We start from the raw sequence: 115,343 nt of genomic DNA, 5'->3' as shown, positions 1-115,343 counted from the left end.
GACCGTGGCCGTCAACGATAGCTTCGCTCCCCTCTCGTTTTTTGATGAGCAGGGTGAGTTCCGGGGCATCAGTGCCGAGGTCCTGGCGAAGGTCAGTCAGCGTACCGGTTTGAAATTCAATGTGCTGCGCAGCAGCTCGGCGGACAACATGATCAAGCTGATCAAAAAGGGAAACGCCGATCTGATAGCAGCATTCAATCCCAGTACCGAGCGAGCCAGCGAGCTGCGTTTCACCCGCCCTTATTTGACCAACCCGTTTGTGCTGGTCACTCGGAACGAGTCGGGCAGCCCCGAAAGACTGGAGGATATGGTCGGCAAAAAACTGGCGCTGCGGCGTGGCAATGCGCTGCATGATTTCATCCGCCAGAATTATCCGGGCATTGAGTTGATACAGACACCGGCTTCAGCCAATGCGATGGCGTTGGTGGCCAAGGGGGAGGCGGACGGTGCCATCAATGCGCTGATCAACGGGCGTTACTTGATCATGCGCGACTACCGCGACCGCTTGCGCATGGCCAGTATCGTCGGCGTGTTGTCGGCGCAAATCGGCTTCGCCACCGATCGCGGGGCGCTGGAGCTGTATTCGATCCTGGACAAAGCCCTGCAAAGCATTCCCCCGGAAGAACTGGATGAATTGACGGGCCGGTGGCACCACGACGTGGTGATCGATAATAGTAGCTGGCGGCAAAATCGCACCGTGGTCATTCAGGGGTTTGTGCTGTTCGGGTTGTTGTTGCTGGTGGCCGTGGGCTGGATCATTTACTTGCGCCAGTTGATGGCCAAACACGAAAAGGCCGAGTTGGCGCTCAACGATCAGATGGAGTTCATGCGCGTCCTGATCGACGGCACGCCTCACCCGATTTATGTCCGTGATCGACAGGGGCGTCTGGTGAGTTGTAACACTGCTTACCTGGACGTGGTGGGCGTCCCGCGCGAGACGGTGATGGGCAAGCAGATAACCGACAGCGTACTGCTCAGTCATGCCGACGCTCAGATCTATCATGACGAATACATGCAGGTGATGGAGGAGGGGACGCGATGGATCCAGGATCGCGCCATCACCCGCAAAGACGGCTCGGTACACACGGTGTATCACTGGATGCTGCCCTATCGCACCAGCGATGGCGTGGTCACCGGCATCATTGCCGGCTGGATCGACATCAGTGAACGCCAGCTGCTGTTCGATCAATTGCAGAATGCAAAGAAAAGTGCCGATGACGCCAACCGGGCGAAAACCACCTTCCTGGCCACCATGAGCCATGAAATCCGCACGCCGTTGAATGCGGTGATCGGCATGCTCGAACTGGCGATGATGAAGGCTGATCAAGGCGTCATGGACCGGTTCGCCATCGAAGTCGCCTCTGGCGCGGCACGGGGGCTGCTGGAGCTGATCGGCGACATTCTCGATATCGCCCGCATTGAATCCGGCCGCCTGTCGCTGTCCCCGGAGCGGGCCAACCTGCGTGAGCTGGTCGAATCGGTGGTGCGGATGTTCGAAGGGGCGGCACGGCAAAAAGGGCTGCGGCTGTTGCTGGATTTCGACCTCAAGGCTTGTTGCGATGTCCTGATCGATCCGCTGCGCTTCAAACAGATTCTTTCCAACCTGCTGAGCAATGCGATCAAGTTCACCGACGAAGGCGAGGTGCGTTTGAGCGTGAGGGCTGCGCCCAACGTGTGCGGCGAGCGGTTGGCGATTCATGTGCAAGTCAAGGATACCGGCATTGGTATTTCCGCCAAGGATCAAGAACAGCTGTTCAGCCTTTTCGGTCAGGCCAGCAATCACCACCAGTCGGCGCGGGGAAGTTCGGGGCTGGGCCTGGTCATCAGCCGTACCCTGTGTGAAATGATGCAGGGGCAGTTGCGCCTGACCACCGTGCTGGGCAAAGGCACGCAGATTGATATCCACCTCAACTTGCTCATCCTGGAACCCTTGCCCGCTGCCGAGTTGCCGGCGGCAGAACCGGTGTCGCAGGCGGGGGTGCTCAATATCCTGGTGATCGACGACTACCCGGCCAACCGCTTGCTGCTCTCCCAGCAATTGAGCTACCTCGGCCACGGCGTCAGCGACGCCGAAGACGGTGCCCATGGCCTGCGTGCCTGGCGCAACGGCCACTTCGATGTGGTGATTACCGACTGCAACATGCCGGTCATGAACGGCTATGAGCTGACGCGAGCCATTCGTGATGAGGAAAAGGCTTCGGGCGCCAAGCCTTGTCTGATTCTGGGGTTCACCGCCAATGCCCAGGCGGATGAAAAAGACCGCTGCCTGGCAGAGGGGATGGACGATTGCCTGTTCAAGCCGATCAGTCTCGGCGACCTGAGTGCCCGACTCGCCTCGGTCCAGCCCGGCACCGAGTCACGGCCGGTGGGCGGCAGGGTGTACACGATTGAAGGCGACATCGACCTCAGTAGCCTGGAGCAATTGACCCATGGCGATCACAACGCCATCGACCGTTTGCTGGGCGATCTGGCCGCCAGTAACGAAGAGGACATGTTGCGGCTGATCAAACTGTTCAGTGCGCATGACCTGTCGGGGCTTTCCGGCCTGGCCCATCGGGTCAAGGGGGGGGCACGAATCGTCAAGGCAAACGGTTTGATCCAGTGCTGCGAGCAATTGGAGGACGCCTGTCTGGGGTCGGACTCAGCCTTGTTGACCGAGTCGGTGGATGCGTTGCTGCAAGCGATGGAGCAGTTGGCGCAAACCCTGGAGCAGCGCCTGGTCGATCCGGCCCTGTAGATCCCGGCGGTCGCGCTGCCAAGGAACGCGCGTCTGCCCTTGGGAAATTTCCTACATTCATAAAGGAATTTTCCAGAGATACTCAGCGCAAGTCCGGACCCTCGGCATCGTTCATCCGGGCGACGGTCAGTCCCTGAAAACCACAAAACCAGCGTGAATTCGGTCTTGCCGACTTCGCCAAGCGAATAGTCTGATCTGAATGAAAATTCTCCTGCGTCACTATCTGCTTGCGGTGCTTTTACTTGGCCAGTTGGGAAGTGTTTCGACCGTACAGGCCCAGGTACAGTCCCTGAATCTCTTCGGCCGTTCGAATGGCGAGCGTTATGCCGTCCCTCTGGATGACGCCGACTGGCGTTGGTTGCGCAGCAAGAACTCGTTGCGCCTGGGCGTGTCCGCGCCGGGCTATCCACCCTTCGACATCGTCACCAATGGCCTGGATTACGAGGGGGTCACGGCGGATTACGCCGAGCTGCTGGGCAACCTGCTGCACGTCAAGATCGAGGTGCGTCGTTACGACTCTCGGGCCGAGGTGATCCAGGCACTCAAGCGCGGTGAGCTGGATCTGGTCGGCACTGCCAATGGATGCGATGCGCAAGATCCCGCGTTGGCGCTGACCAGCGACTATGTAGACGCCCCGTCGGTGCTGGTCACCCGCAGTGGCGTCGACCCGGTGTTGACACCCGACCTGGCCGGCAGTCGCCTGGCCATACTGGATCACTATCAGCCGACAGACAGCGTCAGTGCCGCCTATCCCAAGGCTGAGCTGCAGCTTTACCCTTCAGTCCAGCGCGCTATCGGTGCCGTAGCGTTTGGTCAGGCGGACGCCTTCCTGGGGGATCTCATCAGTTCCCACTACCTGGTCAGCAAACACTTCCTCAATGACGTGCGCCTGGCCACGTTGCCGGGCGTGTTCACCACGCATTTCGCCTTCGCCGTCAACCAGAGCAGCAGTCGATTGCTGACCATCGTCAATGCCGCGCTGGCGGCGATCCCCACCACGGAGCGCATGACGATCCTGCGCCGTTGGAGCGCGGGCGACATGAGCATGACCGGCCTGCATCCACTTCAACTCAGTGCGGCCGAACAACGTTGGCTGAAAAAGCATCCGCGTCTGACCGTGGCCGTCAACGACAGCCTCGCCCCGGTTTCTTTCTTCGATGAGCAGGGTGAGTTCCGGGGGATCAGTGCCGAGGTCCTGGCCAAGATCAGCCAGCGCACCGGTTTGAAATTCGATGTGCTGCGTGGCGATTCGATGAGTCCGTTGATCAAGAAAATCAGAAACGGTGATGCCGATCTGATCGCGTCGTTCATTCCCAGTGCCGAACGCGAAAGCGAGCTGCGGTTCACCCGCCCCTATTTGACCAACCCGTTTGTTCTGGTCACTCGAGACGAGTCGGGCAGCCCCGAAAAACTGGAAGCCATGGTCGGCAAAAAACTGGCCATCAGGCGCGGCAATGCGCTACTGGATTTCATCAGCCAGACATTCCCCGGCATACAACTGATCAAGACAACGACGGCGGCCGAAGCCATGGCATTGGTGGCCAAAGGGGAGGCGGACGCTGCCATCAATTCGCTGATCAACGGGCGTTACTTGATCTTGCGCGAATACCGCGACCGTCTGCGCGTGGCCGGCATCGTCGGTTCGCAGCTGGTCCAGACTGGTTTTGCCACCGACCGTGGGGCGCTGGAGCTGTATTCGATCCTGGACAAGGCCCTGCGAAGCATTCCCCCGGAAGAACTGGATGAGTTGACGGGCCGCTGGCACCACGACGTGGTCATCGACAATGGCAGCTGGCTGCACAATCGCACTGCGGTCATCCAGGGGTTTGTCCTGTTCGCGCTGCTGCTGATGGTGGCCGTGGGCTGGATCATTTACTTGCGTCAGTTGATGTCCAAACGAGAAAAGGCCGAGCTGGCGCTCAACGATCAGATGGAGTTCATGCGCGTCCTGATCGACGGCACGCCCCACCCGATTTACGTCCGTGACCGTCTGGGGCGGCTGGTGAGTTGCAACTCGGCTTACCTGGACGTGCTGGGCGTCCCGCGCGAGACGGTGATGGGCCAGCAGATTACCGACAGCATCCTGATCGGACCGTCCGATGCCCAGACCTTTCAGGCCGAGTATGTGAGGGTGATGGAGGAGGGGACGCGATGGATTCAGGACCGTACCTACACCCATAAAGACGGCGTGGTCCACACGGTGTATCACTGGATGTTGCCGTATCACACCAGTGACGGCGTGGTCGCCGGCATCATTGCCGGCTGGATCGATATCAGCGACCGTCAGCGATTGTTCGATGAATTGCAGAGCGCCAAGAAAAGTGCCGATGACGCTAACCGGGCGAAAACCACCTTCCTGGCCACCATGAGTCATGAAATCCGCACCCCGATGAATGCCGTGATCGGCATGCTCGAATTGGCGATGAAGAGGGCCGACCAAGGCGTCATGGACCGGTTCGCCATCGAAGTCGCGGCGGGCGCGGCCCGGGGGCTGCTGGACCTGATCGGCGACATTCTCGATATCGCCCGCATTGAATCCGGCCGCCTGTCCCTGGCTCCGGCACGGGCCAACTTGCGTGAGCTGGTCGAATCGGTAGTACGGATGTTCGAAGGCGTGGCACGGCAGAAAGGCCTGCGGTTGTTGCTGAACTTCGACCTCAAGGCCGGTTGCGATGTCCTGATCGATCCGCTGCGCTTCAAACAGATTCTTTCCAACCTGCTGAGCAACGCGATCAAGTTCACCGATGAAGGCGAGGTGCGTTTGAGCGTGCAGGCCGTGCCCGGCGCAGGGGGCGAGCGTCTGGCGCTGCATGTGCAAGTCAAGGACACCGGCATCGGCATTTCCGCCAGGGATCAGGAGCAGTTGTTCAGCCCTTTCGGTCAGGCCAGCAATCATCACCAGTCAGCGCGGGGCGGTTCGGGGCTGGGCCTGGTCATCAGCCGTACCCTGTGTGAAATGATGCAAGGGCAATTGCACCTGACCAGCGTGCCGGGCAAGGGCACGCAGGTTGATATCTGCCTTGACCTGGTTGTCTTGAAACCCATGCCTGCTGCCGAGTTGCCGGCGTCCGAACTGGCGTCTCAGGCGGGGGTGCTCAACATCCTGGTGATCGACGATTACCCGGCCAACCGTTTGCTGCTCTCCCAGCAACTGTCCTTCCTCGGTCACGACGTCAGCGATGCCGAGGACGGTGCCCACGGCCTGCGCGCCTGGCGCAACGGCCACTTCGATGTGGTCATCACTGACTGCAACATGCCCGTCATGAACGGTTATGAGCTGACCCGGGCCATTCGTGATGAAGAACGGTCGTCGGGTGCCGAGCCTTGCCTGATCCTGGGGTTCACCGCCAATGCCCAACCGGATGAAAAAGACCGCTGCCTGGCAGAGGGGATGAACGATTGCCTGTTCAAGCCGATCAGTCTCGGGAACCTGAGTTCCCGACTCGCCTCGGTTCAACCTGGCGCCGAGTCAGTGCCGGTTGGCGGGAGGGTGTACGAGATAGAAGACGACATCGACCTGGCCAGCTTGCAGCAACTGACCCGTGGCGATGGCGCCGCGATCCAGAACTTGCTGGGCGATCTGGGCACCAGTAACGAAGAGGACATGTTGCGGCTGATCAACTTGTTCGGCGAGCATGACTTGCCGGGACTTTCCGACCTGGCTCATCGGGTCAAGGGCGGTGCCCGAATCATCAAGGCGAGCCGTTTGATCCAGTGCTGCGAACGGTTGGAAGCCGCCTGTATGGGGGCGGATTCCACTGTGCTGACAGAGGCCGTGGATGCGTTGCAGCAAGCGATGGAGCGGTTGGCGCAAACGCTGGAGCAGCGCATCGCTGATCCGGCAATGTAGGTCCACGCCCGGCATTGGCTATTCGACGTTGAAAACGATCCCGTCCTCTCTGGCGATCTGTCGCGCTTTATCGATTTTCATCCTCATGGTCCTGGCCGCCTCCTTGAGCGTGCGCCCGGCGTCTGCATGCTCGCGCAGGGCTCGTGCGAGTTTTGTGCGCACGACTTGCTGTGTTTTGTGATGGCCAGAGGCATGCCGCACTGAATGAACCCCGCTGTGGCCGGCCGGTACGTTCTGGATGGTTTTTCCGGTAGCAAAAAACTGCGCTTTGTAATGTTCCAGTTCAGCAGCAAGGATTTCACGTGGGTGAAGTTTGGTTCCGTCACTCACGGCATGCTCCAAGGGGGTTTCGTTTGAGGCTTCTTCTGGGGAAAGTGCTGGGGTATTCATGGTTTAACATTTCTATAGAAGTTAATACTTGCGTAAGTCATGCGCGGGATCACTCCGCAAGTTTGCAACCCTGTCGCTTGTTAAGTTGCTGCAATAATCTTTCCATTTGCAGTGTCAGGTTCTGCAGGGTGGCGGCGCCTCTGTCGCGATCTTCGCCTCGCCACGATTCGCTGTGCGCGGTTAGTAACTTAAGATTTTCTTCGTGTCGCCTGAGTAAGATTCGCAGTTGTTTTCGCTCTTTCATTACGTCGGACTCTGTCTTGAGGAAGTGGGCCGATACCCGAACTGAACTTGCGTTAAACATTAGTGATGGAAGCTGTGACCTGTCTGTAGGAAATTTCGCAAGGAACAAATAATCCTCCAGCGCTCTGTCGGAATACTCCAAATCATCACCTTGGGAAATTTCCTACACTCAGAAGGAAGTTTCCTAGAGATACCCACAGGCCTGGCGCGGACAATTGGCTCATCCCTTTTAGAGTGAGCCGCTCCCATGCCCATGCTCCCGTTACGCGTTCCGGTATTTGGCGACAACGCCTTCCATCGCTCGATGGCGGTCAGCATGCTGGGCTCACCTTTAGACGCGCCGGTCGTGCCGCCAGTGGCTGTGCTGGCCACGGAAGAAGAGGTGCGCCGCGCATTCAGCGACCGGCAGTTGCAGACTTACTTCCAGCCCAAATTCAACCTGCTGACCGGTGAAGTGGGCAGTGTCGAAGCCCTGGCCCGTTGGCACCATCCGTTCAAGGGGGTATTGCCGCCGTCGGTGTTCCTGCCAGTGATCGAGCAGTGCGGGTGGATGGATGACTTGCTGTTCTTTCAGCTGGATCAAGGGTTGCGGCTCCAGCGCCAGGCCCTCAATCAGGGAATCTTGCTGAACATCGCCTTCAATCTGCAGGCTGCGCAACTGGCCAATGCCGAACTCGCGGGGCGGATCAAGACGATGCTCTGTGTCCATGAATTGCCCGGTTCAGGGCTGACATTCGAACTGACCGAAACGGGGCTGATCGAAGCGCCGTCGACCAGCCTGGAAAACCTGGTGCGCCTGCGGATGATGGGGTGTGATCTGTCGATCGATGATTTTGGCGCGGGGTTTTCATCGCTGCAGCGCTTGTGTCAGTTGCCGTTCAACGAAATCAAACTCGACGCTGAATTCGTACGCGGGCTCAAGCAAGAACCACGTTGCCGCGCCGTTATCAGCAGCACCCTGGCGTTGGGTCAGGCGTTGGGCATGACGGTGGTGATCGAAGGGATCGAAACTGAAGAAGAGCGTCAGGTATTGCTGCAACTTGGGTGTACTCAAGGGCAGGGCTATTTGTGTGCGCGACCGATGATGGCGGCGGATTTATTGAATTGGCTGGAGCTTCAGTCAATGGCTGCCTTTAGTTGATCCGTAAGTTATTGAGCGACTTGTAAAGTTTTCGCCTCGTCAGCTTTTGTGAGGTTGTTTGATGTCGATTAAGCAGGAAATTTCCTACAAGTAGCAGGAAATTTCCTAACTTAATTCGCTGGGCAAGTCGAGACAATAGAGTCTCGTAGTTCCTGGGTGGGCCCTGTTTTTTAAATAAGACCAAGTGCTGATTCTTGTCGTTTTCAGGGTCGCGCGTCGTTTTAAAGGCGGGGGTTTATATATCAAGGATTGAATCAAAAGCGGACGTCATCACGCCATGGATGACGCAGTTTCGGAGGTTGGCTCGACGCCAATACATTGATGAATAAAATATTTTCTGTTGTCTGGAACACGTCGATGTGTTGCTGGGTAGTTGCTTCGGAACTTGCCAATAAGAAGACCAAGAGTGGTCAGGCGGGGCTGCGTAAACGGGGTTTGAAAACGTCTGGAGCGTGTGCTGTTGCGCTGGCTGTTTTCTCGCTGGGGGGAATTAACACTGCGGTATACGCCCTCGGAAGTAACGCGACTCAACTAGGTGTTGGAGCAACAGGAGGTGGTGGAGCTGACGCTTCGGGAGGTAATGCTATCGCTGTGGGCCAAACAAGTGCCGCTTCGGGTTCTGGCTCTATAGCTGTAGGCTTCTTAAGTAAGGCTAACCAACAGAATGCTGTCGCTGTGGGCCCCGCAAGTACCGCTGAGGCTACTAATGCTCTGGCTTTGGGATGGAATAGTAAATCAAGTTCTGCCGATAGCGTTGCCCTGGGCTCTAGTTCAAACGCAACGGGCACGACACTGGGCAACGCGGCTTATGGTGTCGGCGGCACGGCAACGGCGGGCGGTGAAGTGAACATCGCCAACGGCACCAACGGCCGTCGCATTACCGGTCTTGCCGCTGGTGCCAATGCGACGGATGCCGTCAACGTCAGCCAACTGAATGACTTGGGGCAGGATATGGCGACCGCTCTGGGCGGCGGCGCGGCGCTGAATGCGACCACCGGGGTATGGACTGCGCCTAGCTATTCGACCAACAGTATCAACGCTGTCGGCACCAACACCGGACCGTTAGTCAGTACCAACGTCGGCGCGGCCTTGACCAACCTCAATACCAGCGTGACCAATACAGCTGCCGTGGCGGTGAAGTACGACAACGCCGCTACCAAAACTCAGGTGACCTTCAATCCGGCAGGCACTGCGGTCAAGTTGACCAACGTCGCGGCCGGTGTCTTGAACGCAACCAGCACTGATGCTGTGAATGGCAGCCAGTTGTTTGCGGACAGTCAGAACACAGCAACAGCCCTGGGCGGCGGCGCGTCAGTCAATGCGACCACGGGAGCATGGACGGCACCGAGCTATTCCACCAACAGCATCAGCGTGAACGGTACCAATACCGGCCCGTTAGTCAGCACCAACGTCGGCGCGGCATTGACCAACCTCAACACCAGCCTGACCAACACTGCCGCTGTGGCGGTGAAATACGACGACGCCACAACCAAAACCCAAGTGACCTTCAACCCGGCAGGTACTTCGGTCAAGTTGACCAATGTCGCGGCCGGTGCCTTGAACGGTACCAGCACCGATGCGGTGAACGGCTCGCAGTTGTTCTCGACCAACCAAAGCATCAATAACATCATCAACAACGGCCTCAAGTATTTCCACGCTAACTCGGCCCTCGCCGACAGCACTGCAACCGGCCTCGACAGCGTGGCCATCGGCCCGCTGGCGAGTGCGACCGTGGCCAACGGTGTGGCGCTCGGCTCGAACTCATCCGCTACTGGCGCCACGCTGGCTAACGCGGCTTATGGCGTGGGTGGCGCAGCGACGGGTGGTGAAGTGAACATCACCAATGGCGCCAATGGCCGTCGCCTTACCGGACTTGCCGCGGGTTCCAGTGCGACGGATGCCGTCAACGTTAGCCAACTGAATAAAACCGGTCAGGACACGGCGACCGCCCTGGGCGGCGGCGCTGCGCTTAATGCGACCACGGGGGTATGGACTGCGCCAAGCTATTCCACCAACAGCATTAGCGTTACTGGCGCCAACACCGGTCCGTTGGTTAGCAGCAACGTCGGCGCGGCCCTGACCAATCTCAATACCAGCGTGACCAACACTGCCGCTGTGGCGGTGAAATACGACGACGCCAGCACCAAGACTCAGGTGACCTTCAACCCGGCGGGCACTGCGGTCAAGTTGACCAATGTTGCGGCCGGTGCCTTGAACGGCACCAGCACCGATGCGGTCAACGGCTCGCAGTTGTTCTCGACCAACCAAAGCGTCAATAACATCATCAACAACGGCCTCAAGTATTTCCACGCCAATTCGGCCCTGGCGGACAGCACTGCCACGGGTACTGACAGCGTAGCGGTCGGCCCAGCCGCCAGTTCGACGGCAACCAATGGGGTAGCCATCGGCAATGGCGCCGTGTCCAGCGTTGCCAATTCGGTGGCCTTGGGTAGTGGCGCCACTACTGCGGCGGCGACTGCCGCCCCAACGGGTGTGGTTAATGGCACGACTTACACGTACGCCGGTACCGCACCGGTAGGTGTATTGAGCGCGGGCAGTGTCGGTAACGAACGTCAGGTCAGCAACGTAGCGGCTGGCAAAGTCACTGCAGCCAGCACCGACGCGATCAACGGCAGCCAACTGTTTGCCACCAATACGGCAGTCGATGCGGTCGGCACCCAAGCCACCACGTTGGGCAACACCTCGGCCAGCACCTTGGGTGGCGGCGCCACTTACTCGCCGGCCACAGGTCTTACTGACTTCAGTCAACCGATCAACGCGATCAGCACCACCGGTGCGGTCGGGGCAGCCACTGCGCAAACCAGCGTAGCGGGTGCGTTGACCGCGCTGAATACCGACACGGTCAACACCGCCAATATCGCAGTGAAATATGATGCGGTCGGCGGCAACGCCATCACCTTGGGGGCGACCGGCGGTGCAGGTGCACCGGCTGGCGGGGTGAAAATCACCAACCTGAGTGCCGGTGCCTTGAACGGCACCAGCACCGACGCGGTGAACGGCAGCCAGCTGTTTGCCACCGATACTGCCGTCAATAACCTGGGGACCCAGACCACTACGCTGGGCAACACCTCGGCCAGCACCCTGGGCGGCGGCGCCACTTATTCGCCAGCCACAGGTCTTACTGGCTTCAGTCTGCCGATCAACGCGATCAGCACCACCGGTGCGGTCGGGGCCGCCACTGCGCAAACCAGCGTAGCGGATGCATTGACGGCGCTGAACACCGACACGGTCAACACCGCCAATATCGCGGTGAAATACGATGCGGTCGGCGGCAACGCCATCACTCTGGGCGCGACCGGAGGTGCGGGCGCACCGGCCGGCGGGGTGAAAATCACCAACCTCAGTGCCGGTGCCTTGAACGCCACCAGCACCGACGCGGTAAACGGCAGCCAACTCTTTGCGACCGATACTGCCGTCAATAATCTGGGGACCCAAACCACCACGTTGGGCAACACCTCGGCCAGCACTCTGGGCGGCGGCGCCACCTACTCGCCGGCCACGGGCATTACTGGCTTCAGTCTGCCGATCAATGCGATCAGCACCACCGGTGCGGTCGGGGCTGGTACTGCGCAAACTAGCGTTGCCGGTGCCTTGTCGGCGCTGAACACCGACACGATCAACACCGCCAATATCGCGGTGAAATACGATGCGGTCGGCGGCAACGCCATCACCCTGGGTGCGACCGGTGGAGCAGGCGCACCGGCTGGCGGAGTGAAAATCACCAACCTCAGCGCCGGTGCCTTGAACGCCACCAGCACTGATGCAGTAAACGGCTCGCAGCTTTTTGCGACCAACCAGACCGTCGATGGCCTCGTCAACAATGGCGCGGGCATCAAGTACTTCCACAGCAACTCGGTCCTTGCCGACAGCACTGCGACCGGCGTCGACAGCGTGGCCATCGGTCCAACGGCGAGTGCGACCGTGGCCAATGGTGTGGCGCTCGGCTCGAACTCATCGGCCACAGGCGCCACGCTGTCTAACGCGGCTTATGGTGTCGGCGGTGCGGCGACGGGGGGCGAAGTCAACATCGCCAATGGAGCAGATGGCCGTCGCCTTACCGGACTGGCCGCAGGCTCCAGCGCGACGGATGCCGTCAACGTCGGCCAACTGAACAAAGTGGGGCAGGACACGGTGACGGCCCTGGGCGGCGGCGCTGCACTTGATGCGACCGCGGGCACATGGACGGCACCGAGTTATTCCACCAACAGCATCAGCGTCAACGGCACCAACACCGGTCCGTTGGCCAGCAACAACGTCGGCGCGGCACTGACCAATCTCAATACCAGCCTGACCAACACCGCCGCCGTCGCCGTGAAATACGACGACGCCAGCACCAAAACTCAGGTGACCTTCAACCCGGCAGGTACAGCGGTCAAGTTGACCAACGTCGCGGCCGGTGCCTTGAACGCCACCAGCACTGATGCAGTGAACGGCTCGCAGCTTTTTGCGACCAACCAGACCGTCGATGGCCTCGTCAATAATGGCGCGGGCATCAAGTACTTCCACAGCAACTCGGTTCTCGCCGACAGCACCGCCACGGGCACTAACAGTGTGGCGGTCGGCCCGGCCGCCAGCTCGACGGCAACCAATGCGGTAGCCATCGGCAATGGTGCTGTGTCCAGCGTTGCAGATTCGGTGGCCTTGGGCAGTGGCGCAACCACTGCGGCGGCGACTGCCACCCCAACGGGTGTGGTTAATGGCACTACTTACACTTACGCAGGCGCTGCTCCAATTGGCGTATTGAGCCTGGGCAGTGTCGGTAACGAACGTCAGATCACCAACGTCGCGGCCGGCCAAGTCACGGCCACGAGCACCGACGCAATCAACGGCAGCCAACTGTTTGCCGCCAACACGGCGGTCGATGCGGTCGGCACCCAAACCACAACATTAGGCAACACCTCGGCCAGCACCTTGGGTGGCGGTACCACTTACTCGCCAGCCACAGGTCTGACTGGCTTCAGCCAACCGATCAACACGATCAGCACCACGGGTGCGGTTGGGGCTACCACTGCGCAAACCAGCGTAGCGGGCGCCTTGTCGGCGCTGAACACCGACACAGTCAACACCGCCAACATCGCGGTGAAATACGATGCGGTCGGCGGCAACGCCATCACCCTCGGGGCGACCGGTGGTGCAGGCGCACCGGCCGGCGGGGTGAAAATCACCAACCTCAGCGCCGGTGCCTTGAGCGGCACCAGCACCGATGCAGTGAACGGCTCGCAACTGTTTGCGACCAACCAGACCGTCGATGGCCTCGTCAACAATGGCGCGGGCATCAAGTACTTCCACAGCAACTCGGTTCTCGCCGACAGCACCGCCACGGGTACTGACAGCGTGGCAGTCGGTCCGGCCGCCAGCTCCACGGCAACCAATGCCGTAGCCATCGGCAATGGCGCCGTGGCCAGCGTTGCCAATTCGGTGGCCTTGGGCAGTGGCGCAACCACTGCGGCGGCGACTGCCACCCCAACGGGTGTGGTTAATGGCACTACTTACACGTACGCCGGTACCGCACCGGTGGGTGTATTGAGCGTGGGCAGCGTCGGTAACGAACGTCAGATCACCAACGTAGCAGCTGGCAAAGTCACTGCCGCCAGCACCGACGCGGTCAACGGCAGCCAACTGTTCGCCACCAATACGGCGGTCGATGCGGTCGGCACCCAAACCACAACGTTGGGCAACACCTCGGCCAGCACCTTGGGCGGCGGCGCCACTTACTCTGCGGCCACAGGTGTTACTGGCTTCAGTCAGCTGATCAACGCGATCAGCACCACCGGTGCGGTCGGGGCTGGTACTGCGCAAACTAGCGTTGCCGGTGCCTTGTCGGCGCTGAACACCGACACCGTCAACACCGCCAATATCGCGGTGAAATACGATGCGGTCGGCGGCAACGCCATCACCCTGGGTGCGACCGGCGGAGCAGGTGCGCCGGTCGGCGGGGTGAAAATCACTAACCTGAGCGCCGGTGCCTTGAACGGCACCAGCACCGATGCAGTGAACGGCTCGCAGTTGTTCGCGACCAACCAGACCGTCGATGGCCTCGTCAACAACGGCGCCGGCATCAAGTACTTCCACAGCAACTCGGTTCTCGCCGACAGCACCGCCACGGGTACTGACAGTGTGGCGGTCGGCCCGGCCGCCAGCTCGACGGCAACCAATGCAGTGGCCATCGGCAATGGTGCTGTGTCCAGCGTGGCAGATTCGGTGGCCTTGGGCAGTGGCGCAACCACTGCGGCGGCGACTGCCACCGCAACGGGTGTGATCAATGGCACTACTTACACTTACGCAGGCGCTGCTCCAATCGGTGTGTTGAGCGTGGGCAGTGTCGGTAACGAACGTCAGATCACCAACGTAGCGGCTGGCCAGGTCACTGCCGCTAGCACCGACGCGGTCAACGGCAGCCAACTGTTCGCCACCAACACGGCTGTCGATGCGGTCGGCACCCAAACCACAACGTTGGGCAACACCTCGGCCAGCACCTTGGGCGGCGGCGCCACTTACTCTGCGGCCACAGGTGTTACTGGCTTCAGCCAGCCGATCAACGCGATCAGCAACACCGGGGCGGTAGGGGCAGCCACTGCGCAAACCAGCGTGGTGGGTGCCTTGTCGGCGCTGAACACCGACACCGTCAACACCGCCAACATCGCGGTGAAATACGATGCGGTCGGCGGCAACGCCATCACCCTGGGGGCGACCGGAGGTGCAGGCGCACCGGCCGGCGGGGTGAAAATCACCAACCTGAGTGCCGGAGCCTTGAACGCCACTAGCACTGATGCAGTGAACGGCTCGCAGCTTTTTGCGACCAACCAGACTGTCGATGGCATCGTCAACAATGGCGCGGGCATCAAGTACTTCCACAGCAACTCGGTCCTGGCCGACAGCACTGCAACTGGCCTCGACAGCGTAGCCATCGGCCCGACCGCGAGTGCAACCGTTGCCAACGGCGTAGCGCTCGGCTCGAACTCCTCGGCCACTGGCGCAACCCTGGCTAACGCGGCTTATGGCGTGGGTGGCGCGGCGACGGGGGGCGAAGTGAACATCGCCAACGGCGCCAACGGCCGTCGCCTTACCGGCCTTGCCGCCGGTGCCACTGCGACAGATGCCGTCAACGTCAGCCAACTGAATAAAGTGGGGCAGGACACGGCGACGGCCCTGGGCGGCGGCGCTGCACTTGATGCGACCGCGGGCACATGGACAGCACCGAGCTATTCCACCAACAGCATCAGCGTCAACGGCACCAACTCCGGTCCGTTGGCCAGCAACAACGTCGGCGCAGCACTGACCAATCTCAGCACCAGCGTGACCAACACGGCTGCGGTGGCGGTGAAATACGACGACGCCAGCACTAAGACTCAAGTGACCTTCAACCCGGCAGGCACCGCGGTCAAGTTGACCAACGTCGCTGCCGGTGCCTTGAACGGCACCAGCACTGATGCAGTGAATGGTTCACAGCTGTTTGCGACCAACCAGACTGTCGATGGCCTCGTCAACAACGGCACCGGCATCAAGTATTTCCACAGCAACTCGACCCTGGCGGACAGCACTGCCACGGGCACTGACAGTGTGGCCGTCGGCCCAACTGCCAGCGCCACGGCGGTCAACGGCGTGGCGATTGGCAACGGTGCCGTAGCCGGTACCGCCAATTCCATCGCCTTGGGCAACGGCGCCACCACGTCTGCCGCCAACGCGACCGCCACAGGTGTGGTCAACGGCACCACGTTCAATTACGCCGGTGCGACTCCGACCGGCGTCTTGAGCGTGGGCAGCCTTGGCAATGAGCGGCAGATCACTAACGTGGCCGCTGGCCAAGTGTCGGCGAGCAGCACCGATGCCATCAATGGCAGTCAGTTGTTCTCCACCAACACGGCTGTCGATGGCTTGGGTACTCAAGTCGATAACCTGGTCAACAACGGGACCGGCATCAAGTATTTCCACAGCAACTCAATCCTCGCCGACAGCACTGCAACCGGCCTCGACAGCGTAGCCGTCGGCCCGGCCGCCAGCGCCACGGCGGTCAACGGCGTGGCGATCGGCAACGGTGCCGTGGCCGGCACCGCCAATTCCATCGCACTGGGCAATGGCGCCACCACAGCTGCCGCCAACGCGACCGCCACGGGTGTGGTCAACGGCACCACGTTCAATTATGCCGGTGCGACTCCGACCGGCGTCTTGAGCGTGGGCAGCCTGGGCAGTGAGCGGCAGGTCACTAACGTGGCCGCCGGCCGAGTGTCGGCGAGCAGCACCGATGCCATCAATGGCAGTCAGTTGTTCTCGACCAACACGGCTGTCGATGGCCTGGGTACTCAAGTCGATAACCTGGTCAACAATGGCACCGGCATCAAGTACTTCCACAGCAACTCGGTCCTGGCCGACAGCACTGCAACTGGCCTCGACAGCGTAGCCATCGGCCCGACCGCGAGTGCAACCGTTGCCAACGGCGTAGCGCTCGGCTCGAACTCCTCGGCCACTGGTGCAACCCTGGCTAACGCGGCTTATGGCGTGGGTGGCGCGGCGACCGGGGGCGAAGTGAACATCGCCAACGGTGCCAACGGCCGTCGCCTTACCGGCCTTGCCGCCGGTGCCACTGCGACTGATGCCGTCAACGTCAGCCAACTGAATAAAGTGGGGCAGGACACAGCGACATCCCTGGGCGGCGGCGCTGCACTTGATGCGACCGCGGGCACATGGACAGCACCGAGCTATTCCACCAATAGCATCAGCGTCAACGGCACCAACACCGGTCCGTTGGCTAGCGCCAACGTCGGCGCAGCACTGAGCAATCTGAACACTAGCCTGACCAACACGGCTGCGGTGGCGGTGAAATACGACGATGCCAGCACCAAAACCCAAGTGACCTTCAACCCGGCAGGTACCGCGGTCAAGTTGACCAACGTCGCAGCCGGTAACTTGAACGGCACCAGCACCGATGCGGTGAATGGCTCGCAGTTGTTCGCGACCAACCAGACCGTCGATGGCATCGTCAACAACGGCACCGGCATCAAGTACTTCCACAGCAATTCGGTCCTCGCCGACAGCAGCGCAACCGGCCTGGACAGCGTCGCCATCGGCCCCGCGTCCATCGCCGCAGGTGCCCATTCGTTTGCCGCCGGCTCGGGCGCCAATGCGGCCGCTGATGGTGGTCTGGCGCTGGGGCGTCAGAGTCAGGTTCAGGTCGCGGGCGGTATCGCACTGGGCGAAGGCTCGGTCGCGGACCGTGCCCTGGCACCGGCCACGGGCATCATCCCGGTCGGCAGCGGGGCGATCATCTATGACACCTCGGATGCCACCTTGCTCGGCTCGGTGTCGGTGGGCAAGGCCGGTAGCTACCGGCAGATCACCAACGTGGCGGATGCCACCGATGCTCACGACGCCGTGACCTTGCGTCAATTGACCGGAGCGATGGGCTCGTTGAGTTCGACCGGTACCCGCTATTTTCACGCCAACTCGACGAACCCTGCGGACTCACTCGCCAGCGGTGCCGAGTCGGTTGCGGTCGGCCCGGCCACCGTGGTCAACGGCGACAACGGCATTGGTATCGGCAACCAGGCCACTGTCGGTCTGGCCGCTGCCGGTGGCATTGCCATCGGTCGCAACACCCAGGTGTTGCAGGCTTCCGGTATCGCCATGGGCAGCGCGGCCCAGGCGTCGGCTGAGCAATCGGTCGCGTTGGGTGCCGGTGCCAATGCCAGTCACACCATGAGTGTGGCGCTTGGCTCGAGTTCGGTGACCACGGTCGGCGCCGAGACGAATTACAGCGCCTATCGATTGGTCGCACCGCAGACCTCGGTCGGCGAGATCGGCTTCGGCACGGCATCGGGCAATCGCAAGCTCACCGGGGTGGCGGCAGGCACGCAAGACAACGACGCGGTCAATGTGGCGCAACTGAAGTGGGTCGGTGATCAAGTGGATCAAAACACCACGGACATCACTAGCCTGGGCGGTCGGGTCGGCGGCCTCGAGAACCTGATCGGCTCGGGAGGCGGCATCAAGTATTTGCACGTCAATTCCACCGGCGCCGACTCCGCTGCCACGGGTACCAACTCGATGGCCTTGGGTTCCAAAGCCCTGGCGTCGGGGAACGGCTCGGTGGCGGTGGGCGACGACGCCAAGGCTTCCGCTGACGGCAGTGTGGCGTTGGGCAGTGGCTCCAGCGATGGCGGTCGTGGCGCGGAGACGTACACCGGTCAGTACTCGGGCGCGAACAACTCCACCGCGGGCACGGTATCGGTGGGCAATGCCGCGACCGGCGCAACCCGCACGGTCAGCAACGTTGCCGACGGCAAGGACGCCAACGACGCGGTCAACGTGCGGCAACTCGACGGTGCCGTCACCGAGTCCAAGCAATACACGGATGTCTCGATCGCCAATCTCGGTGGCAATGCGGCTCAGCAGGGTGCCCGCATCAGCGTCGTCGAGGGCGATGTCTCCAACATCAAGAACGGCACCGACGGCATGTTCCAGGTGAACAACACCAGCGCGGCAGCCAAACCGAAAGCCACTGGCGTCGATTCGATTGCCGGGGGTACGGGGGCGGTGGCGTCGGGCAAAAACAGCGCGGCGGTCGGCACCAGGTCTCAGGCCACGGGGGAAAACTCGGTCGCCGTGGGCAACGGCGCCAAGGCTTCGGCGAAGAACGCCACGGCATTGGGTGCCAATTCGGTGGCTGATCGCGAGAACAGCGTATCGGTCGGCAGCGTGGGCAATGAGCGCCAGATCACCAACATTGCTGCCGGCACCAGTGGCACGGATGCAGTGAACTACGACCAGTTGACCAAGAGCGTGGCGGGCATTACCGACAGCGCCAATGCCTACACCGACCAGCGTTATTCGGAGCTGAAAAATGACATGAAGAAGCAGGACGACATTCTCAGCGCGGGGATTGCCGGTGCAATGGCAATGGCCAGCATGCCGCAATCGTCCTCACCGGGAGCAAGCATGACGACGGTGGCTGCCAGTACCTATCGCGGTCAAGCGTCGGTGGCCTTCGGTGTTTCACATTTGTCCGGCAATGGGCGGTGGCTGACCAAGTTGCAGGGCTCTACCGACTCGCAGCGCCAGGTAGGAGTGGCCGTGGGTGTTGGTTATCAGTGGTGATGGCAGTTTTAGATACGTCTCTATCCGACTTTTACTCAGGCATAAAACCATGAATATAAAAACCATTTTCGTCACCACGCTGATCACTTTGTTGGCACTGGCCGGTTACGACAAGTTCCTGATCAACAGACCCGCGGACGTCAAAACCAACTGGCTCAACATTCCCGCTTTGCCAGTGATTCATGATGCGATTTTCGAGTTGTCGCCGACATTCAACGGGCAGCGCAATGCGCCGGCGATGGAGCAGCTGTGCGCGTTGGCCAGGGGAGAAGTGAAACAGGAACAGGTCAACGCCTTCCTCAAGCAGGCAGGGGTTGACGCAGAGAAGTTGCCGAAACAAGGAAGCCAGTTCTCGCTGTTTATCAATGGCAACCAGGCAGGGCAAGCCACGGCCTGTGCGGCGTATCTGGCAACGACCGTCTTGTCGCCGGTCAATGTGGCCGAGTTCATGCGCCCCGTCACGACGCCGGCAACCGATGGGCAGCCGGAGAAATCGTCGCTGCAGGTGGATAACACGTTGTTGGCCACGGCGCTGTCGATCAAGTTGGCCGAGGCGCGGGCCAATGCCGATGTGTTTGCCTTGATCGCCGCCGAGTTGCAGCGCAGTCCCGGTTTGACCATACCGCAATACCGTGAGCGCGCCGGGCAGTTGTTTGCCCGTCTGGCACCGACTTACCTGCAACGCATCAAGGATCAACTGCCGCCTGCGGACACGCAGTACAAGCTGCTGCAAATGGATGACAGTCGCTTCCTCTTCAGCAGCTCCGTAGGCACCGTATTCGAGTTTGGCAGCAACGGTCTGATCCTGAACCTGGGCGGCATCACCTGGTATGGCGAAGGCAAACTGCTGGGGAAAGATTACCCCCTTCAGGTGGCTTACTTTGACAAGACAGTCAAGGCGTTGCTGTTACCTGCGAAATCGTGATGCAGACCTTCGATATCAACTTGTGAGTCAATGCTGATGCGACACACTGATTTTGTCTTTTCCCTTTTTGCGATTGGCTTTGCGTTGTCCATCCCCGGGACAACGCAGGCCCACACCGGATCCCTCTATTGTGGATCTGCCACGAACGGCCTTGGCGTCAATGCAGTCACCACGCAGTCGAAGCAACGTGCATGTCCGGCGGCGATCGAGGTCGCCAATGCTTATATCCAGTTGAACTACAAACTGGAGCCGGTTCTTATCATGTTCAAGGGCGAAAGATGGATCTGCCGACAACGCCAGGGCGACACCAACCCTTACGGGGAATGCATGATGCAGAAAAATCCCGATGAAAAGGTAACGCTGACTTCTTGATTCAGGCGCGCGGTATATCTCGGCGCCTATACCCTCAGGCAAATCGCTGCGGGTGATGGCGTGAGAAATTCCCTGCAAACTCTGCCGAAAGGTTAAGTGAACAGTTAAGAAACAGAGGCGTGCAATGAAGCAAGTATCGTTGTTTTTCGGATCCTTCTGTATCGCCTTAAGCGCGACAGCCGCTATTGCACCGCCCAACGGAGCATTCGATGCAATCCAATGGCCAGCCTCTCTGAAGAAAGCGCCTTCAAAAAGCGCAACGTTTGGGGCGTTCGTTGTTCAATTCGAAAAAACAACACTGGCGCAGGTGATGAGCGAAGCGTCCATTGGCACCATCGCGCATCGAGGCGACGCCGGTGATAGTGTTTATTGGTTGTGCTACAGCCAGCCAACTATCGGCGTGCGGATATGGATCATCTCAAACGGTGAGATGGGGGGCGCCAGTCACGCTGTGACGAGTGTTATCGCCGAGCAATTCGAGTCTGTCCAGCCGAGCGTCGACTGTCCTGCGTTACCGGTACAGCTGCATCCCCCGTCGCTTGCCAATCACTTATGGCTTGGCTCCACGGACGTAGCTTTTCAAAACGTACTTGGGATGCCTTCACATCAGGCCGGCGCATGGCGGACTTTCGACTTCCAGGGCAAAAAGCAAGGCAAGTGCGAAGGCGGGTATGACGTCTATAACCGGCTGTGGATCCGGTCGGACAAAGGGCGCGTCAACAGGATTGATGCGGGGCAAGTAACCAGCTGCTAGTCCAGATTTTTATTCGAACCCACTGAGCAGGGGCGGCGGTGGGTGACGAGTGAACGGTGGATTCAACCGGTCGATTTGTACGAGGCACGTCCACGCCGAATCCCTCTATTGTGGATCCGGTCGAACAGCGGAGTGGCCTGACTACCCACGGCGAAGCGTTGACAGTGAACCGTTGGACGGTCTCATTAAATGTAATTATTTATTGTAATTAGATAATTTATAATCGAGAATAAATGTTCATAAACGCTCAGTAAGGAACTGTGCATGAACACCCGCATAAACTACCTGGCGCTGCAACGCATGTATTGGATCGGACTGCTGGCCGCGTTACTGGTCTGGGCCATGGGTATCATTGAGGTCGGCTCTAACGCCACGCTCTGGATCTATAACAAGGATGAAATGCTGGCCGCACTGCTCGCAGCTTTCGCCGAAAACGCTCCGCAACTGCTCGACCCCTTTGCCGAAGATGCGCTGCTTAACCCTGATGCGTATCTCTCTCCCCTGGTCACAGCACTCATCATCGTTTTGGACTTCCTGCCCCAGCTGCTATCGGCGTACGCGTTATGGCTGACCGGGTTGTTCTTTCTGCGCTTGTCCCGCGGTGAAACCTGGACCGACCGCAACATCAGTATCCTGTGGCGCATCGGTGTGTTGTGCATCATTTCGCCGGCTACCTACCCACTGATGGAAACCTTGCAAGGTCTGGCTTTGTCTATGGACCTGCCGCCGGGGCAAGGCATTCTCAAGGTTTCGATTGGCCTGTCCTCCGCTTCCGCCTACGAGATCGTCAAAGGACTATTACTCTGCGTGTTTTCCATTATCATGCGCGATGCCAAAGCGCTCAGCGATGAGCAAAGTCAATACATATAGAACAATATAATGACCATTATCGTTCGCCTTGACGTTGTCATGGCTACGCAGAAAATTCGCTCGAAAGAGTTGGCTGCCTTACTGGGCATCACCGAAGCCAATCTATCGTTGCTGAAAAACGGCAAGGTCAAGGGGGTGAAGATCGCCACCCTGGACAAGCTCTGCGCCGCGCTCGATTGCCAGCCAGGCGACCTGCTGGAATTTCAGAAAGACTGAGCCTTGCCAATGACGGCGAGTTGTTTATCGCGAGGCTCAACCGTTTAATTTTTATCAAATCCTTAGTTGCAAGGCGGCTATTTCATGACCCGGTTTTTGTTCTGCATGCTGTTAATGCTGACGGCGTTGCTCAGCGGCTGTGCCACGAAAATGGAGGTGGCGATCAATGCAACACCTGATCCGGACTATCACTTTGACCGGCAGGCAGTTGTACTTGTGACGTCCACCGGTGGCAGTGATGAAAACGCACTTAATGCCCGTTACTACCTGCGCGATATGGTCAACGCGCTGAAAGACCAAGGCTTCCGGGAGGTCTTTACCGACACGAGCCTGCCCAAGAATCATTCGCCGATCAAAATGACGATCACCCTCGATATCAGCAGCCGGCAAGAGACTTACCGCTACACAGCGACAGAGTACGGGCAGGTGGCAACCAGCACCTCGACCGTGTGCAAGAACTACAAGAAGAAAGACGACCGGCTGATCTGCACCAGTACGCCAAACACGACCTATGGCCCGGTGGGTACCTCGGAGCGAACCGGCTACACCACGCTGACCACCTTCACGGCCACTGCCCGGGATGAAGCGAGCAAACGTGCGGTGTACCTGCTTCGGGTGTCGTCCTATAACGATGACTGCCGAGGAGAGAAGGTGGAAGTCTTTCTGGTGGAACAGGGCCTGCGGAACCTGAATTTCCAGGACCGCGTACAACGCAATTACACCGTCACAATGCCCGACGGTTACAGCTGCAAATAGTTTGTGTAAAGATAAATTAATTCGGATGAACACCTCTATGATTCGCTCTATTAAAACCCTCACCTTTACCTTGTCCGTTGCTCTCTGTTTTTCACATTTCAATGCTTATGCACAAGCAGTGGGCGAGTCTGCTGATGGCATTCATGTCATTAGCTTGGCGCACCCCGTGTGGTTGGTTGAGCGACCTTATGTCGATGGCCCCATGCTGAGTGCGACTACTTACGGCCACAGCGCTTACGGCGACTATCAAACCAAGGCCAATCTGCAAATCAGCTGCCACCCGGAGAATCCAGAGGCCGGGCTTACGTTGCAGATCGCACCGGAGTCGCTGGGCTTCAACAGCGGTCCATTTGAAGGTCCGGGTGCAGGGGGGGCAATGCGAATCACGACCGGCACACGCACCGCCGTCGATCACCAGACTTCCGGCAGTTGGACTGATGGCGGGGTATTCCAGGTGGGCACGATTTTTTCGCTGTACACAGCCATCCCGCGCGATGAGTTGGCTTACTGGGCGAGTGATGCCTCACGTGGCCAACCCTTGCAGCTTTTGCTGGCCCCCAAAGCGGGCGGCAAGCCGTTGACCGCTACGTTTTCATTGCCCAAAAACAACGACGGGTTGAAAAAAGTCATCCAGCCTTGCATCAACGGCCGATGACACATGGCATGTGTCACCGGGGACGGCGAGCGCTAAACGACGTTCACATCCCGCATCAACAGCCCGAACCGCAAATCCACCGCATCCGGAATCGGCACATACACCGTGTGCCCGTCCCCCGGCGCCACCTCGATCGACTCGCCTTTACCGTTCTGCAACTGATGCAGATCGAAGTGGAAGTTACCTTGGGGCGTCATCAGTTCCATGTGATCGCCCAGGCCGAAGCGGTTCTTGACCTTCACTTGCGCCAGGCGATCACGACGCTCACCGGTCAACTCGCCTACAAATTGCTGGCGCTCTGAAACCGAGCTGCCGTGCTGATAGTTTTGGTATTCGTCATGCACATGCCGACGCAGGAAACCTTCCGTGTAGCCGCGCTGGGCCAGGGACTCCAGGTCCGTCATCAAGCTGCGATCAAATTCGCGCCCGGCCACGGCATCATCAATCGCGCGGCGATAGACCTGCGTGGTGCGCGCGCAATAGAAGTGCGATTTGGTCCGGCCTTCGATCTTCAGCGAATGCACGCCCATCTGCGTCAGCCGTCCGACATGCTGCACGGCGCGCAGGTCCTTGGCGTTCATGATGTAGGTGCCGTGCTCGTCCTCGAAGGCCGGCATCAGTTCGTCCGGACGATTGGCTTCCTGCAACAGGAACACCTGATCGGTCGGCGCGCCGATGCCCAGGGTCGGTTCAGGCCGGAACTGTTGAACGATTTCACCGAGCTGATTTTCCGTGGCTTGCGTCGCCGAATACTTCCAGCGACAGGCGTTGGTGCAACTGCCCTGATTGGCGTCGCGCTTGTTCATGTAACCCGATAACAGGCAGCGGCCGGAATAGGCCATGCACAATGCGCCGTGCACGAACACCTCCAGTTCCATTGCCGGGACTTGCTGGCGGATCTCGGCGATTTCTTCCAGCGACAGTTCCCGCGACAGGATGATCCGGCTCAAGCCCAGTTGCTGCCAGAACTCGACACTGGCCCAGTTCACCGTATTGGCCTGCACCGACAGGTGGATCGGCATCTGCGGGAAGTGTCGGCGTACCAGCATGATCAGGCCGGGGTCGGACATGATGAGCGCGTCCGGCGCCATGGCGATAACCGGTGCAAGGTCGTTCAGGAAAGTCTTCAACTTGGCGTTGTGCGGCGCAATGTTGACTACCACGTAGAAACGCTTGCCCTGCGCCTGAGCCTCTTTGATACCGAGCGCGAGATTGGCGTGATCAAATTCGTTGTTGCGCACCCGCAGGCTGTAGCGCGGCTGGCCGGCGTAGACCGCATCGGCACCGTAGGCGAAGGCGTATCGCATGTTTTTCAAGGTGCCGGCGGGAGCCAGCAGTTCAGGGGCAAGGAGCGTCATGGCAGTGTCGATCGCAAAAGTCCGCGAGGGTAATCGGCTTGCCCGCGGGGTTCATTGATCTGGATCTATGCTTGATGAACAAACGGATGGCACTCGCGCGAACCGTCGCGGACTAAGCATCAGCACGGCTCTTCAATACAAGAGCGCACTGACATGGATCAGACATGAACGAAGAGACGGTACACAACAAATCGCTGGTGATTTTGCTCGGAGTGGTCACCGCCGCTTTTATCTGGATTTTGCTGCCGTTCTACGGCGCGGTGTTCTGGGCGGTGATCCTCGGGATTCTGTTCGCACCGCTGCAACGCCGGATGCAGCTGAAGTTCGGCTGGCAGCGCAACCTGACGTCACTGCTTACCCTGAGCATCTGCCTGGTGATCGCAATCCTGCCGGTGATCATCCTCAGTATCTTGCTGGTCCAGGAAGGGGCCGCGCTGTACAAGAGCATCGAAAGCGGCGAACTGGACATCGCCGGGTATGTGACGCATTTCAAGCAGAGCTTGCCGACGTACTTCCAGCATTTGCTTGACCGGGCCGGGGTCGGCGAACTGGACGGGCTGCGGGAGAAAATCATCAAGAGTGCGGTGACGGGCAATGAGTTTGTCGCCACGCAAGTCTTCAGTTTCGGTCAGGGCACGTTTGATTTTGTGGTCGGCTTCTTCATCATGCTCTACCTGCTGTTCTTCTTCCTGCGAGACGGCGCCGAACTGGCTCGTAAAGTCCGCTCTGCCATACCGTTGCAGGAACACCAGAAACGCCGCTTGCAACTCAAGTTCAACCGTGTGGTTCGGGCGACCGTAAAGGGCAACCTGCTGGTGGCGATCACACAGGGCGCATTGGGCGGTTTGATTTTCTGGTTTCTGGACATCCCGAGCGCATTGCTCTGGGCGGTATTGATGGCGTTTCTGTCGCTGTTGCCGGCGGTGGGAGCAGGGATTGTCTGGGCGCCGGTGGCGGCGTTTTTCCTGTTCACCGGGGCGATCTGGCAGGGAGTGGTGCTGGGATTGTTCGGGATTTTTGTGATCGGGCTGGTGGATAACGTGCTGCGACCGATCCTGGTGGGCAAGGATACGAAGATGCCGGACTATCTGATCCTTATCTCAACCTTGGGCGGCCTGGCGATTTTCGGCTTGAACGGCTTTGTCATCGGGCCGCTGATCGCGGCGCTGTTCATGTCGAGTTGGGCCATCTTCCTCGAGACCAAGCCAAGGATTCAGCTGCCTTAAGCGCTGAGCTGACCCTGGCCGATCTGTTGCGACAGTGCCTTGGCGGCCGGCAGTGAAGTGAGCGGTCCGCTGATCGGTTCGCCGTCCTGCACCAGATACCAACAGGCGAGCAATCCTAGCTCTCTGAGCGGTGCGGGAACGGCGCTGCCGATTACGGACATGATCTGAACCTGGGACATAAATACCTCCATCAATCGATGGAGCTACCTTACGGACCTACCGCTTGAACGGACAATCAACACTTTCGATAGTCGTCATTGACGCCAGTGAGTCTTGGGCTCAGTCGACCACCAGATCAAGCATATGGACCACTTCCTGCTCGTTGAGCAGGCCTTTGCGCACCAGGTTTTCGGCCAGCAGCGAAAGAAACTTGGCGCTGCGATGGCCCTCCAGGTGCTTGAGTTCGGTCAGAGCGTTGTACACCTTGCTGGAAGTGCACAAGCCGACAATGCGGTGCGGGTTTTGCGTGGGCATGAGGTCGTCCTTGTTTTTATCAACCTGTTGTTTACGGACAGATCCAAGCTTGCGGATCTGGCGTGACATAAATATGACCGTTTTTCCCGATGCGGGGGAAGGGCAGGCGAGGCAATCTTGCCAACTTGAACCGCCCACACTGTCCCGACAGCGACCTTGACGCGATTTTTCCAGACCTTTGCCGACGAACGGTCATAAAAAAGCCCCGCTGATAAGGCGGGGCCTGATGTGGCTGTTACCAGCGGCCATAACCGTGGGGAGGGCCGTAGTAACCGCGCGGTGGACCGTAATAGCCACGGGGCGGGCCGTAATAGCCACGGGGCGGGCCGTAGTAAACCGGCGGTGGCGCGTAGTAGACCGGTTGCTGCACATAGACCGGCGCAGGCTGGTAATAAACCGGTGGTGGCTGTTGTATGTAAACCGGCTGCGGTTGGGCGTAAACCGGTTGCTGTACGTAGACAGGCCGGTTGCTGTTGATGATGGCCGAGCCGACGATTGCCGAACCAACGATCGCGCCAAATACCGCTGGACCCTGCCAACCGTGACCGCCGCCAGCCTCTGCCTGCCCTGTGATAGCAAGAGCACCAAGCAGCAAGGCAACTGTGGGGAGTTTACGGATCATGATAATTCCTCGGTTCTTCGACCCGGCGCTTGCGTCTGCAATAGACCCAAGGATCGTCGCGGGGATACATCTAAGACAGCGGTTTTTTGAAAATCAGCACAGCCGTTGGGTAAATTTTGTGTAAGGTCTGTACCGGCTTCTTTACGGCTCTTGCGAACCTGCACGGGTACGCCTTAATGATCGATCAGAACGCGATGGAATGGCTAATCCCGTCCATCTGAAAGTGCTTATAGAAGGAGATGTTTCATGCAGATGAACCCCAACCGAGACACCCAGCTGTGCATGTCGCTGTCCGGGCGCCCCGGCAACTTCGGCCTGCGGTTTCACAATCATCTGTATGAACAGTTGGGCCTGAATTTCTACTACAAGGCGTTCAGCAGTCAGGACCTGCCGGGTGCCGTTGGCGGCATTCGCGCATTGGGTATTCGTGGTTGTGGGGTGTCGATGCCGTTCAAGGAAGCCTGCATTGCGCTGGTCGATGAGCTGGATGCGTCCGCAGCGGCCATCCAATCGATCAATACCATCGTCAACACCAACGGCCATCTCAAGGCCTACAACACCGATTACATCGCCATCGCCCAGTTGCTTGAAACCCATCAGGTGCCGAAGGAATCGACCTTTGCCCTGCGCGGCAGCGGCGGCATGGCCAAAGCCGTGGCCAGTGCCTTGCGCGATGGCGGCTATAAAAACGGCCTGATCGTGGCCCGCAACGAGCGCGCCGGGCGTGCGTTGGCTGAATCGCTGGGTTATCAGTGGCGGGCGGAACTGGGCGCCCAGCGTCCACAGATGTTGATCAACGTTACGCCGATCGGCATGAACGGCGGGCCGGAGGCCGATCAACTGGCGTTCGACGCTGAAACCATCGCCGCCGCCGAGACTGTCTTCGATGTGGTGGCGATTCCCTCGGAAACACCGCTGATCGTGCGCGGTCGTGCCGAGGGCAAGCGGGTGATTACCGGGCTGGAAGTGATTGCGATCCAGGCGCTGGAGCAGTTTGTCCTGTACACCGGCGTGCGGCCGACGGATGAGCAATTCCATAAAGCGGTGGAGTTTGCCCGTAGCTGATCCTGTGATTCTTGGTTGGCTGTACCGGCCCCATCGCGAGCAGGCTCACTCCCACAGTGGATTGGCGTCGTACACAGATTTTGTGATCGATAGAGAACCCTGTGGGAGTGAGCCTGCTCGCGATGGGCGCACCTCGGTCCCCAGGCAAGCCCAATCAGTTGCCGCACATTTCCCTGCCTATACTCCCCGCCAGCAAACAAAGACTTGCCGCCCCAACAAACAAACCGTGCCCGAGGTTCCCATGCATCCCCCCATCCTCAACCTGAATCAGGTCGAACTTGAACCGCTGCCCGAAGCCCTGGCGCCCACCGGTGAAACCGCCGGTCGCTACCAGCAAAGAATGGCCCGGGTCGGCCAGCAGCTGGGCGCGCAAAAGCTCGGTTATCGGTTATACGTGCTGGAGCCGGGCATGCGTGGCAGCCCGTTTCACAGTCATCGGGTCAACGAGGAGATGTTTTACGTCGTGGCCGGGGAAGGGGAGGTACGCCTGGGGGCCGAGCGTTTTCCGATCCGCGCCGGTGACGTGATCGCTTGCCCGCCGGGCGGTCCCGAAGCTGCGCACCAGATCATCAACAACAGCAAGGGCGAGCTGCGCTACCTGGCGGTCAGCACCCAGCAATCGCCGGAGATTTGCGAGTACCCGGATTCCGGTAAATACGCGGTGATGGATGATTTCAAGGTCGACGCCGAAGGCAATGCCTCAGGTTTCGTCGCCATCGCCCGGCCGGGCGACGGCGTGGATTACTGGGACGGCGAATAACCGTCCAGTCTTAGCGCAGACCCCTGTAGCAGCTGCCGAGCAGCGCGAGGCTGCGTTCGGCTGCGCAGCAGTCGTAAATACAGGCAATGCGGTGATTCAGGGGTACCGTGCATGCCGGGTTTACGACTGCTTCGCAGCCGAACGCAGCCTCGCGCTGCTCGACAGCTGCTACAGGGATCGTGTGGGTTATTCGAGGCGGGCCAGGCGTTCTTCGAGTGCGGCAATCCGCGCTTCAAGCTCTTCGATCCGTTCTACGGATACGCCGCTACCGGCGCCACGTTCTGCCGGGTTTTGCCGAGCCGCGAGGATGACTTCAATATCCGCCGGATCCCCCAGCGCATGCATATAGCGGTCTTCGCGCTGCCCGGCCTGACGTGGAATCAACAACGCCAGCCCCCGAGCAATCAAACGCTCCAGTTGATGCACCACCTGCTCGGCATCTTCAAAATCATGCATGCGGCCGCTGCGGGTCAGCAGTTCATTGACCGTCTGCGGTCCCCGCAGAAACAGCAACCCCGCCAGAATCACCTGGGCCGGCACCAGTTCCAGCGCCTTGTCGACTTTATGCTCCCAGCGATCGGCACGGCTGCCCATCACCAGTTTGGTAAAGCCACGACCTTCAAGGGCGCGCAGGCTCTGGCCGACCTGGCCTTGTGTCAGGTTCATCACCGGTTCGCGACTGGTTTTCTGGTTGCAGGCAATCACCAGGGCGTTGAGGGTCAGCGGATAGGTTTCCGGGCTGGTGGCCTGCTTCTCGATCAATGAGCCCAGAATGCGGATTTCCGTGCTGTTGAGCCGCGGTTCGTCGAAGGTCGTTTCTTGCTCAGTGCTCATCGCGCTTTTCCCTTTGCCGTGAAAGCATGCAGTCGAAGCCGCCTAGCCTAATCCTTGCTGGATAAAAGACAAGCCGCAGGAGGGGCGGGCATGGCTATAATCGGCCCACGTTTCCCTCCTGTCACCACACGAGACTGTCATGACCATTTCCCTGTATGCCGCTTCCGTTCCTGTTTTCAAACAAATGCTCAACGCCCTGAGCGACGTTCTGAACAAGGCCGAAGCTCACGCCACCGCCAAGAACATCGACCCGAACGCATTCCTGCAAGCCCGCCTGTACCCGGACATGTTCCCTCTGGTGCGTCAGGTGCAGATCGCCGTTGATTTCGCCAAAGGCGTTTCCTCGCGCCTGGCCGAGATCGAAGTGCCGAAGTACGACGACACCGAAACCACCTTCGCTGAACTGCAAGCTTTGATTGCCAAGGTCCTGGCTTACATCGGCGAGATCAAGCCTGAGCAGATCGACGGCAAGGAAGGCATCGAGATCGTCACCCGTCCAGGCACACCAAAAGAAAAGCGCTTCAGTGGCCAGGCTTACCTGCTGAGCTACGGCCTGCCGCAGTTCTTCTTCCACGTCACCACCGCTTACGCATTGCTGCGTCACAACGGTGTTGAAGTGGGCAAGCGCGATTACATGGGCGCGTTCTAAACCGCCCGCGCACTAAAAAGCCCCCGCAGCCTTAGGTTGTGGGGGCTTTTTCATGGGTAAGCATTTTTCAGCTACGCCGCAGCACCTGTGGGAGCGGGCTTGCTCGCGAAGGGGCCATGCGCCTCAACATAGATGTTGACTGACACACCGCTTTCGCGAGCAAGCCCGCTCCCACAGGGACAGGGTTAAATGTCAGGCCAGGCGTTCGGCTTTTGCTTCTTCACCCAGGCACGCCGCGGCGGTGAACAGCACATCAGTGGACGAGTTCAGCGCAGTCTCCGCAGAATCCTGCAACACACCGATGATGAAACCGACCGCCACCACCTGCATGGCGATTTCACTTGGAATACCAAACAGGCTGCACGCCAGCGGGATCAGCAACAACGAACCGCCGGCCACGCCCGAAGCGCCGCACGCACAGATCGCCGCCACCACACTGAGCAGAATGGCCGTCGGGATATCCACGGCGATGCCCAAGGTATGAACCGCCGCCAGGGTCAGTACGGTAATGGTGATCGCCGCGCCGGCCATGTTGATGGTCGCGCCCAGCGGAATCGATACCGAATACGTGTCTTCATGCAGGCCCAGGCGCTTGCTCAATTCCAGGTTGACCGGAATATTCGCCGCCGAGCTGCGAGTGAAGAACGCGGTGATGCCGCTTTCCCGCAGGCACATCAGCACCAGCGGGTACGGGTTGCGGCGCAGTTTCCAGAACACGATGGCCGGGTTCATCACCAACGCCACAAACAGCATGCAGCCCAGCAACACGGTTAGCAGATGCAGGTAACCGAGTAACGCACCGAAGCCGGAGGTGGCGAGGGTCGACGCGACGAGGCCGAAGATCCCCAACGGCGCGAAACGAATCACCAGGCGCACGATCAGGGTCACGCCGTTGGACAAGTCGCCGAGCACTTCGCGAGTGGTGTCACCGGCATGGCGAATCGCAACGCCCATGCCGATCGCCCAGGCCAGAATGCCGATGAAGTTGGCGTTCATCAGCGCACTGACCGGGTTGTCGACCACGCTGAGCAGCAGACTTTGCAACACTTCGCTGATGCCGCCCGGCGCGGTCACGGCGACGTCATGGGTGGACAGCACCAGGCTGGACGGGAACATCATGCTGGCAACGACCGCGACTACCGCGGCGGCAAACGTACCCAGCAGGTACAAAAACAGAATCGGCCGGATGTGGGTTTCCTGGCCGTGCTTATGGTTGGCGATCGAGGCCATGACCAGCACGAACACCAGGATCGGCGCGACGGCTTTCAGTGCCGAAACGAAGACTTTGCCGATAAACGCCGTGGACTTCGCCACGTCCGGCGCGAACAGCGCCAGGGCAATCCCGGCGATTAGGCCGATGACGATTTGCGAGACCAGGCTCAAGCGTTTCAAGCGTTGCAATAGCGAAGGGGATGAAGCGGTCATAAAACGGCATCTCTGATTATTAGGTGCGGGGGTATCGCGACATCAATGCCAATGAATGGCCGATGAACAGGGTGTACGTATCGCAGGGCGCGGACTTTATCACAGCGTGGTCTTGATCCTTCAGACCTGTGACGATCTGCCGCCCGTGCGTTCAACGAGATCGGCAGGTTCGTGCAACCCTGATCGGAAACACTCTGTTAAGATTGCGCATCCTCATTTTCAAGTCATGCCAGTGGGCCTTCGGGCTATCGCTGGTGTCGTCGTTTTCTGGAGTTCTGCATGCTGTTGCCCATCCTTCTGTTGTCGGCCGCCGGTTTTACCGTGCTGACCACGGAATTCATCATCGTCGGCCTGTTGCCGGCGATTGCCCGAGACCTTGAAGTCAGCATTCCCCAAGCAGGCTTGCTGGTGACCTTGTTTGCCTTCACCGTCGCCGCATTCGGGCCATTCCTGACCGCGTACTTCGCCAGGTTCGAGCGGCGCAAGCTGTTCATTTCGGTACTGATCATGTTCGGTCTGGCCAACACCCTCGCGGCGTTTGCGCCGAACATCTGGGTGATGGCCATCGCCCGGCTGATCCCCGCGCTGGGGCTACCGGTGTTCTGGGCGCTGGCCAGTGAGACCGCGGTGGACATCGTCGGGCCGGACTACGCCGGGCGCGCTATCGCCAAGATCGGTTTCGGCATTGTCTGCGCCACGGTGTTCGGCATTCCGGTGGGCACGCTGATTTCCGATGCGTTCGGCTGGCGCAGTGCCTTTGGCATTCTGGCGGTGATCGCGTTTGCCAAGGCGTTGCTGCTGTTTATCTACCTGCCGAAAACCAACCTGCATCAGCATCAGGTGAGTTTCCGGTCGCAGTTCAAAATTCTGCGCAGTCCGTTGATGCTGGGCCATGTGCTGTTGTCGGTCCTGGTGTTCAGCGGCATGTTCACGGCTTACACCTACCTGGCGGACATCCTTGAGCGCCTCGCCGGTTTCAACGGTACGGTGGTCGGCTGGTGCCTGATGGGCTTTGGCGCAGTCGGTCTGATCGGCAACTCGTTGGGCGGTCGTGCGGTGGATCGTCATCCGCTGATGGCTTCGATGATGTTCTGCACGTTTATGATCGCCGGCATGGTGGCGCTGGTGCCGAACATTCATTCACCGCTGGGTCTGGCGGCGGCGATGGGGATCTGGGGCGTGACCCAGGCCGCGTTGTTCCTGGTCAGCCATGTGCGATTGATGAAGGCCGCGCCCGAGGCGCCGGCCTTTGCCGCGTCGCTGAACATCGCCGGGGCCAACCTCGGCATCGGCTTGGGCGCGATGGTCGGCGGGCGCGTGATCGACAGCGTTGGCCTGGGCGGGCTGGGTTTTGCCGCCGCCGCGTTTATCCTGGTGTCGATTCTCCTGGCCATGGCGCTGATGACCATGAAGCCTCGCGAAGTCTGCGCCTGACCTTTCACAGCTCGGTGAACAGCTCGCGTCGGGCACCTTCGGTAATCGCCACGATGCCGGGGTGCTTGACCTTGCGTTCCACTGAAATGGCGTAGAACGACTCCGTCACGGCGTCGGTCTGGCCAATCAACTCCACGCCGTATTGGCGTTTCACCTCGTCGGCAATCACGCTCGGGCCGATGAAAATCCCGCTGCCGGATTGGCCGAAAGCCTGCATCAGCGCGCTGTCGTCGAACTCGCCGACGATGCGCGGCTGGATCTGCTGCTCGGCAAACCAGCGCTGCAAGCGACTGCGCACTACGGTTTCCGGCCCGGGAATCAACAGCGGTGCGCCGTGCAGGCTGCGGGGGAAGTCCTGGCCGTACTGCGCCGCCAACTCGGTGGTGGCGAAGAAACTGATCCCGCATTCACCGAGTTTCTGGCTGTAGCCCTTGATGTCCAGGTGCGACGGCATCGGGCTGTCGGAGATCACCAGGTCCAGACGCTGGATCGCCAGGTCGGCGAGCAAACGTTCGAGTTTGTCTTCGCGACAGGTGATGCGCAGCGGTTCGCTCAATTCCATGGTCGGCGCGATCAGGCGATAGACGATGGATTTGGGCACCACGTCCGCGACGCCTACCCGAAACAGGATCTGCTGTTCGTTGGGTTGCGCGCGCAGCATCAACTCCAGTTCGCCACCCAGCTGAAACATTTGCTCGGCGTAGGGCAGGGTCTGACGCCCGGCCTCTGTCAGCTCAAGCTGCCGGCCGACCCGTCGGAACAGCTCGATGCCATAGGTTTGTTCGAGCAGGGATATCTGCCCGCTGATAGTCTGGGGCGTCAGGTTCAGCTGCTCGCAGGCGCGCACGATGCTGCCGGTCTTGGCCACCACCCAGAAGTAATGCAATTGCCGATAATTGAGCATTGTTTTGATATTCCCCCGATTCGTTTCTCCTGTAGCAGCTGTCGAGTGAAACGAGGCTGCGATCCTTTGTTAACGACAGGATCGCAGCCTCGTTTCACTCGACAGCTGCTACAGGGACAGGCACAACAATTCGTGTTTAGGTCTGGATTCGTAAAAACCGAAGTATAGCCGCTGAAAATACGAATTTTCCTGAAGTGTTTGCCTCCCTAGAATGCCTCGCTATCAACGGGCCATCGTTTCGACCCGTTTTGTTCTATCGAGGAAAGCATCATGAAGCTTAAAACCACGGCACTGTTGATTGCGTCTTTACTGGTATTGGCCGGTTGTGACCAGGCCGAGAAAAGCGCTCAGCAATTGATGGGCAAGGCTGCCGAAACCGCCAAACAGGCGATCGACGATACCCACAAAGCCGCCGAACAAGCGATCAGTGATGCCACCGGCGGCCTGATCAGCAAGAAAGAACCATCGGCCGAAGACAAGCGCAAAACCGAATCTTCGTCCCAGGAAATCTAAACCGTCTACAACGAGTCAGGACTGACCCATGGAATACCTTTTAGAACTTGCTGCAAGCCCCACCGCCTGGGTCGCCCTGGCCACGTTGATCGTCATGGAGATCGTGCTCGGCATCGATAACCTGATCTTCATCTCGATCCTGACCAACAAGCTGCCCGAGCAGCATCGGCAGAAAGCACGCCGCATCGGTATCGGCATGGCGCTGATTCTGCGACTGGGCCTGCTGAGCACCATCGCGTTCATCGTCCAGTTGACGGAGCCTGTGATCGATATTCTCGGCCACGCGTTCTCCTGGAAAGACATGATCCTGATCGCCGGTGGCCTGTTCCTGTTGTGGAAGGCGACTACCGAGATCCATCACAGCATGGACCCGGCACCGAATGATCCGATGTCGGCGTCCTCGACCGTGACCCTGGGCTTTGCTGCCGCGATCGGTCAGATCCTGATGCTGGACATGGTGTTCTCCATCGACAGCATCATTACCGCTGTCGGCATGACCGAGCACTTGCCGATCATGATCATCGCGGTGGTGGTGTCGGTACTGGTGATGTTGCTGGCGGCGGATCCTCTGGCCAAATTCATCAACGACAACCCGACGGTGGTGATGCTGGCGCTGGGCTTCCTGATCATGATCGGCATGACGCTGATCGCTGAAGGTTTCGGTGCCCACGTGCCTAAAGGCTACGTCTACGCGGCCATGGCCTTCTCGGCGACCATCGAAGGCTTGAACATGATGTCGCGTCGGGCCAGGCAGAAGAAAATAGCGGCTGAAGCTTAACCCGCGAAAAACGAAACGGCCGCCTGTGCTCGAAAGAGCCCAGGCGGCCGTTTTTGTTGGCGAATCCGAAAGGATCAGTGCGCGGTCGCGTGGTGTATCGGTGGTTTATCGGTCTTCGCCAAAGGCGCCGATTGAACGGGGTGGTGATGGTGCCGACGGGTAATCCGCAAAACGCCCCACAACATCGCGGCGGCCACGGCCAGCCAGCCGGAAATCAACATCACGATTGTCATTGTCAGGCTCATCAGTGCCTCCTCTTTGCCCTGCCTCGGGCACACACTCTCTGCAAATGACAGTCTAGTCGTTGCTGTGTTTCAGGCTATTGACCAAAGGTCGGCTGTCATCAACCAGTTCGCTCTATCGAACGCACTCAACTGTGGTTTAAGGCTATACCGCCGTCGCGTGGCGTCCTATGATCGACGGCCAAGCCGGGAGCGTGTTGCCTGGCGTCTGAACAAGAGAGTGATGATCGTGCGGGTATTTTCTCGAATTCGAACGGCGGCGCTGATTCTCGGCTGCGTTGCAGGTTTGGCAGGATGCGCGGGGAGTGTGGCGCCGGAGATCAAGCGGCTGCCGGAACGCGTCGAACTCAGTGGCACGTTCTACCGAGGCCAAAACCATCAGAGCGGACCTCAGGTGCTGGCCAGCATGCTGTCGCAGCAGGGCATTGTGATCACACCCGGGTTGCTCGAAAAACCCCTGCACTTGCCGGGTGCCGAGGCCCAGTTGCAGCAGAACATGCAAAACCTGGCGCGTGAGTACGGGATGGTGGTGTATCCGCTCGACAGCAATTTGCCGGCACTGTTGACCCAGGTCGCGGCCGGTTATCCGGTGATGGTGCGCTTCACTGAAGGCTCGGCGCTCTGGGCTGAGCCGCGTTACGCCATTCTCGCCGGTTACAACCGCCAGAAGCAGACGGTGTTGCTGCGTGCCGGAATGAATCGCCGGAATTTGATGAGCTTCAGTTCGTTTGAGTCATCTTTCAAGGACGCCGGAGGTTGGGCCGTCCTCATCCAGAAACCCAATCAGATCCCTGCCAACGTGGATCAGCAGCGCTGGCTCAAAGCAGCGAGCGATCTTGGCCAGGCCGGCCAGGAACAGGCCGCTGCCCGTGCGAAAAAGGCGCTGACCGCGCAATAAGTTTCCGTTCGTCATGTGCCCGGCACCGTCGGGCATGCCTGGGCTCTAAAGGACAAGGCGCGGTTTCTCCGGGCCAGATTCCAGGAGGCGCCCCATGGCACATTCCAATACCCCCGACGGCCCGCATTCATCCGAGCATTCCTCGGGCGACGAATTGGGTTTCGACCCCGATTCGCCGGACCTTGCCGACCCTCAGGTCGATCCCATCGGCCCCGCCAAGGCGCCCAGGGATGTAAAGCCGGGCGACAATCCCAAGGCGCCGGCGAAGCCTTACGACCCGCTCGGTGATCTGAAACCCTAACCCTTGGTGAGGTGCGTATGTCTACTGATTCGAGTTTCAACGACAAACGTCCGGACAGTGTTCCCACAACGCCCGAGGAGGGCATTGATCCGGTGCTGGATCCGAACGATCCGCTGAGAGATCCTTTAGCGCGTCCGATGGTGGTCCCGACTGAGCATCCCCATGGCATGAAAGATCCAGGCGCCGGGGATGGCATTCCGGATGACGATCAGATGCCGTTGCCCAACGATTAACGCCAGACGAAAAAAAGCCCCGAATGATCGGGGCTTTGTTTTTGCTGTTGCTGACTTATTTCGACGCTTCAACCACACCGCTCTGACGGTGTTTGAGGTTCTTGTCCGACTTGTACTGCAAGGCTACCGACGGCACGTCTGCGCCTTTGCCGGTTTCCACCCAGCTGCGTATGCGGGCGGCATCGGCAAAATGCGTGTATTTGCCGAAGGCGTCGAGGATCACCAGCGCCACCTGGCGATTACCCATGCTGGTCACCAACACCAGGCAGTGACCGGCTTCATTGGTGAACCCGGTCTTGGTCAGCTTGATGTCCCAGTTTGGCTTGCGGACCAAATGGTCGGTGTTACGGAAACCCAGGCTGTAGTTGGGTTTGCGGAACGTGACGGTTTTTTCCTTGGTGGTACTCAGCTCGGTCAATAACGGGTACTTGTGCGCGGCGATCAGCAATTTGCTCAGGTCGCGGGCGGTAGAGACGTTACGAGGTGAGAGGCCCGTCGGCTCGACGAAGTGGGTGCTGGTCATGCCCAGCGCCTTGGCCTTGGCGTTCATCGCGGCAATGAAGGCTACGTAGCCGCCCGGATAGTGATGCGCCAGGCTTGCCGCTGCACGGTTTTCCGAGGACATCAGGGCGATCAGCAGCATTTCCCTGCGCGGCAATTCGCTCTTGAGTTTGACCCGGGAAAACACGCCTTTCATTTCTGGCGTGTCGCTGATGTTGATATTGATGTACTCGTCCATGTTCTGTCGGGCTTCAACCACGATCAGGCCCGTCATCAATTTGCTGACAGAAGCGATAGGGACAACCACGTCGGGGTTGCTGGCATAGATGACTTTGTTGGTCTGCATATCCAGCAGCAAAGAGCTGCCGGAAGCGAGCTTGAGTTGTTTCGTGTCTCGGGGTGCCGCGGTGGTCTCCGCAGCGCTGGCGGTTGGCGTGATGAACGTCCCTGTAAATGCAAAAAATAGGCTCAGGATGGAAAGACGGATTTTCACGCTGGCAGACTCATAAGGTGTTGATAAGCCGTTATGTAACGGGCTATTTCGTAAAAGCGCGACATTCTGGAGTATGGCTGAATAACTGTCGATGGTTGTTCAAGCAGGACGTGAAAGTCCTTGGGAACGTGAAAAAAAAGGCATTTTCCGGCGGATGGTCGATCTTTTACTTCACGCAAAAAGAACCCCGCCATTGGCGGGGTTCTTTTGTACGTCACTTATGTCGAAGCGGGCACTCAGCTGTGCAGTGTTTCCGCCGCATAAAGCGTGTTTTCCAGCAGGCAGGCACGCGTCATCGGGCCGACGCCGCCCGGTACCGGAGTGATCCAGCCGGCGCGGGGCAGGGCGGTTTCGTAGATCACGTCACCGACCAGTTTGCCGTCTTCCTGGCGATTGATACCGACGTCGATCACGATCGCGCCTTCCTTGATCCACTCACCCTTGACCAGGCCCGGTTTGCCGGCGGCCACGACGACCAGATCAGCACGGCCGACGTGGCCGGCCAGGTCCTTGGTGAAGCGGTGGGTGACGGTCACGGTGCAACCGGCGAGCAGCAATTCCATCGCCATCGGGCGGCCAACAATGTTGGAGGCTCCGACGACCACGGCGTCCATCCCGTAAAGGTCAGCACCGGTGCTTTCCAGCAGGGTCATGATGCCTTTGGGGGTGCATGGGCGCAGCAGCGGAATACGCTGGGCCAGGCGACCGACGTTATAAGGGTGAAAACCGTCGACGTCTTTGTCCGGACGAATGCGCTCCAGCAATTTGGAGGCGTCCAGGTGTTCAGGTAAAGGAAGCTGAAGCAGAACGCCGTCAATCGCCGGGTCGTCGTTCAGGCGATCGATCAGATCGGTCAGTGCTTCTTGAGTGGTTTCGGAAGGCAGGTCGTAGGCTTGGGAAATGAAGCCGACCTCTTCACAGTCTTTACGCTTGTGCGAGACATAAACCTGAGAGGCAGGATCGCTGCCGACCAGGATCACCGCGAGGCCCGGCGTGCGCAGGCCTTGCTCGCGACGCTCGGTAACTCGTTTGGCGATCTGCTGGCGCAGGCTGGCGGCGATCGATTTGCCGTCGATTAGTTGTGCAGTCATTGCGCGTGATTAACCATCGAGAGGGGAAAAAAAGAGAACGCATTCTCGCATGTCATGAGGTGAGGGCAAAGGCGCTTGGTCTGCAAATTCCGCTAAGCCCTTTAATTAAATGAATTTTTTATAAAAAGGATTTGACGGCCTTCGGGGCGCTCTATACTATTCGTCGCACTTGTCGGGCACAGCCTAGCACTGGATGAGAAGGTCAAGCGGAATTACGGTTCTGCGAGACTGGAAAGCTCTTAGTTTGTAGTCCTCCAAGAGTACAGATTAATAAGGCGCCCGTAGCTCAGCTGGATAGAGCATCCGCCTTCTAAGCGGATGGTCGCAGGTTCGAGTCCTGCCGGGTGCGCCATTAGGCAGCTTTGGCACAAGTAGCGCAATATGGTGGGCGTAGCTCAGTTGGTAGAGCACGGGATTGTGACTCCCGTTGTCGAGGGTTCGATCCCCTTCGTCCACCCCATATTTCGAAAGGCGCCAGATTAACAGTCTGGCGCCTTTGCTTTAACAGCTTCAAACGCGGATGTGGTGGAATTGGTAGACACACTGGATTTAGGTTCCAGCGCCGCAAGGTGTAAGAGTTCGAGTCTCTTCATCCGCACCAAATAAAGCTTCACTCAAGCCGGTTGGCTTGGTTGGGGCGCAGCAAGGGAGTTGATTGGCTTCTTTGCAAGGCAATATGGTGGGCGTAGCTCAGTTGGTAGAGCACGGGATTGTGACTCCCGTTGTCGAGGGTTCGATCCCCTTCGTCCACCCCATATTTCGAGAGGCGCCAGATTTAACAGTCTGGCGCCTTTTTTGTTTTAGCGGTTCGAGTATCAAGCGACTGCATGTCCTGGGTCGCAGGGGTGGAGTGTTTCGTCGTATTTATGTTTCTCGATGATGCCGCGCCGCCCGCTGGCCTTGCTCGCAAGACCGGCTGTCAGGGAGATGTTTGGCAGTTCTTCTATATATAGAAGGATTGGTGCAAAGCCTTGGCATGACTGGCTGTATTTGCTAACAGGGCGAGGCACAACCGTTTGTCCCTCGCCTATAAATTGCCTGCTGCTTTTTTACCCGTTTTCAGTAGGGTGACTTCTTGAGTTTGACCCACTAGAATGCATGCCCTTGATTCTGGGGTCGGAAACGGCCGGCTAACGTCTGTGCAACGAGGAATATCCATGCAAGTTTCTGTTGAAAATACTTCTGCTCTTGAGCGCCGCATGAGCATCACTGTGCCTGCTGAGCGTATCGAGACTCAGGTCAACAAGCGTCTGCAGCAGACTGCCCAAAAGGCCAAGATTGCTGGCTTCCGTCCAGGCAAAGTGCCAATGAGCGAAATCAAGCGCCGTTTTGGTGCTGATGCGCGTCAGGAAGCTGTAGGCGACGTGATCCAGTCTTCGTTCTACGAAGCTGTTGTCGAGCAGAAGCTGAACCCGGCTGGCGCTCCTTCTATCGAGCCTAAGTCGATGGAAGCCGGCAAAGATCTGGAATACGTTGCTATCTTCGAAGTGTTCCCTGAGTTCACCGTTGCCGGCTTCGACGGTATCACCGTAGAGCGCCTGAGCGCTGACGTGGCTGATGCCGATCTGGACAAGATGCTGGACGTGCTGCGCAAGCAGAACACCCGTTTCGAAGTGGCCGATCGCGCCGCTCAGAACGATGACCAGCTGAACATCGATTTCGTTGGCAAGGTTGACGGCGAAGTGTTCGCTGGCGGTTCGGCCAAAGGTACTCAGCTGGTTCTGGGTTCCGGCCGCATGATCCCTGGTTTCGAAGACGGTCTGGTTGGCGCTAAAGCCGGCGAAGAGCGCGTTCTGAACCTGACTTTCCCAGAGGACTATCAGAACCTCGACCTGGCGGGCAAAACCGCTGAGTTCACCGTGACTGTGAACACTGTTTCCGAGCCAAAACTGCCAGAGCTGAACGAAGAGTTCTTCGCTCAATTCGGCATCAAGGAAACCGGTCTGGAAGGCTTCCGCACCGAAGTTCGCAAGAACATGGAGCGCGAACTGCGTCAGGCGATCAAATCCAAGGTCAAGAATCAGGTAATGGACGGTCTGCTGGCCACCAACCCGATCGAAGTGCCTAAGGCTCTGCTGTCCAACGAAGTTGACCGTCTGCGCGTGCAGGCTGTCCAGCAGTTCGGCGGCAACATCAAGCCTGATCAACTGCCGGCCGAGCTGTTCGAAGAGCAAGCCAAGCGCCGTGTTGTGCTGGGTCTGATCGTGGCTGAAGTGGTCAAGCAATTCGACCTCAAGCCTGACGAAACCCGCGTTCGCGAAATGATTCAGGAAATGGCTTCGGCCTACCAAGAGCCTGAGCAGGTTGTGTCCTGGTACTACAAGAACGACCAGCAACTGAACGAAGTCCGTTCGGTTGTGCTGGAAGAACAAGTTGTGGATACTGTTCTGCAGAAAGCTAGCGTGACCGACAAATCGGTCTCTTACGAAGAAGCAGTCAAGCCGGTAGAAGCTCCACAAGCCGACTGATCGTTTTTGCAGTAAGAAGTACACACCATAAGCCAGCCTTCGTGCTGGCTTATGCGTATTCAAGACATAACTATTTGGGAGTGACTGCAGAGCATGTTCCGTAATTCGTATATTCAGCAGAACTCTGATATCCAGGCCGCAGGCGGCCTGGTCCCGATGGTTGTCGAGCAGTCTGCTCGTGGCGAGCGCGCCTATGACATCTACTCGCGCCTTCTCAAGGAGCGAGTAATCTTTCTGGTTGGCCCGGTAGAGGACTACATGGCCAACCTGATCTGTGCGCAACTGCTGTTCCTTGAAGCGGAAAACCCGGACAAGGACATCCATCTCTATATCAACTCCCCGGGCGGTTCGGTGACAGCAGGCATGTCGATCTACGACACCATGCAGTTCATCAAACCCAACGTATCGACCACCTGTATCGGTCAGGCGTGCAGCATGGGCGCCTTTCTTCTGACGGCCGGTGCCGCCGGCAAGCGTTATTGCCTGCCGAATTCGCGCGTGATGATTCACCAGCCGCTGGGCGGTTTCCAGGGGCAGGCATCGGATATCGAAATCCATGCCAAGGAAATTCTCTTCATTCGTGAGCGGCTCAACACGCTGATGGCCAAGCACAGCGGGCACACGCTTGAAGAGATCGAGCGTGATACCAACCGCGATAACTTCATGAGTGCAGAAGCCGCGCGTGAATACGGGTTGATCGACGAAGTGATCGCCCAACGCCCAGCTTAAAATAAGCGGCTCAAAATAGGCTTGGTCGGCGGGTCTGATCACTAGCGGGCTTGAAAAAGCCCGCAATAGCCTTCATCTTGTGTTGCAAGCCTATCGGATTTGGATCGAACGAATGACTGACACCCGCAACGGCGAGGACAACGGCAAGCTGCTCTATTGCTCCTTCTGTGGCAAAAGCCAGCATGAAGTGCGCAAATTGATTGCCGGCCCCTCGGTCTTTATCTGCGACGAGTGCGTCGACCTGTGCAATGACATCATCCGAGAGGAGGTGCAGGAAGCCCAGGCCGAAAGCAGCGCGCATAAATTGCCTTCGCCTAAAGAAATCAGCGGCATCCTTGATCAGTACGTGATTGGTCAGGAGCGTGCGAAAAAGGTTCTGGCCGTAGCGGTGTACAACCACTACAAGCGTCTGAACCAGCGCGACAAAAAGAATGACGACGTCGAACTCGGCAAGAGCAACATCTTGCTGATCGGCCCGACAGGCTCGGGTAAAACCCTGCTTGCCGAAACACTGGCCCGCTTGCTGAACGTTCCGTTCACCATCGCCGACGCAACCACCCTCACCGAGGCGGGTTACGTGGGTGAAGATGTCGAGAACATCATTCAGAAGCTGCTGCAGAAGTGCGATTACGACGTAGAAAAAGCCCAGATGGGCATTGTCTACATCGATGAGATCGACAAGATCTCGCGCAAGTCTGACAACCCGTCGATCACCCGGGACGTTTCCGGTGAAGGCGTGCAGCAGGCCCTGCTCAAGTTGATCGAAGGCACGGTCGCTTCTGTTCCACCACAAGGTGGTCGCAAGCATCCGCAGCAGGAATTCCTTCAGGTCGACACCCGTAACATCCTGTTCATCTGCGGTGGTGCGTTCTCCGGTCTGGAAAAGGTTATTCAAAACCGTTCCACCAAGGGCGGCATCGGTTTCAACGCAGAAGTGCGCAGCAAGGAAGAAGGCAAGAAAGTCGGTGAGTCCCTGCGTGAAGTCGAGCCTGACGATCTGGTCAAGTTCGGTCTGATCCCGGAATTCGTCGGTCGTCTGCCGGTCCTTGCCACGCTGGACGAGCTGGATGAGGCTGCATTGATGCAGATTCTCACCGAGCCGAAAAATGCGCTGACCAAGCAGTATGCCAAGCTGTTCGAGATGGAAGGTGTGGACCTGGAATTCCGGGCCGACGCGCTGAAATCGGTCGCCAAACGTGCCCTGGAACGCAAGACCGGTGCCCGTGGACTGCGTTCGATTCTCGAAGGCGTATTGCTCGACACTATGTATGAAATCCCCTCGCAGTCCGAGGTGAGTAAAGTAGTGATCGACGAAAGTGTTATAGAAGGCAAGTCCAAGCCACTGTATATCTACGAAAACAGTGAGCCGGCTGCCAAGGCTGCGCCAGACGCTTAAGCGTCAGGCAGCTGAAATAAAGAAGGGGCCTTCGGGCCCCTTTTCTTTTAAAGCGTTTTTAACACCCTCTTTGCGCTTGTTTTTTTTCAAAGCAGCCCCCATCTTGGTTTCAAGCTTACTTCCATCTGTTTACGGCCATATGGCCGCCGTAGAGGCGAAATCATGAAGACAACCATCGAATTGCCTCTCCTGCCATTGCGTGATGTTGTGGTTTATCCGCACATGGTTATCCCGCTGTTCGTGGGGCGCGAGAAATCCATCGAAGCCCTCGAGGCTGCGATGACGGGCGACAAGCAGATCCTTCTGCTGGCTCAGAGAAACCCTGCTGACGACGATCCCGGTGAAGATGCACTTTATCGCGTAGGTACCATTGCGACCGTTCTGCAGCTGCTCAAGCTGCCTGACGGCACGGTCAAGGTTTTGGTCGAAGGTGAGCAGCGGGGCGCCGTCGAGCGCTTCAGCGAAGTGGACGGCCACTGCCGTGCCGAAGTCTCGCTGATCGACGAAGTCGACGCGCCAGAGCGCGAGTCGGAAGTGTTTGTCCGCAGCCTGCTGGCTCAGTTCGAACAATATGTGCAGTTGGGCAAGAAAGTCCCGGCTGAAGTCCTCTCGTCGCTCAACAGCATCGATGAGCCGGGTCGCCTGGTCGACACCATGGCCGCGCACATGGCCCTGAAGATCGAGCAGAAGCAGGAAATCCTCGAAATCATCGATTTGTCGGCCCGGGTCGAGCACGTTCTGGCGTTGCTGGATGCCGAGATCGATCTGCTGCAAGTCGAAAAACGCATTCGCGGTCGCGTCAAGAAACAAATGGAGCGCAGCCAGCGCGAGTACTACCTGAATGAGCAGATGAAGGCCATTCAGAAAGAGCTCGGCGACAGCGACGAAGGCCACAACGAAATCGAAGAGCTGAAAAAGCGCATCGATGCTGCCGGCCTGCCGAAAGATGCCTTGGCCAAAGCCCAAGGCGAACTGAACAAGCTGAAACAAATGTCGCCAATGTCCGCGGAAGCGACCGTGGTGCGTTCGTACATCGACTGGCTGGTTCAAGTGCCGTGGAAGGCTCAGAGCAAAGTGCGTCTGGATCTTGCGCGCGCAGAAGACATTCTCGATGCAGATCACTATGGTCTGGAAGAAGTCAAAGAGCGGATCCTCGAATACCTCGCCGTGCAAAAGCGCGTGAAGAAAATTCGCGGGCCGGTGTTGTGCCTGGTCGGTCCTCCAGGGGTGGGTAAAACCTCTCTGGCGGAGTCGATCGCTCACGCCACCAACCGCAAATTCGTCCGTATGGCCCTTGGTGGCGTGCGTGACGAAGCGGAAATTCGTGGTCATCGCCGGACGTACATCGGTTCGATGCCAGGAAGATTGATTCAAAAGATGACGAAAGTGGGCGTTCGCAACCCGCTGTTCCTGCTCGATGAAATCGACAAAATGGGCAGTGACATGCGTGGCGATCCGGCGTCGGCGTTGCTGGAAGTGCTCGATCCTGAGCAGAACCACAACTTCAACGATCACTATCTGGAAGTCGACTACGACCTGTCTGATGTGATGTTCCTGTGCACCTCGAACTCCATGAATATTCCGCCGGCGCTGCTGGACCGGATGGAAGTGATTCGTCTGCCGGGCTACACCGAAGACGAGAAGATCAACATCGCCGTCAAATACCTTTCGCCAAAGCAGATTACGGCCAACGGCTTGAAGAAAGGCGAGCTTGAATTCGACGCTGAAGCGATCCGCGACATCATCCGCTACTACACCCGCGAAGCTGGCGTGCGTGGATTGGAGCGCCAGATTGCCAAGGTTTGCCGCAAGGCAGTCAAAGAGCATGCAATGGAAAAACGCTTCTCGGTGAAGGTCACTGCCGAGATGCTCGAACACTTCCTGGGCGTGCGCAAATTCCGCTACGGTCTGGCCGAATCGCAGGATCAGATCGGTCAGGTGACCGGGCTGGCATGGACTCAGGTGGGGGGTGAATTGCTGACCATCGAAGCCGCTGTCGTGCCGGGTAAAGGCCAGTTGATCAAGACCGGTTCGTTGGGTGATGTGATGGTCGAGTCGATCACCGCCGCACTGACCGTTGTCCGCAGCCGCGCGAAGAGCCTGGGGATCCCCCTGGACTTCCACGAGAAGCGCGACACGCACATCCACATGCCGGAAGGGGCGACCCCGAAGGACGGCCCTAGCGCCGGTGTAGGCATGTGCACGGCCCTGGTGTCGGCATTGACCGGGATCCCGGTGCGTGCGGACGTCGCCATGACAGGTGAAATCACCCTGCGTGGTCAGGTGTTGGCGATCGGCGGTCTGAAGGAAAAACTGCTGGCAGCTCACCGAGGCGGGATCAAGACCGTGATCATTCCTGAGGAGAACGTACGCGATCTGAAGGAAATTCCTGACAATATCAAGCAAGATCTGCAGATTAAACCGGTTAAATGGATTGACGAGGTCCTGCAAATTGCGCTGCAATACGCGCCGGAGCCGCTGCCTGATGTGGTTCCAGAGATAGTTGCGAAGGATGAAAAACGCGAGTCTGACTCTAAGGAAAGAATTAGCACGCATTAGTACGCATTTGCCTGAGTGGCTTGTTGACAGCTTTTTAGAGCCCTTGTTATAAAGCGGCTCTTAAGTGTCTGTAGGCCATTCAGCACACGTTTTTGCTTTCACCAAAAAACTTAGAATCATACTCAAATAGATATAAGGGGACTTAGAGTGAACAAGTCGGAACTGATTGATGCTATCGCTGCATCCGCTGATATCCCGAAAGCTGCTGCTGGCCGTGCGCTGGACGCTGTAATCGAATCCGTCACTGGCGCTCTCAAGGCTGGCGACTCTGTTGTTCTGGTTGGTTTCGGTACCTTCTCCGTTACCGATCGTCCAGCTCGCATTGGTCGTAACCCACAGACCGGTAAGACGCTGGAAATCGCTGCAGCCAAAAAACCAGGTTTCAAAGCCGGCAAAGCACTGAAAGAAGCTGTCAACTAAGTTCGCTTCAGGTTTTTGCCTATCCGGGTCGGGGTCATGCCTGACCTGGCAGCGGAGCGGTAGTCCAGTCGGCAATTTGCCGGTCCGAGACACCGAGGGTCGCAAGTTCGAACCCTTGGTCCGCTCCGCCAGTTACGAGAAGGCGCATCCTCGGATGCGCCTTTCTTCTATCCGGATTCTACCCACGCTCCACGGTTGCCTAATTTTGAAGTTCAACCGTTTCTGGGGGACGCATGCTGCAGAATATCAGGGACAATTCACAAGGCTGGATTGCCAAGACCATTATCGGGGTCATCGTTGCACTGATGGCTTTGACCGGTTTCGACGCCATTTTTCAGGCCACTACCAGCCGTAACGATGCGGCCAAGGTCAACGGCGAAGAAATCAGCCAGAACGAGCTGAGCCAGGCGGTCGATATGCAACGCCGTCAGCTCATGCAACAGCTGGGCAAGGATTTCGACGCTTCCTTGCTCGACGAGAAAATGCTGCGCGAATCGGCCCTCAAAGGCTTGATCGACCGCAAGCTGCTGCTGCAAGGCGCAGAAAAATCGAAATTCGCTTTCTCCGAAGCGGCTTTGGACCAAGTGATCCTGCAAACGCCTGAATTCCAGGTCGATGGCAAGTTCAGTCCTGATCGTTTCGACCAGGTGATTCGTCAACTCGGCTACAGCCGCATGCAATTCCGCCAGATGCTGGCTCAGGAAATGCTGATCGGTCAGCTGCGTGCTGGTTTGGCGGGTAGCGGTTTCGTTACCGACGCACAGGTTCTGGCTTTCGCCCGTCTGGAAAAACAGACCCGCGACTTCGCCTCCCTGAACGTCAAGGTTGACCCGGCAGCGGTGAAGCTGACCGACGATGAGGTCAAGGCTTACTACGACGAACACGCCAAGGAATTCATGACGCCGGATCAAGTCGTCATCGATTACCTGGAATTGAAGAAGTCGTCCTTCTTTGACCAGGTCGCCGTCAAGGACGAAGACCTGCAAGCGGCGTATCAGAAAGAAATCGCGAACCTGTCCGAGCAACGCCGGGCTGCGCACATTCTGATCGAAGTGAACGACAAGATGACCGAGGCGCAAGCCAAGGCCAAGATCGAAGAAGTTCAGGCGCGTCTGGCCAAAGGCGAGAAATTCGAGGCGCTGGCCAAGGAGTTCTCCCAGGATCCAGGTTCGGCGAACAACGGCGGTGACTTGGGCTACGCAGGCCCGGGCGTCTACGATCCAGCGTTCGAAACCGCGCTGTATGCGTTGGCCAAGGATCAGGTGTCGGCGCCGGTTCGCACTGACTTCGGCTTCCACTTGATCAAACTGTTGGGTGTTGAAGCACCGGAAGTACCGACGCTGGCCAGCCTGAAAGACAAGCTGACCCGTGAGCTGAAAACCCAGCAGGTCGAGCAACGCTTCGTCGAGGCGACCAAGCAACTGGAAGACTCTTCGTTCGAATCGTCTGATCTGGCCCAGCCGGCGCAGGACCTGAAGCTGACCGTTCACACCTCCAAGCCGTTCGGCCGCGAAGGTGGCGAAGGTGTTTCGGCCAACCGTGCCGTGGTCACCGCCGCATTCAGTCCTGAAGTGCTGGATGAAGGTGCCAACAGCACCGCCATCGAGCTGGATCCGGAAACCGTGATCGTGCTGCGGGCCAAGGAACACCTGAAGCCGGCGCAACTGCCGCTGGAAAGCGTGAATGCCAGCATTCGTGCGCAATTGGCCAAGGAGCACGCCAGTGCTGCTGCCAAGACCAAGGCTGATGAGCTGATCGCCAGCCTGCGCGACGGCAAGACGCCACTGGACAAGGCAATTGACGGCCAGAGCTGGAAAGTCACCGCAGCAGCGACTCGCGCTCAGGAAGGGATTGACCCCACCGTGCTGCAAGCGCTTTTCCGCATGCCAAAACCTGTCGCCAAGAAAAAGCCGACCTTCAACAGCGTGACCCTGGCCGATGGTAGCCTGGTGATCGTGCGCCTGAACGGCGTGAACGAAGCCGCCGCGCCGACCGAAGAAGAGAAGGCTCAGTACCGTCGCTTCCTCGCCTCGCGCATTGGCCAGCAGGACTTTGCGGCTTACCGCAAACAGCTGGAAAGCGAAGCCGAGATCAAGCGCTTCTGATGCTTGACTGAGTTGCCGCTACGCAAAGACCCCGGCCGAAAGGCCGGGGTTTTTTATGCGTGCGATTTCGGGATGGAATGCTCCCACAAGGGATAGTTTGTTGTAGCCCCCGACGGGACTTTTTCCCGTAACTGACAGTCAGTAGACTTGTAAACGTTTTAAGACACTAATCGATGCTCCGCTAAGCATCGATCTGTTGCACAATACGCCCCGGATCGTTTTCCTCAGGATGTTCAATGTTTAAATCAATTCCCATGCGTGTTGCCGGGCTGGCGCTGATGCTGGCCACTGCTGCCGGCTGCTCGTCGAAGAAAGCCCCCATCTATGAGCATGAGAACTTCGATGACTCCGGGACGTTTTCGCGCAATTACCCGGTGACGGATGCACAGACCTGCGAAGCTGCCCGCCGGGCGTTGCTCAGCCAGGGCTATATCATCACCAGCGCCGACCCGAAACTGGTCAGCGGGCACAAAAGCTTCCAGCAGACCGGCGAGACCCACATGGAGATCAGCTTCAGTGTGGTCTGTGCCGATGACGGCAGCGAAGGGCACCATGCGACCATGTTCGCCAACGCCCTGCAGGACCGCTATGCGCTGAAGAAGACCAACAACTCCGCCAGTGTGGGTGTGGGCGTGCTGGGTTCGGTATCGATGCCAATCGGCTCGTCCGACGATTCGATGGTCAAGGTCGCCAGCGAAACCGTTTCGTCGGCCAAGTTCTATGAGCGTTTCTTTGCGCTGGTGGAGTTGTTCCTGCCAGCGGAAGCGAAGAAGGCTGCGCACATCCCCGAGAAACCCAAGACCGACCTGGGCATGCCTGAGGCCAAGGCTGCTCCGGCGCCTTTGGCCCCAACGCCGGCACCGGCTGCGCAACCCGCGCCAGCGCCAGCGGCTGAACCTGCTCCAGCCCCTGCGGCCTCGGAGCCCGTAGCACCGCCGCCTGAAACAGCGCCGATCACCCCGGTTGAAAACCCGCAACCGGCTCCATCCCCGGAAACCGTTACACCACCGCCGCAATCCAGCCTGCCGCCACCGAGCGAGCCTATTTCGGCCATGCCTGCGAACCAGTAATCGCTATACATTTCGGGATCGTGTCAGATGACATCGTTCCCGAAATGGCTTTTTGGATTGATCCGCGTCAACCCGGGCTGTAGTCCTACAGCCTCTATCGAAAAAATCCTGTGATAAATTCCTGACTGCCTGCTACGTTTTATAAGTAGCCGCTGAGCGGTATGCCTGCGTCATTTTTCTTTCATGCGGGCACTTTATGCTCGGGGCGTTGGTCATTTATTCAGGCATTTTTAAACGAGCGGAAGGGGGATTTCACAATGGACGATTATCAAGAAGAGCTGCTCGAGTATCAGGCGTTTGAACTGGACCCGTTGGAACCAGCAGAAGACGCTACAGAGCTGTAAGCATCACGCGGATTGGCGATGACTGCGGCGAAACTCGCCGGGTGTCTGGCCGTTCCAGCGTTTGAAGGCTCGCTGGAAAGCTTCGGCTGACGCGAAACCCAGCAAGTAGGCGATTTCCCCGAACGCCAGTTCAGTGTCGCGAATGTAGGTCATGGCCAGGTCGCGGCGCGTGTCGTTGAGAATCGCGCGAAATTGCGTGCCTTCCTCGGCGAGTTTGCGACGCAAGGTCCAGGTCGGCAGCTTCAGGCGTGACGCCACTTCTTCCAGGTCGGGTTCCCGGCCACCATTGAGTAACGGCCCCAGCAACTGAGTGATGCGTTCACGCAGGCTGCGGGTGCGTGTCAGTTGCTCCAGTTCCCGTTCACAGAGTTGCAGCAAGTGTCGCCAGGTACTCGGGCAGTGCTCCGGGTTGCGCAGGGCGAGGCTGGCCAGACTCAGGCGCAGTTGATTCTGTTCGGCGCCGAACTGAATGGGGCAATCGCCCAACGCGGCATACGCTTCACGATAATCCGGTTCGGCGAATTCGATCTCGATCCGTTCGGCGCGTAGCGGGGCAGTACTCACGCTAGACAATTGGTGCAGCCAGCCGGCGATGATCGAATCCACCACAAAGCGGTTGTAGGCGTTGTAAGGGCTGATGGAATAGAACCGCAGCCATGCGCCCTGAGCGTCTTCATGAAAGCTCGACTGGCCGCGATAGTTGGAGCCATACAACGCTTCAAAGCGGATCAGGCAGCGCGCCGCTTCCCGAACCGTCGGCGCCTGGGCGGCGGTGACCCCCGCCAGACCGGCCTGACTCAGGCGACTGAGCTGGCCCATACGCAAACCCAGCGCCGGGTCGTTGGTCAGTTGAATGGCACCGTGGCCCAGGCGCATGTAGCGCGGGATCGACAGCCGGGCGCCTGCCTCGGCCAAACGCGCCGCATCAAGACCGTATTGCTCCAGCAACGGTTGCGGGTCCACACCCTGGCTGCGCACGGCGTCAGCCAGGCTGTGAACAAAGCCCACCGACAGATCCCCAAGGCGCATCGGCAGCGGTTTCATGGGTTACAACCAGAGGTTCAGCAAGCGCGCGCCACGGGCATTGCCGTCGGCGAACTGTTGCCCGTTGTTGCTGAGGAAACTTTGCCCCGCGCTGCCCTTGTCCCAGAATTGACCGCGCAAGAATACGCTCATGCCGGCAATCGCCTGGCTGCTGGGCGGTTGGCCGACCAGTGTCAGACGATGCCAGGCCTGGCCTTCGCTGAGCTCACCGGCCTTGAGGCTGACGGAGCCGGGCGTCGACAGCCCCTTGTAACCCCGCCACGGTTTGTCCCAGGTGTCGCGGCCGACGACATAGGCGGGGACAGCCACTAGATGGGCGCCCTGTGCGTCGAGTTTGCGGTAGTTGTCCGGGTACCAGCTGTCGCTGCCGATCAATACGCCCAGGCGGCCGGCCGGCGTGTCGACGACGTTGAGCGTATGCTCGCCATTGGCTTCGATAACGTCTTTTTCAGCAAACACCGGATGCATCTGGCGTTGCGGCTGGCCCACCGGCAGCCCGTCGCGACCGAACACTACGCTGCTGTTGTACAACGCACCGCGGCCGACTTTCAGCGTGCCGTCGATGATGCTCGGCTCTGGCAACACAATCGTGCCGGCCACCAGCGTTACGTTGAACGCCTTCGCCAGCCCGCCGAACAGAGCCTGATAGTCCTTGGCCATGCCTTTGGCCTTCATCCGCAAGTGAGCGTCGTCGAGACGGCTTTCGCCCTTGGCGCTGATCAACGCGCGAACGAACTGCACGGGATTGCTCACCGCCAGCCAGTTCATCGCTTCCTTGAGGGTGGTCGCCTGATACAGCTCATCTTTCTCGCCGCTGACCATCAGCCAGGTGCCGATGTGTTCGGGCAGCACGACGATGGTCTTTTCATTGAGCAGGCCCTGGTCCTGAGCCTGCTGCAAATAGGCAGCGAGCTTGCGGTGCAGGCGTTCGGGGCTTTGATAGTCGGTGGGGAACAGCTCGGGCTGGATGCCCAGCAGATTGCCGCGATCGGCAGGTGTGCCTTGATCGACCGCGAGGTGGATGCGCAGGTCCGACAGGTAATGACCCACCGGACGGTCCGCGGCCCACATGGCGTAGGTCGTCAGGGCGGCAATCAATGCCATGGAGAAAGTCAGGTACAGAAGTTTGCGCATGGGGAAACAGTCGACAGCCGTGTGCAGGGTTCGCGACTAGGGTAGGGCGCATGCCGGCGCTTGCCAAGGGGCGCTGCACATTTGGATCAATAAGTTGTCAGTTTCGGTCATTGAGTGACAAGGGCGCGACTCTTAGTCTGTTCAACATGACTGACGGGGGCCGAAGAGCTCCTGCATATTTTCCGTGATCACTCGATGTGGAGTTACAAATGGCCGCCGCTCATTACCCGCACCTGTTGGCCCCGCTGGACCTGGGTTTTACCACGCTGCGCAACCGCACCCTGATGGGGTCGATGCACACCGGTCTGGAGGAGAAACCCGGCGGTTTCGAACGCATGGCGGCGTACTTCGCCGAGCGTGCCCGCGGCGGTGTTGGTCTGATGGTCACCGGCGGCATTGGCCCGAACGATGAGGGCGGGGTGTATTCCGGCGCGGCCAAACTGACCACCGAGGAAGAAGCGCTCAAGCACCAGATCGTGACCCGTGCGGTGCACGAGGCGGGCGGCAAGATCTGCATGCAGATCCTCCACGCCGGTCGTTATGCCTACAGCCCGAAACAGGTCGCACCGAGCGCCATTCAGGCACCGATCAACCCGTTCAAGCCGAAAGAGCTGGACGAGGAAGGCATCGAGAAGCAGATCAGCGATTTCGTAACGTGTTCGACCCTGGCGCAAAAAGCCGAGTACGACGGCGTCGAGATCATGGGCTCGGAAGGTTATTTCATTAACCAGTTCCTCGCCGCCCACACCAACCACCGCACCGACCGCTGGGGCGGCAGCTACGAAAACCGTATGCGCCTGCCGGTGGAAATCGTCCGCCGTGTACGCGAAGCCACAGGCCCGAACTTCATCATCATCTTCCGCCTGTCGATGCTCGACCTGGTAGAAGGCGGCAGCACCTGGGAAGAAATCGTGACCCTTGCGAAAGCCATCGAGCAAGCGGGCGCGACCATCATCAACACCGGCATCGGCTGGCACGAAGCGCGGATTCCGACCATCGCCACCAAGGTCCCGCGTGCGGCGTTCAGCAAGGTCACGGCCAAGCTGCGCGGTTCGGTGAGCATTCCGCTGATCACCACCAACCGTATCAATACCCCGGAAGTGGCCGAGCAGATTCTGGCCGAAGGCGATGCCGACATGGTGTCCATGGCGCGGCCGTTCCTCGCCGACCCGGACTTCGTCAACAAGGCAGCCGCCGGACGTGGTGATGAAATCAACACCTGCATCGGTTGCAACCAGGCGTGCCTGGATCACACCTTCGGCGGCAAGTTGACCAGCTGCCTGGTGAACCCGCGCGCGTGCCATGAAACCGAACTCAACTACCTGCCGGTGCAGCAGATCAAGAAAATCGCCGTGGTCGGTGCCGGTCCTGCGGGCCTGTCCGCTGCTACGGTGGCAGCCGAGCGTGGGCACTCGGTGACGCTGTTTGATTCGGCCAGCGAAATTGGCGGTCAGTTCAACATTGCCAAGCGCGTCCCGGGTAAGGAAGAGTTCTTCGAAACCCTGCGCTATTTCAACCGCAAGTTGCAGACCACCAACGTCGAGGTGTGCCTGAACACCCGTGTCGACGTGGCAAAACTGGTCGAGGGCGGTTACGACGAAATCATCCTGGCCACCGGCATCGCCCCAAGAACCCCGGCGATTCCCGGCGTTGAAAACGCCAAGGTGTTGAGCTACCTGGACGTGATCCTGGAGCGTAAACCGGTGGGCAAGCGCGTCGCGGTGATTGGCGCGGGCGGTATCGGTTTCGACGTGTCGGAATTCCTTGTTCATCAAGGCGTGGCCACCAGTCTGGACCGCGAAGCGTTCTGGAAGGAATGGGGCATTGATACGCATCTGGAAGCGCGCGGCGGTGTCGCCGGTATCAAGGCTGAACCGCATGCACCGGCGCGTGAAGTGTTCCTGCTGCAACGCAAGAAATCCAAGGTCGGTGACGGCCTGGGCAAGACCACCGGCTGGATTCATCGCACCGGTCTGAAGAACAAGCAGGTGCAGATGCTCAACAGCGTCGAGTACCTGAAGATCGACGACGAAGGCCTGCACATTCGCATCGGTGAAACCGGTGAGCCGCAGGTGCTGCCGGTGGACAACATCGTGATCTGCGCCGGGCAGGATCCGCTGCGTGAATTGCAGGAGGGTTTGGTCGCCGCGGGGCAGAACGTGCATTTGATCGGTGGCGCGGACGTGGCAGCAGAGCTGGATGCCAAACGCGCGATCAACCAGGGTTCGCGGTTGGCTGCCGAGTTGTAATCAGCAGGCCAAATCTGCCAATGGCCATCGTCGGAACGCCGCCGGGAGCAAGCCCGCTCCCACAGGTTCTGTGTTGTTCACAAATTTTGTGACCGATACAAAACCCTGTGGGAGCGAGCTTGCTCGCGATGGCTGCCTATGAGCGACTAGAATGCTGGCTCTTTCCGAGCACAATCAGACGCCCATGCTTTCCCCTCCAACCGATTGGCTACCCCAAGCCCCACTCGAACCCCTTCACCTCGACTGGCTCACCTCAGCCAACATTGAAGTCGCCATCCTGCGCCTCGACCAAATCGACCCACTGATCAGCGGCAACAAGTGGTTCAAGCTCATCGAACACCTCCAAGCCGCCGACCAGAGCGGTGCTCAGGGCATCATCAGCCTCGGCGGTGCGCATTCCAATCACCTGCACGCACTGGCCGCCGCCGGCAAACGCTTCGGTTTCAAAACGGTTGGCCTGCTGCGCGGTCATCCGCAAGAAACGCCGACGGTGAAGGACTTGCAAGCGTTCGGCATGCAGCTGCACTGGTTGGGTTATGGCGGGTATCGCGCGCGACACGAGCCGGGTTTCTGGCAGCCGTGGCAGGCGCAGTATCCCGACCTGCACCCGGTGCCCGAAGGTGGCGGTGGTCTGCTGGGCGCGCGTGGCTGTTTGCAATTGAAGGCAATGCTCGATCAACTGGGCAACCTGGGCTGGAGCGATTACCACGGTTGGTGGCTGGCCTGCGGAACGGGCACGACCTTGGCCGGTCTGGTGCTGGCCGAGGCGGGGGAACATCCGGTATATGGCGCGCTGGCGGTGCCCGACGATCATGGTGTGGCGCAGCAGGTCGGATCGATTGTACGAGAGGCGGGTGTGCAGGAAACGGCTTATGAGCTGTTCGACGCCAGCCGTGGCGGCTTTGCCAAAGTCGATCCGCTGTTACTCGACTTCATCGACCAGACCGAGCAGGCCACGGGGATTCCCCTCGAACCGCTGTACACCGGCAAGGCGTTGCTGATGCTCAAGCAGCACGTCGAGGCGGGAAAATTTGAAAAGGGGACGCGCCTGATCTTCATCCACACCGGTGGCTTGCAGGGCCGCCGGGGGTTTCGATAAGTACGCTATCCCATGTAGCAGCTGCCGAAGCCTGCGTTCGGCTGCGAAGCAGTCGTAAATCCAGCCGCCTCGGTTCAACTGATCCACCGCGTTGACTGATTTTACGACTGCTGCGCAGCCGAACGCAGGCTTCGCCAGCTGCTACAAGGGTGTGTGTTCAACCGCGCTTGGGCATCATCCGCAGCAGCGTGTTATCGCCCACGACATAGTGGTGATAAATCCCCGCCACCGCATGCAAGCCAATCAGCCAATAACCGATGGTGCCGCCCAGCACATGCCAGCCCTCGATTTGCTTGGCCAGCACCTTGTCCTCCGAGACCAGCAATGGCAGGTCAAAGCCGTAAAACATCACCTGATGCCCCTTGGCGCTGGTCACCAGCCAGCCGAGAATCGGCATCGCAATCATGAAAATGTACAGTGCCCAGTGCATCAGTCTGGCCAGCACGGTCTGCCAGTGAGGCGAGGCCGGGAAGATCTGTGGTGCCGGGCCCAGGCTGCGAGCGAACAGCCGCAGCCAAACCAATACGAACACCGTCAAGCCGAGCATGAAGTGCGATTCAACGATCAGCGTCCGGCCACCGCTGCCTTTGGGAAAGATCCCACGAAATTCGATGCAGGCGTAAACCAGCGCCAGTAAAACCAGCATCAACCAATGCAGCGTGATCGACACGGTGCTATAGCGTGAGTCGGAATTCTTCCAGGGCATACGGTGTTCCTCACAGGTCTGGTCTAGAGCCCACCGTTCTTGTTCGACGGTGTTCTCTAACTGTAATCCGCTTTGATGGATTTGCCTGTGGCAATTGGGGTGTTCAATGCTCTGGCTCAAGTGATCGCTAAAAAAAAGCGCCAGTTCCGTAACGGAGCTCGCGCTTTTTTATGGAGCAAGAAACGTGATCAGCTGCTTTGCGGCATCTCACCCTTGGCCAGACGCTTGTTGATGTCGGCGATCACTTCCGGCAAATCGGTGATGGTGTCGATCATGTAGTGCGGGCGCGAGCCTTCGAACATGGCGTGGATGCGTTTGCGTTCACTGTCGAGTTGGTCACTGCCAAGGGCGCGGAAACCTTCGTAATCCAGACCCAGCGCGTTACCGGAACAGATCAGCGCAACCGTCCACATACCGGCACGACGACCTTCGAGAATGCCCGGCACGGTGTCATCGATCTTCACGCAAGCCGCAACGTCGTCGATGCCCAGCGCAATCACGTTGGCCAGCGCCTGAGCCGGCCATGGGCGGCCGTTCGGCACTTCGTCGGTGGCGACCACGTGGTCCGCGATGTAACCGTTGGTGGCGGCCAGTTCGACCACCTTGTCCATGACCTGTTTCGGGTAGCCCGAGCAGGAGCCGATCTTGATCCCTTGCTGACGCAGGGTGGCGATGGTATCGAGTGCGCCCGGAATCAGCGCCGAGTGCTCGGCGATTTTCTCGATCTGCAGCGGCATGAATCGCTGGTAGATGGCGGTCACGTCGTCGTCGGTTGGCGTGCGGCCAAACACCTTGCGATAGCGCTCGGCGACTTCCGGCTGATCGCACAGGGTGCGGATGTGGTCCCACTTGCCCATGCCCATCGGCCCGCGGGCTTCCTCGATGGAGACCTGGACGTCGAACTCGGCGAAGGCTTCGACAAAAATCTGCGTTGGCGCGAAAGAGCCGAAGTCGACCACGGTGCCGGCCCAGTCGAGGATGGCGGCCTGGAGTTTGGTTGGGTTTGCGTAATTCATGTCTCAAATCCTGTATGGGGGAATGAAGAGCCCTGTAGCAGCTGTCGAGCCTGCGAGGCTGCGTTCGGCTGCGCAGCAGTCGTAAATCTTGTCGACGCGGTTCACCTGAAACACCGATGTGGATGGTTTACGACTGCTGCGCAGCCGAACGCAGCCTCGCTGGGGCTCGACAGCTGCTACAAATCGTCGTGAATTAAATTTCTAAGACTTCCATCTCACGCAGCACTTCGGCCACCGCCGCCACGGCCGCGTGCATCTCGGCCTGGTCGACGTGTCCGATGCAGCCGACGCGGAAGGTGTCGACCTGGGTCAATTTGCCGGGGTAGAGGATGAAACCCTTGGCCTTGACGCGTTCGTAGAATTCCTTGAACTGGTAGCGCGGGTCTTTCGGCGCGTGGAAAGTGACGATGATCGGCGCCTGGATCGCGGCAGGCAGGAAACTGCGCAAACCGAGTTTGGCCATGTCATCGAGCAGCACCTGGCAGTTGTTGGCGTAGCGCTGATGCCGTGCCGGCAAACCGCCTTCTTCGTTGTATTGCAGCAGGGCTTCGTGCAGCGCCGCGACCACGTGGGTCGGCGGGGTGAAGCGCCATTGGCCGGTCTTGGCCATGTAGGTGTGCTGGTCGTACAAATCCATCGCCAGGGAATGAGAGTGGCCGGCCGCGTTGGCCAGCGCGTCTTTGCGAGCGAAGACAAAACCCATGCCCGGTACGCCTTCCAGGCATTTGCCCGAGGCGGCGATCAGCGCGTCGAAGGGCACCTGTTGTGCGTCGATCGGCAAGGCGCCGAAGGAGCTCATGGCATCGATGATCAGGCGTTTGCCGTGTTGCGCGATGACGTGGGCGATTTCCGGCAGCGGGTTGAGGATGCCGGTGCTGGTTTCGCAGTGAATCAGCGCGACGTGGGTGATGCTGGCGTCGGCGCGCAGCAGACGCTCGACGTCGGCGGCGGTCGTCGGTTCGTCTTCGGCGGTTTCGAAGGTGCTGAACGGACGGCCGAGCACTTCACAGATCTTCGCCAGGCGTTTGCCGTACGCGCCGTTGATCAGCACCAGCACTTTGCCGTCGCGGGGCACCAGGGTGCCGATTGCTGCCTCGACGGCGAAGGTGCCGCTGCCTTGCAGGGGCACGCAGTGGTGGCTGTCGCCGCCGTTGATAATCGCCAGCAATTGCTCGCACAGGCTGGCGGTCAGTTGATTGAAGCGGTCATCCCATGAACCCCAGTCGACCATCATCGCCTGACGGGTGCGCGCCGATGTGGTCAGTGGGCCGGGGGTGAGCAGGATTGGCTCGGCGGTGCTCATTCTTGTGTCCTCGCAAAAGCTCTGTGTGGGATGAAGCTACGGGACATAAATTGCAATTTCGGGTGCTATCAATCAAATTGTTTGTTGTTATGCCAGCCATCAGTGAGAGTTATCCATGAATCTGTTCCAGCTTCGAGCCTTTGATGCCGTGGCCCGCGAAGGCAGCTTCACCCGCGCTGCCGAGCGGCTATTCATCAGCCAACCGGCGGTCACCGGGCACATCAAGGCCCTGGAGGAGCATTACCAGATCACCTTGCTGCGCCGCACTGCGCGACGAGTGGAGCTGACGGAGGAGGGTACCAAACTGGCGGCGATCACCCGGGCGATGTTCGGTCTGGCCGAGGAAGCGCAGGTGCTGCTGGAAGCGAATCGACAATTGCTGACCGGGCGTCTCGAAGTAGCGGCGGACGGGCCGCATATGGTGATGCCGATGCTGGCCAGTTTGCGGGCGCGATATCCGGGGATCACCGTGAATTTGCGCTTGGGCAATGCTCAGGAAACGCTGGCGGCGTTGTTGTCCGAACATGCCGACGTGGCGGTGCTGACTGAAGTCGAGCCGCGCAAAGGCCTGCACCTGCAAGCGTTGAGCGAATCACGGATTTGCGCGTTGGTGCCTGAAAGTCATCCTTGGGCCATGGCGTCCAAGGGCGTGAAGCTCAAGGAGCTGGATCAGGTGATCATGGTGTTGCGCGAGCCAAGTTCGATTACCCGACGGACATTCGATGAAGCTTGCGCGGCGGCATCGGTCAACCCGAGGGTGTTGCTGGAGCTGGACAGTCGCGAGGCGGTGACCGAGGCCGTGGCGGCGGAGTTGGGTGTTGGGGTGGTGTCGTCGGTGGAGGTCAGTCATGACCCGCGGGTGGTGGCGGTGCCGATTCTAGGCGATGGATTGATCAATCAACACATGATCGGGTGCATGGAACGGCGGCGGGATTTGCGTTTGATTCGGGCGTTTTTCGAGTTGGCGCCTACCCGATAAACCGAGGCGTCTGCATCGCGAGCAGGCTCACTCCCACAGGGATGTATGTTGGCAACAGATCTTATGTACGACGCAAAACCTGTGGGAGCGAGCCTGCTCGCGATGAGGCCGGACCTGCCTAAGCAAGGCTCTCGCGAACCATGTCGAGGAACGTCGCCACCACCCGCCGCGAACTCTGCTCGCGCAAGCACACCAGCGTCTCCGTCAGACGCCGTGTGCAATCGGTAATCGGCAACGCACACACCCGGGAATCCGCGCCAAACTCGGCGGCGGACACCACACCCACGCCGATCCCCACGACCACTGCCTCACGCGCCGCTTCCCGACCTTCAACCTGAATCGCCGGGCGGATGGAAAAGCCGGCCCGGGCCATTTCCTCTTCCAGTGTCTGACGCGTCACCGAACCGATTTCCCGCAGCACCAACGGTGTGTCGTGCAAATCCGCCAGGCAAATCGATTCGCGATCTGCCCACGGATGACTGCGAGAAACGAAGGCCACCATCGGGTCATTGCGCAGCGGCAGCGAGATCAGTCGCTCGTCACTCACCTCCCGGCCCAACAACGCCAGGTCGGCCTGATAGTTGAACAGGCGAAACAGCGATTCGTCGGTATTGCCGGTTTCGATTTTCACGCTGATGCCGGGGTAGCGCTCACAGAAGCGCGCAATCTGCGGCAGCACATGCACCGGCGCATCCACTGCGAGGATCAGGGTGCCGGTCTGCAACGCCCTGGAATCGTGCAAAAGCTCCTGAGCCTCGGCCTCGATGACGAACAGCCGCTGGGTAATGCTCAACAGCCGATCACCCAGATCCGTCAGGCGCACCGAGCGTTTATTACGGTGGAACAGCAACACACCGAAGCGCTCTTCGAGTTTGCGCACCTGGTCGGAAATCGCCGGTTGCGTGAGAAAAAGCCGCTCGGCGGCTTTGGTAAAGCTTCCGTGGACGGCCACGGCGTGGAAGGCTTTGAGCTGGGCGTGGGAAACCGACATCGAAACCTCCAGTAACAAGCTGAGCTTATATTGGAAATACGATAAATCGATTTCACTTATTAATCAGTAATTGTTTTTATCGACCTCAGCCCCGGTGACTGGTCAGTCGAACAGCGTCGGCGGCCATGAGCCTGTGCGTGCAGTGGCAGGCCTCATCTGACCGATATCGCCAAAGGGAAGCCGCGGTATCGAAGTGCTCAACAATAAAAAAACAGGCGTTATTTCTCAATTTCTGCCGGCACACTCACACCCTGAGGTCAGAACCACAATGAACAACTCCATCGGCACCATCAAGCGCTGGCGCGTGCAGATCTTCGCGATCACCTGGCTCGCCTACGCCGCTTTCTATTTCACCCGCAAAGCCTTTTCCGTGGCCAAACTGGGGATCGCCGAAGACCCCACCTTCATGCTCGACAAAATGGCCATGGCCAACCTCGATGCCATTTACCTGACCGCCTACGCCATCGGGCAATTCACCTGGGGCATTCTGGCCGACCGCTTCGGCCCAAGGGTCGTGGTTTTTGGCGGGTTGTTGATTTCAGCAGCGGCTGCCGTGGTGATGGGCAGTTTCGCGACGTTGCCAATCTTCGCCACCTGCATGCTGATTCAAGGGTTTGCCCAGTCCACCGGCTGGTCCGGGCTGTGCAAGAACCTCGGCAGTTTCTTTCCCGCCGAACAGCGCGGGCGGGTGCTGGGGTTGTGGAGTTCCTGCTACGCCTTTGGTGGATTGGTGGCTTCGCCGTTTGCTGGCTGGTGGGCGTATACGCTGGTCGGCACCTGGCATGCGGCGTTCTTTTCCAGTGCGGCGGTGGTTGGGCTGGTCGCCGTGCTGTTTTTTATTTTTCAGCGCAACACACCCGAAGACGTTGGTTTGCCGGCGGTGGAGCCGGAGCCGCAACTGACGGCGCAAGAGGCTGAAGCGCAAAGCAAGATCAGCATGCTGGAACCGTTAAGGGAAATCCTGCGCAACCGCACCGTGCTGGTCCTGGGCCTGGCGTACTTTCTGTTGAAACCGGCGCGCTACGCGATTCTGCTCTGGGGGCCGGTGATCGTCTTCGAGCAAATGCCCTCGGTGGGCAAGGTCGGCGCGGCGATCATTCCCACGGCGTTCGAGCTTGCCGGGTTGCTGGGGCCGATCCTGCTCGGCCTGGCCTCGGACAAACTGTTCGGCGCCCGACGCATGCCTGCCTGCGTGATCAGTCTGTTGGTACTGACCGTTTCCCTGGCGTTGTTCATGGGTGCCCTGCACACCGGCAGCGTGTTGTTGGTGGTGGCGCTGCTGTTCGTCATGGGCCTGACCCTGTACGGACCGGATTCGATGATCAGCGGTGCGGCAGCGATTGATTTCGGCACCGCCAAAGCGGGCGCCACGGCCGCCGGGTTCGTCAACGGTTGCGGTTCGGTCGGGGCGATTCTCGGCGGCTTGCTGCCGGGCTACTTCGACTCGGTCACTGTGTTCATCGTCTTCGCCGGCTGCGCCTTGTTCTCCGCCCTGGTGCTGATCCCCCACTGGAACAGCCGTCCGGCTGGCCTGCTGATCAAAAGCGCTTTCGTGCCTAACCAGGCAATGACCGTAAAACCCCTGCGTACCTGAGGAGTAACCGATGAGACCTTTCTGGCTGGAACAGGCGCTGGAGGCGGAGTCCTGCGCGCCGTGCGAACCTTTGGCGAGGGATACCCGCGCCGACGTGTGCATCGTCGGCGGTGGCTACACCGGCTTATGGACCGCGATCATGCTCAAGGAGCAGAACCCCGAGCTGGATGTGCTGCTGATCGAAGCGGACATCTGCGGGGCCGGCGCCAGCGGGCGAAACGGTGGCTGTGCGCTGTCGTGGTCGGCCAAGTATTTCACGCTGGAAAGGTTGTTCGGTGTCGAGGAAGCGGTGCGGCTGGTCAAGGAATCCGAGCGCAGTATTTACGCCATCGGCACTTTCTGCGAGCAGTACGGGGTGAACGCCGATTACCGCCTCGATGGCACGCTCTATACCGCCACCAACCGCGCCCAATGCGGCTCGACCGATGCGGTGATTGCGGCGCTGGAACGCAACGGCATCAACTCCTTCACCCAAAGGCCGGTCGCCGACGTGCAACGCATGGCCGGTTCCTGCAAGCATCTGGAAGGCTGGTTCTCCCCGGCCGCCGCGAGTGTGCAGCCGGGCAAACTGGTGCGTGGCTTGCGCCGGGTTGCCTTGCAACTGGGCGTGAGGATTCATGAGAACACGGCGATGACCGGGCTGGAGGAGGGCCGCCCCGCGGGGATTAAAACCCCCAACGCCACCGTCCGCGCTGACCGGGTGGTGTTGGCCATGAACGCCTGGATGGCCCGTGCGTTCCCGCAGTTCGAGCGCAGCGTGGCGATCGTGTCCAGCGACATGCTGATCACCGAACCCCGGCCCGACCTGCTCGACGAAATCGGTTTGACCAGCGGTGTCACGGTGCTCGATTCGCGGATTTTCGTGCACTACTACCACAACACCCCGGACGGTCGAATCATGCTCGGCAAAGGTGGCAACACCTTTGCCTACGGCGGGCGAATGTTGCCGGTGTTCGATCAACCGTCGCCGTATGCCGGTCTGTTGCAACACAGCCTGAACGAGTTCTTTCCGGCGTTTGCGAACGTCAGGGTCGATGCGACCTGGAACGGCCCGTCGGACCGCTCGGTGACCGGTTTGCCGTTCTTCGGCCAGATGAGTGCCAGCGGTAACGTGTTTTACGGTTTTGGTTATTCCGGCAGCGGCGTCGGCCCGTGCCATATGGGCGGGCAGATCCTCGCTTCGATGGTCCAGGGGCTGGACAATGCCTGGACCCGTTCGCCATTGGTGAATGGCCCATTGGGCTACTTCCCGCCGGAGCCGATCCGTTACCTCGGCTCGCTGATGGTGCGCAACGCCATCCGTCGTAAGGAGCGCGCCGAGGACCATGGGCGCCGGCCGCGGCATCTGGATGTGCGTCTGGCCAGGTTCGCGGCGGCGGCAGGCAAGGCCGACAAGGGCTGATCAATCCTGACGGTTGACCAGCCAATCGAGCAGGAGGCGGCCGTCGTTGCGGGACTGGCGAGCGAGCCGAGGTGTGGGCGGGTTGCTCGCCGCCGCACACAGCACCGGTCGATCCGGGTCGCTGTCGAGAAAACTGATCAGCACCTCGGTGCCGGCGAGCGGCAGTCTGGCCGGGTCGATCCGACCGTCCGCCGCGGCAAGCGCCACGGGTAGCCACACGCCGGTGGATTGATCGTCATTGGCCTGCGCGGTGGGCCACAACCGAACCTCAATCCGGCCCTGTGCATCCAGCACCGCCGGTTGCCCGACAGGGCCCAGCACTCGCGCCGGCTGATAGCCCGGAATGCTCGGTCTGGCCTGTGTCAGCGCGGGGCGGAACACTGTTGACCACGGGATGGCGCTGAACTGATTGCTGTAGCGCCGGGTCATGTTGAAGGTGTCCTCGGCGAGAATCGATGGCTGTTGGCCCTGATGCCGGATTTCGGTCAGCAGCCACTGATCGTTGAAGTTCGCGATGGGATGTTCCGACACTTGCACGATGCATCCACTGCGCAATTCGCTGTGGTTGCTTTGCCCCTGTATCTGCCGATGCCGGCAGCGCAAACGTTCCAGTAAGCGACGGCTTGATTGCTCACGCTCGAGTTGTTGCGGCGCAGGCGGCGCGGTGAGTGGGGGCGAGGCGTGACGCTGGAACAACTCACTGATCACTGGCGCGTTGGCGTGATCGGCTGTCTCATCGTAAAACGGCATCAACAGCGGTTCCTGGGGAAAGCTCAGACTGTCATCCGCCAGCACCAGCATATGGCCGTCGCGCTGATGTTCGAAGTGATAGTGGATGCCTTCTTCTTCGCAGAGCCGATCCAGGAACGCCAGGTCGGTCTCGTCAAACTGAATGCAAAACGGTCGCACAGGATAGCGACCGTTCGGCAGTTCAAGACGGTAGCTGTTTTCGGGGATCGCGTTTTCGGCGAGCAACTGACGCAGGATGGCGGGCACGCCGAGTTGATGAAAGACCCGGCGGCAAGGGTGCCGGTGCAGTTGTTGAAGCCAGGGCACCAGCACCAGGTGGTAGCCGATTCGGTGCGGGCCACGATACTCGCGACTGGCGGCGTGCAAGATGCCGTGAATGCCGGCTTCATCCCCCAAGCTCAGGAACGCCGGTTGCTGCAGCAACCGTTCGAGGTTCATGGCCGGTGCCAGGCCGATCACTTCGATCTCGAAACGATAGGGCTGGTTAAGACTTTCACGGCCGCTGAACTGCAACACCTGCAGACTCAAACCACTGTCCAGGAGGGTCAGGGTGTAGGGACTTTCCTTGTCGTTGTGCATCGAACGCGCTTCTGCCATGGGATATGGGCGCAGAGGGTACGAAACCACGGCCCTTTATAGTCACCGCAAATCGACTTTTCAGAATCGCCCTACAAAGGTTGGTGAAGATGTCGATTGGTCATGCCGGTGGACCGGGTGGAATTTTTGGTCGATTGCCAACTTTAGGCCGTATAAACTTGCGCAAAGCGTCGGCCAATAGATGTCTCGGCGCCACAGATAAGAGAGTGAGTAATGGGCGCACAGTGGAAGGTTAAACACAAAGAAGCGGCATCTAACGCCAAGGGCAAGATCTTCGGCAAACTGGTAAAGGAAATCACCATTGCTGCGCGCAACGGTGCCGATCTCTCGACCAACGCACACCTGCGCCTGGTGGTCGAGCAGGCCAAGAAAGCCTCGATGCCCAAGGAAACCCTGGACCGCGCGATCAAGAAAGGCGCGGGCCTGTTGGGCGAAACCGTGCAGTACCATCGCGTGACCTACGAAGGCTTCGCTCCGCATCAGGTGCCGCTGATCGTTGAATGCGTGACCGACAACATCAACCGCACCGTCGCGGAAATCCGCGTGGCCTTCCGCAAGGGCCAATTGGGCGCGTCCGGTTCGGTGGCGTGGGACTTCAACCATGTGGGCATGATCGAAGCGTCCCCGGACAGCCCTGACGCCGATCCGGAAATGGCCGCGATCGAAGCCGGAGCCCAGGATTTCGAGCCCGGTGAAGAAGAGGGCACCACCCTGTTCCTGACCGAGCCTGGTGACCTGGACGCTGTTCAGAAAGCGCTGCCTGAGCAAGGTTTTACCGTGTTGGCGGCCAAGTTGGGCTATCAGCCGAAAAACCCGGTGAGCGGTTTGAGCGACGAGCAGATGGCTGAAGTCGAGGCGTTCCTGGAAGGCCTTGATAACCATGATGATGTGCAGGATATGTTTGTAGGTTTGGCGGGTTAAGCATTCCAGCATTGACGGTTTTGTTGTCTGACAGGCCGTCTTCGCGAGCAAGCCCGCTCCCACATTTTGATCGAGTCCTGTCAGAAAGAACTCGGTCTCCTGTGGGAGCGGGCTTGCTCCGGGCGGCGCTCCGACGAATGACCGCGAAGCGGTCACTGGATATCAAGTAATCCCAAAATCTCACTGAACCCCGGCCGCGCCAGCACATCCGGCTGACAGCAACGCCGTTCCAGTTCCTCCAGCGGCAAGCGCCTTTCATCGCTCATCCCCGAGTCGATCCGCGCCAGCAATTCCCCCAACAAAACCCCAAACGCCCGCACCTCAATGCGTTGCAGCGCACGGCTTTCAAGGCTGTCGGATGTCGCATGGAAAGACGCCGCGCCAAAGTCCCCCAACAGGCACTCACCGTGCTTGTTCCACAAAATATTGTGGCCGTAGAGATCGCCGTGGGTGATGCCTTGGCGGTGCAAATGCTCGGCCACCGAGGCGATGCCACGGGCCATGCGCAGCGCTACATCGGCACTGAAACGGGTGTCGTCGGCATAGACGTCACGGGTACAGGACGCCAGGCTCGGCAGCCCGGCGAGGTTGCGATAACTCGGGTCGATCAGTTGCATCACCAGCCCGGCCTGCTGTGCGGGATGCCCAACGATGCGGCCTTCGACCCGGATCAGATTGGGGTGAATGCCAGCGGTGATGCAGGCGTTCATTTCGTGCAGCGGTGAACCATCGCTGGTCATTTCGCCTTTGTAGAGTTTGACCGCAACCTCGGTCGCCGGTCGTTCCCACATCGCCCGATAAATCACCCCCGAAGCGCCTTCGCCCAGTTGTTGCTCCAAGTGCAGTTCGGACCACGCAATGCTCGTCGTGGCTTCGAGGGCCGCCGCATCGGCTTCGGTCTCCAGCGGGTTCCCGGCGTAGGCCAGCCAGGTCAGGCTCGGCAGGGTCAGCAGCCACTCGGGCAGTTCGGTCAGCTGATTGGCGGCAATGCGGATCAGTTCGAGTTGATGGCATTGGCGTAGGCTTTCGGGCAGGCGTTGCAAGCAGTTGCCGGCGAGCATGAGTTTTTGCAGGTGTGGGCGTTGACCCAGCTCGGCGGGCAGTTCACGCAGGCGGTTGTCGGTCAGGATCAGCCAGCGCAACAGCGGCGGCAGTGCAGCGGCGGGGACCGTTTCGATGGCATTGGCCTTGAAGCCGATCATTGTCAGCGCGGCACATTGGCCTAGGCATGCGGGCAGTTCGGTGAACCGGTTGTCCGAGCAAAACAGCACGCGTAAACGGGTCAGGCGATGCAGGTCATCCGGCAGGTGGCTCAAGGCGTTGCCGCTGAGGTTGAGCACTTCCAGCGAGTCCGCCAGGTCGAAGATTTCACGCGGAAATTCGGTCAGGCCACAGGCCAGATCCAGACGGGTGCTGCCTGTCAGTTGACCGGCGCGCAGTTGGGCGAGGGTATCCATGGATGGGTTCGCTATTGATCGAGGGGAGGGCGCGGGGCCTGGAAATGGGCGACATGATAGCGGCAAAGTTGTGTTGCCTGTGAGGCCGCCTTCGCGAGCAAGCCCGCTCCCACAGTGGACCGAGTTCCCCCCGGGCAACTCGGTCACCTGTGGAAGCGGGCTTGCTCGCGAAGAGGCCGGCAGCCACACCGAGGACCTTTGATCAGACCACTCCCTTGACCTCCACCAACTGCCCCAACCGACTCCGCGTCCGCGCAAAGTCAATCGCTTCACCCCCCAGGCTTTCGCGCAACGACTGCTCACCGAGCAACGTCAAGTGCTTGTCCTGATCGTACAAAACGTCGATCAAATTGATGAAACGTTGCTGCGCCGCCATCGAACATGCTGGCAGGTTGGGCAGTTCGTCGATGATCCAGTGATCGAAGCGCCGGCACAGCTCCAGGTAATCCATGACGGCCGTGGGGTGTTCGCACAGATCGCCAAAGGTAAAACCGATGGTGCGTCCTTCGCAGCGTCGCGCTTGAAGGTGCCGTGCGCCGACTGGCAGTCGCAGGGCCGGTGCGCCACGTTCCGGCAGGTCCAACGCCAGGCGTTGCGCCACGGTGCCGGGCCAGACGTACCGTCCTTGAGTAAACACCTGATGCGCGTGCGTTTTCATCTGGCCGCGGTAGTCATGAGGCCCGCCGACTTCCATGACCTGCATGCGCGCATGGATCAAGTCGATCACTGGTTTGAACCGCGCGTGATAGAGCGGGTTGGGCAACAAACCTTCCGGCGGATAATTGGAGGTCACCAGCAGCAGGATGCCCCGCTGGAACAACGCCTTGAACAGCCGCGTGATGAGCATTGCATCACCGATGTCGTGGACGTGGAACTCGTCGAAACACAACACGCGGCAGTCGCTCAGCAGTTCATCGAGGGTGACGGCCAGCGCATCGGGCTGATCACGGTGAGTGAACATGCCTTGGTGCAGCGTGGCAAAAAACTGATGGAAGTGCAGGCGCTGTTTTTCCGCGATCGGGATGGCCTGGAAAAACCCGTCGAGCAGCCAACTCTTGCCGCGACCGACCGCACCATGCAAGTAGAGGCCGGGGAGTATTTTTGCCGATGCACCGAGCAGGGCCGTGGCGTGCTGCGCCATGCAGTCGATCACGCGCTGCTGGCTGTGGCTGAGGGTGTAGCCCTGGGCGTGAGCCTTGTGGCGAAAGTAGTCGTGGATCACTCGACCGGACGCACTGGCTGGCGCAGCCGACGCCTTGCCGAACAAGCGGCGAAGCGTGGGCCAGCGAGGTGTGAGTCGCGAACGGTCGGGCGGTCGAACAGCCACTGTGAGGTCACCCCGTAATCGTCAGGCAGGCTGCCCGAGCTGCGGCGGCGTAGTGTAACCAAAGGCTGAATTTGCCTGCCAGTGCTGTCGACCAATGACGGCCATATCGCAACAAGACTTTGCGGGTTGTAGAGCTTTTTAAGCCGTTATATCGGTGTTTTTTCAGCCAAATCCAGGTAAAAAACGCCCGTTGCAGCGGGCGGTGGCGATGAGCGGCTGGCGAAATTCCGGTCCATTGCTACCCTGATGTCTAGTAGCCACCCCACACAAGGAATGGGGCCGTGAAAGGAGTTCTGGTAGGGGCAGTTACGGGTGTGGCTCTCAGCGCGCAAGTGTTCGCCGCCGAACTTCAGGTCGACGTGCGCATCGACGTGCAGCGTGGTTGCCAGGTGATCGGGCAGCAACACCGAGCAGGAATCGAGCCACTGGGCGTGCTCGACTTCGGCAGCACCGCGCGAGTGGATGACCCGGCCGGACCGCTGGGCGCGGCGCTGATGAATGAGCGACTGCCACGGCTCGAATGCAACCCCGACACCCCTTATCAATTACGCGTCGATGGCGGCCTGCACGGTGGCGTCGGTGACGTGCGTTACATGGCGGGTTCCGCCGGCAGCAAACCCATTCCTTATCGGCTCTATCAGGACCCGGCGCGGTTGATCCCGCTGGCAGTGAATGTCCCGGTGAGCGGCCGTGTGCCGGATTCCGGTTCAGTGGATTTGCCCTTGTATGCCCGTATTGAACGGCTGGCGGAGATTCCCCGTGTCAGCCGCTATTCAGACGTGGTGAAAGTGACGGTCACCTGGTAGCGAGAAGTGGGGGTTGGCGCCATGACAAGCAGGCACTGGAGGGTTATCGCCGTGAGCGCACTGATGCTGTTGGCGCAAGACGCGCAAACGGCAGTCAGCGGGCAGATTCATGCGCGGCTGATCATTACCTCCGGTTGTGAAGTCACCAATGATGCCGCCCCAGGCACTCTGGCCAGCGATTTCGGCACGCTTGATTTCGGCCAGCAAGGCCCGACCTGGAATCGCCAGGTCAACGCCAGCCTGGGCGACGACGGTCTCGGCAGGCTGAACGTCGTGTGCAATCCGTCGGTCACCGGTTTCACCGTCACCATCGATGGCGGCGCCCATGGCGACGGCACAACTCGACGCCTGAGCAACGGCAGCCAGACCATCCCTTATCAATTGTTCCTCGATGCTTCCGCAAATCAGCGCTACAGCATCGGCCAACAACACAATTTCGCCGTCACCAGCGGAGCCCGGATACCGATCCCGGTATTTGGCTCAGTGGTGGCGAATGCCCGAGCGCTACCGGCCGGTGTCTATACCGACACCCTGACGGTGACGCTGGATTGGTAACCCCGTAGAGGACGGACACCATGCACATGCTCGTATCAAGGATAGGTTTGTCACTGCTCGGCCTGACGCTGGCGTCCAGTGCCCATGCCGCTACCACGGTCACCGGCCAGATCACCTCCAGCCTGATCCTGACCAACAGCTGCCAGGTCAACGGTGCCGGCGGTTCCAGCGGCCTGAACTTCGGTGCGTTGAATTTCGGCACCGAAAACAGCCTGTTCACCACCGCCAATGCGCAAGTGCTGGGCGGTGGCGGCGGGGCGTTGTCGATTCTCTGTTCCAGCGGCACCACGCCGGCGGTGAAGGTTCGAGCAGGTGCCCATGACGGCTTGTCTACCGGCGGCACCCGGGCCCTGGCAGACGGCAGCGGCAACTATGTGCCGTATGACCTGTACACCGACTCTGGCCATTCGCAGATTCTGGCCATCGACGGGGTGATTAACCTCGCGACGAGCACCGGTGTGGCGCAGACCGTCAACCTCTACGGTAAAGCCGTGGGCAAGGCCGGGCTGCCGGCTGGCACCTACACCGACACCGTTGCCGTCGAACTGACGTTTTAGCGCGATGACCCAAAAGCACGCTTATGCGGCGCTGATCCTGTTGTGTGCGGGGAGCCTGCCAATGCCATTGGCGGCGGTGACCAGCCAGAGTTTTCAGGTCAGCGCCACGATCACCGCCGGGTGCCTGGTGGTGGGCGGCGTGTCGAATTACGGCAGCCTCGACTTCGGCAGTCAGTCAGCCCTGGCCACCGGCACGGTGCAGGTGGCGTTGAGCGCTGGAGTGCAGTTGCAATGCACGCCAGGGGTGACGATGAACATGAGTGTCGATGGCGGCCAGTACAACAGCAGCGGGCGGCATATGCAGCTCACCACCGGCAGTAACCGCGTGGCGTATCAGCTGTTTCGTGATGCGGCGTTCAGCCAGAGCCTGGGGATTGGCCAGAGTGTCGCCGTGGCCTACACCGATGCCAATAACATCAGCCTGCCGATCTATGGACGGGTGCAATTACCGGGCAATCAGCCTGGGGGGACGTACAGCGATGTGCTGCAAGTGCAGCTGTCGTGGTAACGCATCGTTTTGAATAAGGAGCAGGCCTATGAGTTCACCTTCGCAGCGGCATTCGATCCTGTGTTGTGCGGTGTTGGCGATGGTGTTGCTGGGGGCGGTCAAGGTGCAGGCCGCCAGTTCGGTGCTGATCTGGCCGATTGACCCGGTGCTGGAGGCCGATCAACAGGCCAGTGCCTTGTGGCTGGAAAACCGCGGCAATGAAACCGCCAACCTGCAGATCCGGGTGTTCGCCTGGAGCCAGAGCGGCTTCAACGATCAGTACCAGAATCAGCGCGATGTAATCGGCAGTCCGCCCGTGGCGAAGATTGAACCGGGTCAGAAGCAACTGGTGCGCCTGACCCGCACCCGGGAGATTCCACCGGGGCAGGAACTGGCTTACCGCATTATCATCGACGAAATCCCCTCGGCTAAAACCCCCGCGTCCGAAGACGGCAAGACCGCTGCGGCGATTCGCTTTCAGATGCGTTATTCGGTGCCGTTGTTCGCCTATGGCGCCGGGCTGTGGAGCAAGGAAGACACCACTCGCCAACGTGATCCCAAAGGCGTCGGATTGCCGGATCTGAGCTGGCGCACGGTGGCGGTGGACGGTCGGCCCTATGTCGAAGTGCGCAATCAGGGCGCGGTGCATGCGCGGCTGACCGATGTGGCGCTCAAGCAAGGCAGCCAGACCCAACCGCTGGTGGACGGCCTGTTGGGTTACGTGCTGCCCGGCGCAATCATGCGCTGGCCGGCACCAGGACCGATGCCCGCCAACTCGGCGTTGCAGGTGCGGGTCAATGGCGCGCCGCAGGTGCAGAGCATTACCCCAGCACGTTAATCACAACCCCTGTAGCAGCTGCCGAAGGCTGCGTTCGGCTGCGCAGCAGTCGCAAAACGGTCTCCGCGATTTACCTGAATCACCGCGGTGCCTGATTTGGCGACTGCTTCGCAGCCGAACGCAGGCTTCGCCAGCTGCTACAGGGATCGTGTGTGCTGTGACAAGGAGGGATCTGTCCATAGACGGACCTAATGCGCGAATGAGCCAACGCCTGGCTCGCAGTTTCCAGCAGCCGTTGTGGGCAGTGAGCTGCGCGTACTGGCTGGTGTTCGCCCCGCAAGCCGGGGCCGGTGATCTGCCGCCACCGCCCAGCGGCATGGAGGCTGTGGCCGATGCACAGTTGTTTCTGGAATTGGTGGTCAATCAAATGAATACCGGACGAGTCGTGGCGGTGGAGCAACGGGGCGGGCAGTTCTTTCTGCCGGCCAGCGCATTGCGCGACACCGGGATCAAGCTGCCAGAAAATACCGGCACCGAAGTCGACCTCGACAGCGTCCCGGGCCTTCACAGCGAGTACGACAGTGGCGCTCAACGGTTGCTGCTGGAGGTCCCGCCGGACTGGCTGCCGGAGCAGTTCGTCGGCAACCGCGAAGCCTATCCGCGAACTCCGGCCCTGAGCAGTTTCGGCGCCTTGCTCAACTACGACCTGTACCTCAACGACACCGATGACGCCGGCACTTACCTCGCGGCATGGAACGAAGTGCGGCTGTTCGACAGCTGGGGCACGCTGTCCAACACCGGGCAATACCGCCGCACAGTGTCGGGGGAGGCAGTGAGTACGCGCAGCAATGGCTACCTGCGCTACGACACCACCTGGCGTTACTCCGATGACGAGCGATTGCTGACCTATGAGGCCGGCGACCTGGTCAGCGGCGCCTTGCCCTGGAGCAGTTCGGTGCGCCTGGGCGGGGTGCAAGTGTCCCGCGACTTCGGCGTGCGCCCGGACCTGGTGACCTACCCCTTGCCGCAGTTTGCCGGGGAAGCTGCCGTGCCGTCGTCGGTTGACCTGTTCATCAACGGCTACAAATCCAGTAGCGCCGAGCTGCAACCCGGGCCCTACACCCTGACCAATATCCCGTTCATCAACGGCGCCGGTGAAGCGGTCGTGGTCACGACGGATGCGCTGGGCCGACAGGTCTCGACCACGGTGCCGTTCTACGTCACCAGCAGCTTGCTGCAAAAAGGCTTGAGTGATTTTTCCGTCGCGGCAGGCACCTTACGCCGTGACTACGGCATCCGCGATTTCAGCTACGGCCCGGGTGTCACGTCCGGCAGCCTGCGTTACGGTTTGAGCGATAACCTCACCCTGGAAAGCCATGCCGAAGCCTCGGACTCCCTGAGCCTCGGCGGCATGGGCGGCAACCTGCGACTGGGCAATTTCGGAGTGCTCAACACCGCGCTCAGCCAAAGCCGTTTCGAAGGCGAAAGCGGTCAGCAATTGAGCCTCGGCTATCAGTACAGCAGCCAGCGCTACAGCTTCTCCTGGCAACGCCTTCAACGTCGCGATCAGTACGCCGACCTGACCGTGGTCGACAGCCCTTACACCACCCTGAGCACACGCAGCGAGCAGGCAACCCTGAGCCTCAACCTCGACACGTGGGGCAGCCTCGGCGTCGGTTATTTCGACGTGCGTGCGGCGGATGACTCGCGCACCCGGCTGCTCAACCTGACCTGGAGCAAACCCTTGTGGCGCAACAGCAGTTTCTACCTGTCGGCCAATCGGGAAATCGGTGACAGCAACTGGGCGGTGCAGGCGCAACTGGTGATCCCGTTCGATCTGCGCGGCAGCCTGGCCATCAGCAGCGAGCGCAGCAAGACCGGGCAAAGCCAGCAGCGGGTCAACTACAGCCGCGCGGTGCCCACCGAAGGCGGGGTGGGCTTCAACCTCGGTTACGCCCATGGCGACGGCCCGGATTATCGTCAGGCCGACCTGACCTGGCGCCTGCAATCGGTGCAGTTGCAGGCGGGTGTCTATGGCAACAGCGACGCCGAAACCCGTTGGGCCGATGCCAGTGGCTCGCTGGTCTGGATGGACCGTCAAGTCTTCGCGGCCAACCGCATCGACGATGCGTTTGTGGTGGTCAGCACCAAGGGTTACGCGGACATTCCCGTGCGCTACGAAAACCAGCAGGTGGGTCGGACGGATCGCAACGGTCACTTGCTGGTGCCCTGGAGCAGCGCCTATTACCGTGGTAAATACGAGATCGATCCGCTGAATTTGCCGGCCAACGTGCGCAGCCCCAATGTCGAGCAGCGAATCGCGGTACGCCGGGGCAGCGGTTATTTGCTGGAGTTTCCACTCACCAAGGTGATCGCTGCGAGCATCGTGCTGGTGGATGCACAGCAACAGGAATTGCCCTTGGGCAGCATCGTCGTGCACGAGCAGAGCGGCGCACAAACCGTGGTCGGCTGGGACGGTCTGGTGTACCTGGAAAACCTTCAGAAGCAAAACAGCTTGCGGGTGACCCTGACGGATGGAAAGACCTGCCAGGTGCAGTTCGCCGTGGACTTGAATCAGGATCAGATCCCGTTGATCGGTCCGTTGGTGTGCCAATGAAATGGCTGATGTTGCTGGCGCTATCGTTGCCGGGGTACGCCTGGGCGTTGTGCTCCGTGGTCAGCACCACCGCGGCGGGGTTTGGTTCCCAGAGTTCGATTGCGGTGCGCACCACGGCTCAAACCAGCTCCACCCCCAATGCGGGTTTGAGTTGCACCGGTTCTCTGCTGTCATTGCTGACCAATAATGACCACTTCTACGCCACCGTCTCGTCGACTCAATCTGGCTTGCTCGGGCCGACCGGGGACGTCATCGGTTACACGTTGTACGCCGACAACAGCACCAGCTATCCGATCAATCGCGCCGTGGCATTCGATTTCGCCCGCAATGGCATCATCGACGCCCTCGGCTTACTGGGCAGTGTGATACCGAAAACCGCGCCGGTTTATTTGCGAACGACCATTGGCAGCAACGTGGCGGCGGGCGTCTACAGCGAGACCCTGAGTATTTTATGGAGCTGGAATTATTGCGCGGGCATCGGTGCCGGCAGCCTCTGCCTGGGGCGCGACATCGGCAGTGGCACTGCGACGGTAACCGTCAATATGACTGTGGCCAACGACTGCACCATCACCGCGCCGAACATCAGTTTCGGCAGTGCACCGGTGGTCAGCGCCTTCACCGCCGTCACCGGCCAGACCATCAACCTGGTCTGCACCAAAGGCAGCGCTTACACCGTGGGGCTTGACGACGGCCAGCATGCGGCGGGTGTCGGCGGGCGTCGACGGATGATCTCCGGTGCCAATTACCTGGCCTACGACATCTTCAAAAGCGCCGGCACCACCCGCTGGGGCAGTGTCGGCAGTGCGCGCCGGGCCAGTTCCGATGCAGAGGTGAACCCTGGTAATGGCTTGGGGACGGGAAGCCAGGTGTTTAACTACAACGCAAAAATCTATACCGACCAGACCACACCGCCGGCTGGGACTTATCTGGACAGTGTGATTCTTGATGTCGGGTTTTGATGTCGAAAACCCCACAGACTTTGTAGCAGCTGCCGAGCAGCGCGAGGCTGCGTTCGGCTGCGGAGCAGTCGTAAAATCAGGCAACCGGTTCTTTCAGAAAAACCGCGTAACCTGGGTTTACGACTGCTTCGCAGCCGAACGCAGCCTCGCGCTGCTCGGCAGCTGCTACAGGGGGCGCGTTTCAGCCGAGCGTTATGGGGTGTGGATCGGCTATCGCTCGATACTGCGATTCCACCGCGCATTCCACGCTGGGCGCTGTTCGTTGACCTGATCCCAGTCAATGGCAATCGCGGTGGTCAGATACTGCTTCATCGCCTCGACCTGGCCGCGGGTCTTGTCGGTGGTCGGCGTGTTCGGGTTGGACGGGATCTGGTCGCCATCCTCCAACGCAGCGGCCTGGGCTTCAGGTGTCAGCAAAAACGCAGCGAGTTTCTGTGCCAGTTCCGGCTGGGTGTTGTTGGCGATGGCGCATTCGGCCACGTTGAGCACCACGGAGCCTTCCTTGGGCTGCGCATATTCGACCGGCATGCCTTTGAGTTTCAGCGCGGTGACTTGGGTCGGGGTCAGCGGAAACAGCGCCGCTTCGTCGGTCTGGAGCATTTCGGAAATCTTCGCGGAGCTCGGAATGTATTCCAGCACGTTGCGCCCGACGGTGTTCGGCCAGGCCTTGAAGCCCGGCTCGACGTCGGTTTCGCTGCCGCCCTGAATCCGGTTGAACATCAGGAAACCGTGCAGGCCGAAGGTCGAGGAGGCCATCGACTGGAACACCAGTTTGTCCTTGAAGCGCGGGTCGGCCATGTCCATCCACGAGGTCGGCGCGGCCCAGCCTTTCTCCTTGAACAGCCGCGTGTTGTACGCCAGCCCGGTCACGCCGAGGCTGACCGCCACCGCTTGATCCTTGATGCGGCCCTTGGCCGGAATCTGTGCCAGCGGTGCGCTGTCTTCGAGTTTGTCGCACAAGCCCATGGCGATGGCGCGGTACATGATGCCGTCGTCGAGGAACATCACGTGCATCTGCGGGTTGCCTTTGCTGGCCTGGACCTTGGCCAGGATATCGGCCGAAGTCCCCGGCACGATCACCACTTTGACGTTGTTGGCTTTCTCGAACACTGGCAGCACCTTGTCGGCGTAGAGCCGCTCCATGGTCCCGCCGTTCATGCCGAGATAAAGCGTGGGTTCGGCCTGTGCCTGGGTGGCGGCGAGCAAGGCGCCCAGGCAAGAGAAACCGAGCAGTGCAGTGCGTTTGACGTTATTCATTGTCGCGACCTTCCTCTATCAAGCAACGGAGATGGAGTGAAACCGGGTGATGGAAAACGCATCCAGTGACGTTTTTGAGGCGCCGCTGCAGATGATCTCGGTGAGCGCCTGGCCCACCGCCGGACCGATCTGGAAACCCGCGCCGGCAAAGCCGAAGGCGTGCAACAGACCGGGCTGAGTGCTGCTGTGACCGATCACCGGTTGGCGGTCGGGCAGATAACCTTCGGTGCCGCTCCAGGTCCGAATGGCCTGGGCACCTTCAAGAAACGGGTAGAGCTCGACGGCCTGGCGCAGGATCTCGATCACCGCGTGCTGGCCGGGGCGGGCGCGCGCATCATCGAGGGCGAAACCCTGACCGCCGCCCAACACACAATTGCCGCGCGCAACCTGACGCGCATAAATGCCGCCCCCCTCGACGCCGGTGCTGGCGTTCATCACCAATGGCAACGGCTCGGTGACCAGCATCGCCGGATGGCCGGCGTGCATGGGTACTGCTTCGCCAAACTGTGCGGCGAGGTGTCCGGCCCAGGCCCCGGCGCAGTTCAGCAGCCAGGGTGCGTGCAATTCGAGGCCGGTTTGAGTGCTGACACGAAAGCGCTGACCGTCGTGTTCCACCGCCGTCACCGCGCATTGTTCGTGGACCTGCGCGCCGTGCCGACGGGCCGTTTGAGCGAAGGCGGGGGACACCAGACGCGGGTTGGCGTGGCCGTCGTCCGGGCAAAACGATGCGCCCGCCGCGACGTCGCCAACCCACGGGAAACGCGCGCGCAACTCGCGGCGGTCGAGCACCTGCAAATCGAGGCCGAAGCCCTGGCTGCTGACGGCGTAGTGCTGCAAGGCGTGCAGATCGCTGAGGCTGCGAGCCAGTTTCAAGTGACCGCTGCGCTGGTATTCACCGTCGATGCCGATCAGTTGCGGCAGTTGTCCCCAGATCTCGTGAGCCCGTTGCGACAACGGTAACTGCGACAGCGGGCGGCCCTGACGTCGCACGCCGCCGTAATTCACACCGCTGGAATGCGAGCCACAAAAGTCGCGCTCCAGCAGCGCAACTCGACGTCCTGCTTTGCTCAGAAACAGCGCGGCCGAGGCCCCCACAATGCCGCCGCCAATGATCACGGCATCGACTTCGATCATGGCTCGACCTCCAGGCCAAACGGCAGCGGTTTGATCGGCGCCTGCGCCCGCAATCGACCGATCTCCGAGACCGGGCGCCGGCTTTCGCAGGCAATGATTTCTGCCGCTGCGGCGCCGCACATCCGCCCCTGGCAGCGACCCATGCCAATGCGGCAATGAGCCTTGACCCGATTGATTTCCCAGTGACCTTCGCGCACCACCTGGCGGATCTCGCCCGCGCGCACTTCTTCGCAACGGCAGACGATCACCTCATCGGCGGTTTCGCTGGCCCAATGTTCGGGAAAGGCGAAGGCTCGCTCCAGTCCGTTGCGGAATTCGCCGATGCGTTGCAGTGAGCGTTCAAGGTTATCCGGACGTTGCGCTGGAATCAGGTAACCGATGTCTTCGAGCAACGCCAAAGCAGCGCGTTCGCCCGCCATTTCAGCGGCATCGGCGCCCATGATGCCGGCACCATCACCGGCCAGATAAACCTCGTCGACACTGCTGCGACCGGCATGATCGCGCTGCGGCAGCCAGGCGCGGTTGAGTGGGTTCCAGGCGAATGCGCAGCCAAGCAAATCGGCGAGTTGGGTTTCACTGCGCAGGCCATGAGCGAAAGCCACGGCGTCGCAATCGATCTGCTGTTCACCTTTTGCGTTCGACCAGTTCATCGAGTGCACGCGTTGTTCGCCATTCACGCGCTGCAAGGTTGCGCCCTGATGCACCGGGATGCCGTGGGCGGTCAGCCAGCTGCGGTAATAGAGGCCTTTGGCGAGCGTGGACGGTTGCGACAGCAGGCCGGGGAGGGCGCGGGCCTGAGCGCTGAAGGGTGAGCTGTCGAGCACCGCGACCACCTTCGCGCCGGCCTTGGCGTATTGATACGCCACGAGGTACAGCAATGGACCGCTGCCGGCGAACACCACGCGCTCACCGATGGCGCAGCCCTGGAATTTGAGCGCGATCTGCGCCGCGCCGAGGCTGTAGACGCCCGGCAACGTCCAGCCCGACACCGGCAGGATCCGGTCGGTGGCACCGGTGGCGACGATCACGCGGGAGAACTCCTGCCGCGCGGCACGGCCTTCATGCAAGGTGTCCAGCGCACCGTCTTCGGCGTTCCAGACCAGCGTCTCCGGACGGTAATCGAGTTGCTCGCGCAGCGCGTCTATCGTCTGATGCACTGCACTGGCCTTGCTCGCTTCGAAGCCATACAGCTTGACCGCCGAGCGCTTGAAGTTCTCAGGCTGGCGCCGATAAATCTGCCCGCCACCGCGTGCCGCTTCGTCCAGCAGCACCGGACGAACTCCGTGAGCCACCAACGTCTGCGCCGCACGAATCCCCGCCGGACCCGCGCCGATAATGACCACAGCCTTCATACCCACCCCATCCCTGACCACCGCCAAACCCCTGTGGGAGCGGCGGTGCGGCGATCCGACTTGCTCGCGAAGGGGCCGGCACGTTCAACAAATGTGCTGGCAGACAAACCGCTTTCGCGAGCAAGTCGGATCGCCGCACCGCCGCTCCCACAGGGGGGCTCGGTTCTGCGGGTAGACAATGTGTTCATAGGGAGCGCCCCGGTTCGCGGCTGATGTGTTGGTCGGATTCGAGCAGCGTCGAGCAGGCCCGTACGCGGCGGCCATCGCCCAGGCGGACCCAGCAGTCCTGGCAGGCGCCCATCAGGCAGAAGCCGGCGCGGGGTTCGGCGCTGAAGTCGCTGCCGCGCAGGTGTTCGCTGCAGGTCAGCACGGCGGTCAGCAGGGTGTCGCCGAGCAGGCCAGTCGCCGGTTTGCCGTCGAGGGTAAAGTGCACGGCCGGGCGGTCGCCTTCGGCCAGTCGTTTCAACAGTGCCATGGCGCCCTCATTGTTTACCCACCAGCACCCGATCCAGGCCATACACCCGATCGAGCAGAATCATGGTCAGCGCGGTCAGCCCGATCACCAGTGCCGACACCGCCGCCATCATCGGGTCGATGGATTCGGTGGCGTAGACGTACATGCGCACCGGCAGGGTTTGCGTGGCCGGCGAGGTGACGAAGATCGACAGCGTGACTTCGTCAAAACTGTTGATGAACGCCAGCAGCCAGCCACCGGCGACCCCCGGCAGAATCATCGGCAAGGTAATTTCCCGGAACAGTGTGAAGCGCCCGGCACCGAGTGATTGCGCCGCGTGTTCGGCGCTGCGGTCCAGGCCAATGGCCGACGCCAACACCAACCGCAACACATACGGCGTGATCACCAGCACATGAGCGAAGATCAGCCAGGCAAAGCTGCCGTTGACGCCCATCAGTGCAAACAACCGCAACAACGCCACACCCAGCACCAGGTGCGGAATGATGATCGGCGACAGGAACAGACCGTTGAGAAAGTCCCGTCCGGGGAACTCGAAACGCGTGATCGCCAGCGCTGCCGGCACCGCAATCAGCGTGGCAATACTGGCCGCGCAGAACGCCAGAATCAGGCTGTTGTAAAACGCATCGACAAAGTCGGCACGCTCGAACACCGCACGAAACCAACGCAGGGAAAACTCCGTGGTCTGCAGGCTCAGGGTGTTTTCCGGGGTGAAGGCCACGAGGCACACCACCACCAGCGGCGCGAGCATGAACAGCACCACCAGGGCATGGAACAGCAGGGCGAAAGGACCGTTTTTGGACATGACGAGTTATCCCAATGACTTCTTGTAGCGGCCTTCGATCATCCGGTTCCACGACAGCATGATCAGCAGGTTGAGCAACAGCAGCGCGACCGCGATGGCCGCGCCCATCGGCCAGTTGAGCTCCGACAGGTACTGGTCGTAGATCAGCGTCGCGACCATCTTCAAGCGACGTCCGCCGAGCAGACCGGGAATGGCGAAGGAACTGGCCGCGAGGCCGAACACGATCAATGTGCCTGACAGTACGCCGGGCATGATCTGCGGCAGCACCACTTGGCGCATGACGGTGAAGTGACTGGCACCCAGTGACAGCGCGGCCTGTTCGGCGGCGGGGTCGAGTTTCTGCAGCGAGGTCCACACAGGAATGATCATGAACGGCAGCATCACGTGAACCAGCGCGATCACCACCGCGAAGGGCGTGTACAGCAATTTCATCGGTGAGCCGCCGAAGGCTTGCAGGGTCTGATTGACCAGCCCGTCGGCGCCGAGCAACAAACTCCAGCCGAAGGCGCGCACCACCACCGAAATCAGCAGCGGCGTGAGGATCAGAATCAGGAAAATCGAACGCCATGGCGCGCCCATGCGGCTGAGGATGTAGGCCTCGGGCACGCCGATCACTACGCAGAGCAGGGTGGTCAGGGCGCTGATCCACATCGTGCGAAGGAAGATTTCGTAGAAGTACGGGTCGCCCAGCAAGCTGCTGTAGTGATCGAGGGTGAAGGCCTCGCCGTTGATTCCCGAGCTGTAGTCGAAGACGTTGAACGACAGCACCAAGGTCAGCAGCAGCGGGATGATCAGCAGCCCGAGGTACAGCGCCAGGGCTGGTGCCGACAGCCAATAGCCCTGGCGTCCCTGGCGAATCGCAGCCAGCGTACTCATGCCGGCACCTCGTCGACTGTCAGCACCCGCAGCAACGTTGCGTCCCAATCGAGGCCGACCGCCGTGCCTTCGGTCAGCGGTGCCGAACCGTCGTTGCGGCGCACCACGCTGAGTTCACCCAAGGTGGTCGAAACGCCGTACAACCATTGGCTGCCGAGGAAGAAACGACTGACGATCTTGCCTTGCAGGCGACCCTGACCTTTATCCCGCAGATCGATTTTTTCCGGGCGCAGGCTCAGGGTCAGTTCGCCGTCGCCACGGCTGCACACTTGAACCACGCCGGCGCTGTCACGCTCGCCCGGCAGCAGATTCGCCTTGCCGACAAATCCGGAAATGAACTCGGTGCGCGGGTGTTCATAAAGGGTGTAGGGCGCGTCGATCTGGGTGATGCGCCCGGCCTGCATCACCACCACGCGGTCACTGATGGACAGCGCTTCGGACTGGTCGTGAGTGACCATCAACGTGGTGATCCCGACTTCGCGCTGGATGCGGCGGATCTCGAATTGCATCTCTTCGCGCAGGTTGGCGTCGAGGTTGGACAGCGGCTCATCGAGCAGCAACACGGGCGGTTCGATCACCAGGGCTCGTGCCAGTGCGACACGCTGGCGCTGGCCACCGGAGAGTTCCCGTGGGTAACGCTCGGCATGCTGATTCAGGCGCACCAGTTTCAGCACCCGATCGGCCCGCTGCTGCAACTCGGTCGCGGGCACTTTGCGCATCCGCAAGCCGAAGGCGACGTTGTCTTTGACGGTCATGTGCGGGAACAGCGCGTAACTCTGGAACACCACCCCCAAACCGCGGCTGGCGGGCTTGGCGTGGGTGATGTCGCGACCGTCCAGCAGGATGCGTCCGCTGCTGACTTCAACGAAGCCGGCGATCATTTGCAGGGTGGTGGTTTTGCCGCAGCCGGAGGGGCCGAGCAGGGACACGAATTCGCCTTTCTCGACCGAGAGGTCGGTGGCGACGACGGCGTCGATCTCGCCGTAACGTTTGCCGAGTCCTTCAAGTTGCACAAAAGCCATGACTGCGCTCCACCTGAGATTGTTATGCGTCACCCGAAGGCGCGCTTTTTTGTATGGGCAGATACGAAAGATGTTGCTGGGTGCGTTGGCGCTCGACTTCAGTCGGCTGCCGCTGTTGTTCGAATCGCCCCTGTGGACGCAGAGTAGGACGAAGACTACGATGGGCTCAATGGCCTATTTCACTGAAGCGATGACTATTTTCAGTTTCATTCAGTCAGTAAATTTATTGTCGAGATATAACATGCCTGATTCCACTGATCGGAATGAAAACAAAAATGAAGTCGGTGTCGGGGCTGTGTCCAGACTGTTTGCCGTGTTGCGCAGTCTGGGTGACACCGTCGAGGGCGGTGAGCGGGTGACCCAACTGGCGCAGCGCATTGGTCTGTCGCAACCGACCACACACCGCTTGCTGCGCAGCCTGATGGACGAAGGCATGGTCGAGCAGGACGCCCGCAGTAAACGCTATCGCTTGAGCCTGGAATTTTTTGCGCTGGCGGCGCGAGCCGGCAACACCGGAAATCTGCGGGAACTGGTGCGGCCGTCGTTGTTGCGGCTGTCGGCTTCGTTGGGGGATTCGTTGTTTTTGCTGGCGCGCAGCGGTTTTGATGCGATCTGCCTGGACCGCAGCGAAGGGCCGTTTCCGATCCGCACCTTTACCGGCGATATCGGCGGGCGGGTGGCGCTGGGTGTGGGGCAGGGCAGCCTGGCGATCCTGGCGTTTCTGCCGGAGGAAGAGCGCGATACGGTGATCCATTACAACTTGCCGCGGCTCAAGGATTTTCACCTGTATGACGAGGTGTTCCTGCGCTCGGAGGTCGAGAATGTGCGCGCGCTGGGGTATGCCGGGCGCAACACTGGCGTGCTGCAAGGCATGGCGGGTGTGGCGGTGCCGATTCTGGATCGTGAAGGACGGGCCGTGGCGGCGTTGAGCGTGGCCACGGTGAGTGATCGCCTGGGGCCGGACCGTTTGCCGACGGTGGTGGAGATGCTCAAGCGCGAAGCGGCGCTGATCGGGCCGCGGATCAATCCGTTTGATCCGCTGCTGCGCAGGCCTTCCCAGGTGTTCGGGCAGGGCTGATCACCCTCTCCTAATAACCACTGAACCCTGTGGGAGCGAGCCTGCTCGCGATAGCGGAGTATCAGTCGCCATTGATGGTGCTGACACTCCGCTATCGCGAGCAGGCTCGCTCCCACAGGGGATTGTTGTCGGGGTCAGAACTGGGTGGTTTGCTTGAGCATCTGCGCCGCCGGCGTATCGCTCGGGCTGACCATCGCATAGTTGTAACCCGCGCCGGACCAATACTCGGCCTGCAACTCGCCATCGCTGCGACTGCCCCGAGGCAACAGGTTGTTCTTCGGCCCTGGTGGTCGCACGTAGAAGCTGATCTTGTGCCCGCCCTGATCCTCGTAAACCACCATCGCCGCCGGCCCTTGCTCGGTGCTGAGCAAGCGGCCGCTCACCGGTTTGAATCCTGAGTCCGACAGGTCCGGCAGGCGATTGGCGTGAGAGAAATAACGGTCGAGCCAACCCTGCATGTCACCGTCGTCGCTGACCTTGTAGTCGGCCGGCAGGATGCCTTGCTGGGCGATCAAACGGTAAGCCTGCATCGCATCGGTCATCGGCGGTGGCGCACCGGTCAGGGTCATTTCCCGCGCCTGCCAGCCACTCAATCCGCCCACGCTGACAGCGATCAAGAGTACTGCAGCGCTGGCCAGATGACGACGGGACTGGCGTTTGATCCGTTGGCGGATCAGTGCCGGGTCGAGGTCCGGGTTGGCCGTGTAGTGCAACGCGCCGCTCATGGCCGCGCGCAGTTGTTGGGCGTCCTGCTGCCAGTCGCGCACCTGCGCGGCGGTTTCAGGATTGCTCGCCAGGTAGGTTTCGACCAGGCGTCGGTCGGCGTCGTTGAGCTGGTGGTCGACGTAGGCGTGCAGGTCACGCTCGCTCGGAGGGATGCTGATCATTTGAGTATCCGCAGAGAAGGGCTGGTGATTTCGCCGTCGCTGAGTTGGCGCAGGGCCTGACGGGCGCGGGACAGGCGGGACATCACGGTGCCGGTCGGGACGTCGAGAATCTCGGCGACCTCTTTATAACTCAAACCTTCCACCGACACCCAGAGCAGCAGCGCGCGCTGTTCAGTGGTGAGCCGGTCGAAGGCTTGCAGGGTGGATTGGGCAATCACGGTGCGTTCTACCGACGGCTCGGCATCGTCACGGCCGGTAAAGAATTCGAGCATCCGCGCGTATCGCCGGGTGCGTCGATGAGCGTCGAGAAACTGCCGATAAAGTATCGAAAACAGCCAGGCGCGCAAGTCGCCTTCGGGGCGTTTGTCGCCCCAACTCGACAGGGCGCGCTCCAGGCTCGACTGCACCAGATCGTCCGCGCTGCTGGGATTGCGTGTCAACGACACGGCGAACCGGCGCAATCTGGGAATGATTTCTCTGAGTTGTTCGTCGATATCGTTCATGAAGTTCTGACTAGTCACTACGCTGTGGACTAGGAAGACGCCCGGCACTTGAGGTTATTCCACGCCTGGAAAAATAAATACCGGGCGATGGAATAAAGCGGTGTGGCGTACGTCTGCTTGGTTCTTCTCACTTGTGGCCGATGGCCCTGGAGTCATTCATGGTAGATCGTTCATCACCGCCCACCCGGCCACCGCTGAGTACCGCAAGCCTGACATTGCGCCTGGCCGGCATTGCTGTGGTGGTTGCTGCGTTGGCCGGGGCTTTTGCCTACGTCAACGGCACCTTTGACCCACAGCGTCTGACGCCGAAAAAACTGATTAACGTGCTGGAAACCAACAATGGAGTGCACCCGGGGTTCCGGCGCAATCACTCCAAAGGGGTGTGCGTGATCGGGCATTTCGAAAGCAGTGGCGAGGCGCGCACTTATTCCAGTGCGCAGGTGTTCAATGAGGCGCAAACCCCGGTGGTCGGGCGTTTCGCGTTGCCCGCCGGCAATCCTTACGCACCTGACAGCAGCGTGCCGATCCGCAGCATGGCGTTGCGTTTCACTCAGGCTAACGGCCAGCAATGGCGCACCGGGATGAACAGCATGCCGGTGTTCCCGGTGGGCACGCCTGAAGCGTTCTATCAATTGCAGCAAGCACAATCGCCGGACCCGGCCACCGGTAAGCCCAATCCTGCGGCTGTGCCGGCATTCTTTGGTTCACATCCGGAGGCCGCGCCGTTCCTAGCCTGGATCAAGACCGCCAAGCCGTCGGCCAGTTATGCGACGGAGACTTACAACAGCGTCAACGCGTTTTACCTGGTGAACGCGGCCGGTCAGCGCCAAGCCGTACGTTGGAGCATGACGCCGATTGCCCAGGATGCTGCCGGTGCCACGGCGCCTGAAGGGGCTGACTTCCTGGAAAAAGACCTGGTTCAGCGTATATCCGCCGGGCCGCTGCGTTGGCAGTTGAACATCACCCTGGCGAACCCCGGTGACCCGGTCAACGATGCCAGCAAGGCCTGGCCTGACGGTCGCAAAGTGGTGAACGCCGGCACCCTGGTGCTTGAACGCACGCAACCGCAACTCGATGGCGAGTGCCGCGATATCAACTACGACCCGCTCGTATTGCCGGCCGGTATTGAGGGTTCCGACGACCCATTGCTCGCCGCGCGCTCGGCGGGTTACGCCAGTTCCTACCTGCGTCGCACCAGTGAAGTCAGCCAGTTGCCTGCCGCCAACGCTAAACAGGAGGCTCATCAATGAGCGCTCAACCGAATCATTTCGCGCCATTGGCGCGGCTGCTGCATTGGCTGATGGCGCTGATGATCATTGCGATGCTGTTTATCGGCGCCGGCATGGTGGCCTCGGTGTCCGAACGTCATGAGTGGCTGATCCATCTGCACAAACCGTTGGGCGTCGCGATTCTGTTGCTGGTGATTGTGCGTTTGGTGGTGCGTTTTTCCACGCAACAGCCGCCGTTGCCGGCGGACTTGCCGGGTTGGCAGGCACTGGCAGCCAAGGCTTCGCATGTTTTGTTGTACGCGTTGATGCTGATTTTGCCGCTGCTGGGCTGGGCGATGATTTCGGCGGCCGGGGACCCGGTGATGCTGAGCAGTTCGATTCAGTTGCCGTCGATCCTGCCGGCCAATGCGCAGGTGTTTGCGTTTTTGCGCAAGGCTCACGGGTATCTGGCGTATTTGCTGTTTCTGACCGTGTTGCTGCATCTGGCGGCAGCGTTGTTTCACGGTTGGGTGCGGCGTGATGATGTGCTGGATAGCATGTTGCGAGGCAAGGATCGCGGCTAAACCTGTGTAGCAGCTGGCGTAGCCTGCGTTCGGCTGCGAAGCAGTCGTAAATCAAACACCGCGGTCTTTCATATCAACCGAGGTGTCCGAATTACGACTGCTGCGCAGCCGAACGCAGCCTTCGGCAGCTGCTACATGGACCGCGTTGTCAGCGCAGGGTATCGATCATATCGGCAACGGTCGTCAGCACGTCCTTGCCCAGTTGCTTGGAGCGCTTGCCCGACCAACCCGTCAGCGCGTTGGGCGCGTCGTTGTTGTCCTTGAAGGGCATTTCCAGGGTCAGCGACAGGCAGTCGTATTTCTGACCGACACTGTTGCAGGCCAGCGTCATGTTGGCTTTGCCCGGTTCGTCGCGGGTGTAGCCGTGCTTGGTCTGAAAGTCTTTGGTCAGGTGTTTCAGATGATCGCGGAAGTGGGTTTCGAGTTTTTCGATCCGTGGCGTATACCCCGGGTTACCTTCGCAACCGGCGGTGAACACGTAGGGGATTTCTTCATCACCATGGATGTCGAGGAACAAGTCGACGCCGTACTTTTCCATTTGCTGCTGAACGAACAACACTTCCGGGCTGATTTCCTGGCTGGCGCTCTGCCAGGCGCGATTCAGGTCCTGGCCCATGGCGTTGGTGCGCAGGTGACCGTGGAAGGCACCGTCCGGGTTCATGTTCGGCACCAGGTACAGGTCGGCGCTGGCCAGCAGTTTGTTCAGGACCGGATCGTCGTGGTTTTCCAGGCGTTCGATCACGCCTTCCATGAACCACTCGGCCATGTGTTCGCCGGGGTGTTGCTGGGCGATCATCCAGACCTTGCGCTGACCTTCGGCGCCGGTGCCTTTACGCAGTAACTGGATGTCACGACCTTCTGCGCTTTTGCCGGTGGCCAGCAATTGAGTACCGGCCTTGGTCAGCGCCTGCTCGATCAGCCAGTCGTGACGGCCGCGGCTGTAGGGTTCGAAGTAGGCAAACCAGGCGTGAGTGGCCGTGGCTTCAAGGCTGAAACGCAGGCAGTCGCCTTCGAAAATGGTCGGCACGCGGAACCAATTCACGTGATCGTAGGACGCTACGGCCTGATACCCGTCCCAGGCCTTGTTATACGAAGACTTGCTGGCATTATTCAGACGAAACCAGTGCTCTTGACCGACGTGCAGACCGCTGGCCTTGAAATGGAACCACTGGAAATGTTGGCTGCGGGTGTCGGGTTTGATGGCCAGCAGGGCTTGAAGTGGATTGCTGATGTCCAGCACTTCAATGTTGCCGCTGTCGAAATTTGCGCTGATGTCGAAAGAGGATTTAGCCACGGTCATAGTCGATTCCTGAATATGATTTTTATGGCTGCTACTTTACACGCTGGGAAGGGAAAAACCGGGGGAAATTGCGGGGGTAAAAGGGGGGCGTCTTCCTTGACGCAGACGCAGCTTAGAGACTGTGCGATTGATTCTCAAGTGCTATTTTTCATTAGTTTGGGCCAATGAGGCCGGGCTTCTCTTGCCAATCGATATTCTTTTGATATCATCCGCGCCAATCGAATTCGCAACACCTAAAGACTTCATTAGCCTGAAGCCAAAGCCAGAATAACTGGCAAAAAAAAGACCCGGCAAAAAGCCGGGTCAAAAACCGTGATTAGCCTGATGAGGAGATAGTCCAGGAGACCGACCTAAGGTCTCTTGGTCCATCGACTGATCTCGCGACCAGCTGCATGCAATAATAATCATTCTCGTTTGCAAGTCAAATGATTTTATCTGCACGATTGGAAAATTCTTTCCCGTCTTCCTCAAAAGTGCGTCTGACTCAGGCGCACTGATGCCCTTGTAAAGAGCGATCAATCATCGCCTTGGCCATGTCGATCATATGCACCGTCGAAAAGGCCAGGTCGCGCCTTGCGCCGTTCAGATTGCTGGCAGACTCGTAGGCAGTTGCCGCGGCACACCGCAACAGATCCGACGCATGCACCAGCGCCTCTTCTCCGCTGACGGCAGGGTTCACATCAAAAAATCGCTCCTCCACCACCGCTTCTGACACAGTTGGTTTCAAGTAATAGTCCAAGGCTTTTTGCGCGGCGGCGTTGCCTTTGGGCGAGGTGAGGGTGGTGTCCATTTGCATATCCGACAGGTCATTGCTGGTTAACGTCATGGCGATGGCAAGCTCCGTGATAGATTCAGATCCGTGAACCAATCCTAGTACGAACTGTATTTGTGACGAGAATTTAAATACTACAATTTGTGTTTTGTCGCTCGGAGTCCGCCACGTATCGTGCCGCCCATGGATAAATGGATTGAGTTGGTCAAAGCCAAGATGAGTGAACTCAAAGTCACTCAGGAAGTACTCGCCGATCGCCTCGGGATGTCCCAGGGCGGTGTGGGTCACTGGCTGAATAAACGCCGTCAGCCGAGCATCGAAGACATGAATCGTGTCTTGCGGGCGCTCGGGATGGATTTTCTGGAAGTGGCGATGGTGATCCGGGAGCCCTTGGTGCTGCAGGATGACGAGATGTCCCTGACGCACAAGTACAACCCGTACTTCCGTTACCCGGTCAGTGACTGGCGCCTGCCTGCCGAGGTGCGTGACGGTGAGCTTTCGGTCTACGGCAAGCCGCGTTTCGAACTGACCGATTACCACGCTCAAGGCGCGGCCTTCTGGCTCGAGGTGGTCGGCGATGCGATGACTGCACCCAGCGGTATCAGCATTGCCGAGGGCATGATGATTCTGGTGGACCCGGCCATTGTGCCGGAGCCCGGGAAGCTGGTGATCGCGCAATGGGCAGATAGCGTCGAAGCGATCTTCCGCAAGCTGATCGAGGAGGGCGGGCAGCGTTACCTGGTCCCGCTCAATCCGACGTATCCGAAAGCCCTGTTCACCGAAGAGTGCCGAATCCTTGGCGTGGTGGTTCAGGCAACGGCTAAATTCTAATCAGATCGGTCCTCGCAGTGCGTAGGACCGATCTTCATTTCACGCTTCTTCCAGCTCGACCAATGCACTGCCTTCGCTGACCATTTCGCCTTCCTGGCAATAAAGCGCCTTGATCACCCCGGCATGAGGCGCGCGAATGCTGTGCTCCATCTTCATCGCTTCCAGCACCACCAGTTGCGCCCCGGCTTCGACCGTTTGCCCGGCTTCGACCAGTACGCGCACGATGCTGCCGTTCATGGGGGCAGTGAGCCCACCTTGATGGCTGTGGCTGGCTTCGACTGCACTGATCGGGTCGTAGGCCTCGATGCGGCGCAGTTCACCTTCCCATTGCAGGTACACCACCTCGCCCCGGCGAATTGTCCGGTGCTGGCGGCGCACGCCGTCGTGTTCGGTCAGCAGTTGTTCGTCCTTGAGCTGTGCGGTGTGGGTGTCAACGTTACCCAGCGTCAGCGCCCGGTCCTGTCCTTCGCAACTCAAGTGAAGGGTGATTTCTCTCGGTAGTCCGGCACGGAAACCATTGCCCACAGCCCAAGGCGAACTCAGGTCATCAGCACGCGGAGTACCCGGCTGGCTCTGCGCAAACGCCTGGCCGGCGGCTTGCCAGAACTCATCGCTAAGGTCCGCAGGCTCTGGCAGCAATTGCTCCTGATAACGCGGAATAAATCCGGTATCCAGTTCCGCCGCAGCGAATGCCGGGTGAGCGATGATCCGGCGCAGGAAGTTAATGTTGGTCTTGAGCCCGCCGATCGCAAACTCATCCAGCATGCTCAACAACCGCAGGCGCGCCTGTTCACGGTCCTCGCCCCAGGCAATCAGCTTGCCGAGCATCGGGTCGTAGAACGGTGAAATTTCATCGCCTTCTTCAACACCGCTGTCGACCCGACGGCCAGGGCCTTCGGCCGATTCGCGATACAGCGCCAGGCGCCCGGTGGCGGGCAGGAAATCATGGCTCGGGTCTTCGGCATACAGACGCACTTCAATCGCATGGCCGATCAGCGGAACCTGCTCTTGAGTCATTGGCAACGTTTCACCGCGTGCTACGCGAATCTGCCAGGCCACCAGGTCGAGACCGGTGATCGCTTCGGTCACCGGGTGCTCGACCTGCAGACGCGTGTTCATCTCCATGAAGAAAAACTCGCCGCGCGAATCCAGCAAAAACTCGACGGTGCCGGCACCGACATAGCCGATGGCCTGGGCCGAACGCACGGCGGCTTCGCCCATGGCGCGGCGCAGTTCCGGGCTCAAGCCGGGAGCGGGCGCTTCTTCGACGACTTTCTGATGGCGACGCTGAATCGAGCAGTCACGTTCGTTGAGGTACAGGCAGTTGCCGTGTTGATCAGCGAACACCTGGATTTCCACGTGACGCGGTTTTAGCAGGTATTTCTCCACCAACATCCGCGAATCGCCAAACGAGGATTTCGCCTCGCGTTGCGCCGAGGCCAGGGCTTCGGCTAACTGGCTGACGTCCTCGACCACTTTCATGCCTTTGCCGCCACCACCCGCCGTGGCCTTGAGCAGCACCGGATAACCGATGCGTTCGCAGGCGTCGCGGAAGGTGTCGAAATCCTGGGCTTCGCCGTGATAGCCGGGCACTAGAGGTACGCCGGCGGTTTCCATCAAGGCTTTGGCGGCGGACTTGCTGCCCATCGCGTCAATGGCCGAGGCGGGCGGGCCGAGGAAGATCAGGCCGGCGTCTTCAATGGCACGGGCGAACCCGGCGTTCTCGGAAAGAAAGCCATAACCCGGATGAATCGCCTGAGCGCCGCTGGCCTTGGCGGCGGCGATCAGTTTGTCGATTTGCAGGTAACTGTCGGCGGCTTTGCTGCCTCCGAGATCGACGCGGATATCCGCTTCGCGGCTGTGTCGGGCGTCACGGTCCGTGGCGCTGTGCACGGCCACGGTGGTCAGGCCCAGCGCCTTGGCGGTGCGCATCACCCGGCAGGCAATTTCGCCACGGTTGGCCACCAGCAGGGTGGTGAGAACAGGTGCGCTCATCAACGCGGCTCCTTGGTGGTGGTCGGGGCTTGCCAGCTCGGTGGACGCTTTTGCAGAAAGGCGCGCAGGCCCTCCTGGCCTTCGGGGCTGACGCGGATGCGGGCGATGGCATTTTCGGTATAGCGACGCAGTGCCGGGGTCAGCGCGCCGTTGCCGACTTCACGCAACAGGTCCTTGCTGACGCGCATGGCGGCCGGGCTGTTGAGTAGCAGGTTGTCGATCCACTTTTCAACGTTCTGTTCCAGCTCAGCGACCGGATAGCTCTCCGATAACAGGCCGATTTCCCGCGCCCGTTGCCCGCCGAAACGTTCGGCGGTCAGCGCATAACGACGTGCAGCGCGTTCGCCGATGGCTTGCACCACGAATGGGCTGATCACCGCTGGCGCGAGGCCGATGCGCACTTCCGACAGGCAGAACTGCGCGTCATCGGCACCAATCGCCATGTCGCAGCAACTGATCAGGCCCAGCGCGCCGCCATAGGCCGCGCCTTGCACCACGGCCAGCGTCGGGATTTTCAGTTTGGCGAGGTTGTACATCAGCTCCGCCAGTTCCCGGGCGTCGTCGAGGTTGGTGTGGTAATCGAGTTCGGCCGATTGCTGCATCCAGGCCAGGTCGGCACCGGCGCTGAAATGCTTGCCACGGCCGCGCACCAGCAGAAACCGCAGGCTGGCATCAGTCGACACCTTGTCCAGCGCGAGGATCAGTTCACGGATCATCTCGGCATTGAACGCGTTGTTCTTTTCTTCACGGCTGAGCCACAGGGTCGCGAAACCTCGTGGGTCGGTCAGCAGTTCGAGGGTGTTGAAGTCGCTCATATTGGTCCGTCTCCACAACTCATGTGGGAGCGGGCTTGCTCGCGAAGAACGATAACGCGGTGCATCAGAGAGACCGCGGTGAATCCTTCGCGAGCAAGCCCGCTCCCACAGAAAATCACATCCGGAACACGCCGAAGCGGCTCGGTTCGATTGGCGCGTTCAGCGACGCGGACAAGGCCAGAGCCAACACGTCGCGGGTCTGCGCCGGGTCGATGACGCCGTCGTCCCACAGCCGTGCGCTGGAGTAGTAAGGGTGGCCCTGTTCTTCGTATTGATCGAGGATCGGCTGCTTGATCTCGGCTTCCTGCTCGGCGCTGAAACCCTGGCCACTGCGCTCGGCTTGCTCGCGCTTGACTTGCACCAGCACGCCCGCCGCCTGTTCGGCGCCCATCACGCCGATGCGCGCGTTCGGCCACATCCACAGGAAACGCGGATCGTAAGCGCGCCCGCACATGCCGTAGTTGCCGGCGCCAAAACTGCCGCCAATGATCACGGTAAATTTTGGCACCTTGGCACACGCCACGGCGGTCACCAGTTTCGCGCCATGCTTGGCGATGCCGCCGGCCTCGTATTTCTGGCCGACCATGAAACCGGTGATGTTTTGCAGGAACAGCAACGGAATGCCGCGCTGGCAGGCCAGTTCGATAAAGTGCGCGCCTTTCTGCGCGGCTTCGGCGAACAGGATGCCGTTGTTGGCGAGGATCGCGATCGGGTAACCGTGCAAATGCGCGAAGCCGCACACGAGGGTGGTCCCGAACAGTGCTTTGAATTCATCGAACACCGAACCGTCGACCAGCCGCGAGATCACCTCGCGCACATCGAACGGCTGCTTGGCGTCGGCCGAGACCACGCCGTACAACTCGTCGCTGGCGTAGAGCGGGGCGATCGGCGTGCGCTGTTGCAGTTCGCCGAGTTTGCGCCAGTTGAGGTTGGCAACGCTGCGTCGCGCAATGGCCAGGGCGTGTTCATCGCTCTCGGCGTAGTGGTCGGCGACGCCGGAAATTTTGCAGTGTACGTCGGCCCCGCCGAGGTCTTCGGCGCTGACCACTTCACCGGTCGCGGCTTTTACCAGTGGTGGGCCGGCGAGGAAAATGGTCGCCTGCTGGCGCACCATGATTGCTTCGTCGGCCATCGCTGGCACATAAGCGCCACCAGCGGTGCAGGAGCCCATGACCACCGCGATCTGCGGAATGCCCATGGCGCTCATGTTGGCCTGATTAAAGAAGATCCGCCCGAAGTGCTCACGGTCCGGAAACACTTCATCCTGACGCGGCAGGTTGGCGCCGCCGGAGTCCACCAGATAGATGCACGGCAAGCGGTTTTGCTGGGCGATGGTCTGGGCGCGCAGGTGTTTTTTCACGGTCAGCGGGTAATACGAGCCACCTTTTACCGTGGCGTCGTTGGCGACGATCATGCATTCGACGCCTTCCACGCGGCCAATGCCGGCGATCACGCCAGCCGCCGGAACGTCTTCGCCGTAGACCGCGTAGGCGGCCAGCTGACTGATCTCGAGAAACGGCGAACCTGGATCGAGCAGGCGATTGATCCGCTCTCGCGGCAGCAATTTGCCCCGCGAGGTATGGCGTTCTTGGGCCTTCGGGCCGCCACCTTGCTGCACTTGGGCGAGCAGGGTGTGCAGGGCGTCGACCTGTTTGAGCATCGCCGCGCTGTTGGCCGCGAACTCCGCCGAACGGGGGTTGAGCTGGGTATGCAGGATAGCCATGGACAGCTCCGTTTAGCGGGTTTCGTTGAACAGTTCGCGACCGATCAGCATGCGACGGATCTCACTGGTGCCGGCACCAATTTCGTACAGCTTGGCGTCACGCAGCAGACGACCCGCCGGGAACTCGTTGATGTAGCCGTTGCCGCCCAGAATCTGGATCGCGTCGAGGGCCATTTGCGTCGCTCTTTCGGCGCTGTAGAGGATCACGCCGGCGGCGTCCTTGCGGGTGGTTTCGCCACGCTCGCAGGCCTGGGCCACCGCATAAAGGTAAGCGCGGCTGGCGTTGAGTTGGGTGTACATGTCGGCGACCTTGCCCTGGATCAGCTGGAACTCGCCGATGCTTTGGCCGAACTGCTTGCGGTCGTGGATGTAGGGAACGATCAGGTCCATGCAGGCCTGCATGATTCCGGTCGGGCCGCCGGACAGCACGACACGTTCGTAATCGAGGCCGCTCATCAGCACTTTCACGCCGCCGTTGAGGGCGCCAAGGATGTTTTCTTCTGGCACTTCGACGTCATCGAAGAACAGCTCGCAGGTGTTGGAGCCGCGCATGCCGAGCTTGTCGAATTTGTTGCTGCGGCTGAAGCCTTTGGAATCACGTTCTACGATGAACGCGGTGATGCCGTGGGGGCCTTTTTCCAGGTCGGTCTTGGCGTAGATCACGTAGGTGTTGGCGTCAGGACCGTTGGTGATCCAGGTTTTGCTGCCGTTGAGGACGTAGTGATCGCCGCGTTTATCGGCGCGAAGTTTCATCGACACCACGTCGGAACCGGCATTCGGTTCGCTCATGGCCAGGGCACCGATGTGTTCGCCGCTGATCAGCTTAGGCAGGTACTTGGTTTTCTGTTCGTGATTGCCGTTGCGGTTGATCTGGTTGACGCAGAGGTTGGAATGCGCGCCGTAGGACAGAGCGACCGAGGCCGAGCCGCGGCTGATTTCTTCCATGATCACCACGTGCGCCAGGTAACCCAGGCCAGCGCCGCCGTACTCTTCCGGCACGGTAACGCCGAGCAGGCCCATGTCGCCGAATTTGCGCCACAGGTCGGCCGGGAACAGGTTGTCGATGTCGATCTGAGCGGCGCGCGGGGCGATCTCTTTGGCGACGAAGGACTGAACCTGATCGCGCAGCATGTCGATGGTTTCACCGAGGGCAAAGTTCAGGGATGGGTAGCTCATGGGTCACCTTTTGGCTTTTTTGTTGGGCGGGGAGGGCAGTGATTCGGCTCTCACCTTTACGTTAACGTAAGCCTGTGACGAATGGCTGTCAATCACCCTTTACGTTAACGTCAACTTGAGCGACAGTAGGGCCAGTTCATAGAAGGCGAGCCAACCCTGTGGGGGGCCGCCGTAACACCCACTAATAAAGACAATAGGGGTCGTCATGGATCAACCCAGTGCAAACCCGCAGCGCAGCTACACTCGTGGATCCCAGGACAAAGTCTTGTTGGCGATGACCATCGGTGAGAAGTTCGATCAGACCGTCGCGCACTATCCCGACGGGGAGGCGCTGGTCGTGCGCCACCAACAGTTGCGCTACACCTGGCAGCAACTGGCCGACGCCGTCGACCTGCACGCCAGAGCTCTGTTGGCGCTGGGCTTGCAGGCTGGCGATCGTCTCGGCATCTGGGCGCCGAACTGCGCGCAGTGGTGCATCAGCCAGTTCGCCAGCGCGAAAATCGGCGTGATCCTGGTCAACATCAACCCGGCGTATCGCAGCTCAGAACTCGAATACGTGTTGAAGCAATCCGGCTGCCAATGGCTGGTCTGCGCCGGTGCATTCAAGACCTCCGACTATCACGGCATGCTGCAAGGCCTGGTGCCTGAGCTGGCGGAGCAATCCATCGGAAAGCTGCAGAGCGAGCGCCTGCCGGAACTACGCGGCGTCATCAGTCTGGATGCGCAACCACCCTCGGGTTTCCTGCCGTGGTCGCAACTGGCCGATCTCGCCGCCAGCGTGTCCGCCGAACAACTGCGTGAACGTCAGGACAGTCTGCATTTCGATCAGGCGGTGAACATCCAGTACACCTCCGGCACCACCGGTTTCCCGAAAGGCGCGACCCTCAGTCACTACAACATTCTCAACAACGGTTACATGGTTGGCGAAAGCCTCGGGCTGACGGCCAATGACCGCCTGGTTATCCCGGTGCCGCTTTATCACTGCTTCGGCATGGTCATGGGCAACCTCGGCTGCATCACCCACGGCAGCACCATGATTTATCCCAACGATGCGTTCGATCCACTGCTGACCCTGACCACGGTCGCCGAAGAAAAGGCCACCGCGCTTTACGGCGTACCGACCATGTTCATCGCCATGCTCGATCAGCCCGCACGCGCCGAATTCGATCTGTCGAGCCTGCGTACCGGGATCATGGCCGGGGCGACTTGTCCGATTGAGGTGATGCGCCGGGTCATCAGCGAGATGCACATGAGCGAAGTGCAGATTGCCTACGGCATGACGGAAACAAGCCCCGTGTCATTGCAGACCGGTCCGTCAGACGAACTGGAACTGCGCGTCACCACCGTCGGCCGGACCCAGCCGCAACTGGAAAGCAAGATCATCGACGAAGCCGGCAACCTGGTGCCACGCGGCACCATCGGCGAACTGTGCACGCGCGGTTACAGCGTGATGCTCGGTTACTGGAACAACCCGCAAGGCACCGCAGAAGCCATCGATCAGGCCGGCTGGATGCACACTGGCGACCTGGCGAGCATGGACGACGAGGGTTATGTATGCATTGCCGGACGCAACAAGGACATGATCATTCGCGGCGGTGAGAACATATACCCGCGGGAGCTGGAAGAGTTCTTCTTTACCCATCCGGCGGTGGCGGACGTGCAGGTGATCGGGATTCCATGCTCTCGCTATGGTGAAGAGATTGTCGCCTGGATCAAGTTCCACCCGGGCCATAGTGCGACCGAACAAGAGCTGCAAGCGTGGTGCAAGGAACGCATCGCACACTTCAAGACGCCGCGTTACTTCAAGTTCGTGGAGGAGTTTCCGATGACCGTGACGGGCAAGATCCAGAAGTTCCGGATGCGTGAGGTCAGTATTGAGGAATTGCGCGAAAAGCAGGTCTGACAAATTCTCCCTTGTGGGAGCCAGCCTGCTGGCGATAGCGGAGCGACATTCATTTGTCTGAGCCACCGCAATCGCCAGCAGGCTGGCTCCCACAGGGGCGGTGGTGAAAACCTGAATCGCAGAAAGCACAAAGGGGAGCCGAAGCTCCCCTTTAATTTTCGTTGCGCGTGCTCTTTTTTTATTATTGAGGGGCGGTCTGTTGTTGTTTTTAGTGACCGTGGCCCTTTACCGCTGTTTTTGTCGATCCCCATCCGGGATCAAGAGCAAACGTATTTTTTTGAGCGCTGATCTACTTTTTCGCTAAGCGATCCAACCAGTTCGGGAGCTACCTGAAGGTAGTTTTATTATTCTCTGCCCGGTTGCGGGTGACTCCGAAAAGCACCCTGAAAAGCACATCCTCTCCAAAAAAATCTGTTAGCTGCGTCTCTGCCGTGTTGTTTTTGTTATGTCAGAGTCGTTACGTCTTATTTTTATTAGGTTTGCCGCTTTTTTTGTTCTTGTTATGCAGTAGAGATAGCAGAAGCCGTGCCAACTTTAAAAAATCGTTATAAATCAATTATTTAATATTTTTTCGGATTTTTCCTTCGGGCGAAACCAGACAATTTGTTTCCGTGTTACTCGCTTATGCCCCACGTTTCAGATGCAGCGGTAACACCCCACACCTCACTGTGCGCTACGAGCCTTGGCCACGCGCGAACCGGTCGGTCGCCCCAGCACGGAGCAGATCTGTTGACCGGCCAGAATCAGAGCGTCGAGGTCAATACCGGTTTCAATACCCAGGCCGTTGAGCAGGTAAACCACGTCTTCGGTGGCGACGTTACCGCTGGCGCCCTTGGCGTACGGGCAGCCGCCGAGGCCGGCGATGGAACTGTCGAACACCGCGATGCCTTCCAGCAAGCTCGCATAGATGTTGGCCATGGCCTGGCCGTAGGTGTCGTGGAAGTGGCCGGCCAGCTTTTCACGCGGCACAGCGGCCGAGACCACGTCGAACATCTTGCGGGTCGCGCCAGCGGTGCCGGTGCCGATGGTGTCGCCCAGGGACACTTCATAGCAGCCCATCGCGTAGAGCTCGCGGGCGACCCGGGCAACCTGTTCCGGCGCGACGTTACCTTCGTAAGGGCAGCCCAGCACGCAGGACACGTAACCGCGCACGCTGACACCATGCTGCTTGGCGGCGTCCATGATCGGCACGAAGCGCTCCAGGCTTTCGCTGATCGAGCAATTGATATTGCGCTGGGAAAACGCTTCGGACGCCGCTGCGAACACCGCGACTTCCTTGACCCCGGCCGCCATTGCATCCTCAAACCCGCGCAGGTTGGGGGCGAGTGCGCCATAGGTCACGCCCGATTTGCGCTGGATCTGCGCGAAGACATCGGCGGAACCGGCCATTTGCGGCACCCACTTGGGCGAAACGAAACTGCCGACTTCTATATAGCCAAGGCCCGCCGCGGTCAGCGCATCGACCAGTTGCACCTTGTCGGCAACGCTGATGGGCTGGGCTTCGTTTTGCAGACCGTCGCGGGGACCGACTTCGACCAGACGTACGCGAGAGGGTAGGGACATGGGAATCGACCTTCTGAATGTTCAGAGAACCTGTGGGAGCGGGCTTGCTCGCGAAAGCGGACTTACATTCAACAGCGATTTTCGCAGATAGACCGCTTTCGCGAGCAAGCCCGCTCCCACAGGGGGGCTGTGTTGACTTACTGAATTGCTTCCTGGCTCTTGATCGTCTGCTCCAGCGCCTGGGTGCAGCGCTCTTGCGCCGTATCGAGTTCCAGCTTCATCTGCTCGATGTCGAGCATCTGCTGCTCCAGCTGTTCGCGACGTTCGGCGATCTTGTTCAGCATGGTTTGCAGCTGTTTCTGATTTCCGCCGGTGGGGTCGTAGAGTTCGATCAGCTCGCGGCACTCGGCCAGGGAGAAGCCAATGCGCTTGCCCCGCAGGATCAGCTTCAGGCTGACCTTGTCACGGGGTGTGTAGACGCGTTCCTGGCCACGACGCTCAGGGCTGAGCAGGCCTTGCTCTTCATAAAAGCGAATGGCCCGCGTGGTGATGTCGAGCTCGCGGGCGAGGTCGGAAATGCTATAGGTCTGGCTGCTCATGGACGCGCTCGAAGAAGGTCATGGCGCTAAGCTAATGGCAGGTTGACGTTTACGTCAAGGGGCATGGTTCTTCAGTGTTCTTGCGGGCCTCTTCGCGAGCAAGCCCGCTCCCACATTTGACCGAGTTCCTTCAAAAAGAATGCGGTCGAATGTGGGAGCGGGCTTGCTCGCGAAGGGCGTGCCATGGTCCAACGCCTTACACCTTATCGAGCTTCTTCTCATGCGCCGTCACTTGCTGGCACAACTCGATCATCTGTTCGCGCATCCAGCGGTTGGCCGGGTCCTGGTCGGTGCTTTCGTGCCAGTAGAGGTGGGTTTCCACCGGCGGCACGTCATTGACCGGCAGGTTCACCGAGTACAAGTCATGGCGGCGGGCAAAGCGCTCCGGCACGGTCATGACCATGTCGGTCTGCTGCAACACCTGGGACGCCATCAGGTAATGCTGGGAACGCAGGGCGATTTTGCGCTGGATGCCCATTTTTCCGAGGGCCAGGTCGACATGACCCAGGCCGCTGCGACGGCTGGAAATATGGATGTGGGTCAGCGACAGATAATCGTCGAGAGTGAATTTCTCTTTGCCCGCCAGCGGGTGACCCTTTCGCATGGCACAGACGTAACGGTCTTCCATCAACTTGACGTGACGCACCTGCGGATCGGTGTTGAGCGGCGCATCGACGGCGAAGTCCAGACGCCCGGCCGCCAGTTCCTTGGTGGTCTCGCGGCGCTTGGACAGAAAACTTTCGATGATCACCGTCGGCGCCAGGCGGCGCAGGCGCTGGAACAGCGGCGGCAGAATCACCGCTTCGGTCAGGTCGGTCATGCTGATGCGATACGTCTTGACCGCCTGCAACGGGTTGAAGATCCGGCTTTCCTGCACCGACACCCGCAGCAAGGAGAGGGCGTTGCGTACCGGCCCAATGATGTTCTGCGCCATCGGCGTCGGCACCATGCCCTGCGCAGTTCGCACGAACAACGGATCGTTGAAGGTCTCGCGCAGGCGGGCCAGAGCGTTCGAGACCGCAGGCTGGGTAATGCCGACAATCTGCCCGGCGCGGGTCAGGTTGGCTTCGGTGTAGATCGCGTCGAAGACGATGAAAAGGTTGAGGTCGACCTTGCTCAGATTCATTGCGCTGCACTCTTATTGTTTGGGGCGTTTTGTTGCGGCCGGAGGCCTTGGCAATCACCCGATCATATATCGGTGATGAATGTTAATACACGCCGAGAATAGGCTAGGTAAATTTTCGTAGCTGTTCTAGCATCGATTGCATGACCTAAACAACCTCTGCCCAAGAAGGTATCTGCTCATGGATTTCGCTTATTCGCCCAAGGTTCAGGAACTGCGTGAGCGCGTGACCGCGTTCATGGACACCTACGTTTACCCCGCCGAAGCGGTGTTCGAGCGCCAGGTCGCCGAAGGCGATCGCTGGCAGCCGACCGCGATCATGGAAGAGCTCAAAATCAAGGCCAAGGCTGAAGGGTTGTGGAATCTGTTTCTGCCGGAGTCCGAACTCGGTGCGGGCCTGACCAACCTCGAATACGCGCCACTGGCGGAAATCATGGGCCGTTCGCTGCTCGGTCCTGAGCCCTTCAACTGCTCCGCGCCGGACACCGGCAACATGGAAGTGCTGGTGCGTTATGCCAACGAAGAACAGAAGCAACGCTGGCTCGAACCGCTGCTGCGTGGCGAGATCCGCTCGGCGTTCGCCATGACCGAACCGGACGTGGCTTCGTCCGACGCCACCAACATGGCCGCCCGCGCTGTGCGTGATGGCGACGAGTGGGTGATCAACGGCAAAAAATGGTGGACTTCAGGCGCCTGCGACCCGCGCTGCAAGATTCTGATTTTCATGGGCCTGAGCAATCCGGACGCGCCACGCCACGCCCAGCACTCGATGATTCTGGTGCCGGTGGATGCCCCGGGCGTGAAGATCGTTCGTCCGCTGCCGGTGTTCGGCTACGACGACGCGCCTCACGGTCACGCCGAGGTGCTGTTTGAAAACGTTCGGGTGCCGTACGAAAACGTTCTGTTGGGCGAAGGACGCGGCTTCGAAATCGCCCAGGGTCGCCTTGGCCCAGGCCGGATTCACCACTGCATGCGTTCGATCGGCATGGCCGAACGTGCGCTGGAGTTGATGTGCAAACGTGCGGTGAGCCGCACTGCGTTCGGTAAACCGCTGGCACGCCTGGGCGGCAACATCGACAAGATTGCCGACTCGCGGATGGAAATCGACATGGCACGCCTGCTGACATTGAAAGCGGCGTACATGATGGACACCGTCGGTAACAAGGTGGCAAAGAGCGAGATCGCGCAGATCAAAGTCGTCGCGCCGAACGTGGCGTTGCGGGTGATCGACCGGGCGATCCAGATTCATGGCGGGGCAGGGGTTTCCAACGATTTCCCGCTGGCCTACATGTATGCCATGCAACGCACCCTGCGCCTGGCCGACGGCCCGGACGAAGTGCACCGCGCGGCGATCGGCAAGTTCGAGATTGGCAAGTACGTGCCCAAAGAGATGATGCGTAGCGGGCACTGACAGATACCGCGTCATCGTTCATCGCGGGCAAGCCCGCTCCCACAGGGATCACGCTGAACCTGTGGGAGCGGGCTTGCTCGCGAAGGCGTCGGTCGATTCAACCAATTAACACCTGACTCAATACACCCAAACCTCAACCCGCCGATTCTTGATCCGCCCCTCATCCGCGCTATTCGCCGCCACCGGCATCTCGGCGCCAAAGCCGCGAATCTCGCGAAACACCACGCCGCTTTTCACCAGCTCCCGCCGCACTGCCATCGCCCGCAACTTCGACAACAAGTCGGCACGCGCCGGATCGCTCTTGGCATCGCCGAACCCCACCAGTGTCACCTGTCGGTTGATTTTGTCGCGCTGCTTTATATAGTCGAGCACCCGCGACAAGTCTTGTCGGGCCTTGTTGTCCAGCGTCGCGCTGCCTTCCTCGAAACGAAAATTCACCGACAACCGCTGGGCGTGGCGACTTAGCGCTTGATAACCCTCGGGCATCAAGGCGTTCGGCGTGACACTCATGGCTTGCACAGTCTGTGCGATAAAACCATTGGATGCGACGATTTCCTGCCCTTTGCTGCTTTGCGCGAACGCCACCAGCGCTTGCGCCCACAGGTTTTTCCCGTTGGGCGGCAGGTAAAAGAACAGTCGCCGGGACAGCGGATAATCCTCAGTGGCAATCAGGTTATCGAGCGGCAACATGGCCTGGGATTGGCCATCGGCAATCGCCACGGCTTTGGCTTGGCGCACGTAGGGCAAACCGATAAAACCGATGCCTTGCGGGTCCTGGCTGACGGCGTCGGACAATTGCTCGCTGGATTCGAAACGTTTCGCGGCGCTACTCAGGGTTTTCCCACGCCGACTGAGGACCAATTCCTTGAAGGTGTCGTACGTGCCCGACTGATCATCCCGCGCATACAGGTGAATCGTCCCACCGCTGCCGCCGAGTTCTTCCCAGGTTTTTGCCTCACCGCTGAAAATTCGCGCCAGTTGTTCGGTGTTGAGTTGGTTCAGGGGGTTTTGCGGATGAAGGATGATCGCCAGTCCATCGATGGCGATGACTTGCTCGGCGCCGGCACTTTTGAAGTCGCCCAAGGATTTGAGGTCTGTCCGTTCGCTGTCTTTGATCGTACGTGAGGAGGCGGCGAGGTCGGCGGAGGCGGTTTTCAGGGCGCTGAAGCCGGTGCTGGAGCCATGGGCCGCGACGTCCACCACTACTCGACGCCCCTGAACGGTTTCGCCGACGATGCGTTGTTCGTTGGCTTTGTCCGGGACTTCGCTGTGGACCTTGAGTAGGCCCTGTTCACGCATCAGTCCTTCGACTAGCGCCGGCCCCAATGCAGCGCCGATGGTGTTGGAGCCCTGGATGCGCAGGACCGGACCGTTTTCGGGTGTCGGCAAATCACCCGCCGACGCCGTCAATGGCAAACAGGCGAACAGCGTCAACAGGAACAATATGCGCAGCGTCATGCCGGCACCTTAGTTGGCCAAAGGAAGTGCCGGGAGAATAAGTCAGTGAGGTTTCTAAAAGATGACAGTGATCGTTCCCACGCTCTGCGTGGGAATGCCTCCAGGGACGCTCCGCGTCCAGTGACGCGGAGCGTCACGGGCTGCATTCCCACGCAGAGCGTGGGAACGATCAGTAAAAAACGATCAGCTCAACTCAAGCCAGATCGGCGCATGATCGGACGGTTTTTCCATTCCGCGTAGGTCGTAATCCACGCCTGCATCCTTGACCCGTGGCAACAGCCCATGGGACGCCATGATCAGGTCAATCCGCAGCCCGCGCTTGGGCTCGTCTTCAAAGCCGCGGCTGCGGTAGTCGAACCAGCTGAAACGGTCGGCCACGTCCGGGTTCAAGTGGCGGAAACTGTCCACCAGGCCCCAGTTCTTCAGGCGGGCCATCCACTCGCGTTCTTCCGGCAGGAAGCTGCATTTGCCGGTTTTCAGCCAGCGCTTCATGTTGTCCGGGCCGATGCCGATGTCGCAGTCTTCCGGGGAAATGTTCACGTCGCCCATCACCACCACCGGCTGTTCATTGCTGAACTGGCTTTCCAGCAACAGTTGCAGGTCGCCGTAGAAACGCTCCTTGGCCGGGAACTTGGTCGGGTGATCGCGGCTTTCGCCCTGTGGGAAATACCCGTTCATGATGGTCACCGGCACGCCGTTGGCGTCGGCGAAGGTGCCCCAGATGAAGCGACGCTGGGCGTCTTCTTCATCGGTGGCGAAGCCTTTATGCAGCGCAATCGGTTCTTTACGGGAGAGCAGGGCGACGCCGTAATGGCCTTTCTGCCCGTGGAAATACACGTGATAACCCAGCGCTTGAACCTCGGCCAGCGGGAACTGGTCGTCGTGAACTTTGGTTTCCTGCAGTCCGATCACGTCTGGCTGGTGCTTTTCGATCAGCGCCGCCAGCTGATGCGGGCGAGCGCGCAGCCCGTTGATGTTGAAGGAGACGATCTTCATGGTCGGCAGTCCTGGCAAAAGGGCGATGCTAGCTGACCTGTAGGAATCGGGCCAGTGCTGGGTGAGGGCGCGCGTGTTTGGCTGTAGAGATGCGACGTCTATGCTGACGCCTTCGCGAGCAAGCCCGCTCCCACAGTGGAACTCGGTGCAGACCACCCAATTTCTTGAGTCTGGTCTATACCTTGTGGGAGCGGGCTTGCTCGCGAAGACGGCTTAAGCATCAGCACTGATTTGGATCAGCAAGGAACTGTGCCGATGCTTATAAGCTCGTACCAATAAGAACGCCGCCATTTTGAGCGGCGCCCCGGGGAGATCTACCGTTATGCCCGAAACCTCGACCGCCATTGCCGATATCCACATGCTCGACAGCGGCTACGCCCACGAAGCACGCTCCCTGCTTTACCACGCTTACCGGCACGAACCGACCTTTGGCTACCTGTTCGAAGCCGAACGCCCCGGCTACGAACATCGCGTGCGGGCGACCGTGCGGGAACTGGTCAAACAACACTTTCTCCAGGACCTGCCGGCCATCGGCCTGCTGGTCAACGACCGCCTGATCGGCATCGCCCTGATCGCTCCGCCACAACGTCGACTGGGCGTCACTGAAAGCTGGGCCTGGCGCTTGCGCATGGTGCTCAGCACCGGTTTCCGTTGCACCCGCCGCTACCTCGATTACCACGCGGCCGTTGCCGCCTGCGTGCCGTCCGACTCGGTGCACGTCCTGCCGTTGCTGGGGATTCATCCGCAGTTCCAGGGCAAGCACTTCGGCGAGCAACTGCTGCAAGCGGTGCACAACTGGTGCGCCGTGGATGAAACCTCCGAGGGCGTGATCCTTGATACCGGGAATCCTCGTTATCTGGAGTTCTATAAGCGTCAGGGCTACGAGGAAATCGGCGAGGTCGCCGTAGGACCGATCCGCGAACACGTGTTTTTCCACGCCAATCCCCAGGTGTTACAAACAGCAACGGCCTAAAGGTAAAACTTTCGGTAGAACTTTCACTGCATGCCAGGCTCTATCACGCTCCCACGCTCGTGATAGCATCCGCGCCTATGAAGTTTCCAGGAAGAATTACCAGTGGCGTGCTGATGCTGTTCACCAGCTGCGCGGCACTGGCGCAAAGTGAATTGGATGTGCGGATCAAACCGTCCAACGATGAACTGAAAGCCAATATAGAGGGCTATATCGGCAGCCTCGGCGATCGTGACGAAGAAGCCTTGCTGCGCTTCAGTCGTGGCGCCGAGGAACAGGCGCGCAAGGCCGCCCAGGCCCTGGGGTATTACCAGCCGCAGATTGACAGTGACGTGAAGGGCGGCAAGACACCGCGTCTGATCCTCAACATCGATCCCGGCGAGCCGGTGCATTTGCGCAATGTCACGATTCGCGTCGACGGTCCGGCGGCCTCCCTCAAATCCTTTCGTGTGCCCAAAAGCGCTGCGCTGACAACCGGCGCGGTGCTTAACCATGGTCGTTATGAAGACGCCAAGAAGCTGATCCAGAATCAGGCCTCGCGCTATGGCTTCTTCAGCGGTCACTTCACTCATCAGACATTGTCGGTAGACCCGCGCGCCGGCGTCGCCGACATCGACCTCGTCTATGACAGCGGCCCGCGCTATGCCTTGGGCAAGGTCAGTTTCGAGGGCGACACGCCATTCGACGAAGACCTGCTGCGACGCATGGTGCCGTTCAAGGAAGGCGCACCTTACGACTCAGAGCTGATCGCCGAGCTCAATCAGGCCATGCAATCGAGCGGCTATTTCGAAAGCGTGCGGGTGGATGCGGCGCCGACCGCGTCGAAGAATGATGTGATCCCGGTCGACGTCAAACTCGAAACCCGCAAACCACGGACCATGGGTCTGGGACTTGGCTACTCCACCGACGTCGGCCCCCGGGTCAAGGCCAACTGGACCCGGCACTGGGTCAACCCGCAGGGCCACAGCTACGGCTGGGAGACTGAAATCTCGGCGCCACGGCAGAACGTCGGGGTGTTTTACGACATCCCCCTGGACCCGCCGCTGACTGACAAATTGCGTTTCGCCGGCGGTTATCAAAACGAAGAAATCGCCGACAAGGACTCCCTGAGCAAACTCCTGACCCTCGGCCCTGAGTGGCACAGCAAGCTGCCCAGCGGTTGGCAGCGCGTGGTCTCGCTCAAGTGGCAGCGCGAGGAATACCGGCTTGGCGACGACTCGGGACTCAGTACTTTGCTGATGCCCGGCGTCAGTTATTCCTACTTGAAAAGCGACAACCGCATCGACCCGCACAACGGCTATCGCCTGGAATTCGAGACCAAAGTGGCCAAGGAAGGCTTGGGTTCGGACACTAACCTGCTTTACGGCACCGCGCTGGTCAAAGGCTTGACCACGGTTTTCGACAAACACCGTTTCCTCGGTCGGGTACAGGTCGGCGGCAGCGCCACCAACGGCTACAAGTCGGTACCGCCGTCGTTACGCTTTTTCGCTGGTGGCGATCAGAGCGTGCGCGGCTACGACTATCAGAGCCTGTCCCCGGAGAACTCCGAGGGCGACCGCATCGGTGGCCGCTACATGGTTGCCGGCAGCGTCGAATATCAGTACTCCGTCGCCGAGAAATGGCGGGTCGCGACCTTCGTTGACCAGGGCAACTCCTTTAATACACTCGAACTGCCGAACCTCAAGACCGGCGTGGGCATCGGCGTGCGCTGGGTGTCACCGGTGGGGCCGATTCGCCTCGACCTGGCCCACGCGATGGACGACGACGGCGGCATTCGACTGCACTTTTCCATGGGGCCTGAGCTGTGAAGCGTGGTTTGAAAATAACGCTGCTGGCGATTCTGGCGCTGCTGATGCTGGTCGTCCTGGCCGTGACCGCGGTACTGGGCACGGCGACGGGCAGCCGTTGGGCGCTCGGATGGGTGCCGGGTCTGACCGTGGAGAATTTCCAGGGACGATTGGGCGGGCAGTGGAGTGCCGATCATCTGTTGTGGCAGCAGGACACCAGCCGGGTTGAACTGAGCAAACCGATATTCGCCTGGTCGCCGTTGTGCCTGATGCGCATGACCTTGTGCATCGAGCAATTGAAGGCCGAGCAGGTCAGCCTGCAATTCCCGCCAGGCACCGAAGAAGAAAGCAGCGGGCCGATCACGCTTCCGGATCTGGACTTGCCCCTGGCGATCGAACTGGGCGATGTGCAGGTCGGCAGTCTGCTGTTCAACGGCAGCGAAGAACTCAAAGGCTTGCAACTGGCCGCGCACTGGACGGCGCAAGGGTTGCAGATCGACTCGGTGAAGTTGCAGCGTGACGAGCTCAGCCTGAATCTGTCCGGTCTGCTGCAACCCAGCGGCAACTGGCCGCTAAAGGCCGAAGGCACATTGACGCTGCCGGCCCCGGAGCCTTGGAGCCTGGCGCTGAAGGCGGACGGCGACCTGCTGAAAACCCTGAACCTGACAGCCGACAGCAGCGGTTACTTGAATGGCCGACTGACTGGCGAGCTGCAACCGCTGGTCGACAACCTTCCGGCGAAAGTACGGATTACCGCCGACGGCTTCAAGCCCAGCGCCGATCTGCCGGACACCTTGCAACTCAATCAACTGGAACTCACCGGCGACGGCGACCTGAAGAACGGTTACCAACTGCTCGGCAAAGCCACGTTGCCCGCTGAAAAGGGCCCGGTCGCCCTGGTGCTGCAAGGCAAGGTCGACGCCAGCGGCGCGCAGATTGCCGCACTCGACCTGACGGCCAACGACAAGCAAACCGTCAAGCTCACCGGCAACCTCGACTGGAGCAAAGGCCTGAGCGCCGACGCGAAGATCGACTGGCTGGACTTCCCCTGGCACAGCCTCTATCCGCTGATCAACGAGCCAGAAGTGGCGTTGCGCAGCTTCAACGGTGAAGTCTCCTACACCGACGGCCAATACATCGGTCACTTTAAATCCGCCCTCGACGGCCCGGCCGGTGCGTTCAGCCTCGAAAGCCCGTTCAGTGGCGACCTGACAAAAATCTATCTGCAACAGATTCAACTCGAAGCCGGGCAGGGCAAGGCCGTCGGGCATTTGAACCTGCAATTTGCCGATGGCATCGCCTGGGACACCGCGCTCGATTTGTCGGCGATCAACCCCGCGTATTGGGTCGCGGAGTTGCCGGGTACGCTGGCCGGACCGTTGCGCAGCAAAGGCGAGATGAAGAATGAAAAACTCAGCCTGAACGCCGACCTCGACCTCAAAGGCAAGCTGCGCGGTCAACCGGCGGTGATCCAGGCCAAGGCCGATGGCGCTGGTGAACAATGGAATCTCAACGCACTGCAAATCCGCCTCGGTGACAACAGCATTACCGGCAAGGGCAGCCTGCAACAGAAGCTTGCCGGCCAGATCGACATCAAGCTGCCTCGCCTGGCCCAACTCTGGCCGCAACTGCGTGGTCAGCTCAACGGTCGCCTCGATGTCGCCGGCACGCTCAAGGCGCCGCAAGGCAAGCTTGGGCTGCAAGGAACGCAACTGGCCTTCGAGGACAATCGCCTGCAAAGCCTGAACCTGGACGCGACTCTCGACGGCGCGCAACGGGCGAAAATCGACCTCAAGGGCAGTGGCATTCAGGCTGGCGACACTTCGCTGGGCACACTGACGGCCAGCGGCCAGGGCGATATCAAAAACCAGAAACTCGCCCTCGATCTGCAGGGGCCGAAGCTGAAACTGGCCCTCGGTCTTGACGGTGCGCTGGACAAGGGTAACTGGCGCGGACGCCTGGCCAGCGGCGATATCCAGGCCGGCGGTCAGGACTGGAAACTGCAAGGCCCGGCCAAACTTGAACGACTGGCGGACGGCAAGATCAACTTTGGCGCCCATTGCTGGATGTCTGGCGCGGCCAGTCTGTGTGGCGAAGACCAGCGTCTGATGCCGGAACCGAAGCTGCGTTATCACCTCAAGCAATTCCCGATCGAAAGCCTCGCGCAGTGGTTGCCGAAAGATTTCGCCTGGAAGGGCCGGCTCAACGCCGACCTGCAACTGGACCTGCCAGCCAGTGGCCCGAACGGCCAGGTCAGCATCGACGCCAGCGGTGGCACGATGCGTATGAAGGAAAAGGATCAGTGGCTGGACTTCCCGTACCAGACCCTGAAACTCACCAGCAAACTCACGCCCAAACGCATCGACACCGACCTCAATTTCGTCGGCGGCAAGCTCGGCGAGCTGAGGGTGCAGGCGCAAATCAATCCGTTGCCGAAGAACAAGCCGCTCACCGGGTCGTTCCGTCTCAGTGGGCTGGATCTGTCGGTGGCGCGGCCGTTTGTGCCGATGGTCGAAAAACTTACCGGACGTTTGAACGGCAGTGGCACGCTCTCCGGCGATCTGCTGGCGCCGCAGGTGAACGGCAATCTGCTGCTCAGCGACGGCGAAGTGTCCGGACCTGAATTGCCGATGGAGTTGCAGGGCTTGCAACTTCAAGCGCAGATCGCCGGCGAAACCGTGCAATTGAACGGTGGCTGGAAAAGCGGCAAGAGCGGGCAGGGCAGTCTTAACGGCAACATTGCCTGGGGTCAGGCGCTGGTGGTGGACCTGACGCTCAAGGGCTCGCAATTGCCTGTCACCGTTGAACCGTACGCCAAGCTGGAAGTGGCGCCGGACCTGAAGATCTCGATGAAGGACGACAAGCTGGCAATCGCCGGCAAAGTGTTGGTGCCCAAAGGCGCGATCACCGTGCGCGAGTTGCCGCCGTCGACGGTCAAGGTCTCCGATGACACGGTGATCGTCGGCCAGCAGACCGAAGAGGGCAAGCCGCCGCTGGCTATGAAGATGGACATTGATGTGGTGGTGGGTGAAGACAAACTCAGCTTTGCCGGGTTTGGCCTGACCGCCAACCTCCAGGGACACGTGCACATCGGCGACAACATGGACACCCGCGGCGAGCTCTGGCTCAACGACGGGCGTTACCGGGCGTACGGCCAGCGGCTGACGGTGCGCCGTGCGCGGCTGTTGTTCGCCGGCCCGATTGACCAGCCGTATCTGGACATTGAAGCCATTCGCCAGACCGACGACGTGATTGCCGGTATTCGCCTCAGCGGCAGCGCCGAGCAGCCGACCACGCAGATCTTCTCCGAGCCGGCCATGAGTCAGGAGCAGGCCTTGTCTTATCTGGTGCTGGGGCGTCCGCTGAGCACCAACGGCGAAGACAACAACATGCTGGCGCAAGCGGCGCTCGGGTTGGGGTTGATGGGCAGTTCCGGGGTGACCGGCAAACTGGCCAACGACCTGGGGATTCAGGATTTTCAGCTCGATACCCAGGGCAGCGGCAATACCACCAGCGTCGTGGCCAGCGGTAATATCTCCGAGAAGCTCAGCCTGCGTTATGGCGTGGGCGTGTTCGAGCCGGCCAACACCATTGCCTTGCGCTACAAACTGAGCAAAAAGGTCTACCTCGAAGCCGCCGGCGGCGTGGCCAGTTCGCTGGACATCTTCTACAAGCGGGATTTTTAACCCGCGCTCCCCTCCGAAACCGAGTCGCTCCCTTCGCGAGCAAGCCCGCTCCCACATTTAACCGAGCCGCTGCATAGGCGCGCGATCAAATGTGGGAGCGGGCTTGCCCGCGAAGGCGTCAGTGTGCCCGGCACAAAATCCGCGCCATTTATCACCCAAATAGAAAGCAACCTAACTATTACGCTGACATTCTCTGCCTAGGCAGTAACATCTCGTCATACATTCACTGCCTAGGCAGCTAATTGGTGGTCAGATGAAACACTTCACCCCAGACGCATTCCACACATGCCATCTCGGCCTCCTGCTCGGGCGCGCTGCACTGCTCAAGGACCGGATCATCGACACGCACATGGAGCCTCACGGCATCACCGCCGCGCAGTTCAAAGTGCTGATCATCATGGCCCAGTTCGGCGTCGATACCCCGGCCGAGCTGTGCCGTCACCTGTCGCTGGACAGCGGTTCGATGACCCGCATGCTCGACCGTCTGGAACAGAAAGGTTTCCTCGCACGCCAACGTTCCGAGGCGGATCGGCGTCAGGTTCAACTGGTGCTGACTGAGCTGGGTCAGCAACTGGCTGACCGTCTCCCGGAGATCGGCGCCGATGCGATGAATGAACTGGCCGGCGCGATCACCCCGGACGAACTGACAACCCTGGAACAGATCCTCAAGAAAATCCTGGTAGCAGCCGGTGACTCGATCACCTTGCTGCGGGTAGGTGACAAATGAGCAGTAAAACCCTGCGTGCCGGCCTCAGCCTGGTGCTGGCGGCCATGACCCTGGCCGGTTGCGCCAGTTACAGCGGCCTGAATACCGAAGGCGTCAGCCTCGATGCGAAGAACCTCAAGGCCGGGCAATCCCTCAGCGGCGTGGCCCTGTCGCCCGCCGCCTGGCCGAAAAGCGACTGGTGGACAAGCCTCGGCGACCCGCAACTCGACGGCCTGATCCGCGAAGCCCTGCACGACAGCCCCGACATGCAGATCGCCGACGCTCGCGCTCACCAGGCCAGCGCCGCCGCGTATGCCGCCGATGCCGCGCGCATGCCGACCCTCGATGCCAGCGCCGGTGTCAGCCGTTCGCGTCTGGCCCGTGATCAGGACCCGAGCGGGCAGGGTGGCACGTATTCCACCGTGCGTAACATCGGTGCCAGTTTCAATTACAACTTCGACCTCTGGGGCGGTCAGCGCGATGCCTGGGAAGCTGCGTTGGGCGAGGCTCGTGCGGCCGAAGTCGATCAGCAGGCTGCGCAACTGACCTTGTCCGCCGACGTCGCCCGCGCCTACAGCGACTTGGGTCAGGCGCACATCGTCTATGACTTGGCCAATGAAGACCTCAAGCGCACCAGGCAAATGCTTGAACTGAGCCAGCGTCGCCTGAGTTCGGGGATCGACAGCGAATACCAGTTCCAGCAAACCGAAAGCCTGGAAGCCAGCTCCGAAGCGAGCTTGATCGACGCCGAAAAACGCCTGCAAAGCGCGAAAATCGCCTTGGCCGTGCTGCTCGGCAAAGGCCCGGATCGCGGCAATGAAATCGCCCGGCCGAAGATCCTGCAAGCCAGCGCCGTGGCGTTGCCGTCGGTATTGCCCGCCGAGTTGCTCGGTCGTCGTCCAGACCTGGTGGCTGCTCGTTGGCGTGTCGAGGCGGCGAGCAAGAACATCGCCGCGGGTAAAACCCAGTTCTACCCCAACCTGAACCTGAGCGCCGCAGCCGGTGCCGAGTCGTTGCTGGGTGATGCGATGTTTGGTTCGGCCAGCCGTTTCTTCAACGTAGCGCCGACGATTTCCGTGCCGATTTTCGACGGCGGCCGCCTGCGCGCCGACCTCGATTCCCGCGATGCCGATTACGACCTCGCCGTGGCGCAGTACAACAAAAGCCTGGTGAAAGCGCTGGGTGATGTCAGCGACACCATCAACCAGTTGCGTGACATCGGCCGGCAGATCGGGGCGCAGCAACACGCCACCGACATTGCCCAGGATTCTTACAACACCGTGGTCCAGCGGTACGGTTCCGGCATCGGCAACTACCTGGACGTGCTCAGCATCGAGCAGCAATTGCTCCAGGCCCAGCGTCAGCTGGCCAACCTGAATGCCGAGCAGATCGACCTGTCGATCCAACTGATGCAGGCGCTGGGCGGCGGCTTCCAGGGCGAAACCCTGACCGCAGCCAACGCACTCCCAGCCACGCAGCACAACTAATTCAAGGTATTTGTCATGGCCACTGCCGAAACGACAACACAAACCCCGGACAACATTCCAGACACCAGTAACCCGCGCAAACGCAAAATCATGCTGGTGGTGCTGGCGATCGTGGTGATCCTCGCCGGTGTCGGCGTCTGGGGTTATCACGAGTTCTACGGGCGCTGGAATGAAAGCACCGACGACGCCTATGTGAACGGCAACGTGGTGGAAATCACCCCGCTGGTCACCGGCACCGTGGTCAGCATCGGCGCCGATGACGGCGACCTGGTCCATGAAGGTCAGGTGCTGATCAATTTCGACCCGAACGACGCCCAGGTCGGTCTGCAAAGTGCCCAGGCTAATCTGGCCCGCACCGTGCGTCAGGTGCGCGGCTTGTACAGCAACGTCGACGGCATGAAAGCCCAGGTCAACGCCCAGCAGGCCGAAGTGCAAAAGGCCCAGGACAACTTTAATCGCCGGAAGAATCTCGCCGCTGGCGGGGCGATTTCCCAGGAAGAACTGTCCCACGCCCGTGACGACCTGACCTCGGCGCAAAACGCCTTGGCCAACGCCAAACAGCAGCTGAAAACCACTAGCGCGCTGGTGGATGACACCGTGGTCTCATCGCATCCGGACGTGATGGCGGCGGCCGCGCAATTGCGTCAGGCCTATTTGAATAACTCCCGCAGCACCTTGATCGCGCCGGTCACCGGTTATGTCGCCAAACGTTCCGTACAACTGGGCCAACGCGTCCAGCCGGGCACCGCATTGATGGCCGTCATTCCGCTGGATCAGCTGTGGATCGACGCCAACTTCAAGGAAACCCAGCTGCGTGACATGCGCATCGGGCAGCCAGTGGACATCGAGGCCGACCTCTACGGCAGCGACGTGAAATTCAGCGGCACCATCGACAGCCTCGGTGCCGGTACCGGCAGCGCGTTTGCCCTGCTGCCGGCGCAAAACGCCACCGGTAACTGGATCAAGATTGTCCAGCGTGTACCGGTGCGGATTCACATCAACGCCGAAGAGCTGGCCAAGCACCCGTTGCGGGTGGGCCTGTCGACGCAGGTCGACGTGAACCTGCACGACCAGAGCGGCCCGGTGCTGGCGCAACAGCCGCCGCAAAAGGCGTCGTTCAGCACCAACGTCTACGACCGTCAGCTGGCCGAGGCCGACGCGATGATCACGCAGTTGATCCACGACAACAGCGCGGCGGTCAGCAAAACCGTCCAGCGCTGACACCCGACCCTTGTGGGAGCGGGCTTGCTCGCGAAAGCGGCGTCACATTCAACATTTCCGTTGGCTGAAACACCGCCTTCGCGAGCAAGCCTGCTCCCACAAGGGTCCAACTGCGTCTGTAGCAGGCGCAGCGCCCATCAGGTTCCAAAGGATTCGCAATGAGCAATAACGCGTCTTTCACGCCGCCCAGCCTGCTGCTCGCCACCATCGGCCTGTCGCTGGCGACCTTTATGCAAGTGCTCGACACCACCATCGCCAACGTGGCGCTGCCGACGATTTCCGGCAACCTCGGCGTGAGTTCGGAGCAGGGCACCTGGGTGATCACTTCGTTTGCGGTGAGCAACGCGATTGCGCTGCCGCTGACCGGCTGGCTCAGCCGACGCTTTGGTGAGGTGAAGCTGTTTCTCTGGGCGACCGTTCTATTTGTACTGGCCTCGTTTCTCTGCGGTATCTCGACCTCGA

Annotated in this window: 94 protein-coding genes, 4 tRNA genes and 3 pseudogenes (2 of these 101 running past the window's edge); 61 read left to right on the top strand and 40 right to left on the bottom strand. The window is 60.0% G+C overall.

From position 1 onward, the window contains the following. Together ACA072_RS18895 and ACA072_RS18890 are read left to right on the top strand one after the other, a co-directional pair. Positions 1 to 2,737, top strand: the 3' portion of a protein-coding gene (locus tag ACA072_RS18895) for a transporter substrate-binding domain-containing protein (protein ID WP_497619775.1). It extends 911 nt beyond the left edge of the window; the window shows 2,737 of its 3,648 coding nt (coding positions 912–3,648); its start codon lies off the left edge, out of view; its stop codon occupies positions 2,735 to 2,737. Between the two features lie 199 nt (positions 2,738 to 2,936). Continuing rightward, a complete protein-coding gene (locus ACA072_RS18890; protein WP_497619773.1) occupies positions 2,937 to 6,587 on the top strand; it encodes a transporter substrate-binding domain-containing protein in 3,651 nt (1,216 codons plus the stop codon). 18 nt (positions 6,588 to 6,605) lie between these two features. On the opposite strand, the gene ACA072_RS18885 is transcribed toward ACA072_RS18890, so the two are convergent. After that, positions 6,606 to 6,977, bottom strand: coding sequence for a hypothetical protein (locus ACA072_RS18885; protein ID WP_497619771.1), 372 nt, complete (start codon positions 6,975 to 6,977; stop codon positions 6,606 to 6,608). A 490-nt stretch (positions 6,978 to 7,467) separates the two neighbouring features. Here ACA072_RS18885 and ACA072_RS18880 point away from each other — a divergent pair, with 490 nt between their 5' ends. From ACA072_RS18880 to ACA072_RS18830, 11 genes and pseudogenes are all read left to right on the top strand, one after another. Next, the gene (locus ACA072_RS18880; protein WP_497619769.1) at positions 7,468 to 8,361 is read left to right on the top strand and encodes an EAL domain-containing protein; all 894 of its coding nucleotides are present in this window, start codon (positions 7,468 to 7,470) and stop codon (positions 8,359 to 8,361) included. A gap of 321 nt (positions 8,362 to 8,682) precedes the next feature. Further along, a pseudogene (locus tag ACA072_RS18875) lies at positions 8,683 to 12,525 on the top strand (ESPR-type extended signal peptide-containing protein); the annotation flags it as partial. 228 nt (positions 12,526 to 12,753) lie between these two features. Then, positions 12,754 to 12,858, top strand: a pseudogene (locus tag ACA072_RS18870) (hypothetical protein); the annotation flags it as partial. A 15-nt stretch (positions 12,859 to 12,873) separates the two neighbouring features. Continuing rightward, positions 12,874 to 19,473 carry a hypothetical protein gene (locus ACA072_RS18865; protein ID WP_497625011.1) on the top strand — a complete coding sequence of 2,200 codons (6,600 nt, stop codon included), beginning with the start codon at positions 12,874 to 12,876 and terminating at the stop codon, positions 19,471 to 19,473. A 49-nt stretch (positions 19,474 to 19,522) separates the two neighbouring features. Then, the gene (locus tag ACA072_RS18860) at positions 19,523 to 20,398 is read left to right on the top strand and encodes a hypothetical protein (RefSeq protein WP_497619767.1); all 876 of its coding nucleotides are present in this window, start codon (positions 19,523 to 19,525) and stop codon (positions 20,396 to 20,398) included. 30 nt (positions 20,399 to 20,428) lie between these two features. Further along, positions 20,429 to 20,770 carry a hypothetical protein gene (locus ACA072_RS18855; protein ID WP_497619765.1) on the top strand — a complete coding sequence of 114 codons (342 nt, stop codon included), beginning with the start codon at positions 20,429 to 20,431 and terminating at the stop codon, positions 20,768 to 20,770. Positions 20,771 to 20,894: 124 nt separating this feature from the next. Next, positions 20,895 to 21,524: a hypothetical protein gene (locus ACA072_RS18850; RefSeq protein WP_497619764.1), complete on the top strand. Its 630-nt coding sequence runs from the start codon at positions 20,895 to 20,897 to the stop codon at positions 21,522 to 21,524. Between the two features lie 264 nt (positions 21,525 to 21,788). Beyond that, positions 21,789 to 22,394 (top strand): hypothetical protein, encoded by a 606-nt coding sequence (locus ACA072_RS18845; RefSeq protein WP_497619762.1) that lies wholly within the window; start codon positions 21,789 to 21,791, stop codon positions 22,392 to 22,394. Between the two features lie 9 nt (positions 22,395 to 22,403). Next, positions 22,404 to 22,610: a helix-turn-helix domain-containing protein gene (locus tag ACA072_RS18840; RefSeq protein ID WP_201205025.1), complete on the top strand. Its 207-nt coding sequence runs from the start codon at positions 22,404 to 22,406 to the stop codon at positions 22,608 to 22,610. An 84-nt stretch (positions 22,611 to 22,694) separates the two neighbouring features. Further along, a complete protein-coding gene (locus tag ACA072_RS18835) occupies positions 22,695 to 23,366 on the top strand; it encodes a YajG family lipoprotein (RefSeq protein WP_497619760.1) in 672 nt (223 codons plus the stop codon). A gap of 37 nt (positions 23,367 to 23,403) precedes the next feature. Beyond that, a complete protein-coding gene (locus ACA072_RS18830) occupies positions 23,404 to 24,021 on the top strand; it encodes a hypothetical protein (RefSeq protein ID WP_497619758.1) in 618 nt (205 codons plus the stop codon). A gap of 32 nt (positions 24,022 to 24,053) precedes the next feature. On the opposite strand, the gene trhP is transcribed toward ACA072_RS18830, so the two are convergent. Next, positions 24,054 to 25,379, bottom strand: a complete 1,326-nt coding sequence (gene trhP / locus ACA072_RS18825; RefSeq protein WP_497619756.1) for a prephenate-dependent tRNA uridine(34) hydroxylase TrhP — start codon at positions 25,377 to 25,379, stop codon at positions 24,054 to 24,056. Positions 25,380 to 25,543: 164 nt separating this feature from the next. On the opposite strand from trhP, the gene ACA072_RS18820 reads away from it, so the two are divergent. Continuing rightward, the gene (locus ACA072_RS18820) at positions 25,544 to 26,605 is read left to right on the top strand and encodes an AI-2E family transporter (protein WP_497619755.1); all 1,062 of its coding nucleotides are present in this window, start codon (positions 25,544 to 25,546) and stop codon (positions 26,603 to 26,605) included. On the opposite strand, the gene ACA072_RS18815 is transcribed toward ACA072_RS18820, so the two are convergent. The 3 genes from ACA072_RS18815 to ACA072_RS18805 all read right to left on the bottom strand — a co-directional run bounded on the left by ACA072_RS18815 (position 26,602) and on the right by ACA072_RS18805 (position 27,701). Next, entirely contained in the window at positions 26,602 to 26,784 is a 183-nt protein-coding gene (locus ACA072_RS18815) for a hypothetical protein (RefSeq protein WP_010458664.1), read from the bottom strand. The genes ACA072_RS18820 and ACA072_RS18815 overlap by 4 nt on opposite strands. A gap of 100 nt (positions 26,785 to 26,884) precedes the next feature. Then, positions 26,885 to 27,079 carry a hypothetical protein gene (locus ACA072_RS18810; RefSeq protein WP_003179723.1) on the bottom strand — a complete coding sequence of 65 codons (195 nt, stop codon included), beginning with the start codon at positions 27,077 to 27,079 and terminating at the stop codon, positions 26,885 to 26,887. A 235-nt stretch (positions 27,080 to 27,314) separates the two neighbouring features. Then, positions 27,315 to 27,701, bottom strand: coding sequence for a hypothetical protein (locus ACA072_RS18805; RefSeq protein WP_497619753.1), 387 nt, complete (start codon positions 27,699 to 27,701; stop codon positions 27,315 to 27,317). 246 nt (positions 27,702 to 27,947) lie between these two features. Between ACA072_RS18805 and ACA072_RS18800 the strand changes: the two genes are divergently transcribed. Then, positions 27,948 to 28,766, top strand: a complete 819-nt coding sequence (locus tag ACA072_RS18800) for a shikimate 5-dehydrogenase (protein WP_497619751.1) — start codon at positions 27,948 to 27,950, stop codon at positions 28,764 to 28,766. Positions 28,767 to 29,007: 241 nt separating this feature from the next. Next, the gene (locus ACA072_RS18795) at positions 29,008 to 29,526 is read left to right on the top strand and encodes a cupin domain-containing protein (protein WP_497619750.1); all 519 of its coding nucleotides are present in this window, start codon (positions 29,008 to 29,010) and stop codon (positions 29,524 to 29,526) included. Between the two features lie 186 nt (positions 29,527 to 29,712). On the opposite strand, the gene ACA072_RS18790 is transcribed toward ACA072_RS18795, so the two are convergent. Beyond that, the gene (locus tag ACA072_RS18790) at positions 29,713 to 30,360 is read right to left on the bottom strand and encodes a YceH family protein (RefSeq protein ID WP_438662099.1); all 648 of its coding nucleotides are present in this window, start codon (positions 30,358 to 30,360) and stop codon (positions 29,713 to 29,715) included. Between the two features lie 139 nt (positions 30,361 to 30,499). Here ACA072_RS18790 and ACA072_RS18785 point away from each other — a divergent pair, with 139 nt between their 5' ends. Then, positions 30,500 to 31,009: a DUF1993 domain-containing protein gene (locus ACA072_RS18785; protein WP_497316986.1), complete on the top strand. Its 510-nt coding sequence runs from the start codon at positions 30,500 to 30,502 to the stop codon at positions 31,007 to 31,009. A gap of 192 nt (positions 31,010 to 31,201) precedes the next feature. Here the strand turns inward: ACA072_RS18785 and sstT are convergent, their stop codons facing one another. Continuing rightward, complete coding sequence (gene sstT / locus ACA072_RS18780; RefSeq protein ID WP_497619748.1) at positions 31,202 to 32,434, bottom strand: serine/threonine transporter SstT; 1,233 nt, start codon at positions 32,432 to 32,434, stop codon at positions 31,202 to 31,204. Positions 32,435 to 32,713: 279 nt separating this feature from the next. Between sstT and ACA072_RS18775 the strand changes: the two genes are divergently transcribed. Continuing rightward, positions 32,714 to 33,868, top strand: a complete 1,155-nt coding sequence (locus ACA072_RS18775) for an MFS transporter (RefSeq protein ID WP_497619746.1) — start codon at positions 32,714 to 32,716, stop codon at positions 33,866 to 33,868. 4 nt (positions 33,869 to 33,872) lie between these two features. Here the strand turns inward: ACA072_RS18775 and nhaR are convergent, their stop codons facing one another. Continuing rightward, a complete protein-coding gene (nhaR, locus tag ACA072_RS18770; protein WP_497619744.1) occupies positions 33,873 to 34,772 on the bottom strand; it encodes a transcriptional activator NhaR in 900 nt (299 codons plus the stop codon). A 270-nt stretch (positions 34,773 to 35,042) separates the two neighbouring features. Here nhaR and ACA072_RS18765 point away from each other — a divergent pair, with 270 nt between their 5' ends. Both ACA072_RS18765 and ACA072_RS18760 read left to right on the top strand, forming a co-directional pair. Beyond that, complete coding sequence (locus ACA072_RS18765) at positions 35,043 to 35,285, top strand: hypothetical protein (protein WP_109629263.1); 243 nt, start codon at positions 35,043 to 35,045, stop codon at positions 35,283 to 35,285. Between the two features lie 28 nt (positions 35,286 to 35,313). Next, entirely contained in the window at positions 35,314 to 36,063 is a 750-nt protein-coding gene (locus tag ACA072_RS18760) for a TerC family protein (RefSeq protein WP_497619743.1), read from the top strand. Between the two features lie 74 nt (positions 36,064 to 36,137). Here ACA072_RS18760 and ACA072_RS18755 read toward each other — a convergent pair whose 3' ends face one another. Further along, positions 36,138 to 36,308, bottom strand: coding sequence for a hypothetical protein (locus ACA072_RS18755; protein ID WP_497619742.1), 171 nt, complete (start codon positions 36,306 to 36,308; stop codon positions 36,138 to 36,140). Positions 36,309 to 36,475: 167 nt separating this feature from the next. Here ACA072_RS18755 and ACA072_RS18750 point away from each other — a divergent pair. The 3 genes and pseudogenes from ACA072_RS18750 to ACA072_RS18740 all read left to right on the top strand — a co-directional run bounded on the left by ACA072_RS18750 (position 36,476) and on the right by ACA072_RS18740 (position 37,737). Then, positions 36,476 to 37,203, top strand: a pseudogene (locus tag ACA072_RS18750) (cysteine peptidase family C39 domain-containing protein). 94 nt (positions 37,204 to 37,297) lie between these two features. Further along, positions 37,298 to 37,504, top strand: a complete 207-nt coding sequence (locus ACA072_RS18745) for a DUF6021 family protein (protein ID WP_497619741.1) — start codon at positions 37,298 to 37,300, stop codon at positions 37,502 to 37,504. Positions 37,505 to 37,521: 17 nt separating this feature from the next. Beyond that, positions 37,522 to 37,737 carry a hypothetical protein gene (locus tag ACA072_RS18740; protein ID WP_497619740.1) on the top strand — a complete coding sequence of 72 codons (216 nt, stop codon included), beginning with the start codon at positions 37,522 to 37,524 and terminating at the stop codon, positions 37,735 to 37,737. Between the two features lie 55 nt (positions 37,738 to 37,792). Here the strand turns inward: ACA072_RS18740 and pbpG are convergent, their stop codons facing one another. Continuing rightward, the gene (pbpG, locus tag ACA072_RS18735; protein ID WP_497316998.1) at positions 37,793 to 38,731 is read right to left on the bottom strand and encodes a D-alanyl-D-alanine endopeptidase; all 939 of its coding nucleotides are present in this window, start codon (positions 38,729 to 38,731) and stop codon (positions 37,793 to 37,795) included. Between the two features lie 236 nt (positions 38,732 to 38,967). Then, positions 38,968 to 39,822 carry a bifunctional methylenetetrahydrofolate dehydrogenase/methenyltetrahydrofolate cyclohydrolase FolD gene (gene folD / locus ACA072_RS18730; protein WP_403104728.1) on the bottom strand — a complete coding sequence of 285 codons (855 nt, stop codon included), beginning with the start codon at positions 39,820 to 39,822 and terminating at the stop codon, positions 38,968 to 38,970. Between the two features lie 275 nt (positions 39,823 to 40,097). On the opposite strand from folD, the gene ACA072_RS18725 reads away from it, so the two are divergent. The 12 genes from ACA072_RS18725 to ACA072_RS18670 all read left to right on the top strand — a co-directional run bounded on the left by ACA072_RS18725 (position 40,098) and on the right by ACA072_RS18670 (position 50,913). Further along, positions 40,098 to 40,174: transfer RNA gene (locus ACA072_RS18725), tRNA-Arg, on the top strand. 32 nt (positions 40,175 to 40,206) lie between these two features. Continuing rightward, positions 40,207 to 40,282: transfer RNA gene (locus ACA072_RS18720), tRNA-His, on the top strand. 56 nt (positions 40,283 to 40,338) lie between these two features. Continuing rightward, positions 40,339 to 40,423: transfer RNA gene (locus tag ACA072_RS18715), tRNA-Leu, on the top strand. A gap of 78 nt (positions 40,424 to 40,501) precedes the next feature. After that, positions 40,502 to 40,577, top strand: a tRNA-His gene (locus ACA072_RS18710). A 402-nt stretch (positions 40,578 to 40,979) separates the two neighbouring features. Then, positions 40,980 to 42,290 (top strand): trigger factor, encoded by a 1,311-nt coding sequence (tig, locus tag ACA072_RS18705; protein WP_497619737.1) that lies wholly within the window; start codon positions 40,980 to 40,982, stop codon positions 42,288 to 42,290. A 93-nt stretch (positions 42,291 to 42,383) separates the two neighbouring features. Beyond that, on the top strand, positions 42,384 to 43,019 hold the full coding sequence (gene clpP, locus ACA072_RS18700; RefSeq protein ID WP_095167796.1) for an ATP-dependent Clp endopeptidase proteolytic subunit ClpP: 636 nt from the start codon (positions 42,384 to 42,386) through the stop codon (positions 43,017 to 43,019). A gap of 112 nt (positions 43,020 to 43,131) precedes the next feature. After that, positions 43,132 to 44,415, top strand: coding sequence for an ATP-dependent Clp protease ATP-binding subunit ClpX (gene clpX / locus ACA072_RS18695; protein WP_007946893.1), 1,284 nt, complete (start codon positions 43,132 to 43,134; stop codon positions 44,413 to 44,415). A gap of 162 nt (positions 44,416 to 44,577) precedes the next feature. Next, entirely contained in the window at positions 44,578 to 46,974 is a 2,397-nt protein-coding gene (gene lon / locus ACA072_RS18690) for an endopeptidase La (RefSeq protein WP_007946894.1), read from the top strand. A 147-nt stretch (positions 46,975 to 47,121) separates the two neighbouring features. Continuing rightward, positions 47,122 to 47,394, top strand: coding sequence for an HU family DNA-binding protein (locus tag ACA072_RS18685; protein WP_002552737.1), 273 nt, complete (start codon positions 47,122 to 47,124; stop codon positions 47,392 to 47,394). 233 nt (positions 47,395 to 47,627) lie between these two features. Then, positions 47,628 to 49,499 carry a SurA N-terminal domain-containing protein gene (locus ACA072_RS18680; protein ID WP_497619734.1) on the top strand — a complete coding sequence of 624 codons (1,872 nt, stop codon included), beginning with the start codon at positions 47,628 to 47,630 and terminating at the stop codon, positions 49,497 to 49,499. 236 nt (positions 49,500 to 49,735) lie between these two features. Continuing rightward, positions 49,736 to 50,569 (top strand): DUF2242 domain-containing protein, encoded by an 834-nt coding sequence (locus tag ACA072_RS18675; protein WP_497619732.1) that lies wholly within the window; start codon positions 49,736 to 49,738, stop codon positions 50,567 to 50,569. Positions 50,570 to 50,730: 161 nt separating this feature from the next. Next, entirely contained in the window at positions 50,731 to 50,913 is a 183-nt protein-coding gene (locus ACA072_RS18670) for a hypothetical protein (RefSeq protein ID WP_497619730.1), read from the top strand. Between the two features lie 3 nt (positions 50,914 to 50,916). On the opposite strand, the gene ACA072_RS18665 is transcribed toward ACA072_RS18670, so the two are convergent. Beyond that, the gene (locus ACA072_RS18665; protein ID WP_497619728.1) at positions 50,917 to 51,957 is read right to left on the bottom strand and encodes an AraC family transcriptional regulator; all 1,041 of its coding nucleotides are present in this window, start codon (positions 51,955 to 51,957) and stop codon (positions 50,917 to 50,919) included. A gap of 3 nt (positions 51,958 to 51,960) precedes the next feature. Further along, entirely contained in the window at positions 51,961 to 53,091 is a 1,131-nt protein-coding gene (locus tag ACA072_RS18660; protein WP_497619726.1) for a carbon-nitrogen hydrolase family protein, read from the bottom strand. 209 nt (positions 53,092 to 53,300) lie between these two features. Here ACA072_RS18660 and ACA072_RS18655 point away from each other — a divergent pair, with 209 nt between their 5' ends. Continuing rightward, positions 53,301 to 55,340 (top strand): oxidoreductase, encoded by a 2,040-nt coding sequence (locus tag ACA072_RS18655; protein ID WP_497619724.1) that lies wholly within the window; start codon positions 53,301 to 53,303, stop codon positions 55,338 to 55,340. Between the two features lie 184 nt (positions 55,341 to 55,524). Next, positions 55,525 to 56,439, top strand: a complete 915-nt coding sequence (locus ACA072_RS18650; protein WP_497619722.1) for a 1-aminocyclopropane-1-carboxylate deaminase/D-cysteine desulfhydrase — start codon at positions 55,525 to 55,527, stop codon at positions 56,437 to 56,439. Between the two features lie 157 nt (positions 56,440 to 56,596). Here the strand turns inward: ACA072_RS18650 and ACA072_RS18645 are convergent, their stop codons facing one another. The 3 genes from ACA072_RS18645 to ACA072_RS18635 form a co-directional block, all read right to left on the bottom strand. Beyond that, positions 56,597 to 57,145, bottom strand: coding sequence for a cytochrome b (locus ACA072_RS18645; protein ID WP_497619720.1), 549 nt, complete (start codon positions 57,143 to 57,145; stop codon positions 56,597 to 56,599). 188 nt (positions 57,146 to 57,333) lie between these two features. Further along, a complete protein-coding gene (gene phnX / locus ACA072_RS18640; RefSeq protein WP_497619718.1) occupies positions 57,334 to 58,161 on the bottom strand; it encodes a phosphonoacetaldehyde hydrolase in 828 nt (275 codons plus the stop codon). 193 nt (positions 58,162 to 58,354) lie between these two features. Beyond that, positions 58,355 to 59,464, bottom strand: a complete 1,110-nt coding sequence (locus tag ACA072_RS18635) for a 2-aminoethylphosphonate--pyruvate transaminase (protein WP_497619717.1) — start codon at positions 59,462 to 59,464, stop codon at positions 58,355 to 58,357. A 115-nt stretch (positions 59,465 to 59,579) separates the two neighbouring features. Between ACA072_RS18635 and ACA072_RS18630 the strand changes: the two genes are divergently transcribed. Further along, a complete protein-coding gene (locus ACA072_RS18630) occupies positions 59,580 to 60,443 on the top strand; it encodes a LysR substrate-binding domain-containing protein (protein WP_497619716.1) in 864 nt (287 codons plus the stop codon). Between the two features lie 118 nt (positions 60,444 to 60,561). Here ACA072_RS18630 and ACA072_RS18625 read toward each other — a convergent pair whose 3' ends face one another. Beyond that, complete coding sequence (locus ACA072_RS18625) at positions 60,562 to 61,434, bottom strand: LysR family transcriptional regulator (RefSeq protein ID WP_497619715.1); 873 nt, start codon at positions 61,432 to 61,434, stop codon at positions 60,562 to 60,564. 268 nt (positions 61,435 to 61,702) lie between these two features. Between ACA072_RS18625 and ACA072_RS18620 the strand changes: the two genes are divergently transcribed. Together ACA072_RS18620 and ACA072_RS18615 are read left to right on the top strand one after the other, a co-directional pair. After that, on the top strand, positions 61,703 to 63,028 hold the full coding sequence (locus ACA072_RS18620) for an MFS transporter (protein WP_497619714.1): 1,326 nt from the start codon (positions 61,703 to 61,705) through the stop codon (positions 63,026 to 63,028). A 10-nt stretch (positions 63,029 to 63,038) separates the two neighbouring features. Next, positions 63,039 to 64,430 carry an FAD-dependent oxidoreductase gene (locus ACA072_RS18615; RefSeq protein ID WP_497619712.1) on the top strand — a complete coding sequence of 464 codons (1,392 nt, stop codon included), beginning with the start codon at positions 63,039 to 63,041 and terminating at the stop codon, positions 64,428 to 64,430. Here ACA072_RS18615 and ACA072_RS18610 read toward each other — a convergent pair whose 3' ends face one another. Continuing rightward, entirely contained in the window at positions 64,431 to 65,759 is a 1,329-nt protein-coding gene (locus ACA072_RS18610) for a type VI secretion system Vgr family protein (RefSeq protein ID WP_497619710.1), read from the bottom strand. A 231-nt stretch (positions 65,760 to 65,990) separates the two neighbouring features. On the opposite strand from ACA072_RS18610, the gene ACA072_RS18605 reads away from it, so the two are divergent. Further along, complete coding sequence (locus ACA072_RS18605; RefSeq protein WP_497619708.1) at positions 65,991 to 66,698, top strand: YebC/PmpR family DNA-binding transcriptional regulator; 708 nt, start codon at positions 65,991 to 65,993, stop codon at positions 66,696 to 66,698. 152 nt (positions 66,699 to 66,850) lie between these two features. Here the strand turns inward: ACA072_RS18605 and ACA072_RS18600 are convergent, their stop codons facing one another. Both ACA072_RS18600 and zapE read right to left on the bottom strand, forming a co-directional pair. Then, positions 66,851 to 68,155 (bottom strand): protein kinase, encoded by a 1,305-nt coding sequence (locus ACA072_RS18600; RefSeq protein ID WP_497619706.1) that lies wholly within the window; start codon positions 68,153 to 68,155, stop codon positions 66,851 to 66,853. A 202-nt stretch (positions 68,156 to 68,357) separates the two neighbouring features. Further along, entirely contained in the window at positions 68,358 to 69,482 is a 1,125-nt protein-coding gene (gene zapE / locus ACA072_RS18595) for a cell division protein ZapE (protein WP_497619704.1), read from the bottom strand. Between the two features lie 281 nt (positions 69,483 to 69,763). On the opposite strand from zapE, the gene ACA072_RS18590 reads away from it, so the two are divergent. The 7 genes from ACA072_RS18590 to ACA072_RS18560 all read left to right on the top strand — a co-directional run bounded on the left by ACA072_RS18590 (position 69,764) and on the right by ACA072_RS18560 (position 76,241). After that, the gene (locus ACA072_RS18590; protein WP_497619702.1) at positions 69,764 to 70,288 is read left to right on the top strand and encodes a Csu type fimbrial protein; all 525 of its coding nucleotides are present in this window, start codon (positions 69,764 to 69,766) and stop codon (positions 70,286 to 70,288) included. A 21-nt stretch (positions 70,289 to 70,309) separates the two neighbouring features. After that, entirely contained in the window at positions 70,310 to 70,843 is a 534-nt protein-coding gene (locus ACA072_RS18585) for a Csu type fimbrial protein (RefSeq protein ID WP_497619701.1), read from the top strand. 20 nt (positions 70,844 to 70,863) lie between these two features. Further along, entirely contained in the window at positions 70,864 to 71,400 is a 537-nt protein-coding gene (locus ACA072_RS18580) for a Csu type fimbrial protein (protein ID WP_497619699.1), read from the top strand. A gap of 4 nt (positions 71,401 to 71,404) precedes the next feature. Next, positions 71,405 to 71,908 carry a Csu type fimbrial protein gene (locus tag ACA072_RS18575; RefSeq protein ID WP_497619698.1) on the top strand — a complete coding sequence of 168 codons (504 nt, stop codon included), beginning with the start codon at positions 71,405 to 71,407 and terminating at the stop codon, positions 71,906 to 71,908. A gap of 28 nt (positions 71,909 to 71,936) precedes the next feature. After that, positions 71,937 to 72,725 carry a fimbrial biogenesis chaperone gene (locus ACA072_RS18570; protein ID WP_497619696.1) on the top strand — a complete coding sequence of 263 codons (789 nt, stop codon included), beginning with the start codon at positions 71,937 to 71,939 and terminating at the stop codon, positions 72,723 to 72,725. A gap of 199 nt (positions 72,726 to 72,924) precedes the next feature. Further along, positions 72,925 to 75,282 carry a fimbria/pilus outer membrane usher protein gene (locus ACA072_RS18565; protein WP_497619694.1) on the top strand — a complete coding sequence of 786 codons (2,358 nt, stop codon included), beginning with the start codon at positions 72,925 to 72,927 and terminating at the stop codon, positions 75,280 to 75,282. Further along, a complete protein-coding gene (locus ACA072_RS18560; RefSeq protein WP_497619692.1) occupies positions 75,279 to 76,241 on the top strand; it encodes a Csu type fimbrial protein in 963 nt (320 codons plus the stop codon). The genes ACA072_RS18565 and ACA072_RS18560 overlap by 4 nt, the downstream gene beginning before the upstream one ends. A 210-nt stretch (positions 76,242 to 76,451) precedes the next feature. On the opposite strand, the gene ACA072_RS18555 is transcribed toward ACA072_RS18560, so the two are convergent. The 7 genes from ACA072_RS18555 to ACA072_RS18525 form a co-directional block, all read right to left on the bottom strand. After that, entirely contained in the window at positions 76,452 to 77,498 is a 1,047-nt protein-coding gene (locus ACA072_RS18555) for an ABC transporter substrate-binding protein (protein WP_219097092.1), read from the bottom strand. A gap of 18 nt (positions 77,499 to 77,516) precedes the next feature. After that, positions 77,517 to 78,632 (bottom strand): NAD(P)/FAD-dependent oxidoreductase, encoded by a 1,116-nt coding sequence (locus ACA072_RS18550; RefSeq protein ID WP_497619689.1) that lies wholly within the window; start codon positions 78,630 to 78,632, stop codon positions 77,517 to 77,519. After that, on the bottom strand, positions 78,629 to 79,984 hold the full coding sequence (locus ACA072_RS18545) for an FAD/NAD(P)-dependent oxidoreductase (RefSeq protein ID WP_497619687.1): 1,356 nt from the start codon (positions 79,982 to 79,984) through the stop codon (positions 78,629 to 78,631). The genes ACA072_RS18550 and ACA072_RS18545 overlap by 4 nt, the downstream gene beginning before the upstream one ends. A gap of 184 nt (positions 79,985 to 80,168) precedes the next feature. Further along, complete coding sequence (locus ACA072_RS18540; RefSeq protein WP_497619685.1) at positions 80,169 to 80,459, bottom strand: (2Fe-2S)-binding protein; 291 nt, start codon at positions 80,457 to 80,459, stop codon at positions 80,169 to 80,171. Between the two features lie 7 nt (positions 80,460 to 80,466). After that, positions 80,467 to 81,261 carry an ABC transporter permease gene (locus ACA072_RS18535; RefSeq protein ID WP_497619683.1) on the bottom strand — a complete coding sequence of 265 codons (795 nt, stop codon included), beginning with the start codon at positions 81,259 to 81,261 and terminating at the stop codon, positions 80,467 to 80,469. 6 nt (positions 81,262 to 81,267) lie between these two features. Next, positions 81,268 to 82,137: an ABC transporter permease gene (locus ACA072_RS18530; protein ID WP_497619681.1), complete on the bottom strand. Its 870-nt coding sequence runs from the start codon at positions 82,135 to 82,137 to the stop codon at positions 81,268 to 81,270. Further along, positions 82,134 to 83,159, bottom strand: a complete 1,026-nt coding sequence (locus tag ACA072_RS18525) for an ABC transporter ATP-binding protein (protein ID WP_497619680.1) — start codon at positions 83,157 to 83,159, stop codon at positions 82,134 to 82,136. Before ACA072_RS18525 ends, ACA072_RS18530 begins: the two co-directional genes overlap by 4 nt. Before the next feature lie 241 nt (positions 83,160 to 83,400). Here ACA072_RS18525 and ACA072_RS18520 point away from each other — a divergent pair, with 241 nt between their 5' ends. Then, a complete protein-coding gene (locus ACA072_RS18520) occupies positions 83,401 to 84,237 on the top strand; it encodes an IclR family transcriptional regulator (protein WP_497619678.1) in 837 nt (278 codons plus the stop codon). A 134-nt stretch (positions 84,238 to 84,371) separates the two neighbouring features. Here ACA072_RS18520 and ACA072_RS18515 read toward each other — a convergent pair whose 3' ends face one another. Both ACA072_RS18515 and ACA072_RS18510 read right to left on the bottom strand, forming a co-directional pair. After that, on the bottom strand, positions 84,372 to 85,124 hold the full coding sequence (locus tag ACA072_RS18515) for an anti-sigma factor family protein (RefSeq protein ID WP_497619676.1): 753 nt from the start codon (positions 85,122 to 85,124) through the stop codon (positions 84,372 to 84,374). Next, positions 85,121 to 85,627, bottom strand: a complete 507-nt coding sequence (locus ACA072_RS18510; RefSeq protein ID WP_497619674.1) for an RNA polymerase sigma factor — start codon at positions 85,625 to 85,627, stop codon at positions 85,121 to 85,123. Before ACA072_RS18510 ends, ACA072_RS18515 begins: the two co-directional genes overlap by 4 nt. Positions 85,628 to 85,785: 158 nt before the next feature. Here ACA072_RS18510 and ACA072_RS18505 point away from each other — a divergent pair, with 158 nt between their 5' ends. Beyond that, a complete protein-coding gene (locus ACA072_RS18505) occupies positions 85,786 to 86,877 on the top strand; it encodes a catalase family peroxidase (RefSeq protein ID WP_497619672.1) in 1,092 nt (363 codons plus the stop codon). Next, the gene (locus tag ACA072_RS18500; protein WP_497619671.1) at positions 86,874 to 87,419 is read left to right on the top strand and encodes a cytochrome b; all 546 of its coding nucleotides are present in this window, start codon (positions 86,874 to 86,876) and stop codon (positions 87,417 to 87,419) included. Before ACA072_RS18505 ends, ACA072_RS18500 begins: the two co-directional genes overlap by 4 nt. A gap of 148 nt (positions 87,420 to 87,567) precedes the next feature. On the opposite strand, the gene ACA072_RS18495 is transcribed toward ACA072_RS18500, so the two are convergent. Together ACA072_RS18495 and ACA072_RS18490 are read right to left on the bottom strand one after the other, a co-directional pair. Continuing rightward, positions 87,568 to 88,719: a M14 family metallopeptidase gene (locus tag ACA072_RS18495; protein WP_497619670.1), complete on the bottom strand. Its 1,152-nt coding sequence runs from the start codon at positions 88,717 to 88,719 to the stop codon at positions 87,568 to 87,570. 484 nt (positions 88,720 to 89,203) lie between these two features. Further along, positions 89,204 to 89,545, bottom strand: coding sequence for a DUF6124 family protein (locus ACA072_RS18490; RefSeq protein ID WP_497619668.1), 342 nt, complete (start codon positions 89,543 to 89,545; stop codon positions 89,204 to 89,206). A gap of 129 nt (positions 89,546 to 89,674) precedes the next feature. Between ACA072_RS18490 and ACA072_RS18485 the strand changes: the two genes are divergently transcribed. Beyond that, positions 89,675 to 90,322 (top strand): LexA family protein, encoded by a 648-nt coding sequence (locus ACA072_RS18485; protein WP_497619666.1) that lies wholly within the window; start codon positions 89,675 to 89,677, stop codon positions 90,320 to 90,322. A gap of 39 nt (positions 90,323 to 90,361) precedes the next feature. Here the strand turns inward: ACA072_RS18485 and ACA072_RS18480 are convergent, their stop codons facing one another. The 4 genes from ACA072_RS18480 to ACA072_RS18465 form a co-directional block, all read right to left on the bottom strand. Next, positions 90,362 to 92,317, bottom strand: a complete 1,956-nt coding sequence (locus ACA072_RS18480) for an acetyl/propionyl/methylcrotonyl-CoA carboxylase subunit alpha (RefSeq protein WP_497619664.1) — start codon at positions 92,315 to 92,317, stop codon at positions 90,362 to 90,364. Then, a complete protein-coding gene (locus tag ACA072_RS18475) occupies positions 92,317 to 93,132 on the bottom strand; it encodes a gamma-carboxygeranoyl-CoA hydratase (protein ID WP_497395349.1) in 816 nt (271 codons plus the stop codon). Before ACA072_RS18475 ends, ACA072_RS18480 begins: the two co-directional genes overlap by 1 nt. A gap of 115 nt (positions 93,133 to 93,247) precedes the next feature. Further along, positions 93,248 to 94,855: a carboxyl transferase domain-containing protein gene (locus ACA072_RS18470; protein ID WP_219097080.1), complete on the bottom strand. Its 1,608-nt coding sequence runs from the start codon at positions 94,853 to 94,855 to the stop codon at positions 93,248 to 93,250. Between the two features lie 12 nt (positions 94,856 to 94,867). Then, complete coding sequence (locus ACA072_RS18465; RefSeq protein WP_497619663.1) at positions 94,868 to 96,031, bottom strand: isovaleryl-CoA dehydrogenase; 1,164 nt, start codon at positions 96,029 to 96,031, stop codon at positions 94,868 to 94,870. Between the two features lie 205 nt (positions 96,032 to 96,236). On the opposite strand from ACA072_RS18465, the gene ACA072_RS18460 reads away from it, so the two are divergent. After that, the gene (locus tag ACA072_RS18460; RefSeq protein ID WP_497619662.1) at positions 96,237 to 97,934 is read left to right on the top strand and encodes an AMP-binding protein; all 1,698 of its coding nucleotides are present in this window, start codon (positions 96,237 to 96,239) and stop codon (positions 97,932 to 97,934) included. Positions 97,935 to 98,597: 663 nt separating this feature from the next. On the opposite strand, the gene ACA072_RS18455 is transcribed toward ACA072_RS18460, so the two are convergent. The 3 genes from ACA072_RS18455 to ACA072_RS18445 all read right to left on the bottom strand — a co-directional run bounded on the left by ACA072_RS18455 (position 98,598) and on the right by ACA072_RS18445 (position 101,162). Beyond that, entirely contained in the window at positions 98,598 to 99,497 is a 900-nt protein-coding gene (locus ACA072_RS18455; protein WP_497619660.1) for a hydroxymethylglutaryl-CoA lyase, read from the bottom strand. A 137-nt stretch (positions 99,498 to 99,634) separates the two neighbouring features. Further along, complete coding sequence (locus ACA072_RS18450; RefSeq protein ID WP_253429380.1) at positions 99,635 to 100,036, bottom strand: MerR family transcriptional regulator; 402 nt, start codon at positions 100,034 to 100,036, stop codon at positions 99,635 to 99,637. A gap of 196 nt (positions 100,037 to 100,232) precedes the next feature. Continuing rightward, the gene (locus ACA072_RS18445) at positions 100,233 to 101,162 is read right to left on the bottom strand and encodes a LysR family transcriptional regulator (RefSeq protein ID WP_008148497.1); all 930 of its coding nucleotides are present in this window, start codon (positions 101,160 to 101,162) and stop codon (positions 100,233 to 100,235) included. Positions 101,163 to 101,340: 178 nt separating this feature from the next. Between ACA072_RS18445 and ACA072_RS18440 the strand changes: the two genes are divergently transcribed. Then, positions 101,341 to 102,570 (top strand): acyl-CoA dehydrogenase, encoded by a 1,230-nt coding sequence (locus tag ACA072_RS18440; RefSeq protein ID WP_497619659.1) that lies wholly within the window; start codon positions 101,341 to 101,343, stop codon positions 102,568 to 102,570. Positions 102,571 to 102,687: 117 nt separating this feature from the next. Here ACA072_RS18440 and ACA072_RS18435 read toward each other — a convergent pair whose 3' ends face one another. Continuing rightward, positions 102,688 to 104,028, bottom strand: coding sequence for a substrate-binding domain-containing protein (locus ACA072_RS18435; protein ID WP_497619658.1), 1,341 nt, complete (start codon positions 104,026 to 104,028; stop codon positions 102,688 to 102,690). 183 nt (positions 104,029 to 104,211) lie between these two features. Next, on the bottom strand, positions 104,212 to 105,024 hold the full coding sequence (xthA, locus tag ACA072_RS18430; RefSeq protein ID WP_497619656.1) for an exodeoxyribonuclease III: 813 nt from the start codon (positions 105,022 to 105,024) through the stop codon (positions 104,212 to 104,214). A gap of 322 nt (positions 105,025 to 105,346) precedes the next feature. Between xthA and ACA072_RS18425 the strand changes: the two genes are divergently transcribed. From ACA072_RS18425 to ACA072_RS18395, 7 genes are all read left to right on the top strand, one after another. Beyond that, a complete protein-coding gene (locus ACA072_RS18425; RefSeq protein WP_497619654.1) occupies positions 105,347 to 105,997 on the top strand; it encodes a GNAT family N-acetyltransferase in 651 nt (216 codons plus the stop codon). A 77-nt stretch (positions 105,998 to 106,074) separates the two neighbouring features. After that, entirely contained in the window at positions 106,075 to 107,802 is a 1,728-nt protein-coding gene (locus ACA072_RS18420) for an autotransporter assembly complex protein TamA (RefSeq protein WP_497619652.1), read from the top strand. Beyond that, positions 107,799 to 111,467: a translocation/assembly module TamB domain-containing protein gene (locus ACA072_RS18415; RefSeq protein ID WP_497619651.1), complete on the top strand. Its 3,669-nt coding sequence runs from the start codon at positions 107,799 to 107,801 to the stop codon at positions 111,465 to 111,467. The genes ACA072_RS18420 and ACA072_RS18415 overlap by 4 nt, the downstream gene beginning before the upstream one ends. Positions 111,468 to 111,720: 253 nt before the next feature. Further along, positions 111,721 to 112,194 carry a MarR family winged helix-turn-helix transcriptional regulator gene (locus ACA072_RS18410; protein WP_497619650.1) on the top strand — a complete coding sequence of 158 codons (474 nt, stop codon included), beginning with the start codon at positions 111,721 to 111,723 and terminating at the stop codon, positions 112,192 to 112,194. Next, positions 112,191 to 113,660 carry an efflux transporter outer membrane subunit gene (locus ACA072_RS18405; RefSeq protein ID WP_497619649.1) on the top strand — a complete coding sequence of 490 codons (1,470 nt, stop codon included), beginning with the start codon at positions 112,191 to 112,193 and terminating at the stop codon, positions 113,658 to 113,660. Before ACA072_RS18410 ends, ACA072_RS18405 begins: the two co-directional genes overlap by 4 nt. A 15-nt stretch (positions 113,661 to 113,675) precedes the next feature. Then, on the top strand, positions 113,676 to 114,881 hold the full coding sequence (locus ACA072_RS18400; protein WP_497619647.1) for an HlyD family secretion protein: 1,206 nt from the start codon (positions 113,676 to 113,678) through the stop codon (positions 114,879 to 114,881). Between the two features lie 158 nt (positions 114,882 to 115,039). Next, positions 115,040 to 115,343: the 5' end (the start) of a DHA2 family efflux MFS transporter permease subunit gene (locus tag ACA072_RS18395; protein ID WP_497619645.1), read on the top strand. 1,226 nt of this gene lie beyond the right edge of the window; 304 of the gene's 1,530 nt are visible here — the first part of the coding sequence; the start codon lies at positions 115,040 to 115,042; its stop codon lies beyond the right edge, outside the window.

It is taken from the genome of Pseudomonas sp. LBUM1656 (assembly GCF_059716065.1).
Note: the sequence above shows the minus strand (reverse complement) of the source record. Positions and strands in the feature narration are given on the sequence as shown.

Bases quoted from the DNA above. Each gene is read 5' to 3' on its own strand.
- ACA072_RS18675 (WP_497619732.1), top strand. From the start codon at position 49,736: ATGTTTAAATCAATTCCCATGCGTGTTGCCGGGCTGGCGCTGATGCTG.
- ACA072_RS18610 (WP_497619710.1), bottom strand. From the start codon at position 65,759: ATGCACAACGACAAGGAAAGTCCCTACACCCTGACCCTCCTGGACAGT.
- ACA072_RS18850 (WP_497619764.1), top strand. From the start codon at position 20,895: ATGAAGCAAGTATCGTTGTTTTTCGGATCCTTCTGTATCGCCTTAAGC.
- ACA072_RS18525 (WP_497619680.1), bottom strand. From the start codon at position 83,159: ATGGCTTTTGTGCAACTTGAAGGACTCGGCAAACGTTACGGCGAGATC.
- ACA072_RS18410 (WP_497619650.1), top strand. From the start codon at position 111,721: ATGAAACACTTCACCCCAGACGCATTCCACACATGCCATCTCGGCCTC.
- ACA072_RS18530 (WP_497619681.1), bottom strand. From the start codon at position 82,137: ATGAGTACGCTGGCTGCGATTCGCCAGGGACGCCAGGGCTATTGGCTG.
- ACA072_RS18670 (WP_497619730.1), top strand. From the start codon at position 50,731: ATGCCTGCGTCATTTTTCTTTCATGCGGGCACTTTATGCTCGGGGCGT.
- ACA072_RS18765 (WP_109629263.1), top strand. From the start codon at position 35,043: ATGAAGCTTAAAACCACGGCACTGTTGATTGCGTCTTTACTGGTATTG.
- ACA072_RS18435 (WP_497619658.1), bottom strand. From the start codon at position 104,028: ATGACGCTGCGCATATTGTTCCTGTTGACGCTGTTCGCCTGTTTGCCA.
- ACA072_RS18785 (WP_497316986.1), top strand. From the start codon at position 30,500: ATGACCATTTCCCTGTATGCCGCTTCCGTTCCTGTTTTCAAACAAATG.
- ACA072_RS18845 (WP_497619762.1), top strand. From the start codon at position 21,789: ATGAACACCCGCATAAACTACCTGGCGCTGCAACGCATGTATTGGATC.
- ACA072_RS18455 (WP_497619660.1), bottom strand. From the start codon at position 99,497: ATGTCCCTACCCTCTCGCGTACGTCTGGTCGAAGTCGGTCCCCGCGAC.
- xthA (WP_497619656.1), bottom strand. From the start codon at position 105,024: ATGAAGATCGTCTCCTTCAACATCAACGGGCTGCGCGCTCGCCCGCAT.
- ACA072_RS18775 (WP_497619746.1), top strand. From the start codon at position 32,714: ATGCTGTTGCCCATCCTTCTGTTGTCGGCCGCCGGTTTTACCGTGCTG.
- ACA072_RS18565 (WP_497619694.1), top strand. From the start codon at position 72,925: ATGAGCCAACGCCTGGCTCGCAGTTTCCAGCAGCCGTTGTGGGCAGTG.
- lon (WP_007946894.1), top strand. From the start codon at position 44,578: ATGAAGACAACCATCGAATTGCCTCTCCTGCCATTGCGTGATGTTGTG.
- ACA072_RS18485 (WP_497619666.1), top strand. From the start codon at position 89,675: ATGGATAAATGGATTGAGTTGGTCAAAGCCAAGATGAGTGAACTCAAA.
- ACA072_RS18540 (WP_497619685.1), bottom strand. From the start codon at position 80,459: ATGGCACTGTTGAAACGACTGGCCGAAGGCGACCGCCCGGCCGTGCAC.
- ACA072_RS18475 (WP_497395349.1), bottom strand. From the start codon at position 93,132: ATGAGCGACTTCAACACCCTCGAACTGCTGACCGACCCACGAGGTTTC.
- ACA072_RS18660 (WP_497619726.1), bottom strand. From the start codon at position 53,091: ATGCGCAAACTTCTGTACCTGACTTTCTCCATGGCATTGATTGCCGCC.
- ACA072_RS18580 (WP_497619699.1), top strand. From the start codon at position 70,864: ATGCACATGCTCGTATCAAGGATAGGTTTGTCACTGCTCGGCCTGACG.
- ACA072_RS18630 (WP_497619716.1), top strand. From the start codon at position 59,580: ATGAATCTGTTCCAGCTTCGAGCCTTTGATGCCGTGGCCCGCGAAGGC.
- ACA072_RS18800 (WP_497619751.1), top strand. From the start codon at position 27,948: ATGCAGATGAACCCCAACCGAGACACCCAGCTGTGCATGTCGCTGTCC.
- ACA072_RS18635 (WP_497619717.1), bottom strand. From the start codon at position 59,464: ATGAGCACCGCCGAGCCAATCCTGCTCACCCCCGGCCCACTGACCACA.
- ACA072_RS18645 (WP_497619720.1), bottom strand. From the start codon at position 57,145: ATGCCCTGGAAGAATTCCGACTCACGCTATAGCACCGTGTCGATCACG.
- ACA072_RS18575 (WP_497619698.1), top strand. From the start codon at position 71,405: ATGACCCAAAAGCACGCTTATGCGGCGCTGATCCTGTTGTGTGCGGGG.
- ACA072_RS18570 (WP_497619696.1), top strand. From the start codon at position 71,937: ATGAGTTCACCTTCGCAGCGGCATTCGATCCTGTGTTGTGCGGTGTTG.
- ACA072_RS18480 (WP_497619664.1), bottom strand. From the start codon at position 92,317: ATGAGCGCACCTGTTCTCACCACCCTGCTGGTGGCCAACCGTGGCGAA.
- ACA072_RS18405 (WP_497619649.1), top strand. From the start codon at position 112,191: ATGAGCAGTAAAACCCTGCGTGCCGGCCTCAGCCTGGTGCTGGCGGCC.
- ACA072_RS18795 (WP_497619750.1), top strand. From the start codon at position 29,008: ATGCATCCCCCCATCCTCAACCTGAATCAGGTCGAACTTGAACCGCTG.
- ACA072_RS18505 (WP_497619672.1), top strand. From the start codon at position 85,786: ATGGTAGATCGTTCATCACCGCCCACCCGGCCACCGCTGAGTACCGCA.
- trhP (WP_497619756.1), bottom strand. From the start codon at position 25,379: ATGACGCTCCTTGCCCCTGAACTGCTGGCTCCCGCCGGCACCTTGAAA.
- ACA072_RS18680 (WP_497619734.1), top strand. From the start codon at position 47,628: ATGCTGCAGAATATCAGGGACAATTCACAAGGCTGGATTGCCAAGACC.
- ACA072_RS18805 (WP_497619753.1), bottom strand. From the start codon at position 27,701: ATGATCCGTAAACTCCCCACAGTTGCCTTGCTGCTTGGTGCTCTTGCT.
- ACA072_RS18745 (WP_497619741.1), top strand. From the start codon at position 37,298: ATGGCACATTCCAATACCCCCGACGGCCCGCATTCATCCGAGCATTCC.
- tig (WP_497619737.1), top strand. From the start codon at position 40,980: ATGCAAGTTTCTGTTGAAAATACTTCTGCTCTTGAGCGCCGCATGAGC.
- clpP (WP_095167796.1), top strand. From the start codon at position 42,384: ATGTTCCGTAATTCGTATATTCAGCAGAACTCTGATATCCAGGCCGCA.
- ACA072_RS18655 (WP_497619724.1), top strand. From the start codon at position 53,301: ATGGCCGCCGCTCATTACCCGCACCTGTTGGCCCCGCTGGACCTGGGT.
- folD (WP_403104728.1), bottom strand. From the start codon at position 39,822: ATGACTGCACAACTAATCGACGGCAAATCGATCGCCGCCAGCCTGCGC.
- ACA072_RS18470 (WP_219097080.1), bottom strand. From the start codon at position 94,855: ATGGCTATCCTGCATACCCAGCTCAACCCCCGTTCGGCGGAGTTCGCG.
- ACA072_RS18490 (WP_497619668.1), bottom strand. From the start codon at position 89,545: ATGACGTTAACCAGCAATGACCTGTCGGATATGCAAATGGACACCACC.
- ACA072_RS18545 (WP_497619687.1), bottom strand. From the start codon at position 79,984: ATGAAGGCTGTGGTCATTATCGGCGCGGGTCCGGCGGGGATTCGTGCG.
- ACA072_RS18500 (WP_497619671.1), top strand. From the start codon at position 86,874: ATGAGCGCTCAACCGAATCATTTCGCGCCATTGGCGCGGCTGCTGCAT.
- ACA072_RS18860 (WP_497619767.1), top strand. From the start codon at position 19,523: ATGAATATAAAAACCATTTTCGTCACCACGCTGATCACTTTGTTGGCA.
- ACA072_RS18560 (WP_497619692.1), top strand. From the start codon at position 75,279: ATGAAATGGCTGATGTTGCTGGCGCTATCGTTGCCGGGGTACGCCTGG.
- ACA072_RS18555 (WP_219097092.1), bottom strand. From the start codon at position 77,498: ATGAATAACGTCAAACGCACTGCACTGCTCGGTTTCTCTTGCCTGGGC.
- ACA072_RS18600 (WP_497619706.1), bottom strand. From the start codon at position 68,155: ATGGATACCCTCGCCCAACTGCGCGCCGGTCAACTGACAGGCAGCACC.
- ACA072_RS18830 (WP_497619758.1), top strand. From the start codon at position 23,404: ATGATTCGCTCTATTAAAACCCTCACCTTTACCTTGTCCGTTGCTCTC.
- ACA072_RS18810 (WP_003179723.1), bottom strand. From the start codon at position 27,079: ATGCCCACGCAAAACCCGCACCGCATTGTCGGCTTGTGCACTTCCAGC.
- ACA072_RS18740 (WP_497619740.1), top strand. From the start codon at position 37,522: ATGTCTACTGATTCGAGTTTCAACGACAAACGTCCGGACAGTGTTCCC.
- ACA072_RS18445 (WP_008148497.1), bottom strand. From the start codon at position 101,162: ATGAATCTGAGCAAGGTCGACCTCAACCTTTTCATCGTCTTCGACGCG.
- ACA072_RS18815 (WP_010458664.1), bottom strand. From the start codon at position 26,784: ATGTCCCAGGTTCAGATCATGTCCGTAATCGGCAGCGCCGTTCCCGCA.
- ACA072_RS18425 (WP_497619654.1), top strand. From the start codon at position 105,347: ATGCCCGAAACCTCGACCGCCATTGCCGATATCCACATGCTCGACAGC.
- ACA072_RS18450 (WP_253429380.1), bottom strand. From the start codon at position 100,036: ATGAGCAGCCAGACCTATAGCATTTCCGACCTCGCCCGCGAGCTCGAC.
- ACA072_RS18855 (WP_497619765.1), top strand. From the start codon at position 20,429: ATGCTGATGCGACACACTGATTTTGTCTTTTCCCTTTTTGCGATTGGC.
- ACA072_RS18880 (WP_497619769.1), top strand. From the start codon at position 7,468: ATGCCCATGCTCCCGTTACGCGTTCCGGTATTTGGCGACAACGCCTTC.
- ACA072_RS18460 (WP_497619662.1), top strand. From the start codon at position 96,237: ATGGATCAACCCAGTGCAAACCCGCAGCGCAGCTACACTCGTGGATCC.
- ACA072_RS18420 (WP_497619652.1), top strand. From the start codon at position 106,075: ATGAAGTTTCCAGGAAGAATTACCAGTGGCGTGCTGATGCTGTTCACC.
- ACA072_RS18615 (WP_497619712.1), top strand. From the start codon at position 63,039: ATGAGACCTTTCTGGCTGGAACAGGCGCTGGAGGCGGAGTCCTGCGCG.
- ACA072_RS18605 (WP_497619708.1), top strand. From the start codon at position 65,991: ATGGGCGCACAGTGGAAGGTTAAACACAAAGAAGCGGCATCTAACGCC.
- ACA072_RS18755 (WP_497619742.1), bottom strand. From the start codon at position 36,308: ATGAGCCTGACAATGACAATCGTGATGTTGATTTCCGGCTGGCTGGCC.
- phnX (WP_497619718.1), bottom strand. From the start codon at position 58,161: ATGAATTACGCAAACCCAACCAAACTCCAGGCCGCCATCCTCGACTGG.
- ACA072_RS18885 (WP_497619771.1), bottom strand. From the start codon at position 6,977: ATGAATACCCCAGCACTTTCCCCAGAAGAAGCCTCAAACGAAACCCCC.
- ACA072_RS18535 (WP_497619683.1), bottom strand. From the start codon at position 81,261: ATGTCCAAAAACGGTCCTTTCGCCCTGCTGTTCCATGCCCTGGTGGTG.
- nhaR (WP_497619744.1), bottom strand. From the start codon at position 34,772: ATGCTCAATTATCGGCAATTGCATTACTTCTGGGTGGTGGCCAAGACC.
- clpX (WP_007946893.1), top strand. From the start codon at position 43,132: ATGACTGACACCCGCAACGGCGAGGACAACGGCAAGCTGCTCTATTGC.
- ACA072_RS18495 (WP_497619670.1), bottom strand. From the start codon at position 88,719: ATGACCGTGGCTAAATCCTCTTTCGACATCAGCGCAAATTTCGACAGC.
- ACA072_RS18790 (WP_438662099.1), bottom strand. From the start codon at position 30,360: ATGAGCACTGAGCAAGAAACGACCTTCGACGAACCGCGGCTCAACAGC.
- ACA072_RS18840 (WP_201205025.1), top strand. From the start codon at position 22,404: ATGACCATTATCGTTCGCCTTGACGTTGTCATGGCTACGCAGAAAATT.
- ACA072_RS18625 (WP_497619715.1), bottom strand. From the start codon at position 61,434: ATGTCGGTTTCCCACGCCCAGCTCAAAGCCTTCCACGCCGTGGCCGTC.
- ACA072_RS18510 (WP_497619674.1), bottom strand. From the start codon at position 85,627: ATGAACGATATCGACGAACAACTCAGAGAAATCATTCCCAGATTGCGC.
- ACA072_RS18465 (WP_497619663.1), bottom strand. From the start codon at position 96,031: ATGAGCTACCCATCCCTGAACTTTGCCCTCGGTGAAACCATCGACATG.
- ACA072_RS18665 (WP_497619728.1), bottom strand. From the start codon at position 51,957: ATGAAACCGCTGCCGATGCGCCTTGGGGATCTGTCGGTGGGCTTTGTT.
- ACA072_RS18620 (WP_497619714.1), top strand. From the start codon at position 61,703: ATGAACAACTCCATCGGCACCATCAAGCGCTGGCGCGTGCAGATCTTC.
- sstT (WP_497619748.1), bottom strand. From the start codon at position 32,434: ATGACCGCTTCATCCCCTTCGCTATTGCAACGCTTGAAACGCTTGAGC.
- ACA072_RS18520 (WP_497619678.1), top strand. From the start codon at position 83,401: ATGCCTGATTCCACTGATCGGAATGAAAACAAAAATGAAGTCGGTGTC.
- ACA072_RS18890 (WP_497619773.1), top strand. From the start codon at position 2,937: ATGAAAATTCTCCTGCGTCACTATCTGCTTGCGGTGCTTTTACTTGGC.
- ACA072_RS18650 (WP_497619722.1), top strand. From the start codon at position 55,525: ATGCTTTCCCCTCCAACCGATTGGCTACCCCAAGCCCCACTCGAACCC.
- ACA072_RS18550 (WP_497619689.1), bottom strand. From the start codon at position 78,632: ATGATCGAAGTCGATGCCGTGATCATTGGCGGCGGCATTGTGGGGGCC.
- ACA072_RS18585 (WP_497619701.1), top strand. From the start codon at position 70,310: ATGACAAGCAGGCACTGGAGGGTTATCGCCGTGAGCGCACTGATGCTG.
- ACA072_RS18820 (WP_497619755.1), top strand. From the start codon at position 25,544: ATGAACGAAGAGACGGTACACAACAAATCGCTGGTGATTTTGCTCGGA.
- ACA072_RS18400 (WP_497619647.1), top strand. From the start codon at position 113,676: ATGGCCACTGCCGAAACGACAACACAAACCCCGGACAACATTCCAGAC.
- ACA072_RS18760 (WP_497619743.1), top strand. From the start codon at position 35,314: ATGGAATACCTTTTAGAACTTGCTGCAAGCCCCACCGCCTGGGTCGCC.
- ACA072_RS18835 (WP_497619760.1), top strand. From the start codon at position 22,695: ATGACCCGGTTTTTGTTCTGCATGCTGTTAATGCTGACGGCGTTGCTC.
- ACA072_RS18515 (WP_497619676.1), bottom strand. From the start codon at position 85,124: ATGATCAGCATCCCTCCGAGCGAGCGTGACCTGCACGCCTACGTCGAC.
- ACA072_RS18440 (WP_497619659.1), top strand. From the start codon at position 101,341: ATGGATTTCGCTTATTCGCCCAAGGTTCAGGAACTGCGTGAGCGCGTG.